The organism is Elusimicrobium sp. An273, from assembly GCF_002159705.1.
Lineage (GTDB): Bacteria > Elusimicrobiota > Elusimicrobia > Elusimicrobiales > Elusimicrobiaceae > Avelusimicrobium > Avelusimicrobium gallicola.
Window position 1 is genome coordinate 1 of sequence record NZ_NFJD01000003.1, and the last position, 115,343, is coordinate 115,343.

Consider the following 115,343-nt stretch of genomic DNA (forward strand, 5'->3'; position numbering starts at 1 on the left):
AAAGGCGCAGCGTTGCACGAGTTTGAGCGCAGCGAAAGGCGAGTGCCGCGAGCCCGGACTGCAGGCATTTTCCGTCAGGAAAATGACCGGAAGGCGAGTCCCTCTCTGCACATGATTTACCCGGGTGCAAACCCGGGTTTTTTGTTGGCGCCAGCACAAAATGACGCTGGCATTTTTCCTTTCTTTTTCCAAAACTTTCAAATTGCTATAATTTATTTATCTTTTCACTTCGGAGAAAACCTTTTATGACGCCTCTTTTGTCCGCCTGGATTTGCTGGGCCATTGTCGGCCTGTCGCCCATTGCCGGCAAATATGCGGCCGGCGTTATCAGCCCGGCTTTGCTCGTTTTTTTAGGCACGATTATCGGAGTATTGTATTTTACCCCGTGGATTACAAAAAACCATAAATGGGGGGAACTTCTTTCTGGGGAAACCTGCTGGAAATTTTTATTTATCGGCACCTTTGGCACCGCGCTTCCGTTTACCATTTCCCTCATCGCCCTGCACTACACCACCCCGGGCAACGCCGCCATTTTGCAGCAATCGGAACTGCTGTATTCACTGCTGTTTGCGGGGATTTTTTTAAAAGAATTCCCCAGCCGCCAGCAGCTGCTGGGAAGCGCTCTTATCGTGCTGGGGGTGCTGATTATTTTACTCAAAGAGCAATACACCCCGCGCTGGACGGGGGATTTGCTGATTGTGGGCAGCACGTGGATGTTGCAGGCAGGGTCTACGGTCGCCAAAAAACTGCCCAAACATTTAGACCACCGCGTCATCGCCATGGCGCGCAACCTGTTTGCCTTGCCGGCGCTGATCGGCATTTTGGCGGTAATGTGGGGAATGAAAGAATCCTTTGTGCTTCGGCCCAACCTGCAGATGTTCTCGGTACTGGCGTATACGGGATTTTTAAAGTACGGGCTGGCCATGGTGGTCTGGTACAAGGCGATACGCGCCCTGGATTTAAGCAAAGTAACGGCTATTTACTTGTCTTATCCGGTGCTGTCGCTTATTTTATCGGCCCTGCTGGGGCTTGAAAACATCACCTGGCACCAAGCCGCCGGCCTGCTGCTTACGCTGGCCGGGGCCTACTGGGTGAGCCTGACGGTAAAAAAAGAAGGGCATTAACCTTTCATACCCGCTAGGAATTAAGTACAATATATCCAGGAGAATTTATGTTTAACATTGCCCCCGTTATCGCCATTTGGATTGCATGGTTTGCCACCGCCGCCAATTTAGTGATCAGCAAAGCCGCCGTTCCGTACGTAACGTCCGCCCTGTTTATTTTGCTGGCGTGTGCCGTTGCTTCTGTATGTTTTTTGCCCTATATTCAAAAAACAAACGGCTGGCGCATTTTGCTGGATAAAAAAGTCTGGCCGCAATGTTTGGCGATGGGCACCTTTGGCACTGCGCTTCCCATGACGATCTTTATGATTGCCCTCAACTATACCACCCCTGTCAACGGAGCCATTTTAAACCAATTTGAAATTATCTACTCGCTTATTTTATCGGCCATTTTGCTAAAAGAACGCCCCACCCTGCGGCAAATTGGCGGCTCGTTGCTGATTTTGCTGGGCGTAGGGCTGCTATTATGGCAGGCGGGCACCACGGTGCAGTTAAAAGGGGATTTGATGATTATCGGCTGTTTGTGGATGTTCCAGCTGAGCCATATTTTTGCCAAAAAACTGCCGGCGCAAATGCCGCCGCAGTTGATTGCCGCGGCGCGGGCGCTGTTTGCCATTCCGGCCTTGGCGGTATTGGTGGCCTGGCTGGCGGCGTTTCAGGGGCCGCTGCAATTTGAAAGCAACGCCACGCTGTGGAGCATGCTGGTGCTGTGCGCCGTAGTAAACTATTTTTTGGGAAATACCTATTGGTACCAAGCCATCCGTCATATGGATTTAAGCAAGGCAACGGCAATTATTTTGTCGTACCCGGTGATGACGTTTGTGCTGGCCGTCCTGCTGGGGCAGGATAAAATTACCGCTTATAAAATACTGGGCATGGTGCTCGCCATCGGCGGGGCGTATATCGTAACCGGCCTGGTTAAGAAACAAGGAGAAACAAAATGAAAAAGCTCGTTTTATTTGATTTGGACGGAACATTGGTCAATGCGGGAGGCGCCGGACGCACGGCCCTTAAAAAAGCGATGAAAGAACTCTACGGCACCGACCCGGAGTTTGACCATTCCCTCATTTCCGGCCGGACGGATTTGGATAATTTTTCGATCGTTTACTCGTTAATTAAAAAAGGCAAAAAACCCACCGCCGCCGAAATGAAAAAAATGAAAGCCAAATACTTAGAGCTCCTGCCCGTAGAAGTACACGCCGCCGTGCGCTGCAAAAGATACGATTTAATCCCGGGCGTAGAAAAATTTTTAAAACTGTTGTCCAAAGACAAAGACGTTATTTTGGGTTTGGGCACGGGCAATTTGGAAGAAGGCGCCAAAATCAAGCTGGCTCCCAGCAAGCTGGGCGAATACTTTAGCGTGGGAGGCTATGGGGAAGACGGCCACACCCGCGAAGAAATGCTGCAGGCGGCCGTAAAACGCGCGGAGAAAAAATTTAAAACCAAAATCGCGCCCGAAGACGTCTACGTCATCGGCGACACCCACCGCGACGTCTGCGCCGCCAAAAATTGCGGTTTTCACAGCGCGGTGTTGACCAACGGCTTTGGCGACGCCCAAAAAATCCAGCGTGCCGCCGCCGAACTGGAAACGAAAGATTTTACCGATATCACCACTTTCTGCGTCTGGCTGGGAATTAAAACCGACCCCAAAGGCGTCAAACGCGGCAGCTACATCATGCCCGCCAGCGCCATTGAACACGTGTTTTTCAGCCGCACGGGCATTGACGAAGACCGCCTGAAAATGCTGCGCATCAAAAAATACTCGGATTTGGAATCCGGAACCATTATGTGAGGCACCAAAAATGGAATGGTACACCGCTGCAGAACGTTTTACCGAAGCGTTAGCCTCCTCGGAACCAACCCCGGGGGGCGGGGCCGCTGCCGCCATGGCGGGGGCCATGGGCTGCGCGTTGGCGATTATGGCCGTGGGAACCACGCTTAAACGCAAAGCCACGCCCGAAGACGCACGCCCGCGCCTGACGCAAAGTTTAAAAAGGCTGAGCGCTTTTAAAAACGAACTCAAAGGCTACATCCAAAAAGACGGGGAAGCGTATGCCGCGTATCTGACGGCAAAAAAACTGCCCAAGGAATCTGCCGAGCGGGAAAAAGCGGTGCAGGACGCTTTGCTGTTTGCCGCGCGGGTGCCGGCGGATGCGGCGTCGGCGGCCATGCACTGCCTGCGGGAAGTGGACGCTATTAAAAGCGACGTGGCCGAAATTATCCTGTCGGATATATACTGCGCCAAACACCTGCTGCAGGCGTGCATCAAAAGCTCGGTGGAAAGCATTCGGGCCAACCTGTCTTTCATTACCAATGAAGACCGGGTTAACGAAATTAACAAGCAGATTGCCTCGTTTTTAAAGGTCTGCTAAAAGGACAATCTTATGAGCGATAAAGCAAACAAAAGAAGCGGTATGCTGGGCACCATTTACAACATGCTCCCCGGTATTGACGACGATTACGCCGCCAAACTGGTTTACACCCTGGAAGACAAAAAAACCCTGCCCCAGCTGCAGCAGGATATTGCCAATATCGCCGCCCAACTGAGCTCGGACTCGCCGATGACGGACACCATCGTCGCAAAAATTCTGCTGGACGAAATCACCATCCCCGCCGCACTGCGCCAGCTGCGCATTTACAACAATTCCACCTCTATCAGCGAGTTGTGCGCCGCACTGGAAATTCCGGCCAAAGACACCGCCAAGCTGTTGGAAGTCTATTCTTCCTTTTCTTCCCGCAAATACTTTGACGAAGAATTCGCCTCCGCCCTAAAAGACGTGCAGGACAGCGATATGGAAGACGCCAAAAAAGCGCTCCACGCCGTAGACGTATTGCTAAAACAGGCCGATGCGCTTTTGCACAATTCGCCCAAAACTGCCAAGCAAAATAAAAAGGATATTTTTAAAACGGCCGACAAATACCACCTTTCCGTTAAAATTACTGCCGAGCTGGAATTGCTCTACACCCAGCCGGCCAGCATTGCTTTCCAACCGGAATTTGAAAAACTGTTCAAATCCCTCATCGCCCAAAATCCGGACAAGCACCTCTGCGCTTCTTTGACGGCCCATGCCATGCTGTGCCAAATTACGCCTAAAGACGCGCAGGATATTGCGCTGCTTTCCAAACTGTTAAACGGCCGCATTTTGGAAGAAGATTTGTTGATTATCGCCTGCCGTTACCTGAAGGTCAAAGCGCCGGCCGACATTGCGGCCACCTTTGAAGCCGTGCTTAAAAAACTGCCCCATGTGTCCAGCCCGGAAGAAAACTTAGGCCTGGCCGTGCGGGTACTTTTGGACGGAACGGCCGAGAGTTTTGAAAAAGCCAGCCAGAAAGCTTCCGTCCTGCGGGAGCGCGAAGTGCTGCGCAAGGCGTTATCCAAAAAAGAGCTCTACAGCGGCTATGAATATGATTTGGCGGAACACTTTGGCGGCAAAAAAACGTTCGTCCAAATTGAACGGGAAATGACCGACCTCCTAAACAGCCTGCCTTTTTGCAGCGACCCCAAGGACAACAAAGAACTGGCCTGCAAAGTGCTGTTGGGCTCGCTAAGCCAGGAAGAAGCCGCCAAACAAGCCCAGTACCTGCGCGATTTAAAAGCCCAAACGCTTACCCAGGGGCTTGCGCCGGAACTGATGAAAAGCTACCTAGGCACCAAACCGGCCGAAGAGCTGATTAAATTTTTTGAAGAATCGCTTGCTCCTTATACATTTTGGAAGTCCGACCGGGAAAAACATATTTTTGCCCTGCGTACGCTGGTGGGGGAGTTGAACGGCACCTACAACCGCCGGATTTCCCAATTTGTACTGGAAATGCTGGAAAACGGCTCTTCCCTGGACGTAATGACGGATATGCTGGAAAACATCCAAAAGAAAAAAACCAGCCAGGAAGAACTGGAAAAACTGTTGGAACGCTACAAACAGGCGCGGGCCGCTTCCAAAGCGTAAACGCACCGTAGTAAAAAAATGTTTTAAATTGCGCGATAATTTGCTATGCTTTTATCGTGCCGTGCTATATTTATTTTCAAGGGTGAAAAAATATGAGATATTGGGTTTATATCAACGACAAAGTAGACGGGCCTTACGAAGAAGATAAACTGGTAACGCTCCAGGGCTTTACCCCAGACACGTTAATCTGCGCCGAAGAAATCGCCGCCGGCGGCAGCCAGGAATGGGTAAAAGCTTCCAGCATTTTTGAATTTGACCAAGTGCAGCAGCCGGCCAACCAGCCGCTTCCCGCCGAAGAAGTGTTCAACACCCAAACGGCCCACAGCGAGCCTTTAGCTTCGGAAAAAACGCTCCGCGTGGAAAACGCGGCCAACGGCGACGTCAATAAATTACTTTTGGAAAAAATTGATTTTTTAACCCGCGAAATTACCGGTTTGCAGGAAAAGCTTGACGATATGAAAAACAAACTGGACGCGGCTATTTTGTCTTCTCACTACACCCAGCCGGCAGCGGCCCAATCTTATTCGGCCCCGCAGGCAAACGACCAGCACACCATCACCCTTACCCGCCAGGATGTAAATGAAGAAAACGAAGACGCCCTGATTACCAATACGGAAAGCCTCGTTTCGCAGGCGGAAAATATCGTTGCCGCGGCCAATCAGGAAGAAAAACCCTTGGATATGCTCGGCCCGGTGGACTTGGGCGATAAAAAGCAAGACGCCACCCCGACGGAAGTTTCGTTGGGCTCCAAAGCCGAAGAAGAAGTCGTCTTGCGCTCGGCGCTGGATTCGCTTTATAACGCCAAAACCGTTCAGACCCAAGAAGAAAAAGAAAGCACCTTCCAGGATTTGCTCACGCCCCAGCAAGCCAAAATTTTGGCCGAACAAGCCGCGCCTGCTCCGGCAGAAGAAGCCCACAAACCCACTTTGGATGAAGCGTTAAAAGAAGTGCAGAAAGCGGACGAAGCGTTAACCGCGCACGAAGCCGAAAAAGACGCTTTGCTTAAAGAACTGACTGCTGAACCCAAAGAAGACGTACTGGATCAGGTCATCAAAGAAAGAGAAGAAGAAAAGAAAGCGGAAACCTTTAAAATGGCGCAGGCAGCCGCCGTGGGCGCCGCGGCCGGAGTAGCGGCTGCAGCCGCTTTGCACCCGGCGGAAGAGTCGGAGAAAAAAGAAGAAGTCCCCGGCTTGGAAACGGTAGAAGAAGCCGCCGCCGAACCGGTGGAAGAAAAGAAAACCCTTGATTTTACCGACGAAAACGCCAGCCCGGCCCTTTCCATTGCGCCCGACCGCGCCGAACCGGAAAAACAGGAAGAAGTAAAACCCGCTTCCGAAATGCCGGCAGACGTACCGGCCGAACAGACCCCGGCGCAAACCCAGCCGGATGACAATATGCCGCATTTATCCGTACTGCCTTCCTCGGATGAAATGCCCGGCAAAACGGCCGCTCCCGCCGAAGAAGACAAAAAAGGAGAAACCGTGCAGGAACTGGTGCCCGGCGCTAAGACGGAAAAGCCGGACGGCGTGCTGATTACGGAAGAAGATTTAAACGAGGCGTTTTCGGAAAGAAACAACGATTCCAACCAGAGCGTTGAACAATTGTTTGGTTTGGCGCCGGAACAAACGTCCGATAAAAAGGAAGAAGCGCCCGCTCCCGCTTCGCAGGAGCCACAGACGTTGCCGCAATTTAGCGACCAAACGGCGGACAAGCCGCTGCCTATGGGCAATCCTAACGACTTGACGGAAATTGAACTCAAAGAAGGTTCCACCTATTTAATTTCCGATTTTGTGCCGCCCGCCCAAACCAACGGCAATGAACTGCCGAAAGAAATTTCCAAATTGGACGCCAAACCGGTGGAAGAAAAAGTGCCGCAGCAAAACGCCCAGGAAACCAAACCGGCTGAAGTGCAGGAAATGGTTTCTCCGTTAAAACAAACGGAAAAAACCGTAGAAGCCGCGGCCGACGCCCCTAAAGACGTGACTGTTTCCCAAATTATTTTGGAAAACACCATTAAAACCAAACGCGGGGCTACGCTGGACATCAAAACCGTACCGATGGTACCGGAACCGGCCCAGTCCGACCGTCTGCATTTGGACAATATGGACGACGACCTCAACACCCAGCACGACTTAAAGGCCGCAGACGTAAAACCGGCCGGCAAAACCACTAAGCTCGTGGCGGGAACGCTGGTAACGGTGGTGCTGGCGGCGTTAATTTATGTAATGCTCGCCTTTATGAATTTAATTCCGCCGCAGTTTAACCTGCTGTCTTCCGAACCGACGGCACAGCAAGTGGCCGAGCAAAATGCCCAAATGGATGAGATGTTAGGCACCCAGGCCCAGCCTGCCGCCCAACCCGCGGCCCAACAAACCCCGGCCGCCAACCCGATGGATACGGTGTTGGACGAGGTGAAGAACTATCCGCTGATGAACGGCTATACGCTTAAGCAGTTTATTGAAGCCAAACACCCCGCGGCGAAGGATCTGATTACGTGGGATATTTCTACGGCCGTAGATCCGGACAATTACTCCGTCTTGGTAAAAGTTCCGCCGGAGAATCCGCAGAGCTTCAAAATCTCCTACCGCTTTAACTACAACACGGTTACCAAAGCGTTAGACCCGACCATTTCGGATGCCAAAAACCTGTTGGACTCGGCAGCGCAAGGCGCCGCCCTGCCGCAACAGCCCGCCGCCCAACAAGGGCAGCCCGCTATGGCCCCGATGCAGGGGGGGAATATGACCCCTCAGCCCGCACCGGCGCAAGCGGCACCGGTTACTTCAACCGTTCAGTATTAATTTAAACTTCCAAAGGCCCCGCGAAAGCGGGGCTTTTTTTGTGGCACATTTCCCTTTATCCACGAGGTTATAAACAAAATTTAGGGCCTTTTTAGCCGAAAGAAACCCGGCCTGCCGCCAGGCAGACCGGGTATTGGCATAAAGGCCTTTATTTTACCGCGTCTTTGACAATGCTCTCCAGCACGCGGAAGGCTTTTTCCACCCAGCCTAAGCTAATCCATTCATACGGCCCGTGGGGGTTTTCATACCCGGCAAAGATGTTGGGCGTGGGCAAGCCGCGCAAGCTCATCTGCGCGCCGTCTGTACCGCCGCGGGCCTGCGTCAAGCGGTACTGCACATGATTTTCATTCAGCGCTTTTTCCAGCAATTCCATAGCCTGCGGGCGTTCTTTCAAAATCTCCCGCATATTGCGGTATTGCTTTTTAAATTCCACTTCAATCTTTGCCGCCGGATATTTTTGGCGCTTTTCGGCTACCAATTCTTCCAACATCTTTTTTAAGTTTTCAAACTTGGCCAAATCGTGCTCGCGCACAATTCCTTTTACCACCACTTTATCCAGGCCGCCTTCTATATCTTTAAACAGCACAAACCCTTCTTCGCCCTCGGTGGTTTCGGGCAGTTTGTCTTCCGGCCAGGAGGAAATAATATCCGCCGCAATCCGCACGGGGTTGGCCATAAAGCCCTTGGCCGAACCCGGATGGCAGGTTTTGCCGATAATGTGCAGGGTAACCGTATCGGCGTTAAAGTTGCCGCAGTCAATATCCCCTAAGGTGGAACCGTCTACGGTATAGGCAAAATCCGCGCCGAATTTTTCAATGTTAAAATAGGCAATACCGGTGCCGGTTTCTTCGTCAATGGTAAAAGCCGCTTTGATTGGGCCGTGTTTAATTTCGGGGTGCTGCGTTAAGTATTCGGCCAGCGTCATGATGGTGGCAATGCCGATTTTGTCATCGCCCGCCAGCAGGGAATTGCCGTCTGCCGTAATAATATCGTCCCCAATGCACAAATTCAATTTGGGAGCCGTTTGCGGGGTAAGGTACATTTTTTTATCGGCGTTAATGGTAAGGGTGCCGCCGTCATAATTGGGGTGAAGCTGCGGGCGGATGTCTTTGCCGCTGTAGTCGCAAACGGTATCCATATGGGCAAAAAGACCAATTACAGGCGCCTTCTTATCCGTATTGGCCGGCAGCAACCCGGTTACAAAGCCGTATTCATCCACTTCCACCTCGGTAAATCCGACGGTTTTCATTTCCTGCGCCAGCATATGCGCAAAGGACATTTGGCTGGCGGTGGTAGGCGTTACGGTGCTGAGGGGGTCGCTGGTGGTATCAATGGCCACATAGCGGACGAAACGGTCATAAATTTTTTGCTGTAATTGATTCATATTTTCTCCCTTAAATTCTTATTTTATTATACAATTTATTATTCTAAGACTTGGGAGGTTTCATGAAAAAACTATGGTTGCTTTTTACCGCCGCCGTCTTGCTGACGGCCTGCGCCTCGGTAGACGAAACGGAAAATTTGGCCAACTGCAAATTCGCTCTTAGAAGCGTGGAACTGACTAATTACAATTTAACCTCGTTTGATTTTGACGTGATTATCGCCATTACCAATATGAACCGCAAACAAGCGGCCTCGTTAAAACGCTTTGAGGGGGAATTGACCGTAAACGAAGACAAAATGGCCGACGTAACGCTTGATGAAATGAAAATAGAACCCAACGCTACCAAAAACGCCAAGGCCCAACTGAATGTGCCGATGACGGCTTTTAACAGCAAGCTGCTGGGGCTTATCAGCATGGGCAGCGCCACGCTGGACTATCATTTGACGGGTACCATGTATTTTGAAGGGCCGTTGGGAACGGAAATCCCCGTACCGGTGGACATTGGCCGCATGGGTAGTTACAACTAATTTGTACACACAAAAACGCCCCGGTTTTAAAGCCGGGGCGTTTTTTTATCGGATAAACGTTACCCTAAAATCATCCGCAGGACAAACGCCGTTGCAAACGCCAGCGAGAGCGTCAGCGCAATCACTTTAAGCGTGTCCTTCCAGCCGCTTTCGCGCAGCATCACAAAGAACGTGGCAATACACGGCAGATACATCGCCATAAATACGCACGCCACCACCAGCTCCGCAGGCGGCAGATTAAACGGCTCCAGCAGGGCAATGGAAATATCTTTGCGCAAAAAACCCAAAATCAGCAGCGGCGTCGTTTCCGCCGGCAGCCCCAGCACAAACTCCACCGGATAGCGGGCGATTTTGGCAATCCAATCGGTTAATCCGGAGAATTGCATCAAATCCACAAACAGCACGCCAAACAAAATAAGCGGCAGCGCATCAAAAAGGTATTCCCGCATCCGAATCCACAACTTCCGCAGCAGCGGGCGGAGTTGCGGAATTTGCCAGGAAGGGATTTCCATAAACAGCTCCGGCGTTTCGCCTTTCATCAGTTTATTAAGCACCGTCCCGGCCAAAATGCCGTTAATAAACAGCGCAAAAAACACAATGAGCATATACTTCAGCCCGTACGGCGAAAGAATGGAAATAATCATTGCCGTCTGCGAGATACACGGCGCCAGCACCAAAATAAGCGCCAACGCAATAATCCGCTCCCGGCGGGTTTCCAAAATGCGAATGCCCATTACCGCCGGCACTTTGCACCCAAAGCCCAGCATAATCGGCAGTGATCCGTAGCCGTGCAGCCCGATTTTGTGGAGCAGACTGTCCAGCAATACCGCCAACCGCGGCAGGTAGCCCAAATCGCCCAAAAAGCCCAGCAACGCATAAAAGGCCAACACGTAAGACATCACTTCAATCAAGGCAATATGCAGTCCCTCGGTCAGGATGCCAAAGTATTTTACGCCGTCGCCCATCAGCAGCATGCCCAGCGTATTGTCTTTAATGGGGGCCAACAGGTGCTGCAGGAAAGGAATATAGTAATTTTCATACAGCGGGTCTAGCAGGGCAATCAAGTTCTCGCCCACAAAACGCACCAAAAAGAACGACAGTACCAACACCGCCAATGCAATCGGCAGGCCGGTTGCGGGCGTAGTCGCCCAGCCCTGCAGCTTTTCCCAAAAAGTGGCGTGTTTGTGTTTGACCGTCTGCACTTTGTGGATAATATGCCCGATGGCGTGCCATTTGCCTTCCGGGGTAGGGGGAACCATCAGCGGGCTTTCCGGCATTTTATGCGAAGCAATGCGCGAAGCCTGAAAAGCAAGTTCCTTTAACCCTTCGCCCGTGGTGGCTACCGCCGCAATAACCGGAATGCCCAACAGCTTTTCCAGTTGTTTGACGTCAATTTGAATCCCTTTTCGCTGGGCTTCGTCAAATTTATTAAGCAGCAAAATAACCGGTTTTTTAAGCTGCATAATTTCCAGCAAAAAGTACAAATTGCGTTCCAGGTGGGAAGCATCCGCCACGCACACGATAAAATCGTATTCCAGCTCTTTAAATAAATTATGTTTGCGCCCTTCAATCACCCACTCTTCTTCCAAGCGGTAGAGGCCGGGGATGTCTATAATTTCATACGGTTCGCCGCCAAATTGGGTTTGCCCGTAGTTCAGGCCCACCGTCGTACCGGGAAAATTGGAGGAAATGATGCCGATCCCCGTTAAACGCGAGAAGATCAGGCTCTTTCCCACATTGGGGTTTCCGGCCAGCAGAAAGGTGTTTTTTTTGGCGTCCACCAAAATTTTCTTGGCGGTTTCGCGTCCGATGGCCACTTCCGTGCCGGATACGCTTACCACCACTGGGCTGGAGCCGGGTTTGCGGGTAACAAACTGCCCGTGGACGAGCCCCATGGCAGCCAGCTTGGCGGCCATTTTGGAGTCCGTCTGGATTTCTTTAATCTGGGCCGTTTGGCCCGGTTTTACCTGATAGAGGGAACGGGAATTTTCTTTTTCCATAAAAGTTAGTTTTTCCTTACTTTAATATTTTACCACAACCCGCTCTTCTTTACAAGGGGAAAGGCCCGACGGGAAAATCCCGTTGCGGCGCGGAAAAATTATTTTTTGTATAATTTTTAGGTACCAATTTTTACCAAACAGGAGATCTCAAATTATGGCTTATAAAGTAAACCCGGACGTCTGCATTAACTGCGGTGCTTGCGAATCCGCCTGCCCCGTTACCGCCATCAGCGAAGTTGAAGGCAAAAGAAAAATTGACGAAACCAAATGCATTGAATGCGGCGCCTGCGCCGGCACCTGCCCGGTCAGCGCGATTGCTCTGTAAGCAAATTGCATGGGTTTAAATTTAAACCGCCCTTTACCGGGCGGTTTTTTATTCTCAACGCACAACCCCGCCCCGCAATTTGCCCATAAAAAAGAGCCGGGGGATGTGCCCGGCTCTTTGTTCAGAACCGTTCGGGGGGTAAATCGAAAGGTTCTGGGGGATAAAAGGGATGTTTCTGCAATAGAAACTCTATAATTTATCATACAACCTAGCCGAAGAAAATGCAAGCTTTTATATCGAAAAATTAAGGTTTATTTTTTTATAATCTTTTTGCATTAGTTCGTTTTTAATTCAATAAAATGAAAAAAATTTTAAAAACTTTTCTTCCTTATTGGTTATAATATAGTAACTGGAGGGAGAAACCACATGAAAAAAATAGGATTCGTTTTTGTTTTTGCATTAGCCGCCCTTCCGCTCTGCGCCCAAACCGCGCAGAACACGAACGACAGCTATACAGGGTATGAAGGCTTGGTATTGGGTGAGCGCACCCCGCGCTCCGCTACGGATACCATTGCCGACCAGGCGACGCAAGTGCCGGGGGACATTTACCGCGGAACCTTGTTCGGCGCCGAACAGAAAAAGTACGAAGGGGATACGCTGGGCAACCGCCCGAGGCCGACGACGAAGTTTGTATACGACACGTCTTTGGTGCGCGCCATTAAAATCAGCGATGCAGACCGCGTGCGCACGTTGATGTATGCCAATGTGGACGTAAACGAAAAGAACTACGCCGGCATTACCCCGCTGACCATTGCCGCCGAAAAAGGCAATATGGAAATTATTAAAATGCTGGTGGAGGACGGCAATGCGTTGGTAAATGAAGCCTCCAGCTACGGGGTAACCCCGCTGATTGCCGCGGCCGCCGCCGGAAATGACGAAGCGGTAGCTTACCTGGTGGAGCAAGGGGCCAACGTCAGCGCGAAAGACGATTGGGGCAAAACGGCTTTGATTTACGCCGCCACTTTGGATAACCCCAAACTGGTTTCCAGTGTCATTAAATTGGATAAAACGGCTGTCAATTTGCCGGATAATTTAGGCAATACCGCTTTGATTTATGCGGCGCAAAAAGGCTTGCTAGACAATATGAAAATTCTGCTTGCCAACGGCGCCAACGCCAATTACCGCAACCCGGCTACCGGCATATCGGCCATTTCCGCCGCCGCGGCTGAAGGCAACAGTGCGGCCATCCGCATGTTGGTGCGGACGGGGAAAGCGGACGTAAATATCTCCGACTTATCCGGGCGGACGCCTATCTTCTACGCCGTAGAACAAAATCAGGAAGACGCCCTGCGCACGCTGCTTTCGTTGGGAGCGGACGTAAACGCCCAGGATAACAATGGCGTGTCCGTGTTAATGCGCGCCTCGGCCAAGAACCGCCAGGACTGCGTAAACATTTTGCTGCGCCAAAAAGGCATTAACCCCAACTTGAAGGATTTTCAAGACCGCACCGCCCTGATCTACAGCGTATACGCCGATGAGCTGGCCCCGACGCAGGCGCTTTTAAAAGCGGGTGCGGATTTAAATGTGCGTGACAGTTCGCAAAATACGCCTTTGATGAGCGCCATCAAAGCCAAAAATGACCGCGCCGCGCTGTTCTTTATCCAGCAGGGAGCGGAATTAACGGCCGTCAACTCCTCGGGCGAAAACGCCTTTATGCTGACGGAAGAATACCTGCCCAATTCCATGACGGCCAACGTGCTGAAAGTGAAAAAAGCGGAATCGTATCAGGACGCCCTGCAGCTGCAAGCCCAAAAATTGGCCGAAGTACGCACGCTGGAGCAGCAGCTGGCGCAAGAAGAAGCCCGCGTGAAAGAATTGCAGGAACAGCAAGCCGCCAAAGCCCAGCAGGAAGCGCAAGCCAAAGAAGCGGCCCTGCGCGCCAAACTGGAAGCGGAATACCAAGAAAAAGCGGCCCAGGCCATGCAGAACGACCCGGAACTCATCCGCCTGCAGCAACAGCTGGACGCTGCCAAAGCCCAACGCCAAGCGGCTATGCAGGAAGAAATTGACCGCAAGGTGGAAGAACAGCTTAACAAAACGGACGCACCGGCCCCTTCCGTCTTAACGGAAAACGCGCCTGCCAAATAATAAACCACCGTATTTTTACACTGCAAAAAACACCCGCCCGAAAAGGGCGGGTGTTTTATATTTCGCCAAAAGCTTAGCGGGCCGGATTTTTTTTGCACCAATCCGCAAAAGCATTCCATTTTCGGTACAAGGCACCCGATTCCGCCGAAGAAACAGCCGGATATATTTTTTCATCCGTTTTCGGCCGCCACGCGCGGGTATCCACCCCGCTTCCGGCCGCCGCCAGCCGCGCCGCCCCCAACACCGTGCTTTCGGCTTCCTGCAAGGGGGTTATTTCCTTTTGGAGCAAATCCGCCTGCTGCTGCAGCAGCCATTGCACTTGCGAAAGACCGCCCGAAGCCTTTAGCGGAGAGAGAATTTTAAATCCGTTTTTTTGCACGTAAGCCGCAATATCCGTCATCAAAAAAGCAATGGAACGCACGGCGCCCGCCACCCAATCGGCTTTGCGGGTGCGGGGGGATAAACCCGCCGCCACCGGCGAGAGGGCAAAATCCCAATACGGGGCGCCCAAACCGCCTAACGCCGGGAAAAACCAGACGGGATTGCGGGCCGTTTGGCACAAAGCCTCCGTTTCCGGGGCGTCAAACGCAATGCCTTGGGCCTGCAGCCACTGCAGCACGCTTCCCGCCGCATTGACCGGGCCTTCCAATAAAAATGAAGCCTTTCCGTCCGCAGGCGAAGCGGAGACGGACGTCAGCATTCCGGGCAGCAACACCGGCTTTTGCACGCCCGTATTGTACAGGAAAAACGCTCCCGTTCCATAATTGATGCAGGCTTGTTCGGGGCTGATATCCATAAACGCCACCGAGGCCTGCTGGTCGCCCATACAGGCGCGGATGGGAATGGAAACCCCTTTGTACGCATACGCGCCGTAATCGCCTACGCTGGGTTTTAACTGCGGCAAAATTTCGCGCGGCACGGAAAACGCCCGGCACAATTTGTCGCTCCAGTTTTGCGTGTGCAAATCCCACAGCAACATCCGCTGGGCCAGCGTAGCATCCGCCGCAAATGTTTTACCATTCGTCAGGTGCCAAATCAAATACGAAGCCACCGGCGCGGCCGCCAGCGTGCCGGCTTGCGCCGCTTGGCGGACGGCCGGTATATTTTGCAGGCACCATGTAATTTTAGGAGCCGAAAAATAGGGCGTTTTATATAGCCCCGTCAGGGTGTGAACTTCTTCTTGCGAAATTTCCGCCCGTTGTGCCTGGGCGTAGGCGCGGCCGTCCTCCCACGTCAGCACGGGGGCCAGCGGACGGGCCGTTTTTTTGTCCCATAATACGACGGTGGAGCGTTGGCACGTAACCGCCAGCGCCAGCACCCGCTGCGGGCCGATGTCATCCAACAAATCGTCCAATACCCGCTTTTGGGTTTGCAGCAGGGTATCGACTTCGTATTCGGAAAGGCCTTCCTGCGGGCGTGCGGGAGCCAGCGCCGCACTGCGCTGGGCCTGCACGGTGCCTTCCGGCCCCACGGCAAATGCACGCACGCCGGAGGTTCCCAAATCAATCGCCACGATAAAGCGTTTATTTTCCATTTTGCTGTGTTTCCTTTACGGCCGCCGCGTCAAACGCCGGATTGTACCAGCGGTTTTCTGTAAGCAATGTTTGCGCCGTTTTATCCAGTGCAAGCAGCGTTTCTTCGGCTTGCTGTTCATCAAACCCGGGCGTGTACGCCTGGGACGATAAAATCTTCCCGCCGCCGTGGCGGATTTCGCCTTGCGGGGTAACCAACCCGATATTCACGCCCTCCGACACCAACGCTACCCGTTTGTCCGCGTCCGTTTCGTCCAGCATATCCCGCCCAAACGCCGTATAGGCCGGCGTCAGCCCCGTCAGGCGGTAAATGGTGGGGATCAGATCCGTCTGCGACACGATGTAATCAATCTGGCGCGGTTTTAAAATGTTCGGGGCATAAATGACCATAGGAATCCGAAAATGATTTTTAAGGGAATCATCCGCCGGGCCGCCGGAAGTATGATCCGCCACAAAGACAAAAATGGTATCGTCAAACCAACCGTCCTGCCGCGCGCGTTTAAGCAGTTCCCCGATAGACCAGTCCGCAAACGAAAGCGTATTTAAAAAGCCGTGCTCCCACGTATCATAGGGATATTTGTCAAACTGCGGCAAGGTGGACGTAAACGGCTCGTGGGTGATGCCGGTAAACAGCATGCCCATAAAATTTTTCTGCTTGCGGTTTTTTATTTTATCGGCGGCAAACATCATGGCGTCGTAATCGTATCCGAACGGCGCTTTTTCTTGGTAGGCAAGCAGTTGGGGCATATCTTCCCAGCCGTAGCTTTCCTGCGCGCCTAAATACGAAGCCAGCGCACACAACCGGTAGGAACTGCGGCGGGAGGTTTGGGCAAAAAACGTGTAATAACCCATATTGGAAAAATGCTTGGGCATGGGGGAAAGAGCCGCCAGTTCCAGCCCGTAGCCAAACATCGGCAGGCCCGGCACCCAAGGCAGGCCGGCAAAAACGGCGGCAAAGCCGAAAATACTGCGCTGTCCCACCGCATAGGCATTGGTAAAGGTTACGCCGTCTGTAAGAATTTGGTCAAACACCGGCGTGGCCCCAAAATGATTGCCGGACAAACCGTCCACATAATACGGATGCCACCCTTCCAGCAAAACAATCAGGATGTTGTAGTGCTGGTGGTCTTGCTCATCCGTATGGCGGCGCATCAGCGGATAGGCGGGATCCGGCAGTTCTTCATCGGGAGAGATAAAAAGTTTTTGCGTCGTTTTTACCGCCTGTTCAACCGGGTAGGGGTTGACCACGTCAAGCGTGCCTTTTCGGCCCACTTGATAGGCCGTAAACGCTCCGTTTAAAATAAGCGCCGACCCGGCCGGCGAATCGGTGTAGTTGTACACGTCCGCCACGCCAAGCGATTTACCGCCGCCCAAATGGCCGCGGATGCCCAACACGCACAAAGCAATCAGCAAAAGCAAAAACCCCGCATTTTTGGCAATTCCCCATTGGCGGGGGGCGTAATACTTGTCCGTCAGGCGGCTGATGCCCCACACGGCAAACGCCAGCAGGCCCAACAAAAGCACCAACGGCAGCCACGTTTGCGTAAAGATATACGAAATAATAAAGCCCCAATCGTTGGAAAGCTGGATGATTTCTTCGGCGATGTGCCGGTTTACCTTCGGGAAATAAATTAAATCGCCGATTAAAAACCCGGCCAGAAAAATCCACTGCACCACCAGCACAGAGGCCCATATTTTTACCCAGCGGGGGGATTTAACCGGCCAGTTTAAAAGAAAAACAACCGGCCCCACAAACAGGGCAATTATAGAAAGATCAAACCGGGCGCCGTTTAAAAAAGCGGAAAAAATTTCTCCGCCGCCAAGCGCCGAAAAGAAATCCCGGTTCAACAGCAACAGCGCCAGCCGCGCCGCCATAAACAGCAACAGAAAAGCAACTACACTGCACACAGAAAGTTTTACGCGAAAGTCTTGTTTTTTAGCTGCCATCATGTTATTCCGCCTTGTCAATGGATAATTTTTCCTCTTCGGTTTTAACGGCAAAGGCCTGTAATTTTTCTTTTGCCTGTGCCGGCACGGAAGCGTCCTGCAACAACCCTGCCACCGTGCTTTGCGTGGGCACCAGCACCTTGCCCAGCAGTTTGAGCGTGCGCAACAGTTCCACCACTTTTTCTTTGTCGGTAAATTCCAATTTTTCTATCCGGGAAAGTTCCGCCTTGTACTGGCGGCCGAAGTGGCGCTCAAAATGGTTTTTTTTCATCAGCGCAATAATTTCCCGCTGCAGTTGTTTGGCTTCGTCCAACAGGGCGCCGCAGCGGTCTATTTTATCGCTCAGTTCGTCTTGTTCGTTTTGGGGCGCCGCGGCGGGCGTTTCTTTTGCCCCTTGTGCCGAAGCCGGGTTGTAATCCTTGCCGGTAAACACCGGGCAGATGTTGCGGTAATCGCACCAGCGGCATTGGTTTTCGCCGGGGGTCGGGTCAAACTTTCCGGCGCGGATGTTATCGGCCACTTTTAAAACGCCCTGCCAAAACTCAAAAATTTCGCGGTCGGGCGCCCGTTCAAACGTCATCTCGTGCAGCGTAGGCAAATGATAAAAACTCAGCTGGCCCACCCGCAGTTCTTTTACGCCGGGATCCACTTTTTGCACCAACGCCTTGACGGCGGGGGAATTCTCCACCACTTTTTGGTACATATACAGCTGGTCGGGCTCGCGCTGGACGGTTTTGCCCGTTTTGTAATCCAGAATTTTTACCTTCCCGTCGCCCAAATAATCAATGCGGTCTAAAATGCTGATTAAATTCAGCCCGTCCATTTCCAGCGTGCTTTTCATTTCCACCGACAGCGGATGAAAAAAATGCGCCGCATTCTGCGCATAATACGATTCTATAATCCGCCGCCCTTCCGCATAGCCGGCCAGTTCTTTTTCCACGGAAGCATATCCTTTTTGTTCGTAGGAAGTTTTGTTCCAATGCTTTTCAAAAAAATCCAACGCCTGCGCCAAAGTGGGGAAAGCTGCATTGGCCGGGTTGTAAATATATTCCATCACCTCGTGCAGGGCAGAGCCGAACGCAAAATAATACTTGGGTTGTTCCGGCAGCATATACACGTAGCGGAATTTGTATTTTTGGGGGCATTCTTTATACATCCCCATTTTGGAATAAGAAAACGATAAATTTCTGGCCATATCAAAAATACTCCGAAAAGAATGATCTTTTTTATTTTACCATTTTGTGTTCGTTTCGCAGGACGAAAAAAACCCCGCCGAAGCGGGGATTTTTTTAATAGAAGCCGTTAAACGTTTTTCCCGTTAAGACGGGCGGCTGTTTCCGATCCTGCTGAAACCCCACCGGGCGGGAGATATTTTCTTTCTGCGGGGGGAGGTCAATCTGCCGGCGCAGGTAAGCGGTAAATTCCGTTTGCAGGCCGTGATCCAGCTTCGCCGCCAGGAGTGTCAAAGAGTCTTTAAACAAGGAAGGATACAAATTAAGCAAATACACTAAATCCGCCACGCACTGGGCCGATTCTTTCGAAATGTTTAATAAAGCGCGGTTGGATTTGGCCATTTGCTTTTGATAATAGCGGTTTGAATTAAAATCATCCACCGGATTTAAATGCGATTTGGCCTTCATATACAGACGCGTTTCTTTAAACGTATCCGTTTCCAAGGCAATCAACCGCTTGCGAAGCGCCGCAATCAGCCCGGCTACCTCTTCCGGCAATTCTTCATAGGCGGGAATCGTGGCCGCCCACTCCCGAAAAAACCGCGGGGTGATATGTATTTTTTGTTTGGGATCGGGAGAAAAAGCCAACAGCCCGGGGATGGACGGATCTTTCTTGGGCAGGAAATTGGGGTTCCGCTCCCGCAGCAGCGCATCGGCCCATTGGGCATACTCTTTATCCATTTTGGCCGTCAGCGCCGCCAAAGAGACAGCCGCCTCCTGCTGCATTTGCTCCACTACAGATTGAGCCACGGCGGCCTCCAGCTCCGTATCCGCAAACACATTGGCCACTTTTTGCATATGAATTTGCTGAAACAGCTGTATGGATTGGTTCGTTAACAGGTAGTTGGCTTTCAGCACTTTGCTGGAAACCTTTGCCGCCTGCGCCGCAGCAGGCTGTTTTGTGGCAAGCGCTTTTCCAACCGAAGGGCCCAGCTTGCTCAGCTGGCCAAACGAAGCCAGCGGCAAACAAAGCAGAATCAGTACACCTAATATATGTTTCATAAGCAGGCTCCTTGGGTACTTTGGGTATTTTTTACTATACTATTTTCCGGATAAAAAAACCAGGGAAAAAAGACCTAATTTTAAACAGTCGTTTTAGCGCGGCAATCCGGCAAAATTTTTCGCGCGGCAAGGAAATAGGCAGGATGGTCTTTAGGCATAAAAAAAGCTCTTAACGGGGACTAGCCGTTAAAAGCCGCTATACCAAAATACCCCCAATAGGAATCGAACCTATATCCCCTGCTTAGAAGGCAGATGCTCTATCCATTGAGCTATGGGGGCCATACTTTCTTTATATATATTTTACAACAAATTGCCCGAACATTCCAAATTTTCTCTTTTGTCCGCGTCGGCCGTGCCCTCTAAGGAACGGGCTCCCGCAAAGTGCTACAATATACCACAGGCAGATTTCCGCTATGCACATACGCAAAATTATTCATATTGATATGGACGCCTTTTTTGCCGCCGTAGAACAGCGCGACAATCCCGCCCTGCGCGGCCGCCCGGTAGCCGTCGGGCACGACGGCCCCCGCGGCGTGGTGGCCACCGCCAGCTACGAAGCGCGCCGCTTCGGCGTTCATTCGGCGCAATCTGCCGCCCGGGCCAAAGCACTTTGCCCACAGCTTATTTTTATCCCCGGCCGCATGGACGTATACAAAGCCGTTTCCCGCCAAATCCGCGCCATTTTCCGCCAGTATACCGATTTGGTGGAACCGCTTTCCATAGACGAGGCCTTTTTGGACGTTTCGCACCTGCCGTGCGCCACCCAGGCCGCCCGGGAAATAAAAGCCAAAATTTTTCAAACGACGCGTCTGACGGCCTCGGCGGGGGTGTCCGTCAACAAAATGCTGGCCAAGATTGCGTCCGACTACAAAAAGCCAAACGGTTTATTTGTCATTAAACCCAAACAGGTGGAAGCGTTTGTGGCCAAACTGCCGGTGGAAAAATTTTTCGGAATCGGGAAAGTAACCGCCCAAAAAATGCACCGGCTGGGCATTTACACCGGGGCCGACTTGCGCCAAAAATCCGAAGCGGAACTGACGGCCCGGTTCGGCAAAGCCGGGCACGCCTACTTTGGCTACGCCCGCGGGATAGACGAACGCCAAGTGGAACCCAACCGCAAACACCTTTCCGTGGGAGCGGAAAACACTTTCGCGGCTGACACGGACGACCTTTCTTTTCTGCGGCGCGAACTGGCACAGCTGGCGCACAAAACCTGGCTGCGCGCCCAACGGATGCATTTTAGCGGAAAAACCGTAACGCTTAAACTCAAATACGCCGATTTTAAACAAATTACCCGCTCCCAAACGTTTGAACAGCCCTTCGCTTCGGAAGCCGATTTTTTACACGCCGGCGAAAACCTGCTGCTGCACAAAACCAATCTTTCCCGCCAAAAAGCGCGCCTGCTGGGGCTGACGCTTTCCAACCCGCCCGCACCGCCGCTTCCCGGCCGGCAGCTGTGGTTTGATTTCTAGCCCGGCGCTCTCTATGCGTACGAGCGCAATTTGGTATAATAAATAAAAGGATTTTCATTTTTGTACAGGAGATGACAATGTCCACTAAACACACTGCTAAATGTGAGTGTTCCCAACTTCAGCGGCACCGCTGCAAATTCCAGCCCGTGCTGCCTGCTATTTTGCAAAAAGGCCCGGCCTTCGTAAAACCGAAATTCGGCAAGGCCACCAAAAGCGTAGCCGACCAAGCCGCCGTCAAACGGATTTTTCCCAACACCTACGGCTTGCCGGAAATTACCTTTGTAAAAGGCGCCAACAGTGCCGTAGCCAAAAAAGCGGTGCGCGTGGGCGTGGTGCTCTCCGGCGGTCAGGCCCCGGGCGGGCATAACGTCATCGGCGGGCTGTTGGACGGCCTCAAAAAAGCCAACCCCAAAAACAAACTGTTCGGATTCTTGGGCGGGCCCAGCGGCATCGTGGAAAACAAATGGGTGGAAATTACCCCGGCCCTGATGAAAGATTACCGCAATACCGGCGGGTTTGACTTAATCCAATCCGGCCGCACCAAAATTGAAACGGACGAACAGCTAAAAGCGGCTAAAGACAATTTAATCGCCAATAAAATGGACGCCTTGGTCGTGGTGGGGGGAGACGACTCCAACACCAACGCCTGCGTGATTGCCGAATACCTCAAACAACAAGGGGTGGACATCAGCGTCATCGGCGTACCCAAGACGATTGACGGCGACCTCAAAAACAAACAAATTGAAACTTCCTTCGGTTTTGATACCGCCACCAAAATTTACGCCGAACTCGTGGGCAACATCTGCCGCGACGTAAACTCCGCGCGCAAATACTGGCACTTCATCCGCCTGATGGGCAGAAGCGCTTCGCACATCACGCTGGAAGTGGCGTTTAAAACGCATCCCAACGCCGTACTAATTGGCGAAGAAGTGTTGGCCAAAAAGATGACCCTCGGCCAAATCGTAGACAACTTGGCCCAGCTCATTGCCAAACGCGCCAAAGCCGGCAAGAACTACGGGGTGGTGCTGGTTCCGGAAGGACTGATTGAATTTATCCCGGAAATGAAGGAACTCATCAGCGCGCTGAACGATTCCCTGGCCGACAACGAAGCCGAACTTTCCAAGATGAACACCGTGGCGGAAAAGAAGGCTTTTATCCTCTCCAAACTGCCTGCCAAATTGGCGGATTTGATGAGATCTTTGCCGGAAGGCATCGCCAGCCAGCTGATGCTGGACCGCGATCCGCACGGCAACGTGCAGGTGTCCTTGATTGAAACCGAAAAACTGCTGGTGGAAATGATCCGCACCAAATTGGCCGAAATGAAAAAAGCGGGCAAATACAACGGCAAATTTGCCGCCATTACCCACTTCTTCGGCTACGAAGGCCGCTGCGGCGTGCCCTCCACCTTTGACGCCAACTACACCTACGCCTTGGGTTACAACGCGGCGGTGCTGGCGCTGAACAAATGCTCCGGCTATCTCTCTTCCGTGCGCAAGCTGACCAAAAAAGCGCAGGATTGGGAATGCGGCGGCATCCCGCTGACGATGATGATGAACATTGAACGCCGCAAAGGCAAAGAAAAACCCGTCATCAAAAAAGCGTTGGTGGAACTCAAAGGCGAACCGTTTAAACACCTGGCCAAAAACCGCGACCTCTGGGCGGTGGAAGACTTGTACGTATTCCCCGGCCCGATCCAGTACTTCGGCCCGGCTGAAATTACGGACATGACCACCTACACCTTGCTCTTGGAACAAGGCAAAAAAGTCAAATAGTTCTAATGGCTCTGCCAGGCGGGCTTGCAAAAGCCCGCCTTTTTTGTTTGATGCTAGGCCCAAAACACCCGCTGAAATAGGCCCTTTGTCCCATTGAGAAGCACCTCTTTTTCGTTTATAATGAAAGAAAGGGAGGAGCGCGCCCAAACCGTATGAAAACACAACCCCGCTTTTGGATACCCGTTTTCTTGTGTCTTTTTTGGCTGGCCCTGCCGCCGGTGCAGGCGCAGGCCGTTTCGCCTTGGTTTCGGGGGGGAAAACAAGTTTGGGAAACGCTTCTTAAACACAATCCGGCCCTTGTAAGCGGCCGGGCGGCTCTTTCCATTCCGCTAAGCCACACGGTTACCGGTTTTTCCGTTAAAACCACCCCTTATAACTGGCTGCTGCACCGGGTGAGCCATTCGGGTGTTTTCAGCCGAATGGAAAAAGAAATTTTATTGCAAAAAACATCAAGCGAAAAAGCCGCCTTGGGCAAACTGGCGTATTTTCACGACCGGGATGCGCACTTGTTTAATGCGCTTTCCCTCTACCCGCAGGCCCAGGCCGATGAACCCGCTTTTTGGCGGCACCAAAATTTGCTTACCAATACCCTGGCCGAACTGGAAGAATTCTACCGGCCCCTGCTGCCCGAAAAATTAACGTCTTCCCTCTTTACCAAAGAAGCCGTCCAACACCTCTTGGCAGACCCCGTTCAGCCGCCGGCGTTTGTCCTGCACGTGAAAGAAATTTCGTCTTTTGCCGCTTTAAACACGTTGGCCGAACAGCAAGCGTGGGCAAGAAATATCCTGCACCAAACCAACAGCGACTTAAATGCCCTCCTTGCCAAAGACCCGCAAACCCTCAAAGGCTATGAATTTGAACGCTATTACCTGCAAAAATTACGCTTGGAGTATTTTAAAACGCTGCAGGAAGTATTGCAAAACGCCGTTGCCAAACGCCCCTCGCTGATTATCCGCCGCAAACGCGTGCTGAAAATCAATCTGCCCGGGGCCGGCCAGCCGATGACGGACGCCCAACGGCTGGGCTTTTTGCGCTATTATATGGATCGGCTCGCCCGGCAGGCAGACCTCACGCAAAAAGAAAATCCCGCTTTTGCCCAATACCTGCAAGTAAAAACCGTTCTTCAAACGCTGGCCCCTGTCTACGAAACCTATGCCGCAGCCGAAGCCTTCGGCGTGCCGTATGAACACGTGCTTCGGGTAGGGTCTTCGTGGCCGGATCTGATTGTAGGGGCGGAAGAAGGCCAGCAACTGCGCCAAACCATTGGCAAAACCCCGCTTACGCAGCTCCCGGCGAAAATTGACGAATTAAAAAGCAAAATGGCGCTTATGCAAGCCCAAGAACCCGACGGGCTGGACTTTTTCGTCCGCTATTACCGTTTGGAGCGGACAAAAGCCCTCTACGAAACATTCCTCATCCGCGAGCGCCTGCTGCGCGGCACATAAAAATGGATATTGCCACCCTGCGCCGTTTAACCCGTATTTTTGAAAAATCCGGCTGGAAAAAGCCGGAAATTTATGCCTTTCTGCGCCAATTTGTTATCCAACGGCTGGCAGGCCCTTCTTTTCTTTTGGCAAAAGCGCGCGCCGTTTCTTTTTTCCCAGCACCGCCCGCGGCGGCGCAGGCTATTTTGCAGGGATTGACCACCGGGCCGGAAGGATCCTCTGGCGCCCTTGCGCCGCAAACGCTGGCCGTACTGTATGAATTTTTTCAACCGAAAAACAAATCGCGCGGCGTATTTTTTACGCCGTGGGGCCTAGCCCGTCAAACGGCCCGGGCCGTACTGTATGAAGTATTGGCGCGCCGCTGTGGCCTGGGCAGGCAAGAAGCCCTCTCTTTGCTGGAACAATCCATTTGCCCGCTCCCGCGGGCGCGGGCCCTTGCGCTGGACGCTTTTTTAAGCCGCCTTTCCTTTTGCGATCCGGCCGCCGGGGCCGGGGGATTAGTGGTGCCGTTTGTGCTGGAATTAACGCGCCTTCGCCAAACATTAAATCCCGCATTAAACGGGCCGCACGTTCTGCTTTCCCTAATACAGCACAACTTATATGCAGGCGATATTTCCAAGCGCGCCCTGGAAGAACTGCGCCTGCGCCTGGCGCTGGTATGCCGCCAGCAGGGTCTTGCCGTCCTACCCGGCAATTTTTGCCCGCATCTCTTCGCGGCCGACGCCCTCGCCTGCCGCAACGGAAAAAGTATTTGGCGCCTGCAGGCAAAGGAGCTTTTTCACGCCGACGGCGGGTTTGACGTCATCCTTTCCAATCCGCCCTATTTAGGCCAAAAAGGCCACAGCCCGGTGTTTGAAAAACTGCGCCGCAACCCGCTTTGGAAGCCCATGGCCGCCCCCAAAAGCGATTTGTTGTATTTCTTCTTTTATTTGGCATTGGATTTATTAAAAGAGGGGGGAATCGGCGGTTTTTTAACCACTTCTTATTTTACTTCCGCCGCCGGAGCCTTTGTACTGCGCAAAGAATTGAAACAAAAAGCCGCTTTTCTTTATTTGCAGAATTTTGAAAACCAACGCCTCTTTGAGCGCGCCGCCGGCCAGCATACGCTGCTTAGCGTATTTGAAAAAAATAACGCGTCCGAAAAACCGCCCTGCCAAATTGCAAACCAAATCCTGCCGCAGGCCGCGCTGTACCGCACGCCGGCGTTATTGATTCAAACCCGCGTGCAGCAAACGCCGCTGGAAAGCGCCCTTCTTAAAATGGAAACCTGCCCGCATACACTGCAAGAAATCGCCTGCGTAACTAACGGCCTGATGACCGGGTGCGACAAAATTTCCGCTTCCCACCTCAGGCATTTTCGATTGCCCGGGGTAAAAAAGGGAGAGGGGGTGTTTGTCCTTTCCGAGCAAGAAAAAGATACTCTGCACCTAAATGCTTACGAAAAGCAAAAGCTAAAACCTTTTTTTAAAAATTCGGACATTTCGCCCTACACCGCCCGCCAAACGCCCAAACGGTGGCTGATTGATTTTTTCTATCCCAACGACCGGGAACTGGATTTTTCCCGCTACGAGCACCTGCGGGCCCATTTGGCCCGGTTTGCCCCGGTACTGCGGGCCCGCAAACAAAACAATAACGGCATTAATAAACTGCTGGCGCGCGGGGTGTATTGGTTTGGTTCCGTCCGTCGGAAAATGGATTTTGAAGCGGAAAAAATCGTCGTGCCCCAGCGCTCGCCGCGCAATACGTTTGCATTTGCAGCAGGGCCTTGGTACGCCAGTTCGGATGTTTATTTTATTTCCAACCCGAAAGACGGATTTTCGCTCTGGTATTTGCTGGGCCTGTTTAACTCCGCCCCGTATTTTGCGTTTCTTTCCTGCCGGGGCAAGCGAAAAGGAAACCTGCTGGAGCTCTATTCTGCGCCGCTTAAAGCCCTTCCCGTACCCGCCGCCGCACCCGAAATCAAGCGGACTGTCGAAACGCTGGCCCAAGAAATCTACCGCCAAAAATCCGCAAATCCTCAGGCGGACATTCACCTACTGCAAGCCCAAATCAATCAGCACGTGTGTCACCTTTTGGGGCTGACGGCACAAGAAGTACAGGCGATAGACACGTATCTGCAGGCGCTGCCCGCGTGTGCAGCCGCCCGAAATTAGCCCGCCTGCCGACGGGACTGCCAGGTTTTTTGCTTGCAGAAACAACTATTTTATTGTATGCTTTGGAAAGAAGTAAATTACAGGAGGGGTGTATGAAAGCATTTATGACGTATTACTGGGACGTGCTTAAAAACCACTATGTGGATTTTAAAGGCTGCGCAACCCGCAAAACGTACTGGTTGTTTGTCTTGTTTAACTTCATCGTCTTTTTCATTTTAAGCGTAATTTTGAGCTTCTTTGGAGACGCGGGCGATATTCTTTATTTCCTGTGTACTTTTGCCGTGCTGTTGCCTTCGTTGGCTATTTTGGTGCGCCGCTTGCACGACACAAACCGCTCCGGCTGGTGGGTGCTTATTTCCCTGTTGCCGTTTATCGGTACGTTGATTTTGCTGATTTTCCTCGTGCTGCCCAGCACCGAAGGCGAAAACCGCTTTGCAAACTAAACGAAAAAGAAGTACCGCTCTCTAAGACCGGGAGCGGTATTTTTTTGCCTTGCCAACTTTACTGAGTATGAAAAAATCCCGCATTTTCTTATCTGTCGTGTTACTGGCCGTGGTTGCGTTTGGCGCGTATGCGGCGTTTATGTACGTGTACACCGAATGGAAGTTCCTGCCGGTGGAGCTGTTGCAGGAACCGAGCTTAGAGGCCCCTCATTCCGAATGGAAAGCACCCCAGGAACTGCTCTATATTCATAAAGTAAATACGCCCCGCCGGGCAGACGCCAAGGACGATTGGTTTGAAGGCTACGAGGTGGATTTAATTTCCACTTCAGACGGAAAACTGGCCGTAGCGCACGACCTGGACGAAATAGAGGACGGCATACGCCTCTCCGATATTTTTGCCGCCGTGGATGATCCGGCCCAAAAAGCCTATTGGCTGGATCTGAAAAGCGAGCTGACGCCGGAACAGCTAAACCAAATTTTGCTGACCGCCAAAGCCTTTGGCGTGCCGACGGACAATTTACTGTTTGAATCCGTCCCCGGAAAAACCGCCAAAATGATTAAAGAAAAAGACTTGTCTCTTTTGCTGCAGCTGCCCGATGAATTTGACAAAGACGGCGGCGACCCGCAAAAACGCAAGCAGCTAAACGAACAAGCACTGAAGCAGTGGCAAGAATACCTCCCCGCGGCCGTTTCAACCAGTTTTGGCAAATATCCGTATCTGCGGGCTTACTTTCCCAAAATGCCTAAAGCCATTTATTATTCTTCCACGGTGCGCCCCAGTTTAAAAAAACCGTTTATGGTAAACAATATAAAAGAAGACCCGTCCGTCAAAATTTTTATGATTGACCAATACACTTTTTAATTTTCAGGAGTAAATATGAACCCTAATTTTACGCGCGAGCAAGCGTTAGAACTGTTAAAAAAATACAACAAGGAGCCCTTTCATCTTTTGCACGCTTTAACGGTGGAAGCCGTGATGCGCTGGTACGCCCAAGCGTTGGGATACGCGCAGGAAACGGATTTTTGGGGGTTGTGCGGGCTGTTGCACGATATTGATTTTGAGCAATTTCCGCAGGAACACTGCCAAAAAGCCCCGCAGCTGCTGGCGGAAATTAACGCCGGCCCCGAGCTGGTGCACGCGGTATGCTCCCACGGCTACGGCCTGGTAAGCAACGTCAGACCCGAGCACGAAATGGAAAAAGTGCTTTTTGCCGTGGACGAACTGACCGGCCTGATAGGCGCCGCCGCGCGGATGCGCCCGTCCAAAAGCGTGAGCGATATGGAAGTTGCCAGCCTGAAGAAAAAATTTAAAGACAAAAAATTTGCCGCCGGCTGTTCGCGCGACGTAATTACCCAAGGGGCCGCCCTCTTGGGCTGGCCGCTGGAAACCTTGTTTGAAAAAACCATCGCCGCCATGCGCTCATGTGAACAATCCGTCCAGCAGGAAGCCGAAAAGCTGTAAAACTTATTTGCACCGCATAAAAAAACCCGCCCGCAGGCGGGTTTTTTGCAAAACGCAGATTTATAATTTTAATTCTTTTTCCAATTGGGCAAAAAAATCGCCCGCTTTTTGCGCAAAATACAAATCGGTAATGGTGCCCGTAAAGGAGGAGGCCTGCGGGTTTACTTCAATAATTTTGGCTCCAAACTGCTTGGCCACCAGCGGCAAACTGCATGCCGGCATTACCTGCCCCGCCGTTCCTACAATAATCATCACCTCGGCATTTTGTGCCATTTCCAACGATTTTTCATACGCGCGGGGGGGAATGCCTTCGCCATAAAAAACAAAATCCGGCTTTAGCACGCCGCCGCAAAAACAATGCGGGGGTTCTTCCTCCAGGTTTACGTCTTCCAGCTTGTATTTCCGCCCGCAGCGAACGCACGACAGCGTGTGAATGGTGCCGTGAAACTCCTGCACGTTTTTAGATCCCGCCCGTTGGTGCAGGCCGTCTATATTTTGGGTAATGACGCCTTTTACATATCCTTTTTCTTCCAACTTGGCAATCACTTCGTGCGCCTTGTTGGGGGAGGCTTCGTCCATATCCGTAAAAAAAATCTTTTTCATTTCCCGCCAAGACTCGGCCGGATGCATTTGAAAAAAATTAATTTCAATATACTTGGGGTCGTACTGGTTCCACAGCCCGCCCTGCCCGGTAAACGGCGCAATGCCGCTTTCCACGCTTACGCCGGCCCCCGTAAAAACTACGCCGTAAGAGGCGTTTTTAATCCATTTGGCAGCTTCTTTAAGTTCACTGTTCATAGGGGTATTGTATAATATTCTAACCTAAAAAATATCTTGCCCCGCTCATCCCGCTTTGCTAAAGTAACTAAGGGAGACTTTTATGACCAAAACCATACCCAGCGCCAAACGCTACCTATACGATATCCTGCAATTTAACAACCGCAGCAAAGTAACCACTGCGCTCAACGCGCTTATTATTACGCTTATTTTGCTCAGCGTGCCCGTAGACGTGCTCGAAAGCGTGCAGGACGTAAGCCCCGCGGTAAAACGCATCATCTACCACGTGGACTTGGTCATGAGCCTGATTTTTGCCCTGGAATACGCCCTTAGGCTGATTACCTGTACCGAAGACCCCCGCTTCAGCCGCCCGATTGTAGGCCGGCTGGAATACATGTGCACGCCTTTAATGCTGATTGACTTGTTTGCCATTTCGCCTTTCTTTATTTTGGGCACGGGCATGGTGCGCATGCTGCGCGTATTTCGCATTTTAATGCTGATGCGCTACACCAATGCCATTCAGCTGGTAAACAATGTGGTCAGCGAGAAAAAAAGCGAACTGTCCATTTGCGGGGCATTTTTGCTGATGCTGTGGGTGTGGAGCGCTTTTATGATTTTCCGGGTGGAGCACGCCGCCCAGCCGGAAGTATTCCGCAATATGCTGGACGCCATGTGGTGGTCGGCCGAAACTTTTACCACGCTGGGCTACGGCGACATTGTGCCCATTACGCTTTTCGGACGGATCATCACCGTCATTACGGTAGCCATGGGCCTGGTGCTTTTTGCCATTACCACAGCCGTGCTGACGGCGGGTATTGTGCAGGAAATCCAAAAATTTGAACACAAAAAACAACAACCGCCCGAAGTATAATTTTTCCACGCCGCCCACGCTTCTTAAGAACGGTTTAGTATCATACCGCTCCGCACGACAAACCGCTTTACCGCCACAAAAAACCCCGCCTTGTCAGGCGGGGTTTTCTATTTGCGTTTTTGTTAAATACTCACCAGCCCGCGGGAAAATACGTAAACAGCCGCCAATGCAAACACGATAAGCAGCGTAACCACCGCCACTTCTCCTTCGCGAAAGACGGGCTTGCCGTCTTTTTGCTGGCGGCGCGCCCACACAAATACCGGTATCCCCAGCGCCAGAAAAATAACCGCCAGGAACAAATATTTAAGCCCCGCTGCATACACCAGCCAGCACCCGTACAGCGTGCCCATGACCGAGGTAAACAACGCCGCCGCGCGGCCCGTGGAAGAGATTTTGGCAAACTCGCCGTCTTCGGTCATCTTCCACAAATATGCCGTGCTGGCAATATACGCCGGCAAGACCATCACCCCCGTAATGGAAAGCATGGTGTTCCACGCGTTGTTGGAAAAATACACCATAAAAATCGCCAGCTGCATAATGATACTCGTTACCCACAGCGATACGGACGGCGCGCCGTTTTTATTCTGAATGGCAAACTGCTTGGGGAAAGTGCCGTTTTCGGCCGCGGCGGCCGGAATTTCGGCGGCGATCATCGTCCAGGCCAGCCACGAGGAAAGCACCGCAATCAACAGGCCGATATTCATGACCCACGCGCCCCACGGGCCGACGACTTTCTCCAACACGCCCGCCGTAGACGGATTGGCCACGGCGGCGATTTCTTCCTGCGTCAGAAACCCAAACGGCAGGACAGACAAGCCGATATAGATGACCAAACACCCCAAAAAGCCCAGAAACGTGGCTTTGCTGACCGCCGCCTGGCTTTTGGCCCGGGCCGACAGCACCACCGCCCCTTCTATGCCGATAAACGCCCACAGCGTAACGAGCATGGTGCTTTTTAACTGCTCGGGCAAAGATCCCAGCGTTTTGCCGCCTTCCGCCATATGGCCCCAAAAATTAAAGTCAAATTTATCCATATGGAAGCTAAACAGCAAAATTAAAATAAACAGCAACAGCGGCACCAATTTGCCAATCGTGCCGATGATATTTAACACCGCCGCCTGCTTCACGCCGCGCAGCACCACAAAGTTAAACACCCAAATCAGCACCGAGCCGCATACAATAGACAGCAAGTTATTCCCGCCCGCAAAATACGGGGGGAAAAAGTAATTCAGCGCGTCCATCGTGATGACGGCAAAGCCCACGTTGCCGAAAATCTGGCACAGCCAATACCCCCAGCCGATGGTAAAGCCCACATACGGCCCAAACCCCTGCCGCGCATACATATAGATGCCGGAAGTTAAATCCGGCTTTACGCGCGACAGAATGCTAAACGTATTGGCGATAAAATACATCCCAATCCCGGTAATCACCCACGCCAACAGCACGGCTCCCGCGCTGGCGCCGGCGGCCATATTTTGGGGGAGGGAAAACACGCCTCCCCCGACCATAGAACTAATGACGATACTGGCCAGGCCAATTACGCCCAGCTTTGTTGCCGTATTGTTTTTATCTCCCATAGATCCCCCGAACGATTCTAAACAAAAACGCCTAATCCAGCGCTTTCTGATGCGGCACGGCAACCGGCGCAAACTTAAAGTTCAAAAATCCCATTACCGTCAGGCAGTATGCAAACGGCTGGGTAATGTTGATATAGTTGTGCCAAATTTGAAATTCGCTGTGTTTTTCCACCCCGCGGATTTCCAGCTCGTGGTTCAACGATTTATTCAGCCACATATGCGCATGGCCGGAGGCGATTTCGTCATCAATGGGCGTATCAAAATACTCCACATATTCCGCCGCCCAACCGCCGACGAGGTTTCCTTTCTTGTCCTTGCCCCAGCACACGCCTACCCCCGTGGCGATGGCTTTATGATCTTCAATGCGCGCCCCGTTGCCCGCCATAATTACTTCCAGCACGGCCCCGTGGGTGAACTGGTCGGCCACGGCGTCCACCGGGTAAATGTTTCTATACAAGTCTTTGGGCAAAACAGACGTATACGGAATAACGTTAAAATCCTGAATTTTGGCCTGCTGCAAGGCCGAATCGTAGCAAAACGTTTCAAACGGCTGCGGCGGGATGCCGTCGGCCGCTTGGCCGGCTCCGCCCGAAATAAAGGCCAACGTCGGATATCTGGTGCCTAACACTAATTCTTTTTCCATATGCTATTTCTCCTTATGTATGGAACTACCCCACTTACAACATCACTGTTGTACGCAGCCCGGCCACAGTTGTTACCCCCTGATCCGGGCTGAAACCGGCTCTCGGATAGAATTGAATATCCGGAGTAACCGTTACAAATTTGCCAATGCCCCACACCCATTGCAGCTCGATGACCGTCTCGCCGCTGCGAAGGAAGGGGGGATATCCCGCCCCGGCAGGGCTCAGGCGGTTGTACGCCGCACCCAGCGTAATCACATCCTGCGGGTTGCGCCCCAGCGGGTTTAGCAGTGAAATTCCCAAGACGTAAGAATTTTTAATCGGCACCGCACCGCCCGTAGAGCCGTTGGCGCGGCCAAAGAGCGCCCATTTGCTGCCGATATTCTGCTGCATATTAAATGACCAGCCGTTTACGTTTTCATCCTGCTGGGCCACGGCCGGCTGATAATAATACAAAAAGCTGTACTGCCCGTCGCCCCATTTAAAAGAGGGCGTCCAAGCAAAAGAGCCAAAACCGGTGTACTTGCCGTCAAAAGCGGTTTTGCCGTGAATTTCGGCCCCGGTAATGTTGGTAGCGTCCTGATAGCCGGCGGCAAACGTAAAGCGGCTGTTTTGCGCCTGCACATACGCCCCCAGCGAGGCCAACGGATACGCCGAAGAAGCATTTTGCGACAGGGCGTAATTCATCAGTCCCGTTTGCTGGTTGTCCACATATTCCGTACCGTCAAAGTTGTAAAGCGGAAACTGCCCCGCGGTAACGGACAGCCAGTCCCACTTTCCCGGCAGGGTATGGGTGTAGGTGAATTGAGAAAAGAAGTACTGGTTGGCGTCGTAATCGTTTATGGCAGAAACAAGGTTGGCGCGGTCTTGCAGCACCTCCGCCTGCTGCCCCCAATAGTGGATATAATTGTAGTTCACGTTCAAGGCGCCCGAACCCCACGCCCGGTCTTGGAACAGCGTCCACGTAACGTACGGGTAATAAATACCTTGTATGGCGGTTTGTTTGCCGCCGGGCGCCACGCGTTGTGCCGTGTAGGAAATGTCCAGCCCAACCTGCAGGCCCAATTTGTCGGTTAAAAATTTTTTGGCTTCTATATATTTGCTTCCAAAGTCCGAGAACGAATGATTTTCCACCCGTTGGCGGGCAAGCTGGCGCTGTTCGTGCTTGGCGGACGTTTGTGCCGAAGTGGCGGCGCGGGCCTCGTCTGCAAAACAAATGGCCGCGCATATGCCCATCAGGGCCAAAACCGCGCCCCATTTTTTTAAGCTCTTCATGACGACTCCTTAGTAGGAAGAATGTTGCATGTAAAAATGCGTGCTTTTACGTTTTTACCTTAACACTCTGCCGCACATTTCTACAACCGCAAAAAAGGATTAGTTTTAAAAACGCCTGCCGTTTCTCCGACGAAAGGTCTTTTTAAATTTGCGTAAAACTAACCCTTTTTTCAGCCTTGCAAACGGCGTTTTTACATCTTTTTTGTTTTTGGGTTACAATATAAATATGCAACACACGTCCGATGGTTTGTCCACGCAAGGCATTAAATATGCCGGCTCTAAAAAGAAACTGCTTCCTTATTTGCTGGCCCTCGCGGCCGAACTGCCCGGCGTGCAAACCGTGCTGGACGGTTTTAGCGGCACCACGCGCGTAGCCCAGGCCTTGGCCCGCCGCGGCTACACCGTTACCGCCAACGACACCGCCGACTGGAGCGAAGTGTTTGCCACATGTTATTTATTGTCCTCCCGGCCCGATTCTTTTTATGCTCCGCTGCTAGCACACCTCAATTCCCTCCCGGGCCAAAACGGCTGGTTTTCCCGGCATTACGGAGGAAAAGAAACTGACGCAAAGAAACCCTTCCGCCTTAAAAATATGCAAAAGCTCGACGCCATACGCGCGGAAATAGACCGGATGCCTCTTGCCTGGCCGGACAAGTGCGTCCTTCTTAGCAGCCTGATGCTGGCCTTGGATAAAGTGGACAGCACCTTGGGGCATTTTTGTTCTTATCTTTCCCGCTGGTCTGCCCGAAGCGCGGGCGATTTAACCCTCCACCTGCCTCATCGGTTTGCACACGGCGGCGGGCACCGGGTATGGAAACAGGATATTTTTCAAGCCGCAGCGCGGCAAAACTGGGATCTGGCATATTTTGACCCGCCTTACGGGTCAAATAATGTCAAAATGCCCTCCAGCCGCGTTCGTTATGCGGCGTATTATCATTTCTGGACGACGCTCATCCGCAACGACCGCCCGGAACTGTTTGGCGCGGCCGCCCGCCGCACGGACTCGCGCGACCGGCAGGCCGGATCCGTTTTTGAAGATTTCCGCCGCGCGCCCGACGGGCATTTATGGGCCTTGCACGCCCTGCAAAAACTGCTTGCGCAAACTCAAGCCCGCTACATTATGCTTTCGTACAGTTCCGCCGGCAGTATTGCCAAAGAAGATTTATTGGACGCTTTGCGGCAAAACGGAAAATTATTAAAATTTTTAAAAATTGATTATAAAAAAAATATAATGTCGGAAATGAGCTGGACGGGAAAATGGACGCGGGACGAAAAAAACTACGAATATATTTTTTTAATACAGAAATCCGCGTAAAACCGTTTGGTCGGTTTCGCCGGTCTTCTCAGCAAAATTTTTAGGTTAGACAAGAGGACAAAATGTTTTCACTTCTTTGCCGCCAATTAGCCCGCCTGACGCGCCTGCCGGAGCAATTTATCCGGTTTTTAATCATTGGTTCTTTGAATACGGCGTTTGCCTACGGGCTGTACTCTTTGTTTATTTTTATAGGGTTGCACTACTCGCTGGCCGTTTTGTGTTCCACGATTATCGGCACGTTGTTTAGTTTTAAAACATTTGGAAACTGGGTGTTTTTTAATCCGGACAATCGCCTGCTCCTTCGTTTTGCAATCGTCTACGGGGGGTGTTACGGGCTAAACGTGGGCATTTTAAAAACGCTCACACTGGCCGGCGTAAGCAATTTGTACTTGGCGGGGCTGATTAGTTCGTTTTTAGTAGCGATGGTAAGTTTCTTTTTAAACAAATTCTTCATTTTTAAACGCTTCTAATCCCCACAAAAAACCCGCCTTTCGGCGGGTTTTTTGTTAATCAAACAATCCTTTTTCGTCAGCGGGGGGGATTTCCTTGGCCGCAGGGTGGTTTTTGCTTTTGTGCCCGGTGTAGTCGTAATTCATCCGCTTTAACAGACGGGCGTTTTCTTTGGTAAGCGGCACCTCGTAAATATCCACAATGCGCTGGGCCACCGGCAGGAACGCGCCGCGGTTGCCGTCTATGTGCCCGCGGGCGATTTTAACGGCGTCCGCCGCCGCGGAGACGGCATTTTCCGCCTTGGCAAAATTTACCAAGAAATCGTTAAACTTTTCCAGCAGTTTTAAAATATCCTCTTTAAAATCCTCCATATACTCGTGCTGTTTGTCTATATCCCACAGCTTAGACACCATCTTAAGCGTACTCATTAACGACGTGGCCGATACGAGGGCGATGTTGTTCTTCCACGCTTCGTTTAAAATATCCGGGTCGGCCTCCACCGCGGCCAACAGCGCGCTTTCGGGATAGACGAACATCAGCGTATAATCCGGCTGGACTTTGTCTCCCTCCGCCTGGAACTTTTTATAGTATTTTTTGGAGCTTAAATCCTTGATAGTTTTTTTCACATCTTTCACGTGCTCGTTTAAAAAGGTTTCCTTTTCTTTGGGATCCTGCGCGTTAAAGTAGCGGGCGTAGTGGTTAAAAATTGTTTTGGAATCCACCACAATCCACCGGTCTGCGGGCAAGGCGATTTGCACGTCCACGCGTTTTCCCTCTTCGGAAACCTGCTGGTAATAATCCAACCCTTCTTTCATGCCGGCGGCGTCCAAAATACGTTTTAGCGTTTCTTCGCCCCAGCTGCCGCGCACGATGGCTTCGCCTTTAATGGCGTTGGTTAAATGCAGGGCGCTTTGGTCAATTTTCTCGGTGGATTTAATCACGTCAGACAGTCCTTTTTCAAGCCGCGCCTGCACGGCCGTATTTTGCCGTTCCATTTCCGCCACTTTTTTGACAAAGCTTTCCAAATGCAGCGTCAGCGGGCGGAGCGCTTCGGAATTTTTGGCTTCCAGCCCTTTCGTTTTGTCGTCTAAAATTTTGGACGCAAGCTGTGCAAACTGCGCCTGATAGGTGCCCGATAGTTCTTTGAAATTTTTCTCAATCAGTGTTTTTTCCTTCTCCAAGGACACTTTCTCCTGCTCCAGGCGGGTTTTTTCCACCTGCAGGGCCGCATTTTCCGCCCGCAGGCGGTTTAGTTCCGGCTCCAGGGCAAGCAGCCGCTGCTGCTCGGCCGTCAGCCATTTGATTTTACCGGCCAGCGCCGCCCAAGCCGCGCCCGAACCGATTGCCATTCCTACCAGCAAACAAATTATATAGAACATAAAAGGTCTCCTTCTTTTTTATTTATTGTACAAAGTTTTTCCAACGCACTTGCGCTTTTGGCGGAAAGAAAAAACATTCATTTTTTTAAAAATATGTTATAGAATATAGAAACTTAATTTAAGGAGAATGCTATGAAAAAAATGATGCTTTTTGCGGCCGCTGCCGTATTGGCCGCCGGATGCGCCTCTACCGGTACGACTTCTTCCACCGGAACCGCCCAGCCGATGACGCTGGAACAGGCCTTGCAAAAATCGGCCGAAACGCGCCAAAAACTCTTGGATGCCAAACAGTCTTATGAAAACGCCAAGGCCGCCGCCGAAGTAGCCAGCGGCCAGAAAACCGCCGCCGACGCCGCCAAAGAACAACTGCAGCAAAAAGTGGACAACGCCAAACAACAAATTCAGGCCGAAAAAGACGCCTGGGCGGAACTGTTAAACTAAAGCGCCTTTTCTTAAAAACACCCGGGGCCAAAGCTCCGGGTGTTTTTTATCGGATGACAGGGGGAAAACGGATATACTCCCCGCCAAACAAAAAAATTCCGGCCCTTTCAAAAGAGCCGGAAAAACCAGATGTTTTACTATTCTGCCGGAGCAGGAGGCGGAGGCAAGGCCGGGCCGCCTGCATGCGGGCCCATCTCTTCGGGGCCGGGGCCTCTGCGCGGGCCGGCTTTGGGGCCGGGCATACGCCGCGGGGCGGGGCCGCCGAACAAAACATCCAAATCACCTTCTTCGGCAATGACGGCGTTGGTCTTTTCTTCTACCCAGGCTTTTATATTTTTATCGGATTTTTCTTCATCCAACTCTTTTTTCATCCGTTCCAAACGTTCCTGGAATTTGGCGAGTTGTTCTTCTTTGAACTTAATTTGTTCCTTGCGGATAGACTCCACCATCTTGGCAATTTCTTCTTTTTTGGCGTCTTTCTTTTTGCCCGCTTTGAGCTTGTTGTATTCCTGCACCAACGTTTCCATTTTTTCTTCGGTGGCTCTCATTTGGGCTTTGTGCTCCCGGCGGGCCTTTTTAAATTCTTCCGCACGGGCGTCTTTCTTATCTTGTTTTGCCTTTACCGCTTCGGCGCGCGGGCCTTTGGGCATCGGGCAGTCGTCCCCTTTGCATTTGCGCGGGCCTTCAGCAAAAGCCGGGGCGCACAGCGCCGCCAAGAGAACGGCGATCATTACTTTCTTCATAACCCCTCCTAATGTTTAGAATTCCTGTTCAAACAAATCCAAATCGTTTGAAAAGCTCAGGTATTCGTCGTCCAAATTTTCGCTCATATACGCAATTACTTCCGACGCGTCAAAAGCGGTTTTGTCCGGATGCAGGCCGGCCAGCAGCATAAAAATGCCCACTCCCAACAGCGCAGTGCCTGCCAACGCCGGTTTCCACCCGGCAAAAAAGGATTTACGGCGCGTTGTTTTGGAAAATAATTTCTCCACCACCGCCGCGGGAGCCGCCGGCGCGGCAAGCGCCTCTTCCGTGCGGCGCAGCAACGCCAGTTCCGCCCGGCACGCCGCACACGTTTGCAAATGCTGCTCAAACGCGGCCTTGTTTTGCGCCTCCAATTCTCCCGATGCATACAGCATCAAATTTTCACAGTCCTTCATAAGGTTACCTCGCGTGCGGCGGGTTGTTCTTCCGCCAAAATGCGCTGCATTTTTTTAACGGCCCGGTGGCAATCGGCCAACACGGTGCCAAGCGGTCTGTCCAACAACTGCGCAATTTCTTTAAAAGACATATATTGCCGCAGGTACAGCATTTCGCGCTGGCGGGCCGGCAATTCCAGCGAAGCGCGGCGGATTTCTTCTTCCGTTTCGCGTCCGGCCAGTTCTTCTAGCAACGAAGGCTGTCCGTCCGGCAGAGTATCGTGCAAAAACGCATTGCCTTCTTCATCCGTTTGATCCAGAGAAGCCAGTTTGTCTCTGTCCCGAAAAAAATTCAACACCCGGTTGCGGGCCGTTAAAAACAGCCACGATTTAAATTTTCCTCTCGGTTCGTACTTATCCGCGTGTTTAAAAAGAGAGATAAATACTTCCTGGAACAAATCCCCGGCCGCGCCTTCATCCTGTACCATCGCCATAATATACTGATAGAGCGAATTTTTATAGCGGTACACCAATTCTTCAAATGCGTCCGACGATCCGGATTTAAAGAGCAGGACGAGTTCGTCGTCCGTTCTTTCATTTATTTTTGGATCCATATTCATATAACCCTGATTTGCCTTTTTTTATTGCAGGGGCAATTCCATTATAATGTAGCAAATAAAAACGGAGCGCACTTTTTGAAAGAAGATTAGAAAAAAGTTTTACATATTTTTTTAAAAACTGATATAATAATTTTTGTTGTTTTTAAAAAAGGTTTTAAAAATGCAATATAACTCTTACTGCTTAAAGCATAACATTCGCCGTTCCATGCTAAATATGACGATTAGCATGGTATCCATGTTTATGCGTGCAAAAGCAGGGAGAGTTTGTATATGATTGTGTAAAATTTTTGTTGTGTCTATATAAACCCGCCCTTTAGAAAGAGCGGGTTTTTTTATGTTTAGAAAAAAGAGGAAACAGAAAGAGAATGAAACAAGTCATTGCGTCGCTCGTCAGCATCAGCATCCTTACGCTTGGCCCTTTGCCGGCGCCGGCCCAAGTACCGCAGAAAGCGGTGCAGGCGGTAAAGGCAGTTGCCAAATCCGGCGTTAAAAAAGCAATTGTGCCCCCGGTAAAATATCCTCATATTTCCGTCCCGGCCGTTTCTTTGTCCCAAACGATGCTGCCTGCCGAAACAGGACGTTTTGCGGTGCCCCGTGTTTCTGTGGAATTAAAACCCGAACAGCGGCAGCAGTTGGAACGGGGCATTGCCGTGACGGTAAAAAAAGCGCTGGAGCCTTCTTCCTTGACCCTGGCGCAAATCCGCGCACGGATTGCTCAAGGCAATACCGAACGGCTGGCCCAACGCATTTTAACCTATCCCAACCCTAGCGTACGGGAGGGGATGCTTCGCAATGAATTTGTGCAAGTGGCGCTGGCGGGCCACGCCTCTTTGGAGCAAATAGAGCAAGCGGCCGATCTTTGGCGCCAGGACATTCAGCAGGCCATAGACGCATTGCCTGATTTGCCCGCGGGCGATTTGCCCGCCCTGGCCCAAGCCTATGCGCAAAAAAATAAATCCGTTCGGGCAGTTTCCGACGCTTTGGCCAGCACGTCCGCTTTGGGGTTGTTCGGCACCCAAGAAGACGCCGCCTTACTGGCAGATTTTTCCAAACAGGCTGCGGGCTCTTCTTTAGCGCCGCTCGTGCAAACCGCCGCGGCCCGCGCCCTGCTGCGCTTGGGCGCGGTGGACGCGCTCCAACAGACAACGCAAACCGCTGCAGATCCCGCTTTGTGGCAAGGGCTTTACACGCAGGCCGCCAAACGGGGCTTTTCCTTGCCGGCACCCGAATCCTCGGCCCGCCCGGCCGACACCAAAGCCTTTACGGATGTTTTAGGCGTTTACGGGAAAATCAACCTCTTGGCGGCGGATCCGTCGGCTGAGGCAACGGCTGTCTATATGAACTTAGGGCGCACCCGCCCCACGGCGGCCCGCCCGCTGCAAAATAACCAATCCGTCCCGCTGGCGCCTTTGCCGCGCCTGCCGCGTTTGAATATAGCCACCCCGGAGGCTTTACAGGTAGCGGCGTTGGCCGCCCCTGCGGAAACATCCGCCCAGGCGGCTTCCAGCCCTACCGGCTTTTTAGCCCGGGCGGCACGCACCGATCAGGCGGCAAAACCTCCTCACGCCGCCCAGCACTCCGTCCGCTTTTTTGCCCGCACGCCCCAAAATGCCGCTTCCGACCGGGCCGGCATACTGTATGGAGGTTTTCCGCTTCCGGCGGTGGCGGCCGGCGTAAAAAAAGCTTGGTCGTACCTTAAAAAACGCTTCACGCCCGCCCCTGCCGCCTTGCACCCGGAACCGACGAGTGCCCAAGGGGGACTTGCCGGCGTTTTTCAGCGGGCCAGCCTTTATTTGGCGTCGTTTGTAATGGGGCTTGAAGTGGCCACCCCGGTAATTGCCAACTTCGGCAGCAGTTTTGGGCTTTCGTTAAGCGACAACATTTTAGTAGCCGTAGCCACTTATTTGCCGTACTCGCTGGGGGCCTTCTTATCCAATTGGCTGAAGCAAAAAATCGGCCGCAAAGCTTCTATGAATTTAGGGCTTGCGTTGATGGGCGGGGGGTTTACGGCAGGCGTAACGTTGTTTGGGCTGAACGGAGCGTTTGTGCCGCAGGCCGACGCATTAGCCCACTTTTATAACATTTTAGGCTGCATTACCCTGGCCAGCACGGGCGGCGTGTTTGTGCACAATGCCGTGGGGCCGATGATGACGGATCTGAGCGCAGGCGCCAGCGAGCTGGCTTTGCAAAAACGCAACGCCAATACGGAGCTGAGCCGGGCGTTGGGAATGGCGGCGTCGTTTGCGTTTCCGTTCCTTTCTACCAAAGTGCTGGGGCTGGACTGGAGTTTTACGTTTGCCCTTCCCATTCCGCTCGTGGCGGCGGCGGCCTTGGGCATTAATTTAGCCCGCATTCCCAACACAAAGCCCGTGGTGGAACCCAAACCGCAGCCCTTGACGGCCCAAGCCGCCGCACAGGGCATTAAAAACAGACGGGCCTATACGTTGACGTCTTCTCTTTTAAACAACAGTTATATTCGGTTATTAAAAGAGGAAAAGGGCGTACTGGCCCTCTTGACCGGCCTGCTGACCATGAACGCGGTGGAAATGTCGTTTAACAACGGATTTTTATTTCTGCTGCCGGGCCTGACGGCGGATCCTTCTTCCCAGTATTTATTTGGATTAATCCAATTTGCCGCGCCGTTTTTAATCGGGAGGTATCTGGCCAGAAGTTTCTTGAAATGGTTTCCGCAACGCAATATGAGCGTAGCCACCTTGGTGTCGGCGCTGGGCGGGATGGCGGCGTGGCCGCTGGCCGACAATGTATACGCGCTGACGGCGGCTTTATTTGCGGCCGAAGTGGGCATTTCTACCACGTTTACGCTGGCGTTTGCCCGCTCCGCCAAAAACATCCGCACGCAAGACCGTATCGTTTCGCTGATTGTAGCCAGTGCGGTTTCCTGCGCGTTTGGCCCCATGCTGCTGACGAACTTGGCGGAAATGTTTATGAGCACCGGCCTGTTTGGAGCGGCCGGCGCCACCGCGGCTGCGATGATTGGCGTGCCGTCCGCCCTGGCGTTGTTTTCGGCGGGTCTTTTTAAACGGGTGGAACGCGTGCAGGCCGCGCCGGAAAATGCGTTGAGTACTGAGCCGCAGAAAACCCCGCAAAAACGCTTAAGCTGGCTCAAAAAACTGCTTAGCCGCGTAAGCGGCAAACGGCCCTGATAACAACCGGCTTTCCTCCAACCGTTTGCCGAATATACAAAAAGCCGTCCTGCCCAAAGGCAGGACGGCTAATTTACCCCGAACGGACTTATTATTATTCGTAGCGCAGCGCGTCAATCGGTGTTAATTTAGACGCCTTATACGCCGGATAAAACCCGAAGAAAATACCCGTCGCCGCCGAAAACCCGACCGACAGCAAAATGGCCGACAGGCTCAGCTCGGCCGGAATGGTGGAATGCGCCGCCACCAACAGCGTAATAATCACCCCTAGAATAATCCCTATCAGCCCGCCGATGCAGGAGAGGGTAACCGATTCCACCAAAAACTGCAGGCGGATATCCCAGCTGGTGGCGCCAATGGCCATACGAATGCCGATTTCGCGTGTGCGTTCGGTTACGGACACCAACATAATGTTCATTACCCCGATACCGCCCACAATCAGCGATACCGCCCCAATGGCCCCCAACAGGATACTCATCGTTTTGCCCATGGTTTTGGCCTGTTCAATAAACGAGGCAAAGTCGTCCAGCTGGAAATCGTCCTTTCCCAGCGGATGAATGCGGTGGGTGTTGCGAACGGCGTTTTGAATGTCCACCTTGGTGTTTTCAATGGTGTTAAAATCGGCCACTTTAATGACCACGCGGTCTAGGGCACGGCGGTCGGACTTGTTCCAGCCCGCGTTCATTTTTACTTTGCCGGTGGTATAGGGGATTAAAGCCCCTTCGTCCATATCAAACCCCATGCCGCTCTGGCCGGTTTTTTTGATGACGCCCACCACTTTAAAAGGGATATTATCCAACACCACGGTTTTATTGAGCGGATCCACATCGCTGAAAATCGTCTGCGCGGCGGACGCACCCAATACAATCACCTGGGCGTAATCGTTCACTTCGCGCTGGGTAAATTTCCGGCCGCTTTCAATGGGCCAGTCGTAGGTCAAAAAGATGTCCGGGTCGGTTGCCAGTACGCTAAGCGCCACGCTGGTGTTGGAATACTTGACGTCAAAACTGGTGGTAATATACGGGGCGGCCGCGGCCACGCCGTCGAGTTCGCGGATGGCGTAAACATCGTCCATCGTTACGTCTTTGGGGGAGGAAATGCTTTCGTCCAAATCCCACGGCTGGCGCAAAAACAAAATGTTGGTGCCAAAGCGGGCCACGCTGTCGGTAACGCTTTTTTGCGCGCCGGAACCGACCGCCAACATGGTAATAACCGCCGACACGCCGATTACAATGCCCAAACTGGTTAAAGCGGCGCGCATTTTGTTGGCAAAAATGGCTTTGAGCGAAATTTTAAAAATAGCGTAAAAAGAATCCCACATATTATTTAACCTCGTCGCTTATTTTTTCGCCGTCTTTAAATTTGATGAGGCGCGACGCATATTCCGCAATGTCCGGCTCGTGCGTAATCAGAATAATGGTTTTGCCCATTTCTTTGTTTAACCGCGTGAACAAATCCATTACTTCAATACTCATTTTCGTATCCAAGTTGCCGGTCGGCTCGTCGGCAAAGATAATGGGCGCATCGCACACCAGCGAGCGGGCAATCGCCACGCGCTGCTGCTGGCCGCCCGAAAGCTGGTTGGGCAGGTGAAAAGCGCGCTTTTCAAGCCCCACGGCCGTCAGCGCCGCCATGGCTTTTTCCCGGCGCAAATGCGCGGGGGTGTGGTTGTAAATCATCGGCAGTTCCACATTTTCCACCGCCGTGGTGCGCTTAATGAGGTTAAACCCCTGAAACACAAATCCGATTTTTCGGTTGCGCACGCCCGCCAGTTCCGACAAATCCGTAGCCGTTACGTCAATGCCGTCCAAAATATATTTGCCCCGGGTGGGTTTATCCAGGCAGCCCAAAATGTTCATAAAAGTGGACTTGCCAGAACCGGAAGGCCCCATCACGGCCACGAATTCGCCTTTTTCAATAGACACGCTGACGCCGTTTAAAGCTTTTACTTCCACGTCGCCCAGCGTATAGATTTTGTACAAATCCCGCGTATCAATCAGCGCCATAGCCGCCTCCTAGCGCCGTCTGCCCGGCCGCGGCGGGCCCATTTGCTGGGTGCTGGTGCTGGCCTGGAGGTTGTTTTCGCCCACAATCACCATATCGCCTTCCTGCACGTCTCCGCCGGTAATTTCCGTTTGTTTGGTGGCAATAATGCCAATCGTTACGTCCACCCGGTGGGGCTGCTGCATGCCCGGATTCATCTTCCACACGCCGGTATTTTCGTACTTGTTTGCGTTGGTGGAGGGGGAGAAGCGCAGCGCCTCGTTGGGCACCAGCAGAACGTCTTTTTTATCCTGCGTGCGGATGGTTAACGTGGCGGTCATGCCGGGTTTTAAACGCAAGTCCGAGTTATCCACGTCAATAATAACGGTATAGGTGGTGCTGCTGGAGGAGGTGGTGGTAGAGTCGGACGTATCCACATAATTCGTGCGGACTTGGCGCACCACCCCTTTAAATTTTTCGCCTACATAGCCGTCCAAGGTAAAATCGGCCTCCTGGCCGGGCTGGATTTTGACGATATCCGCCTCGGACACTTTGGCCTCCACCTGCATTTTGGTCAAATCCTGCGCCACAACAAAGAGCTCCGGCGTGGAAAATCCGGCCGTAATGGTTTGCCCTTCGCTTACTTTGCGGGTTAGCACCACGCCGTCAATGGGGGAGACGATCTTGGTGTTAGACAAATCTTTTTCCGCCGTATCCAGGTTGGACTGCGCCTGCACCACGTTGGCCTGCGCCGAGTTTAAACTGCTTTTGGCATTCACATAAGCCAGCTCGTATTCTTCCAAATTGACTTTGGACACATAGTCTTTTTCATACAGGGCCTGGTAGCGCTCGTAGTTCTTTTTGGCCAGGCGGTAGGAAACGTCGGCCGAGGCCAAGCTTTCTTTGGCCGAAGACAGGCGCGCCTTGGCTTCTTCCAGCGCAGCCAAAATTTGCGTTTGGTCGATAATGGCCATCAAGTCGCCTTTTTTGACTTCGGTGTTATAGTCCACATAAATTTTTAAAATTTCGCCGGAAACCAACGCGCCCACTTCCGTGGTGTTTACCGGGTTAATCGGGCCGGAGGCTTCTACAATATCCACAATGTCGCCCCGTTTCACGCGCGCCAGCTTAAACTGCGGTGCGGGCGGCGCCGAGAAAAAGGCCGCTTTCACGCCCCATGCCGCCGCCAACAGCAGCAGCACAATCAGCGTTTTTTTCCACCACGCCATTTTCCAAAACCGTTTAAAAATACGTTTAAATATATTTTCCTTTTTCATATTAATTCGTCCCCATCGCTTGTTTCAAATCCGCCACGGCGGAAGCATAATCATACCGCGCCGTCAATAAACTCAGTTCCGCATCCGTATAGGCCACTTCGGCGTCTTTGAGTTCAATAATATCTCCGATTCCTTCGTTATAGCGCCCGCGGGCAAGATCCAAATTTTCTTTGGCCTTTTCCACATTCAGCTCTGCAATCGGGATGCTTTCGGCCGCTTCCTGCATTTTGATATAAGCGCTTTGCACTTCCAAAAATACGTTGTTGAGCAGGCTGCGGCTGGTGTTGAGGGTGTTCTCCAACGAAATTTTAGCCTGCTTGACGCCGTTATACGTCTTCAGCGCATTAAAAATCGGAATTTCCACCGAGGCCATCAGCCGCGCTTCTTCGTTATCCAGCGAAAAATCGTCCCCGTATTTGGAAAACCCCGCCGAAAAAGAGAAGGTGGGGAAAAAGCCCGCTTTGGCTTGATTGAGCTTCAGCTGGCTGATGCGCACATTCGTATGTGCAGAAAGCACATCCGGGCGGTTGGCATAGGCGGTTTGGACGGCCTCGTCAAAAGGCATTTCAAATTTTTCAAACGTAAGGATTTCTTCTATCTCCAAGGTTTTGGGGGTGGTTACGCCCATGCTGTTGGCCAGCTCGGCCGAGGCCGTTTTGACCAAGTTCTTGGCGCGGATGAGGCTGAGTTCCTCGTTGTTTAAATTGACTTCCGCCGTCGTTACGTCCACTTTCGGGCGCAGGCCCAAGCGGTAATACTCGGCGGCGCGTTCGTATTGGTCTTGATACAAATCGCGCGATTGGGTGCGAATGGCCACCGCGCGCACAGCCGAAATCAAGGCATAATAGTTTTTCTTAACGGTGCGGATCAAATCGTTTTTAACGCTGTCCACATTCAGTTCCGCCTGCTCCAGCGCCAGCTGCTGGGTTTTTACGTTGCGGGCAATATCCGTAATACCGCTGATGGACAGCTGGGCCTGGGCGTATACGTCCGACGAGCCGTGATCCGTGCGGGAGGAACCGTCCATTTTGCTGTTGGTATAATCCTGCGAGGCGCCGGCGGTAACCGTAGGCAAAAACTCGGATTTGGCCAAATTCAAATTGACGTGCGCATTCTGCAAATTAAGCTGCGCGCTGACGGCCTGCGGGCTGTTGGCCAGCGCAATGCGGATGCAATCCTCCAGCGTCAGCTTGCCGTTAATATCCGGCAGCGGTTTCCCGTCTGCATCCCGCAGCACCATGGCCGGGTTTTCGTTTTTGGCCGGGTGGACGGGTTTGGTGTCCGATTCTTTGACCGCGCTGGAAGAAGCGGGAGGGACGGCCGTGTCCTTGGCCGCTTGAGCGGCCGCGGAAGAGGCGTCTGACGAAGGCACCGAAACGGCTTCTTCACCATAAACTAAACCACCCGCAAAAAGAAAGAAAATGGTCAGAAAAAATCCAAAATGTTTCATAGAGATATTATATAAATTTGTTTTTATTTTTAAGACGAAAATTCATTGTTTTTATTTATAACCGCCTTTCATCTAACACAAAAAAGCGTCAATTTATTGCACGGCGGCAAAATACGGCGGGGGCTATATATAAGGAAAAAAGGCCTAGAAGCGTCTAGGTCTTTTGTCTCTTGTGGGGGCAACGGCAAATTTTTATGATGTAAAAAAAGACGGACGTAATCAAGGAGCCCTATGAAAAAACTATTTATTCTGTTGTTTGCCTGCCTTTGTGCCATTCCCGCCGCCGCGCAAAGCGGAAAAATCATCAAACCCGCTTTAAAAGCCGCCGCCGGAAAAACTATTCCGTCGGCCGCGCCGGAAATTTCCCTGCAGCAGGCGCAAGCCGCCTACTTGCAGGCCGCCCGCAACTATAACCGCTTTACGCCGCCCCTTGTATCTTCCGACTATGTATTGGCCCAAGGGAAAAAGCTGCAGCTTCAGTCCGGCGCGCTGCACAGACAGCTGGCCCGCTGGATGAACCAACGCATCCGCTCGTTGGAAGAACTAAAAGCCAAAAAAGAAGAAGCCCTTTTAATCTACGGCCAAGCTTTAGCCCAAAACCACGGCTGGACGGATACCGTACGCAATATGCCCAGCCCCCTGCCCGATATGTTCCCTCGCTATATTGAAGGAACGCCGATGGAACTTCCTTTTGAAAAATATGTGCGTGCGTTGACGGCCAAGACGGGCAACGTAAAAGCCTTGGGCACGCTCCAAACGGAACAGCAGGCCATTGCGGCCTTTTTGCAAAAAGACTTAAAGGAAACATCTCAAGAGTTATTTTCCCGCGTAAGCGATCCGGATCCTTTGGGCGAAATCATCCCCTTAAGTTTTGCCACCGCCAACCGGCTGGTACAGTTAACCCAATTTATGCTGCGCCACCCCAATGCCTTTCAGCCGCAGTTATTTGAACTAAACGTACGGGTGGCCCAAGCCCCCAAAACGCCGTTTAACGATTATTTGTGCACGCTGCTGCAAAAAGACCCCAACTATCCCACTTATTATGCCTGGTTGCGGGCGGAAAAAACGGGTATCAATTTTACCCCTTTCCAGCGGATGTACAACATTTTATCCGGCGGAAAATAAATTTTTTCTCTTTCAACCCGCCCCTCAAAGGGCGGGTTTTTTAGGGGGAAAAGCGCATAATTTCATATAATATAAATATGTGGAAAACCGTCGCGCTGCTGTGCGCTTCTAACCTATTTATGACGGTGGCCTGGTATGGGCACCTCAAGTTTAAAAACCGTGCCCTGTGGCTGGTGATTTTAGCCAGCTGGGGCATTGCCTTTTTTGAATACTGTCTGCAAGTGCCGGCCAACCGCATTGGCAGTAATTACTTCTCCGTTACGCAGCTCAAAGTAATGCAGGAAGTTATTACGCTTACGGTATTTGCCGGTTTTTCGGCGCTTTATTTTAAAGAAAGTTTTAAATGGAACCACTTGGTAGGGTTTGCGTGTTTGGTGGCGGCCGTATTTTTTGTATTCAAAAAATGGTAAAAAGAAAATATGAAAAACAAACACCGCCTGTTTATTAAAATAGCCGAATTGGTGGCCGAACAATCCACCTGCTGCCGGCTGCAAGTTGGGGCCGTGCTGGTAAAAGACAACCGCGTCATCAGCATGGGTTTCAACGGCACGCCCACGGGGCAGCTGCACTGCGAAGAAAATTTTAAAACCATTTACGAGCAATCCTACCGCGACAAATTCCCTACGTATGCGGATTTTGTCGCCAGCCGCACGTTTTACGATCTGCACGGGAAATGGTCGGTAGAAAACGAACTGCACGCCGAGCAAAACGCCATTGCCTTTGCCGCCAAAAACGGCATTGCCACGCAAGGCGCGTCGGTATATGTTACGTGGTCGCCGTGCGTACACTGTGCCAAAGTCATTGTAAGCGCCGGGATCAAAAAGGTGTTTTACAAAAATATGTACGACCGCAGCCAAGACGGCATTATCTTTCTGGCCCGCAACGGCATTGAATGCCGCCAGCTGACCGAAAAAGACATCGCCGCCAACTAAAACCGCTCATATTTTACTATAATGGAGTTATATGACTAAACAAAATACCTCTTCCGTAGAACAAAAAGACTTTCTCGTGTCGTTCTTATCCGGCATTATTGATTTTTGCAAAAAGAATAAAAAAGGCGTCCTAACCGCCTTGGTTATTTTGGTGCTGGCGGCCGCCATTGGCGGCGGGTATGCGGCCCATGTGAAAAAAGTAACGCAAAACTCTTGGGCGGCCTACTACTCGGCGCAAGTGGCGCTGTTAAGCGGCCAGGAACAAGAAGGCTTTGCGCTGGTGGATCAGCTGGCCAAAGATTACCCCGGTTCCGATGCTTCGCAATATGCGCTGCTAATGAAAGCGGATCTGCTCTACAGCACCGAAAATTACGCCCAAGCGGCGGACGTATATAAGGAACTGCTTGTTTCCAATAATCCTACGGTTTCTACGGTAGCCGCGCTTTCTTTGGCGGCGGCGCAGCAAGCCGTAAAAGATTACAAATCCGCCATTGAAGGGATGAACCAGTTTATTTCCAACAATCCCAAAAACTTCGCCTTGCCGCAAGCCTATTTAACCTTGGCCATGAGCCAAGAACTCGCCGGCAACAAAACCGAAGCGCTAAACGCCTACCAACATTTGGCCGACGCTTACACCCAAACGTATTTTGGGGAGCTTGCCAAACAAAAGTTGGCGGAACTGCAAAAATAATTTGATGTATATCCCGTCCGGTTCTTCCGGGCGGGATTTTGTTTAACCCCAAACTAAAATCACAAAAACAGAGGAACTGCATGTATAAGAAACTAACAGCCGTACTGCTTTTGTCCGTTCTGCTGGCCGATTTTTCCCACGGTGCGGGCTTTGCCTTGTACGAATACAGCGGCCGCGCCACCGCCATGGGCGGCGCCGTAATGGCCAACAAAGCCGAACCCGCTTCTTTGGCTACCAACCCTGCCTTAATTACCGAATTGGAAGGAACGCAGGCCCAGGTGGGAGTAACTGTCGTAACCGCCGATGCAAAGACCACGGTGGGCGGCGATTCCCGCACGTTAAAACATGACGTTTGGTATCTGCCGAACTTCTATATCACCCAAAAATGGAGCGACCAGGTCTCCGTAGGCTTGGGCGGATTTTCCCGTTACGGTCTGGGGGGCGAATACGCTGATCCCGTGCAAACGTGGCTGGGAAGCAACTTGGCCTATAAAGTAAGACTGGAAACGTTTTCTTTTACGCCGACTATTGCCGTAAAAGCCAATGACGAGTTCTCTATTGCAATGGGCTTGGAAGCCATGATTATCGGCTTTTCCCAAAGCTCCTATTTTAATGCAGACCCCAGAAACCCGGGCAACTTTGAAATCAGCGGTTCGGGCGTCAGCTGGGGGGGAAATTTCTCTTTAGTTTACAAACCGCAATGGGCCGAAAAATGGGCCTTGGGCGCGATGTATCGCAGCAAGGTAAAACAAAACTTAAACGGCCGCATTGACGCGGGCGACAAGACCTTCCCGGCTATCAACATCCACAGCGCAGACGCCGAAGGCGCCATTTCCCTGCCGGACAGTCTGTCTGCGGGCATTTCCTTCCGCCCCACGGATGCCTGGACGTTGGAAGCCGGTATCGTGGGCACCTTCTGGAGCGCTTACGACCAGATTTTGATTCAATATAAAGACAGCGAAACCAGCCCGGTCATCCGCAACAAGAAAAAATATAATGACGTCTACCGTCTAAACTTTGGTACGGAATATATGCTCACGCCCAATTGGGCCGTCCGGGCGGGATATGTGTTTGACAAATCCCCCATTAACCAAAACGAAATGGATACCCTCGTGCCGGTGGACGACCGCCATATCGCCAGCGTAGGGGTGGGCTATCAAACCGAAAAATGGAGCGTGGATTTTGCTTATGCCCATGTGTTCGCGCGCGACTTAAGCGGACACTCCGAACAATTGGTCAATCCGTTAACCGGCCAGCCGATGTCTATGAAATATACCGACGGGAAAAGCGATATGTTTGCGCTGACCTTCGGATATAAGTTTTAGAATAAGCAGATACAAAAAAACCGCTTTCCCCAAATGGGAAAGCGGTTTTTTATAGTCCTTCTTAAATAGCATCTTACAAGTTTTTGCTTAAATGCCCACTTTGGCTTTCTCCAACAATTTTTGAACCAAGCGCGAAACGGCATATTGGGGGATTTCCTTTGCGGATACGCACAAAAATCCTTCCGCCACCGGGCAAGAAGAGGGAAGATCTACTTCGGATAAATCCGCATAAATAACCCGGTGGGAAAGCACGTGTTTTACGGGGGGCACTTTCAGCATCGCTTTGCGGCGGCCAAATAACCGTTTATAGGCAGCGCCGGCAAGCCAATTTTCTTCCGGCGTCTGGCTTTCCACCAGCGGCGGCTCATACAAATTCTGCCATACGTCGCCCGGCCCGCGCTTATGAAGCCACGTGTTGTTCCCCTGCCGTACATATATATAATGGAAATAGCGGGAGGAAATTTTAGTCTTTTGCATTTTAACGGGCAGTTCTTCCACCCGCTTTTCTTGGCGGGCCTTGCAGCGCTTGGCCAGCGGGCAAGCGTCGCACTGGGGGGAAACCGGCGTGCAGACCATTGCGCCAAAATCCATAATGGCTTGGTTATAATCCCCCGGACGTTTGCCATCCAGCAGCTGCTGAGCTTTTTGCATAAACACTTTTTTCCCTTCCGGGGAATCTATGGCAATAGATATTCCAAACACTCTCGCCAACACGCGGTAGACGTTTCCGTCCACCACCGCATACGGCATTTGATAGGCAATCGAACAAATGGCCGCGGCGGTATAATCGCCCACTCCTTTTAACGCCCGAACGCCTTCATAGCTGCGGGGGAAAACACCCGCCATGCTTTTGGCCGCCGCATGCAAATTGCGGGCCCGGGAATAGTAGCCAAGCCCCTGCCAGTATTTCAACACCTCATCTTCCGACGCTTCCGCCAAAGAAAGGGGGGTGGGGAAGCGCTTTGCAAAACGCAGATAATACTCCATCCCCTGCGCCACGCGGGTTTGCTGCAAAATAATTTCCGACAGCCATATTAAATACGGATCCCGGGTATGCCGCCAAGGCAAATCCCGTTTATGCTGGTCATACCAATCCAGTAAAATGGAAGCAAAACTTTTCATAAGATACTTTATTTTACCAATTTAAAACCCTCCGGCCCACTCTTTGCAAAAGAAAAGAATTTCTCGCTCCAAACCGACAGTCCTAATTTTAAAAAGGGGGATATCTAAGGTACCCTCAAACTGAAATTGAAGGGATTATAAAAAAGCAAAATTAATGCCAATTTTGATATTTCGATTGTTCAAAAAGCAACTGCGATTTTGCCATTTGCATAAACCTAATTTTTTTGCAATTTAAGCCTCAGTTTTGCATGTATGGCTTTTACGCGTTTTTGTTTCCAACGGTTTATCTGGGCTTTTCCTGTGTTAATTTTTGCCGTATTTTTGCTTTTTGAAGTGATGTTTTTAAGCGTTATTTGCAAGGGCCCGTTACTAAAAATCTAACTGGAAGACATATATCAGATTTTTTTAAGCCTTCTACAACTTATTTTTTAATAAACCCACTGATATTTTTAGGTTATTTCTCGTCGGAGAAGACCCTTTGTCAACACAATTTGACATATAATGACATTAAATGAATAATATTGACATATGTCATCCAATAATCTATTATATGTCATACACGGGGGAAAACTCCGGTGGATAACTTTCTATACAGGGGAATTACTATGGCGGAAGAATCTTTCAAGATACGTCTTCGCTTTCCGGGCGGAGAAGAGTTCGAAGCGCAAGGAAACCAGCAATTTGTAGAGCAACAGCGCAATTATTTTTTAACGCTGATTGGCAAGCAAAAAGGGCGCTCCACCCTGTCCGCCGAGCCGGCCCTTACCCGTACGTCCGCCTTCCAAGAATCGTCCGATTCTCATCCGAAGGAGAGTCCCGCCACCCGAAACAATATGCCTGCTCTCTCTATTCTTCCGCCTGCCGAAAGAGAGAAACCCGTAATTTCTCCCGCTCCGCAACCTGCCGGAATAGAGGGTGCCGGCACTTTTCCTGCTTTACGGCTGTGGGAGCGGCTTTTAAAAGAGGATGGGGATATTGTCCTGCTTCGGAAGAAAATGCGCCTTAGCGCCCCGGAAGCAGCCTTATTATTGCTGGCCGGAACACGCGTCCTGCTTAAAAAGCCCGCCTGCGCCGCGCTGGACTTGGCCAGATCCCTTAAAAAATCCGGCTTTTCCGAAGGGAGATTAGACCGTTTACTCGCCCCGGAAATCCGCAGCGGGCACTTGACTTGCGAAGGAACAAAAAGGGGGAGAACCTACCGCCTTACCAACGAGGGCTTTGCCAAAGCTTTTGTGTTGGCCGAAAAATTAGGGAATGAGAACCCCATTTTATAGTTCCTATTAATCGCAAACTTTGCTAATTTCCGCTCAGATAGGCAGGCGTGGGGGAAAAACGGCTACAAACTGTACCTTCTTCATTTTTCCCGATTAAAATTTCTTTTCTTTCACAAGAATTCAACATAATTTTTATAAAAACGTTCCCTGTAAAATTTGCAAAAGCTATTTTTTATATATTTTTAAAAATACTTAAAAAATAAGAATTTTTTATTTTAAATTTATTTTTAATAAAAAACGCACAAAACAGCAATTCAGACGCCTTGATAAACCAATGCACGAAATCAATTTCAGCATAATCAACAACATCTCAAGAAACGGCATAAAACAAGCTTACATTTTTGAAAAAGGGGGCTTTTTTGCCCGGCCTACACAACTAACGATAATTTTTATTATGTTAATTAAAGGAGAGAAAAAAGCCTAAAAATAATATCTATTCTATTTATTAGTTTTATCTTATTTTTCATTAATTTAAAATGTTTTTTATATATAAATTAACAAATTTTATAGATTATTATTTTAAGCACTCAGCGTTCTGATACATAGGAACAAATTGGTATCGTTTTTTGGGACAGATTCCATTTTTTTGACTGCATTTTTCCGCTTTGTTTTTGGGTTTTAAAAAAGCAAATTTGCCATTGATTTATTAGGCCTTTGTAAAAATTAGTAAAAAATAAACTCTTTTTATGGTTGCAAAATTGAATATAATTTTAAAGTATATAAATTTCAATTTGTTTCTCCCCCTTCTGTTTAATAAAAACACATTTTTTGCTAATAAAAAAATTATTCTTATATTTTAATATAAATTTAAATTATATACGAAATTGCGTAAAACGCTCTAAAACGAATTAGGGGTACCTGGGATATGGGGTAAAATGAATTTGGGGCGATTTGGAAAAGCCAAAGAAAGAAGTAATTAAAGAAAAGAGGTAACAACCTGCCTGCCTGCCTGCCTGACTGACTGACTGCCTGACTGACTGCCTGACTGACTGACTGACTGACTGACTGACTGACTATCTGCCTGCTGATGACTCTGCCTGTGCCTGTAGGCAAGGCAGTTAAGCGTTTTAAGAGTAATCCAAGCCAAGCTTTTTTGGGTAAAAGCCAACAGTTTCCTTTATATCTACCAGCCTAGCTACCCGCTCATGAAAGAAAAGGAACTAAAGTACCTGTTGTAAGGGTACGTCCAAAATTTATAGATTTCAAACACTATAAGAAAACCTGTTTTAAGGGTATTTTCAGCAGGAAGGCTGTTGTATTCGGAAAAGAGAACGCTCGGCGCATATACATAACACCAGCAACAAACGAAGCATAGGTTGGTTCTGTGGGCTCTTTGGGGGGAAAACAACAGTTTAATAAGGGGAAAAAGGGTTATCCCCCCTTTTTAATCGGGAAATATAACAAATGGGCCATCCTCTATTCGGAATTTTCCCCCCACGAAAGGGAATCCCCCTTGGAAAGGAGTTCCCAAGGGGGTTATAAAAGGGCAGCCTAATCCGGAAAAGCTACTTAGATCCTGATCGGCCCGCGGCTTTCTGCTTAAGCAAATTTAATAAGGATTGCCCCCCCGTTGAAGCCCCGCCGGAAGACATAACGGACTGGGCGGACACGGCACTGGGATCTTTGGCTTGAGAAGGTTGAAAAGCGGCCGCCGCGGCATCTTTTTCCGCTTGATTTGTTTTATTGCCCAAGCCGCCCGCACCCCCTCCTACAGCGGAAGCCGCCGTTAGCGCTTTAAAATCTTTTGCCTGCGGCGGTTTATAATTACTCATAGAGGTCTGTGCCTGAGCGGAGGAAACTGCCCCTTTTTTGCCGAAAGAAGCCGCGCCCGACGCCGAGGAAGACGACGTCCCCGCGGTAGACGGATGAGACGTAAAAATTACCGTGGCCGGCTTATAGACGGCTTGCTGGGTAGTAGGGCGGGAAACTGCTACATTCGTAGTAGGGCGCGAAAGCGTAACCGACGTGTTGGGCCGCACCACCCCCACTGAAGTCGTAGGACGCACTACATTAACAGCGGTTTCCGGGCGGGAAACTGCCACCGCCGTGGTAGGGCGCGATACCGCCACCTTCGTAACAGGCCGCTGCCCCCACGCGGGGCTGAACAGTACCAAAACGGAAAAGATACAAAGGAAGTATTTCATACACACGCCTCATCTATACCAGCACATATTCTATTAAAGGAATCACGAAACGCCCCTTCCCCACGAAAGACAGGAAAGAGGCGTTTACAAAACATTTATTTTTGGGCAGGCTGCTGCCCAGCGGAAGCCGCCTTAAGCAAAGAGGACATATCCGGCATTCCCGGCACATTCATACCGGCCGGCATTCCTGCGGCACCGTTATTTGCACCGCCCGCCGCGGAAGAGCCCCCGGGAGCGGCCGCACCGCCCATCATATTGCCTAAGCCCTGCATCATACTTTGCATTTGTTGCATCATGGCCGCCGGATCCGCCATGCCCGCAGGCGCTGCAGGCGCCGCCGCATTGGAAGTGTTGGCAGCCGCCGCTTGCTGTCCGCCTGCCTTCGCAGGTGCCGCAGCTTTTGCAGCCGATTTCGCCGCCGGGGCTTGCGGCGTGCCGCCCTGCAAGGCTTTCACGGCTTGAGCCGCTTGTTCGGCAGAGGTATCTTTAAATTCTTTGCTGCCCTGGATATCGGTCTGCACCGTTTTGGTTTGCACGCCTTTGCTCCAATCGCGCTGACGGGAACTGTAATTGCTGAAGGTGCGCGTTTTAATGGTTGAATTGGCGCCCGGCACAGAAGAGTCTTCCGCCTCTTCTTGGTTGGCGCGCGACCCGAAACTGGGACGGGAAGATCCGCCCGCACGGTACATTTGGGCATCCGCCGTAACGAACGCACACAACAAAGCCATAATCATCCAAAATTTCATATTTCCCTCCTGCTAAAACATACTTATTAATAGTATGATACATCCAACGGCCAATGTCAAGGCGTAATAGCCCCCTTTTGGGACGGGGCCTTTTTTTGCTACACTGTAGACAATGAATTCCCCTATTTATGACGTAATTATCATTGGCGGCGGCGCCAGCGGGCTGATGTGCGCGCTGGAATGCGCCCGCCGAGGCAAAACAACCCTTCTCTTGGAAAAAGACGCCCTGCCCGCACGCAAAATTTTAGTCAGCGGCAACGGCCGCTGCAACCTGACCAATGCGCACGTAAGCCCGTCTTTTTACCATGCAGATACCGCCCTCATGGCCCAAACGCTAAGTCAATTTTCTTTTCAAGACTGCTTAGATTTTTTTGCCCGGTTAGGGGTCTTAACCGTGGAAGAAAACCTGGGGCGGGTCTTCCCGTCTACGGGCAAATCTACCGCCGTGGCCGAACCCCTAAAGCTGGCCGTCAGCGAGGCCGGGGCCGAAATCCAAACGTCCTGCGAAGCCGTGCGCCTAAAACGCGGCAAAACGTTCACCGTTCACTGCCGCGGCGGACAAATTTTTCAATCCCGCCGCTTGGTGCTTGCCTGCGGTTCGTGCGCCTACCCGCAGCTGACGGGCACCCAAAGCGGCTACGAATTAGCCCGCTCGCTGGGGCACTCCATTATTCCCCCAAAGCCGGCTTTAAGCGCCCTGTGCCTAAAGGAAACCGCCGTGGCCCGCTTGAACGGAATTCGCAGCCAAGTGCGCCTGCGGGCCTTGCAAAACAACCGCGTGTTGGATCAGGCCGAAGGGGAAGTGCTGTTTACAAATTACGGAATCAACGGGCCGGCGGTGTTAAACGTCAGTTCATCCGTTTCCCGCGCGCTGAAAGACGGAAATGTAGTGCTGGAACTGAATTTTCTCCCACAGTTAAAAGACCCGCAGAATTTTCTGCGCCAACGGTTGGCCGCGTTTCCCGCCCGCCGGCCGAAAGATTTTTTTGCCGGTATTTTGCACGAAAGCATTGCCAACCTGTTGATTGATTTTATCGGTCTTCGCAAAAACATTCCCGTCGGGCAGCAAACGCCAAATGCCCTGCAGCGCCTGGTGCAAACACCGTGCGCCTGGCCGCTGACGGCCACCGGCGTGCGCCCATGGAACGAAGCCATGGCGGCGACGGGGGGTGTAAATACGCGAGAAATAAACTATAATACATTTGAGTCGCTTAAATGTCCGGGCCTGTATATAACTGGCGAATTATTGGATGTGGACGGCAAAAGCGGCGGATTTAATTTGCACTTTGCCTGGGCTTCGGGAATCATCGCGGCACGGGCCTTGTCGGAGGAACAGTAACATATGGTAGACATCGTCAGAAAAACAACCAGCTTGAATGATCCCCTCCATGTGGGATTTGTCCGTACCTATTATGTAGACGGCAAAGAAGTGTACAGCGAAACGTTGGACAAAAACCTGGACATTGAAAAGCATTCCGGTACGATGCCGGACGGCACCGTAAAAGAATTTTTTGAAAACGGGAAACTGTATTTTGAATGCGAATTTAAAAACGGCCAGCGCAACGGCGCCTGCAAAATTTATTTTGACAACGGCAAAGTTAGCATTGAAAAGTTTTATGAAAACGGCATGCTGCAAGGCAAAGCGCGCGTCTTCCACCCGACGGGAAGACTGTATAAAGAATTTTCATATGTAGACGATATCCAAGACGGAAAACAGGTAAAATACTATCCGGACGGGAAAGTCTTGGAAACGGCGGAATACAAAAAAGGTTATTTAAACGGCATCTGCAAAGTGTATACGCCCGACGGAGATTTGCGCTCCGAATGCACGTATAAGAACGATAAAATCGTAGGAGATAAAATTATCTACCACCCCAACGGCACCATTGCTTTAATCTCCCCCCACAAAGACGGCAAACCCCATGGGGTAACCAAAAAATTCAGCGAAACGGGAGAACTGATTGAAGAGTGGTTTTTTGAGGACGGCATTTTGACGCTCAAAAAAGTTCACTGACGTTTCTTTTTCTGACGATAACTCCCGGCGGTTAACCCGCCGGGAGTTTTTTATTTTTCTTTCTTTTTTCCCGATTTGGTAAAATATAAGAAACAGACAAGATAGGCCGCCAGCCGGACGGGCGGCCTATCTTGTCGGAGGATTTTTATGGCACAAGCCGTATCTATACAAACGCACAATCCGTTTAAAGCGCGTACGATTTCCCAGCTGCTGATTAAATTTTCCGCCCCGGCCGTGGCGGGGATGTTCGTCAACGCCATTTACAACATCATCTCCCGCATTTACGTAGGCCAAGATGTAGGGGCAAACGGCCTGGCCGGGATTACCATTTTGTTTCCGTTGGGGCTTATCTATATGGGCTTTAGCGCCCTGATCGGCGTGGGGGCAAACGCCCTGTTTTCCATTCGCCTGGGAGAAAAGAAAGAAGAAGAAGCCCAAATGATTTTGGGCAATGCCTTTGTACTGCTTGCCTTGATTTCCGGCATTATTACGCTAGGCAGTTATTTCTTTTTGGATTCTTTTTTGGGCTTTCTGGGGGCAGACAGCGAAGTTTTGCCCTATGCGCGCGATTACGCCAAGGTCGTACTGCCTGGCTATTTTTTATTTGGCATCAGCATTGGGTTAAATAACTTTATTCGTTCTTCCGGCCACCCAAAAACCGCCATGGCCACGCAATTTATCGGCGCGCTGATTAACATTGTGCTCGGCCCCATTTACATTTTTGTATTTGACTGGGGCATTCAAGGGGCGGCGGCGGCCACCGTCAGCGGGCAGGCGGTATCGTTTATCTGGGTAATGTTATTTTTTACCGGTCAGCGCAGTTTTTACAAACTGCATTGGAAATTTTTCCGTTTAAAAGCGTACATCGCGCTGGACAGTATGGCCATCGGATTTTCGCAGTTTGCTTTCCAGCTGGCTTCCAGCACCTTAAACGTCATTTTGAACCACTCGCTCCTTAAATACGGCGGCAATTTGGCGATTTCCGCCGTGGGGATTGCCGTCAGCGTCAATACGCTGGTGATGATGCCGCTGATCGGCCTTTCGCAAGGGGCCCAGCCTTTAATCGGCTACAACTACGGCGCCCGCAAATACGCAACGGCCATTCAAACCCTAAAAATGGCCATGCGCTGGGGAATGGGCATTACAACCGCCGGATTTATTTTGTTGGAAATTTTTGCGCGCCCCATTGCGTCCGTCTTTAATTCCGACAATATGGCTTTGGTAGATTTGTCCGCCCAGGTCATTCGGCTGTTTAACCTGCTGTTGCCCATTGTGCCGCTGCAAGTGCTGACCACCAGCTTCTTCCAAGCCATTAACAAGCCTTTAAAAGCGGCGTTTTTAAGTTTGTCGCGCCAGGTGCTGTTGGTTATTCCGCTGGTGCTTATTTTGCCGCTTTTCTGGGGATTAACGGGCGTATTTTTGGCGCCGGTGTTTGCAGACGCTATTTCCGTTACCCTGTCCGTAATTATGATTAAGAACTTTTTTGATAAGCACGGGCAGAATTTCTTTTTTAGCAAAAAGCATTCCCCCGCCCGCAAGACGGCTTAGTTTGAACCAGCAATTAGATGAACAATTCCCGGCAGACACGCCGGGAATTTTTGTTTACGGAAGCACTTCAAAATCAGCCGAGGCCTCTTCCGAGGCGCAAGATACTTTCAGCGTGTGTTTGCCGGGCTTTAGCGGCCACCACGTTTGGCAGGAGATGCCGGGCAATTTTTCCCCGTCCATCGTCCAGCGGCAGCTCTTTTCGGCGCAGGCCGCCTCCAGCCGAAGCACCTGCGCGGCGCGCGGAATGGAAGGATCCATTTTAAACACATCTCCTTTATCAGGCGACGTGATGGCAAGCGCGGAGACGGCTACCTGATGCCGCCCGCTGCAGACCGCAGGCAAATGCCGGGAGGAAAAGACTTCTTCTTTGGTATGCGTGCAGGCAGGGCCGGCCAGCAGGCCGCTTTGCGTGCAGACTAAAGCGCGGGTAATTCCCGCTGGCGTTTCAAACGGCTCGGAAGGATATTTTTTCTGCAAATACACCGCCAAATCGTGCATAATGGGGCCGGCGCCGGTAACGCCGGAGACTTTTTGCATGGGCGTGGCGTCAAAATTGCCCACCCATACGCCAATCGTCCAGCGGGGCGTGTAGGCCAATGTAAAATTGTCTTTATAATCTTTGGAAGTGCCCGTCTTGGCGGCAAGCGCAAACGGTACCGAAAGCGCAGAATTAAGCCCAAACGCGGGCGCACGGGCGTTATTGTCGGCCAGAATGTCCGTTACCAAATAGGCGGTCTGCTCGTCAAAAATACGGGTTTCCCGCCCGGGCAGGTAAATGGCCGGCCGTTGGCCCACGCGAAGCGGTTTATAAACGCCCCCCCGCGCCAAGGCGGCGTAGGCGTTGGTCAGATCCAGCAGGCGCACTTCTCCGTTTCCCAAGGCAATGCCCAAGCCATAGAAATCGGCCGGTTTTTCCAAGCTCGTCAGCCCCGCCCGGCGCAACAGCGCCAAAATGTTGGAAGCGCCCGTTTTTTCGGCCGCTCTGACCGCCGGGATATTGTACGAACACGCCAGCGCCGTACGCACCGGCACAAAGCCGTGGTAGCTTTCATCATAATTGCGAGGGCGGAAACCGCCTTCAAAAAAGGTATCTTTATCGTCCAGCAGGGAGGCCGGCGTCAGCAGGCCTTGCTCAAAAGTCAGCCCGTATACAAACGGTTTTAAGGCCGATCCCGGCTGGCGAAGCGCGCGGGCGCCGTCCACCTGCCCGTTGTGGGCTTGGTCATAAAAATCGGCAGATCCCACATAAGCCAGCACCCCGCCCGTGGCATTTTCCACCACCACTACGGCGGCGTTGGTTACGTTGTCTTCTTTTAATTGGGAGATGTAATTTTTGACCAATTCTTCGGCATACAACTGCAAGTCCCGGTCTATCGTTGCGTACACGTCCTGCGTCTGCGGCGGCAGCAGCGGATATAAAAAGCGCGTAAAATGAGGCGCGTCAAACGGGCGGGAAGCCGACTTTAATTCCAACTTTTCAGCCACCGCCATTTGGTACATTTCTTCGTCAATAAATTCGTTTTCCAGCATGCGCTTCAGCACCCAATCGCGCCGTTTGATCGCCCGCGAAAAATGCTTAAGCGGATTGTAGTAGGTGGGAGATTTAATCAGCCCCGCCAAAAACGCCGCCTGGGAGAGAGACAGTTCCGAAGCCGATACATTGAAATAGAACCGGCTGGCGGCCTCGGCCCCTTGGGTCAGGTTGCCCAGTTCCAAGAGGTTGAAATACTCCTCCAAAATTTCCTCTTTGGTCATTTCCCGCTCCAGGAGCAAGGCGTTATAGGCCTCTTTGGCTTTGCCCCACAGCGTCCGCGGGCGCGGCTCCAAGGCGCGGGCCAGCTGCTGGGTAATGGTGGACGCGCCGGAGACGATTTCCCCCTCCGTGGCGTTCTGCCACGCCGCGCGCAATATGGCTTTTACATCCACCCCCGGGTGCGAGAAAAAGCGTTTGTCTTCCGCCGCCAGCGCGGCCGCAATCAGCCAAGGGGAAATTTCCGTCAGCGGTACAGGCAGGTAGTAGGTATTATTTTCCGACAAAAACCCCCGCATCGGCGCGCCGTAGCGGTCGTAGATTTGTTTGGAAGGCGATAAAAAAGCTTCTTCCCCCCAGACCAGGCAGGGAAGAAGCAATAGAAAAAATACCTTCCAAATGCAGCGCATGCTTACTTGATGACAATCGTCTCGGTGGCATTGCGCCCGAACACCGCCGGTTCGTACATTTGGCTGGCCCACAGGCTGGGATAGGCAAACGTACCCGCCACGGAAGCCGTTACCAAGTACGAATACGCGTGCGTACCGGCGGGTAGATAGTCGGCAAAGGCGGCGATGCGGTCGTCGTATTTTTCATCGCGTTCAAAGCCGTTCCACTGCGGCGTGTCCAGCGCGGCCGCCTGTTCCTGCGATTCGGTGGCCAGCGAGGTGTTGATGATTTCAAACCCGGCCGGGATGAAATCTTCCACCACCACAAAATGCCGCGAGGCCGCATTTTTTACGTGCAGCGTAATTTTATAGCGTTCGCCCGCTACAATGTTGGAAACGGGTTTTCCGTCCAGCGTCGTAATCTCGCGCGAGACCGTAAACCCGGCATCCACCGGCGTTTGGTACGAAAGCGGTTCGTACTCCTGCCCCAACGTATAATACAGCGTGCCCGCCCCGTCCTTGGCAAACGTCAGGCGCGTTTCCGTGCCGTTTCCGTAGGCTTGGGCAAACGGGACGGACGCCGTTTTCGCGTCCACCGTCCGGCCTTTAAAAGAAGCTTCCAGCACGGTCTTGGCGCCTAATTTGACCGAGGCCGCATAATCGGGCTCCACGCTTTCCATGGTTTGATAATACGTATTGAGCGCCATAAACGCCGCCGCATTGACGCTGGTATTGGCCCAATATCCTTGGGCGTTTAATTGCGTAAGCATCCAGGAAGCCGTCTTGAACGCATCGGCAAAAGGCTGCTTTGCATAGAGCAGCGCGTCCAACGCCAGCGCGCTGGCTTTGACGTTGCCCATATGCAGCCACGGCATTTCTTCGGGCGCGTCAAAATACGCGGCCTGCGGCGTGTAGGCAATATGGTTTAAAATGCTTTGGGCGATTTTGGCTTTTACGGCGTCCGTATTTCCCCCCGCTTGGGCGGCTTTTAACAAGTAGGCTTTCGCGGGCAGCGGCAGGGAGCCCAGCTTGCCGTAGAGGTTGTTAAACGCGCTTTGTACGTTTTTGCCGTACAGTGCCAACACATACGCCGCATAGGCGCGGGCGGTTTCCGTTTCCAGCGAAGAATAGCTGTAGGCTTTCTGCACCTTGGAAGAGAACGCGCCTTCAAGCCATTGGGCCGCTTTTGCAAGCGACTTGTCCTGCACGGTATATCCGGCCTTTTTGGCCAAGTAATTCACTTCCAGCGCATAAGCCGTTACATACGGATCCGGGCGGGAATTTTTCCAATATCCGTATCCGCCGGCCGCCGTTTGGTATTGCGAAACTTCATCCAAAATATCCTGCACCTGGGCTTTTAGCTGGGTTTTGTCGCCCAGTTTAAAGTCTTCCACCAGCTGCGCGCCCGTTACCACCGGCACGATTTTGGACATTTTCTGCTCCAGGCAGTCATACGGATACGTCATCAAATACACCATAGACCCTTTTAAATTGAGCAGCGCCGTAGAAGCCAGCGACAGCGTAACGCGGTTGTCGGCCGACTCGTTTAAATTGCCGGGTTTGTCCAGCAGTTCTTCCTGCGACGAGACCGTAGAAGCATACAACGCAAGCGTTTGTTTCTTTTCTACGGGCGACACGGTCAGCTCCGCCGCTACGCCGTCCGACTCGGTTTTGGCCTGCACGCTAAAGGCCACTCGGGCGGGGCCGTCTGCCACCGCTTCGCAGGGCCAGGTTACTTCGCGCGCTTTGCCAAGGGCAATGTTGACGCTCTGCTCCGCCGCGCCCGTGAGGCGTATGGAGCCTTCGGCGCGGGCGGTAACCGTCATATCGCCTTTTTTGTCTTCATAATTATAGATGACCGCCCCGCAGGAGAATTTATCCCCTTTGCGGGCAAAACGCGGCAGGTTGGAAGTAACCATAATCGGCTTGGATACTTCAATCGCGGTTTCGGCGGAACCGAATTCATCGGCCGTCATCGCCACCGCCATCACGCGGAACTTGGTCAGATTGTCGGGCAGTTTAAACGTTACTTCCGCACGGCCTTTTTTGTCGGTCTGCACGGTGGCATTGAAGTAAGGCGTAAACATAAAGTTGGAGCGCAAATCCACCCCGCCCAGCTTGGCGTCCGCCGAGCCGCCGCCGCCGCGGTTTTCCCCTTTTTCGCCAAAGTTGCGCTGGCCCACCACGTAGACGCGGTTGTCCATCGTAAAGACGGACACCGGGCGCGAACCGTAGAAGTAGTCAAACAAGTTCGGCGTTTCGTAATCCGTCAACGCCAGCACCCCTTCGTCCACTACCATGACCACCACTTCGGCGGGCATGTTTTTGGCGTTGGGTTTGGCCGTAATTTTTAAGGTTACTTCTTCGCCGGGGCGATATTCTTTTTTATTGGGTTTGATGACGGGTTTGATTTGTTTGGAATCGGGCAGTACCGACAGATTGACGTACCCCACCTTCCCCTGCGGTTTGCCCAAATCCAGCCCTTTGTCGGTAACCGGGTCGGCGCTGCGGCCGCGCACCAACGTAACGCTGACGTATACGTTCGGCAAATAAGAGGCTTTCACCGGCACTTCCACATAATCGGCGCCTCCCTTGACGGTGGTTACCCACGCGTCCAAAATGCCTTCGCGCTCCACCGTTACCAAGGCAAACGCCTGTTCGTAAGGCGATTCCACCGCGATGCGCGCCGTTTTGCCGGGCTTATAAGCGTTTTTATCTTGTTTTAAAACCAGCAAATCATCGTCCGACTGTTTCCAGTAGGCTTGGCCTTCCCCGTACACAAACACGTTAAACCCGCCCGTTACTTTGCGGCCGGCGGCGTCTTCGGAAAGCAGCGTTACGTAGTAGCTGCCCGCCTCTTCGGGATTAAAGGAAAGCACGGCACCTTTTTCGGATACTTCCAAGGTTTGCGTGGGCAGCTCGGTTACTTTCTTTTCGCTTACCCATTCCAACCGGCCCGAAAGCCCCGTCTTGCGTACGCTGTACCATTGTTCTTTATAAATTTTGGCCGTAACGGACGCTTCGGTGCGTTTGCCTTGCGGCGTAACGGCGATGATATCCGCTTGGACGGGCTGCCCCAGTTCGGCCCGTTCCGCAAGCAATTTGCTGCCTAAATAGAAATCCGCCGGGTGCACCAGCACCGACGTGCGGGCAAATAATTCCTGCCGCGCGGGCGACTGTACGCCCAGCTCGGCATAGACCTTGGTAGGGAACGAAACCGACGGCATCCGCGCCGCAAACGAAAGGGCGCCTTTAGCGTCCAGCACACCGGAAGAATTGAGCAGCAGTTTGCCGTTTTCCTGCGATTCTTTTTCGCGCAGGAAATAGGGCGTAAAGGTGTATTCGTCAAATCCGGCCGGTTCAAACCAGGCCATTTCCCGGCGAAGCGTCCACTGGGCTTTGGCGTCCGCCAACGGCGAGCCGAAATTGTACTGGGCAGACGCCGCAAACGAGGCTTCCTGCCCCGCCAAATAATCGGCTGTTTCCGCCCGCAGGTTTACTTTAAAATCGGCCTGTTCCACCGCTTCTACGCGGAAGGAATAATACGCGCGCGGCGCATCTTCCAGATTTTTAATCTGCGGCTCAAACGACAGGCTCCACGACCCCGTGGCCGCCGTTTTGGGAATGTCAAACGACAGGTCAAACGTTCCCATGCCCGAAGAAACCGTTACGTCTTTTTTAAGGACTTCTTCGCCGCGGGCATCGGTAATCTGCACGGTGCCGCGCACCACATCGGGCAGGCGCCAGGCGCCGTCTTGCAGCAGGCGGGAAACGCCCTTGATATACATCGTTTCGCCGGGGCGGTATACGCCGCGGTCGGCAAACAGATACGAGCGGACAAATTCCCGCTGGGGGTTATATTCGTAGCTTAAATTAAACCGCCACGGCTGAAGGCCATCGTTCCACAAATTGCTGACGACGGCATCCCCGCCCGCGCTGGATACAAACGCGTAAATTTCCGGCTGGCTCCAAGATTTGGCTTCTACGTCCAGCTTGCTCCAGCCCGGTGCGCGGGCCAGCCCGTTCATATCGGTGCTGCCCGTCCATAAAATTTTATTTTCCTTGCCGCGCAGTTCCACCGTCAGGTTGGGCATCGGTTCGCCCGTTTGCAAAGACGTGGCCCACAGCAGGATATTATCCGGCGAGGTTTTGAACGTAACACCCACGTCGGTAATGTTATCCGTGGAGGAAATCCAGCAGCCTTTATCGCCGTATTTTTTGCCCGTCAGTTTGACTTGGCTGAAGACAATGCTGTCTTTGGCGGTGGGATTGAACTTGCTTAAATCAATAAACGTTTTTAACGTGCGGTCTTTTACGTCTTTAAACGTATAATTGCCGGAGAAGGTAGGATCCGTCAGCGGTTTTTGGGCGCAGTAACTGCTGGAGGCTTGGTCAAACGGAACAAAATTTTCTTTGTTAAAACGCGCCCCGCGCAGCGGCAAGGAAGGCGTATTCATCAAATCAATCGGCAGGCGCGGGCTTAAATAGCTTTCCAGCACGCCCAGTCCGCCCGAAAAATCCACCGCCGGGCAATAGCCGCTGTTGGAAACCGTCAGTTGGTAATTCTGCCCCAGCGAATTGCCGTAAATATCCTGCAGGCCTTTGCCCAACGTAACCGTAACCGCCTGGCCGGGCTGCAAGTCCAAAAAGGCCAGCGGCGTGCGGAAATAAGCGGCGCCGGTTTTGCTGTCCACCACATCCGTGCCCAGTGCGTTAAGTTCCTGCTCGGACATTTCCCGCTTGGCCGAAGCCGGCTCCACCCGGGCGGCGGCATACAGTTCGCGCATGCGCACCGGAGAAGAAAAATTGACCGACGGCGTATACGGCAGGCAGCCGTCTTTCAATTCCCCCACCACGCTCAGTTCCGGATACGTGTAAAAGCTGGACTGGTACGCCTTGGCCATTCCCAGCGGGCCTTGGGTGCTTTTGAGGCCTTCTTTCAGCGTAAGGGTATACTGGGTGCCTTTTTGCAAGGTATCTAAGGCGTTAATAGCGATGATTCTTTCTTTGTTTTGATAATAGGAGAAATCTTTATCATATTCCAAGGAACTGATGGGGCGGATAATTAAAGGAAGCGTTTTTTTGACGGCAGGCCGTTTGGTTTTGGAAAGGCCGATTTTTTCGCTTAGCGTCGGCTCCGGCTCCTGCATATAAGAAAGCTCCACATAATTGGAAACCGTGCTCATGTCCACCGGCATATTAAACACGGCATATAGGGTGGGATACAAATTGATCCAGCGTTCGTTATTGTTGGGACGGACGGCATTGACCTGCGGCAGGGCCGTCGTAAAATTATAGACGTAATCCTGCGCCAGTTTTTGCCCCGATACGGCGGACTTGAACCCCGCTTTTAGCCGAACCGTAAAACGGGTGGCCACGGGCCAATCCTGTTCCGGCTCAAACAGCAGCGTCTGCGTGCCGCTGTAGCGGCAGGAGCCTTTGACGGCGGGCGTAACGGTAATCGGGCAATTGTCCGAAGAGAATGCGCTTTCTTCCCCCAGCGCCACCACCGGCTGGTTGAACGTAACCGTTACCGCTTGGCGGCCGGTATAATTCAGCTGGCCTTTGGGCGTAGCCGAAAGCACCTTTAAAGCCGGTGCCGCAAATAAAGCGCCGCACGGCAATAAAAGTGCAGCTGCCAGCGCGCCGAAACGCGCCATAAAACGGGTGTGTTTCATAAAGACTCCTCCCAACAAGATTATATCATTGTAGCATTATTTTGAACGTATTTTCCGCCTTTATAAAAAAAAGCAGGCACGTCTATTGGGCGTGCCTGCTTGCAAAACAAAACCGGTTGCGCTTCAGTTGGCGGTATTATTCTTTTTTACGCCAAACAATACCTGCAGAAAATTTCGGTCGTCCGGCTGGGCCTGCGCCTGCCCGTAGCCCGTATATTTAACGGGCGGTTCTACGGTGGAAATGCCTTGCACGCGGCGGATTAAATTATTGCCGGTATCGGCAAAAAACAGCATATCGTGCTTGGTAATGACCATCGCTCCCGGATAGGCCAAGTCGGCGTCCCACGCGTCCATGCCGTCCCCGTTGTATCCGCGCTCGCCCGTACCCACCACGGTTACGACTTTGCTGTCCATTCGGCTTTCCACCGTCAGGCGGCGGATGCGCTGGTTGTCGGTATCGGCGATATAGAGGCGGCCCAATTTATCCACCGCCAGCCCGGTGGGGTTGCTAAAGGCGCTGTCCGTGCATTTGCGGTCGCCCTCGCCCGAAAAACCGCGTTTGCCGGTGCCGGCAATCGTAAAAATAAGGTGGCGGCGCGGTTCCACCCAGCGGATTTGGTGGTTGCCCGTATCGGCAATAAACAAGTTGCCGCGTTCGTCAAACACCAACGCGGAGGGTTTATTCAGCTGCGCGTTTTCCGCCAAGTCCAAATCGCCGCTGTTGCCCGCGTCCCCCGTGCCGGCCACGGTAACCAAAAATCCGCTGCGGCGGTCTATTTTGCGCACCAAGTTGTTTCCCGTATCCGAAATGTATAACTCGCCCTGCGGGCTGATGGCGACTGCGGTGGGGTTGTTTAAGCTGGAAGAAAGCGGCCGCATGCCGTTGCCGTTATATCCTTTGCGTCCGTCCCCCGCGATGGTGTACAAATAACCTTTCGGCGTAAACATCCGAATGCGCTGGTTTCCCGTATCGGCAATATATAAGTTGCCCAGGCTGTCAAACACCAACCCCGTGGGGCCGTTTAAAGTGGCCATTTCGGCGTTGCCGCCGTCGTTGTCAAAGCCGCGTTTGCCGGTGCCTACCACGGTGTCAATTTCGCCGGTGCGCGCGTCCACCCGCCGCACTCGGTGGTTGACGGTGTCCGAAAAAAAGATATTGCCGTAGCGGTCTACGGCGATGCCCATGGGGTTGCCCAGGCGGGCTTGCAGGGCGTCGTCGCCGTCGCCGGAGAAACCGCGCTTGCCGGGCATGCCGGCGGCGTCGTCCAACTGCCCGGGGCGCGTAAGCCCCAACGCACCGGCACACACACTGAGGCACAATACGCCTATTAGGATAAAAGGATATCTTGCTTTCATAAATACTCCTTGTTTTATCGTAACAAAACCGGCCGCCCGCCGCAACAGTAAAAAGCTTCACACGCCCGCGCGCTTTTTGCTACAATAATAATGAGGGAGGATTTTTCTCCGTAAATTTCCGCTCCCGTCCGGGAGCAAAAAGGAATCACATTTATATGATTATATTATTTTTAAACTGCGGCAGTTCTTCTGTCAAATACAGCGTGTATGATTGGGATCAAAAGAAAAGTCTCTGCGCCGGCGCGGTGGAACGCATCGGAATTGAAGGCTCTTTTATTTCTCAAGACCGTAACGGTTACCCCACTTTTGAACTGAAAAGAAACTGCAAAGATCATAAAGACGCCATCAACCTGGTCATTGAAACGCTGACCGACAAAGAACACGGCGTTATTGAAAATATCAACGTTATCAGCGCCGTGGGCCACCGCATCGTGCACGGCGGCAAGTTTGCCAAATCCGTAATCGTGGACGATAAAGTGGTAGAAGAACTAAGAAATATCGCGGATTTAGCCCCCCTTCACAACCCGGCCCATATTATGGGTATTGAAGCCGCCCGCGCCCTGCTGCCAAACGTAACCCACGTGTGCGTGATGGACACCGCTTTTCACCAAACGATGCCGGCCTCTTCCTATATGTATGCCCTGCCGCGCAAATGGTATACGGATTACCAAATCCGCCGCTACGGCTTTCACGGCTCTTCCGTGCTCTACACCTCCCGCCGCGCCGCGGTGCTGTTAGGCAAAAATGTAGACGAAGTAAACAGCATTGTCTGCCACATTGGAGCGGGCGCCAGCGTAACCGCCGTGAAAAACGGTCAGTGCCTGGACACCAGCATGGGGCTTACCCCGCTGGAAGGGTTGGTGATGGGTACGCGCTCGGGCGATATTGACCCGTCCATCTGCTTTCATATGATGAAAAAGCTCAATATGAGCGCGGACGAAATGTACACCATTTTAAACAAAAAGAGCGGCATGTACGCCCTGACGGGCGACCGCTTTGCCGACCAACGCGACGTGCGCAAAGGCGCCGCCAACGGCGATGAACTGTGCAAGCTGGCCCTGGATGTGGAATGCTACCGCGTGAAAAAATACATCGGCGCCTATATGGCGGCCTTGGGCCGGTTGGACTGCATTGTATTTACCGCCGGCGTAGGCGAACGCGCCACCAACATCCGCGAGATGATTTTGAAAGGCTTGGAAAACTTTGGCATTATGCTCGATGAAGAACGCAACAACGCGGCCGACACCAACAAAGCCGAATGCTGCATCTCGGCGGATAATTCCAAAGTCAAAATTTTCGTCATTCCGACCGATGAAGAAATTGTAGGCGTGCAGGATATTGTGGCGCTGTTGGCCGGAACGTATGACGTGTATACCAAATTCCGGTATATCTTCCAGGAAAAAGATTACCGCAACAAGCTGCGCGACGCCGCGTTTATAGAGGAGGTTAAAAAACGGCCGTTCTTATTAAAAGCCGCCGTTAACTTGCCCGAACAGCTGAAACAGGAGTTAAAAAATTAGGTTTTGTTTACGCCCGTTTGCCTTTGCAGACGGGCGTTTTTAATACGATTTGCAAGCATGTATGCAGTACCCTCCCGGCAGTATCACACTCGCCGGGCCCGCAAGAAGCAAGATGAAAAATAAACAAATAAAAATAATGGAGTAAAAAAACTATGTTCTTACCGAAAGAAGTAAAATTCTTTGATCTGTTTGACAAACAAGCCGAAAATATCGTCCGCGCCGCGGCGTTTTACAAGAAACTCGTGGATAACGGCGATTTTACCCCCGAAAACGTGCGCGAAATGCACGAGCTGGAGCACTACGGCGACGAATTAACTCACACCACCATCAACACGCTTAACGAAACGTTTATCACCCCCTTTGACCGGGAAGACATCCTGGCCCTGGCCAACCGGCTGGACGATATCGTGGACGGAATTTATCTCATCAGCAACCGCTTCCACCTCTATAAAATTCAAAAACCGACCGAATTTAGCCGCAAACTGGCCGCTACCATTGAATCCACCACGAAGGCCCTTCAAAAGGCGCTGGCTTCGTTAAGAAGCAATAAAAATATGAAAGAAACGCTCCACCAGTGCGTGGAAATCAACCGTTTGGAAAACGAAGGCGACGTACTGCGCGACGAAGCGATTTCTTCCCTGTTTGAAAACGAAAAAGACCCGCTGATGGTCATCAAACACAAAGAACTTTACGAACTGGCCGAATTGGTGACGGATTCGTGCGAACATGTGGCCAATTTGGTGGAATCTATTTTGGTTAAGAACAACTAGGAGTAGATATGCTTTGGATATTATTCTTAATCATTTTGGCGCTGTTCTTTGATTATTTAAACGGGTTTCACGATGCGGCAAACTCGGTGGCTACCGTCGTTTCCACGCGCGTGTTATCGCCTAAAGTGGCGGTGGCGTGGGCGGCGTTTTTCAACTTCGTGGCCTTTTTAATTTTTCACACCGGCGTAGCCAAAACGATCGGCGCCGGCATTGTGGACATTCACATTGTGGACTCCAACCTCGTATTCGGCGCGCTGATGGGCGCGTGCGTGTGGAACATCTTAACCTGGTGGTGGGGCTTGCCTTCCAGCTCGTCCCATGCTTTGATTGGCGGATTAATCGGAGCGGGGTTTGTAAAAGGCGGCGTGGACGCCCTGATGGCAGGCGGTATTTTTAAAACCGTACTGTTCATTTTCCTCTCGCCGCTGCTCGGGTTTCTGCTCAGCGTTATTATCGGCATCATCGTTTTTAACGTATGCCGGCCGTTTAATCCCTACAAAGTAGACCACTGGTTCCGCAAAGGGCAGCTGCTCTCGGCCGCGGCGTATTCGCTGGGGCACGGCGGAAACGACGCGCAAAAAACCATGGGGATCATCAGCATGCTGCTGCTGGGCGGCTTGGCCGGAAACGAGGTGGCCCCCATCCGCGACTTTTTGCTGACCCACGAAGAAATGCACGCCGTTACGCAGGGAGCGTTTATTGTGCCGCTTTCCGTGGTGCTTTTGTGCCACGGGGCCATTGCCTTGGGCACGCTTTCCGGCGGGTGGAGAATTGTAAAAACCATGGGCCAGAAAATTACCCGCCTGCGCCCGGTGGACGGCTTCTGCGCCGAATCGGGCTCGGCCATTTCGCTCTTTATCGCCTCTGTTTTGGGCGTGCCGGTCAGCACGACGCACACCATTACGGGCGCCATTGTGGGCGTGGGCTCGCTGCGCCGCTTGTCCTGCGTGCGCTGGGGCGTGGCCAACCGCATTGTATGGGCATGGTTTATCACCATCCCTGCGGCGGCCCTGATTTCCGCCGCCAGCTACTGGCTAAAAACCTGCTTATTTAAATAGCAGAAATTTCCGTCAAAAAACCCTCTGCCTAAGCAGAGGGTTTTTATTTGGTAAAACAGAAAATTAAGGGCGGGCGTTTTGCTTGTCTTGAAAAAATTTTACCAGCAGGGCCCAATCATTTTTCATCTGTTCGTCTTTTTCAAAATGGGGTGCATATTCCTGCAAATCCTCAATAAACATTTCCCGTAATTTAACCAACGAAATAATGCTGTTTTCCGCCGCTTCCTGCGCGGTTTTGCGGGCAATATCCCGCATGGCAGCTTTCATCGGGCCGTAAAATTCTATTTGCTTCATTTGCCGGGCGCATACGTGCAGGCAGTCGCGTATTTCGCGGAATAAAACGGCCGTATGCAGTTCTCTCCAATCCACCGGGCCGGAAAACATTCCGTGCATCAGCACCTGCAGCAGCCGCACCCGGTCTGCCGCCACCAAAGTGGGCAAGAAATTCGTATCCAGCCGGTACGCCACCGACTCTCCCAACAACTTAAGAAAAGCGGGCGTATCCTGATAATTGGGCGGCATTGCAATATATTTGTATTGCTTTTTAAATTCCTTCTCCGCTTCCTCTTGCGCCAAGGCAATTTGTTCTTCCAAAATTCTCAGCGTGGGCGGGCTTAATTTTATTCCCTCCCGAATGCGGTGCGCCAGCACAATCAGCCACGAGTTGAGCCCCAGCATATTGCCTTCTTCCCAGCGGTATTTGTAAACGGAGGCTTTCTTCCACCATTGGCGCAGAAGCTCATTATGAACGGCTCCGTCCTGCAGGACGTTGACCACCGGATCCTGCCGCTGCCAAGCAACCCCCAGCGCCCGCTGGATAACCAGCTGGCTGTTTCCGCGGGCTACCAGCGCTTCAATAGACGCATTGGAAAGCGGCTTTAACATTTTTTGGGAGACGGTTTTCCCCATGGCGGCTTTTAAAACCCCGCCGGGAAGACGCTGTGCACACAGCGCCGTGGGATACAAAAGAAGTACGGATATTAAAAAAAGAAAAATTCTCATATATATATTTTTAAAAACTTCACGCCGTTCTGCCAGGGTCTTTAGACCTATTTGCGCCTGGTACCCCGGGCCCAAGCTTAGACACGTTTTTCTACGCCGGGGCTTGATTTTTTGCCCGACGGTCATTATACTGTATACATATCCATCTTTATTTTTTACAAGGAGCCGGGGGAATGAAAATTACCTTTGAAGGAAATAAAAAAGTAAAAGTTCACGTCAAAAATTTTGACATTATGACCGACCAAAGCAAAGAACACGGCGGGGATTCCAGCGCTCCCACGCCGATTGATTTGTTTTTGGCGTCTTTAGGCAGCTGCAGCGGCGTGTTTGTGCTGAACTTTTTAAAACAGCACAACCTGCCCGAAACCGTTTACCTGACGTTGGAGCCGGAATGGAACATCAACGAATACGTAATTGACAAAATTAAAGTATTCATCCACGTTCCGCCGGATTTCCCGGCCAAATACGAAAATGCCCTAGTGGAAGTGGCCAAGCGGTGTTTGGTGGCGCGGCACGTGAAAATTACGCACGAAATTTCCGTGGTGCACGAAGCGGCTTAAGGCCCTTGCGTAAATTTTAAAAGACGCCTCTACAGGCGTCTTTTTTTGCAAAAAAATTCCGGGCGTTAAACCCGGAATTTTCTCGTAAAACTTTGTTTACAGATAAGCCTTAATCGTCTGCGCCAAGCGTTTCAGCCCTTCCACAATCTGTTCCTTGGAAGGATACGAAAAGTTCAGCCGCATATCGTTAAACACATCCGCCGCCGGATAGAAATCCACCCCCGCCACATAGGCCACTTTATTTTCAATAGCCTTGGGTAAGAGCTCCGTTGCGTTAATGTGTTTGGGCAGCGTCAGCCACAGGAAAAGCCCTCCTTCCGGGTGCGTCCACGAGACGCCTTTAGGCATGCATTCCGCCAGCGTTTTGAGCATTAAATCGCGTTTTTCCCGGTAGGTGGCGATAATCTGGTTCAAATGCGGCAAGAGGAGCCCGCGGCGCAGATACTCGCCGGTGGCCAGCTGCAAAATGGGCGACGTGCACAAATCCATTGCTTGCTTTAAGATCACGTATTTGCGGATGACTTCTTCCGGCCCGATAATATACCCCAGCCGGAAGCCCGGCACAAATACTTTGGAAAACGTAAACAGCGTAATGACGTGGTTGTGCGTTTTGTCCAATTCGTAAAAGGTGCGCGGGGATTTGCCTTCAAAACGCACTTGGCGGTAAGGCGAATCTTCCAAAATAAACGTATTGTATTTTTTGGCAATTTCCAAAATTTTCAAGCGGCGTTCTTCCGGAATCGTGGTGCCGGTGGGGTTTTGAAAATCGGGCACCAAATAGATAAATTTGCATTGTTTGCCCTGTTTTTGAAGGCCGGCCAATTTGGCCTCTAAATCCTCGGCAATGACGCCGCCTTCATCGCTTTCCGCGCCGGTAATGTCGGCCCCCGCCACTTGAAACGCCTGCAAAGCGCCCAAATAAGTGGGGCAGGCGGTAATAATACTGTCGCCGGGATTGACGAACAAACGGGCCGTCATATCCAGCGCCTGCTGCGAGGCCGAAACGACCAACAGCTGTTCCGGCGTTACGTCTATATTTTCGGTTTCTTTAAGCAGTTTGATAAGTTCTTTTTTAAAACGGTCTTGCCCTTCGGTCGTGCCATACTGCAACGATTCCCGGGGGTGTTCTGACACTACTTTTCCCATAATGTCGGCCACTTCCCGGGTAGGGAATAAGGTTGGATCCGGCAATCCCCCCGCAAAAGAAATGATCTCCGGGCGGGAAATTACTTTTAAAAGTTCTCTGATCGCCGACGCCTTGGAACGGCTGACCACTTGGGAAAACAACTGATTATAATTCATTTACGGTTCCCTTCTCTTCTAATTAATCTAACTGATATATTGTACAATTTTTAAGCTCAAATCTTTAGCCGGCACGGAATGCGTCAGCGCGCCCATGGAAATTACATCCGGCCCGGCTTGGCAGTACGCCTCTAAATTATCTTTATTGACGCCGCCCGACACTTCTATAATGGCCCGGCCTGCAATCTCTTTTTTGCACACGCGCACTTGTTCGGGGGTCATATTGTCCAGCATAATAATATCCGCCCCGGCGGCCAACGCTTCTTTTACTTCGTCCAAATTCGTGGTTTCCACTTCTATTTTAGGCGTATGCCCAATGACGGACTTGATCTTTGCCACCGCCGCCGTAATGGAGCCGGCCGCCGCAATGTGATTGTCCTTAATCATCACGCTGTCGGCCAAGCTGATGCGGTGGTTGCGCGCGCCGCCCGTGCGGACGGCGTATTTATCCAACCGCCGCAGGCCCGGCTGCGTTTTGCGCGTGTCCACAATCATCACGCCGTATTTTTTGCCAACGGCCGCATACGCGCGCGCCGCCGTGGCAATGCCGCTCATGCGCTGCATAAAGTTAAGCGCCGTGCGTTCCGCTTTTAAAATAGACAAGGTGCGCCCTTCCAGCGCAAGGACTTCTTCCCCTTTTTTTACGTCGTCTCCGTCTTTTTTAAGCGGCGTGAAACGCACTTGCGGGTCTACCGCCGCAAACACTTCGCGGGCCGTTTCCATGCCGCACAGGACTAAATCTTCCTTGGCCCGAATGACGGCTTTCGCCCGGTTTTCAGGCGTAAAAATCGTGTCCGAGGTAATATCCCCCAAACTTAAATCTTCCAGCAAAGCCAGTTCAATAATTTTATCCAGTATCATTGTGCAAGCTCAAACATTTTATCAATAGATTTTTTAGCCGCCGCCGCCAACGCAGGTTCCATTTCCACCACTTGTTCGGGGCGCGGGTCAATCAACGCTTCCAGCGTATTGGCCAAGGTATTGCGTTTCATATACTCGCAAATGCCGCACGGCCAAATAAACGTTTTATCCGGGTGTTCCGCTTCCAAGCGGTTTACCAGCCCGAATTCCGTCAGCATGCCAAAGCATTTATCCGCCGACGCCGCCACATAAGCGCTCATCCCTTTGGTACTGCCCATATAATCACACAGCCGGCAGACTTCTATCGGGCATTCCGGGTGCGCCACCACTTTAATGCCCGCATGTTCCGCCCGCAGTTTTTGCACGTCTTCGGGGCGGTAATGGCCGTGCACGTAGCAGGAGCCGCCTGCCGCAATGATTTTTTTAGGCGTTCCGCGACGGACGAGTTCCGCCTCTAAATTTTGGGCCATCAGCAAATCCGGCACGAAAATCAGTTCATTGCCAGGCATTTTTTGGGCGATGTCAAATACGTTTCCCGAAGTTACGCACGCGTCGCACTGCGCTTTTACTTCCGCCAAGCTGTTGATGTAGCACAACGCCGGCACGCCGGGGTGCTGCGCACGCAGTTTTTTTACTTCTTCCCCGGTAATCGCGTCCGCCAGCGTGCAGCCGGCGCGCCCGGCGGGGATTAGCACTTTCTTCTCTGGGTTTAAAATTTTAGCCGTTTCCGCCATAAACCAAACGCCCGCAAACACAATCACGTCCGCCTTGGTTTCCCGCGCTTTTAGCGCCAGTTCGTAGGAATCCCCCCTAAAATCCGCCACGCCGTACACCAAGTCCGGCGTCGTATAGGAATGAGCGAGGATGACGGCGTTTTGCTCTTTTTTAAAACGGTTGATGGAAAGCGTGTAAGGAGCCGCGGCCAAACAGTCTTCATACGTCCATTTGGCGTTTTTGTCTTTGGAAACAGATTTAAGAAGCCCATAGAGTCTATGGGCTTCTTCGGTAAGCCGAGCTTCTTTGTCTAATGTCTGAAGCATAAAAATTACAGCGTATCCGGTACATCCGCCGGCGGCAGGGCTTCTTCGCTCGTATAGGTGGTGGTAGAAGTCGTGGAAGTGTTCGGGGCGGAGCCGTCCAAGTAATAAATGTTGGTATTATTGATGACTTTTTTGTTCACATTGACGTCAGAAGACTTTGCCGTACTGGCAGACGAAGCCGCCTGTTTGGCCGGTTTTCTGACGGCGGGTTTGGTGGCGCCTTTAAGCGGAGTGGTGGCCGGAGGCAAGTACGAATCCCCGCAGGCCTGCAGTTCATAGTCGGGGATGGTGTCGTAATCGGCATCCGGTGCGAGGAGGTTGTCAAACTCCTGGTCGATAATTTGGTACTTGGCGTTTTTAGACGAAGAAGCAGTCCGTCCGTCCGCCGTTTTGGTGTTGGCATTGCCCGAAGAGCAGGCCGCCGCGCCGAATACGGCGACTACAGCCGCAAGTAAAAGTTTTTTCATAACCCGTCTCCTTGTATATGCAGGCCTTGGCCCGCGCGTTATTTCATTATATATCATATTGCGCAAGGTTGTGAAGTTTTTTCCCTACGTAAAAAATCAAAAATTTCTGCATCCGCAAACTTCGTTTTTTAGTACAATAAAAAGGTTGTACCGTTTAGGAGGAAACCACAAGACTCATGCAAAGTATCCAACAATTAGGGTCTGCTTTTGTCCAATTTTTCAGCGGGCCTTCCGTGCAAAGCGCGTATGATTTAATGAACGGGTTCAATACGCTGGTATGGGGCCCGCCGATGATTATCATTTTGCTCTTTTTGGGGATCTACTTTACAGTGCGCCTTCGCTTTCTGCAAAAATATACGTGGCCGGCTATGAAACTTTCGGTAACGAAAGTAGAATCGGAAGGGATGGTCAGCAGTTTCGGCTCGCTGGCGGTGATGATTGGCGCCACGGTGGGCACCGGCAGCATTATCGGGGTAACCACGGCCGTAGCCGAAGGCGGGCCGGGGGCCCTGTTTTGGATGGTGGTGGCCGGATTTTTCAATTTTGCCATTAAATACTGCGAATGCATGGTGGCCTTTAAATACCGCGTCAAATTGCCCGACGGCGAATACGTGGGCGGCCCGATGTATTATCTTTCCAACATTTTAAAATTTAAATGGCTGGGCCTCATTTTTGCCGTCGGCACGCTGCTGATGGGCTTGACGGCCGGCAGTGCGCTGCAATCCAACTCCATCGCCGACGCCCTGCGGGAAGGATACAATTTTAACCCCTGGTACACCGGCTTATTCGTGGCGATTGCAACGGCCGTGGTCGTGATCGGCGGGGTAAAGCGCATTGCGGCGTATTCGGAATGGCTGGTGCCGATTATGGGCAGCTTGTACTTGCTGTTGGCGGTCATTGTGCTGATTATGAATTTTGGCAAAATCCCGGAAGCGGCCGTGATTATTTTTAAAAGCGCTTTTACGGGAAAAGCCGCCGCGGGAGGGGCTATCGGCATTGGGATTATGGGCCTGCTGCAGGCGATGATTCCCGCCGTCAGCGCCGGGGTAACGCGCGCCGTGCTGGCTACGGAAGCCGGCCTGGGCAGCGCTTCTATCGCCGCGGCCGCCGCCAAAACCCGCAGCGCCACCCAAATGGCCATTATTTCCGCCACATCGGTCTTCTGGGCTATTTTCATTTGTATGCTGACGGGGCTGGTCATCATCTTGGCCGGCGATTGGCAAAACCCCAACGTCTATGCGGCCAACTTGTGCAACAGCGCCTTTAAAACGGTGCCTTATATCGGCACGCCGATTTTGATTTTTTCGCTGGTGATTTTTTCCTTCACCACCATTATCGGCTGGGGATATTACATTGAAAAAGCCCTGCAGTTCTTGTGCAAAGGCTCCAATGCCCTGATTAAGCCCACGCGCGTGCTGTTTATTTTGCTGGTATTTGCGGGCGGCTGGATCGGCACCAGTTTCTCGTGGGATTTTACCATTGCCGAATCCCTCCTGCGCACGGCGGAAGCCAACAATTCCACCCGTTTTATGTGGGCTTTGGCCGTGTTTACCATGACGATGATGACCGTTCCCAACATTTGGGCCTTGTGGTGCTTCCGCAAAGTCATCATCAAGACCACGCGCAAAAACATCAAAAATATCGTAGGCAGAAAGCCGAAACAATCTGCCCAATAATTACAAAACCCCGGCAAAACGCCGGGGTTTTTTATGCCGTTTAAATTATCTTTCGCTAAGGCTCCTGCACCGGAGGCTGATAGGAAAGCATTTGAATGCCCTGGGCGATGTTGCGCCCGCTGGGCTGTTGGTAGGCGTAGAGGCCAAACTCCGGCAAGACCGAGAACAAATGGTCAAAAATATCGCTCTGCAGGGCTTCATAGTCCGTCCACACGGTCGTATTTAAAAAGCAGTATACTTCCAGCGGCAGGCCTTGGGCTTCCTGTTTCAGCTGGCGCACCATCAGCGTTAAATTGGGATTGTCCGACACTACATACGGCCGCGACGCCAAATACAGCTCCGCATAATGGCGGAAAGTGCCGATGTTGGTTAAATGCCGCCCGTTCAAAAAGTTCTCTTTCACATTCCGTTCCGCGTTAAACGCTTTGATTTCGGTTTCTTTCTGCTCCAGATAATCTTTTAAGAGCTGGATTTTTTTCAGGCGTTCCAGCATCGGGCGGTCTAAGAATTTGACGGTATCCACGTCAATCAAAATGCTGCGTTGGATGCGGCGCGCCTTGGCCAGGTACATTCCGTTCCAGTTTTTAAACGGCTTGGAAATCATATCGTAGGTGGGCACGCTGACGATGGTCATATCAAAGTTCTGCACCCGCACGCTGGTGAGCGAAATGTCAATGATGTTGCCGTCCGCCCCGGCGGAATCTACGGTAATCCAGTCCCCTATTTTAATCAGCTTGTTGGTGGTCAGCTGAATGCTGGCGGCAAAGCCCAGAATGGGATCTTTAAAAATTAACGAGAAGACCGCCGCCAACGCAGACAGCCCCGTGATAATATACATCGGCCGGCGCCCCAACAGCAAGGATAAAACAAAAAGCGCCGTAATTAAAAACAGAATAATTTTAAGTGCCTGTACCAACCCCTTAATCGGCACGCTGGGATTGAGCCCGTACAACCGCCCCGCCGTATTTAAAATGGAATTGACCAGCCACGCAAAACTCATCACCACAAACAGCCCCGTCAGCTTGCCCATCAGCGTGGTCAGCACCGCCACCTTGCTGGAAATAAACACCGGGTACAGGTTGATGGCCAAAAGGGCCGCCACCACCACGCCCATCGCCGTGAAAAAATGATGTTCAGACAGCGCCTTAAACCACCGCCCCGAATTAAAACGCGACACCAACCGCCCCAAATAGCGGTTGCAAAACCACGACGCCGCCCGCGCCGCCGCATACAGCACCAGCACAAACAACACCGCCGCAATCACTTGGGCAATCAGGGTATTGTATTTATCCGGGATGTACGGTATTTTTTCCACATAGGGCAAGATAAAATTCATAGGCGCTCCCCTTTTTGAAATAAAGTTATTATAATAAGTGTATGAAAAAAACTTGGCTTTCTGCAATTCTCATTTTGTGCCTGGGGGCCTGCTACACCCCGCTTAACAACTCCGGAGTGGCCACCACCAAACCGTGGTTGGAAGTTTCCGGCAAAAAACTGGATTTTGACGGCAAGCAGTATGATTCCTGCTACCAGTTTAACATTCACTTCTGGCCGCCGGAAGCCGTGGAACAAATAGATCTGCAAAAGTCCTGCATTTCCGCTTGCTGCTGGCGCAGCGACCAGGATGAAGTAACCTTGGATTTTAATAAAAATTTTGAACGGGACTTGGCCTATTACGGCCGCGCAAAAAAGTACTCCCCCGACAAAATTACCTTCAAAGTAACCCACTCCAATCTGGTCAATACCACCAAGGTAACAGTTACCCCGCGGGGCGTCATCAAAAACAACGGGTTGGTAAAGCTTTCCTACAAAGAATACGAAAACCCCTCCCGCTTGGCCCAGCTGGAAGCGATGTCCCGCCAGCTGCAAACCCGCCGCAATGCGTACTTAAACGAACAGCGACAGCAGCAAGATGAAGCAGCACGCAATTCCAAAAAGAAAAATAAAGAAGAACAGTCTGCCGAGGCCCGCGCCAAAGCGCTGCTGGTGCGCAAGGCGGGCACCAAAATTGATACGTATTTCTACGAGATGAACAAAACCTACACCCGCCAAGGCGCAGTATTTATGTTAAGCGAGCGCATTTTAAACACTTCGCCGCTAAATACGCAAGGGGATTATTCTATCTCCTGCCACGCCCAGGCAAGAACGGGCATAAATTCCAAAAAGCTGAAAGCTTCTTCTTTTTCCTGCGGAACTTGGCGCGTAAGCCTGCAAGACGAAACCGTCCTTCCCGACGACCGCAAAGCCTTGCAGATTATGCAGCAACAGTAGAAACCCTTCTGTCGCCTTCAGGCGGAGCCCGTTGGGCTCCGCTTTTTTTATCTGATGTTCTCTACCCATGTTACGAAAGGTCATCTCCCCCCATTTAAACACAAAAAACCCCGGGCGTTTTCGCCCGGGGTTTTGCCTGTATGCTTACGAGTTAATAAATAGCGTTCCAAACGCGGGTTGTGAAAGAAAATTCCACCCGGCGGTTGGTGCGGCGGCCGTCGCTGGAGTTATCCAGCGTCAGCGGGCGGTCTTTCCCGTAGGAGTGGATCCGGATGCGCTCCGCATTCACGCCGCGGCTGACCAAATAGGCCTTCATCGCCGCCGCGCGCGAGGCGCCCAGCCAATAGTTGTATTCTTTGGAGCCCAACACGTCCGTATGGCCTTCCACGATTAAATGCAAAGACGGGTGCGAGTTCATCACGTTGGCCACTTTATCCAAGAAAGGATAGGCGTAATCCGGCGGGCGAATAGAGTCAAACTCGTACGTAATGGCCGGCAGTTTAAGCGTTTTTGCCATGCGGGCCTCGCTTTGGTTGTAAAGTTTTTCGTTCTTCTTGGCCTGTTCTTCAATAATAGGGTCGCGCTTGGCCGGCCGCGGGATATCTTCGTCCTGTTTCTGGGCGGAAGAGCACGCGCATAAAGCCGCTGCGCATAAAAATAACAAAACGGATTTTCCTTTCATAAGTTTCCTCCTGTCCAAATTATAGCAAAACCACATAAAAAACGTGTAACAATTTCCATATTCCCAGTTATCCACACGCTGTGGATAACCTGTGGATAATTACGCTTTTACTCTACATTTATCCACAAAAAAGCGTTTTTTGGGGCAAACTTTAAAGCGCGAAAAAGAAGAGTTGTGGATAACCCCGTTTTTTTGTGGATAACTTTGCCTTTGTATAGGGGAATAATTTATTTTTCCTTCTTTTCCCCGACGGAAAAATTCAAAATGCTTATTTTTTCCCCTCTTTTTATATTTTTTAAAAAAACTGTTGACAAGTCGCCTTTTTTTTGCATAAAAGGGCTTTTTTAAAGCATTTTTATTGTTTTTTAAGCTTTATTTTTACAGAAAACGCCTTTTTATCCACACCCCCGCTGATTTTGACCTTTCCCGGCTCCGCACCTGCCACCGGGGTCAGTTCCCCTTTCAGCGGATTCCAATTCAAATAAGGCGGGCTTATGCGCAACGAATCGGGCACATACGCAAACGTGGCGCCGTTGTTTAACCGCGCGGTTACCGTCAGTATGGATTTTTCATCCGAATCCAACGTCAGCACAGGGCAATCCACTTCCGCTTTCAGCCGACGCAAAGTAACGTCTTGCTGCGGGGCCGAAAGATAGTTCCAATCCACCCCTTCAAACAATCCCGCCGCCGAAGACACATACGCCAAAGCAAAATTTTTGCCGTATTCCAAACCGGCCTGCTCCAATTTTTGCTGAGCCAAGGCCAGCTCGGACTGGCGGCCCGTCACAAATATCCGAGGAGCACCCGATAGCGGCAATTGAAACTGCTCAATCGCATCGGCGCCGGAAGCCAAGGCCACCGCCCCAAACAAATGCGGTTTGGCCAGCAAGGCCAGTGCCGTCAAGGCGGCATTTTTCCCTTGGGCCGCAATGCCCCGGTGGGAGCTGTCGGCAAAGGTAAGATAATTGGTATCAATATAGGGAATTAACTCCCGCGAGATAAATTCGATAATCTGTTCCCGGTTTTGATAATCCTCTTCGGTAAAGTCAATCCCCACGGCCAAGACGTGATTTTTTTCCACAAAATCTTGCGCCTCCTGGGCGTTTTTCGGGCCGGCCCCCAGCACATACACCACCGGATAGCGTTTGGAGAGTGGGACGGCTTTTTCCGGCAGGAAAACGGTCAGCGTATGTTGGTTGCCCAATACGGCAGACGGAAAATGCACAAAAGTTTCCCGTCCGGGATTAATAATCATAATTTCTTCTTCCTGGGCCATGCCCCAAGAAGCCATCAGTAAACACGCCAGTGCAAGGTAAAATTTTTTCATATGGCTTATTGTATCATATATCTAAAAACATTCGGAACAGGGCCTAACCGGGCTATGGGTCTAAAGGCCCTTGCCGTTTTGTACAGAAACAAGTAAAGTATGATAAAGAAACCGATTTACCAGGAGTTGTTTATGAAGAATCAAACCAATCTACGTTTTTTGCTCGCCCTAGGAAACACCAAAATTGTGGTGCTAAAAGACCACGAGGATTTGCAGGTTTACTCCAACCATACCGAAAAACGTCAAAAAAACACGGTGGCGGCCGAGCGTTTGACGGAAGCGCTTACCCTGCACTGATTTTTTCCCTTTTCCCCATTATTTATCCGCTGCGTTAAGCGGCGGATTTTTTATGCCTTTGCATAAGCCTTTTCCCCTTTAATGCTATAATTAAAATAAGGATAATAAATATGAAAAAAACACTTTTTTTACTGATAGCCGTACTGGTTACGGCGCTTAACTGCCCGGCGCAATCCAAGCTGCAACAAGCGCTGCCCCTGCTGCAAAAGAACAACCGCTCCGCGGCCGAAAACCAACAGGTGCTCACCCTTTTCCGCTCCGCCAAAGATCCGGACACCGTCTTTGCGGCCGGCGCCAGCTTGGTTAAAATTCCGCCGTCTAAAATTCAAGAACCGGTGTTGTTTAACCTGATTTTAAAAGAAGACGATCCGCTGAAACAAACTTTTGCCGCCATTATCGTTACCGCTATGGGCGACGGAACGGAAGAACTGCTGCCCCTGGTGCAGGGAGCGCTGGAAAGCAAGGATCCTATTCTTCAATCTTATGCGGCCGGGGCGTATGGTCTTTTAAATCCGGAAGATAAAGCCTACACGTCCCAGGTAGTGCGCTTGTATGCCTTTGATTCGGCTTTTGCCCTGCGCGCCATGAACCGCCTGGCGGACAATTCCAAACAACTGCTTAAATACTTAAAACAGGCTTCTTCGTCGGCCGATGCCGCCACCCGCGCCGCCGCCGCCACGTGGCTGGGTTCGCTGCATTCCGAAGATGCGGCTAAGCAATTATTAAAAATGGCCAAAACCGAAACCGATTCTTCCGTGCAAACCCAAATTGCCATCGGCCTTGCCTTAAACCGCTCTTATACGCAAGAAGAAACGGCCAAAGGCTTGCGCAAAAATTATACCGATCCGTCTTCCGCCACGTATGCGCTGGCGCTTGGATTTATGACGGGAAACGCCGCCGAAACCATCCGCCAAGGGCTGCAAAGCGCCCATAAAAACGAACGCATCAACTCCGCCCGCGCCGCGGCGTATATGGCGGGAGTTCTGTCCAATCCGGACGCTTTTAATTATACCTCAGACCGCGCGTTTGACACGGGGCTTCTTAAAAGCATGATTCCGCAATTAAAATTGCTGGCCAAAACGGGGGATGATTCCGTCAAAATTTATGCGGAAAACGCCTTGCGCCAAATTGAAAAGCTGATGAACTGATTATGAATCCGATTACCATAAAAGTAAAAAAATTAGATCCCCGCGCCCTGCTGCCCCACCGCGCGCACCCGACCGATTCCGGCGCGGATTTGTTTGCCCTGGAACGCACCGTCCTGCCGGCGCGCACCGTCGTAAAAGTACGCACGGGAATTGCCGTAGAACTGCCGGAGAACACTTCCGGCATTATCTGGGGCAAAAGTTCGGTGGAAAGCAAAGGCATTAAGGCCATGGCGGGCCTGGTGGACGCACCGTACCGCGGCGAATTACTGGTGTGTATGTACAACCTAAACGAAACGGATTTTGTGTTTGAAGCCGGGCAAAAAGTGGCCCAGTTGGTCGTTTTGCCTACGATTTATCCGGCTTTTGAGGAAACGGACACGCTGTCCGATACGGCCCGCGGAGCGGGCGGATTTGGCAGCACGGGCGAACACTAAACGCTTTGCAAAACAAAAGGCCTGCTTGAAAGCAGGCCTTTTTTTGTGGAAACAAACAAATTAATTGGCTAATTCATACCCGGAACTGCGGAATGATTTGCATAAATCAGCCGAGGAAGAGCCGGTGGACACACAGTCTTTCTTGTCCGGGGTGTCGCTTAAGTTGTTGTACAACCGCAGGGTGTATTGGTCGTTATCCCCCAACCGACGGGTAATTTCCAAGCGGTTTCCGTTGGATAAATCATACAAGAAGTATTCCGTTGCATACCGCGTGGCGGACGCATTCCACTCCCCGCCCGAAAGCCGGATATCCAACGACGCCCGCGTGGTGGGATATTCATTCGGCCGCTCGTTAATGGCGCGGTTCATGGAATTTAAAATGGCATTCCCGTTTACAAACGCTTCCGACGCGCGGGATTTTTCCACCGCCGTTTCATACTGCGGCAACGCAATGGCAGACAAAATGCCGATAATCAATACAACCACCAACAATTCAATTAAGGTAAACCCTTTTTGCATGGTGTTTCCTCCTAAAAATAATTCTTCTTTATGGTATAAAAACAACTCCCGCCAACACAAGCCTAATCTTAAAAACCCCGGCCTCTAAAAGCGCCGGGGCGTAAATACAGTGCAGTTTCCCGCTTAAGATTCCGACGCTATTAAGGCATAGCCGTCAATCTTTCCGTCGGAGTCTTTGCAGGCAAACACGTCCCACCCCGTATCTTCGTACAGGCCGTTTTCGTGCAGCAAATCCATCCGCACTTGGAACGCATTGCCGGCGGCGGAATTCTCGGCCGCTTTAAACATCCGTTTGGAGATATCTTCATTGCGGATTACCTCCGTAAAGAAGTCCCTGCCCACGATATTGCTGGTTCGCCGGCCGGTAATTTCCAGAAACGGCTTATTGACAAACGTAATGGTGTAATCCAAGTCCATCATCACGGCCGGCATTTCCACATATTCCAACGTGCGGGCCAAAGAGCGGGACGCTTCGCTGAGCATTTTGCCCGTTTGGCGCAGCTCAATGCGCAGGCTTAACAGGCGGGACATAATACCCATCAGCTCCTCGGCTCCCTGTCCAAAGTCATGGCGCGGCGCGCGGGAAGCAAAACACAACGCCCCCTGCACCTTGCCGGACACATACAGCGGTGCCGCCAGCAACGAGCCAAAGCCTTTTTCTTTATGCAGGCAATGCGTGCAGGTGGCGCTGGACAGATCCGGGAAAATGACCACATTTCCGTCCGGCACGTCCACCAAGCATTCTTCCACCGGGAAGGTCATGTAGCGCTCGATATTAAAGTCATTGTCCGTGACATAGACGATATGGCTTTCCAGGCCCAATTTGCCTTGGTCAAAGCGAATGACCAAGCCCACATCGGCCGGGAATGTTTTCAATCCAAACGCCAAGATTTTATCCACTTGTTCGGTAATGGAAAGGCCGGGCTCGCTGGCCAGACGGTACAATTCATGGATTTTCTCGTCGTATGCGTGCTGTTCGGACATATCTTTCACCCACAGCACCGTTTCGGCGCGGCCGGTAATCGGAGTAACGGTTGCTTCAAAATAATGCAAGGTACCCGATACTCGCCATTCAAATTCAAACCGCGTGCTGACATTGATGGACAACGCTTCCTTAATGGCGAACAACGCCCGGGAAGCCGCTTCCTGCGGCCAATACGTGCCCGGCTTTTTATCCAAAAACACTTTGGAGGCCTGGTCATTGTCAAAATACGCCAAATTGGAATATACTTCCAGCACACGTCCGTCGCTGTCCGTTTTTAAATACAACCCCGGCAGCGCCTGCCGCACGCTTTTGAGTTCTTGGGCTTCCTTGGAATCTTTAGACACCTCATCCAATTCTTCGGACAAATCCCGCACGACCACCAAGGCGGCATCTTTGCTGGGCAAGTCCAGCGCGGTTAGCACCACGTGGGCTTCAAAAGCAGACCCGTCTTTCTTGCGAACGGAAAGCTTAAACGACGTTTTCCCTTCCAAAGCCAGTTCTTCCTGGGCATGATCCAGAATTTCTTTGCAGCGGCTGGAATTATGTTCTTTATCAAAGAACAAATCTCTAAACGGCATATGCACCAATTCGTCGTGCGTGAAACCCAACTTGCGGGAAAGGAACTTGTTGGCCTGCTCAATATGCCCGAAACGGCCGTTTTCAAACAAGACCGAGAAAACCACCCCTTCCGTGGCTTCCAGCAAGGCGTTTAACTGGGCGGAACGCTCCTCCAGAATTTTCATAATCTGACGGTGGAACGCCATATTGCGCAAGACGAATAAATACCGCCCGTCCGCTTCTTTTACGGCCGTCAGCCGAATGGCCGTATTTTCCAATCCGCTGGCCAGGTTAATATGATATTCCCGGTTGGCAAGCGAGCCGTCCTGCTGCAGCGTTTTTAAATCTTCTTCCAGCCGCGGCAGGGAGTCCGCATCAAACAAGCGGCGCAAATCCTGCCCGATCAGCTCGTCTTCCTCCAATTGGCACAGGGAGCAAAATAAATCATTGCAAACTTCTATTTTCCAGCCATCTCCACACAAAGCGTACGGCTCACTATTGGGCAACACCAACATCTCTTGCGAAGTTTTGCTAATAATCATCGGCGGAGCCGGCGGTTTAGGCGCCGTATGTTCCTGCGGTTTAGGCGCAGCGGGCGCTTCCGGCTGTTTGGGCGCGGCCGGCGGAGGCGGAACAACCGGGGCGGATTTTGCTTCTTTCCGCTCCAAGAACACCACGTAATCGGCCTCTACGGTGCCGTCTTTTGCGTCGCGCTTATTAATCGGCACGAAACTCACCGAAAGCGGCAATTTTCCAGTTCCTTCAATCCGGCCCGGGAACATTTTAGCCGCCCGGTCAAAGTCAAACACATAATCCATATGAGCGGGCTGTCCGGCACGCAGCTGCTTGCGCGCCGCCAAGGAAACGGCCGGTTTCATATAGACGTTTCGGTAGAAGTTTTTGTCCGCGTCCGTAAAATCAAACATTTTCCGGCACGCTTCATTCATCACGCTGATATAGCCTTTGTGCGACAGAATAAAAGCGGGCGTAACGCTTTTTTCAAACGCGGCGCGGAAGCATTCCCGCTCGGTTTTCACTTCCCGCAGCATCCGGTTGGAAGACGTTACATCGCGCACGAAGCACAGCACAATGCGCCGGCCCAAGTATTTCGAGGCCACCGCCGCAAACTCCGTTTCCACTTCCTGCCCGCCTTTCTTGAGAAAATGAACATCAATGGCGGAAGAGGCATCGTCCGCCCCGGAAACCACGGCGTCATACTTGTCTTTCAGGAACATCTGGTGGTCTTCGGCCACCATATCCAAAATTTTCTTTCCGGTTACTTCTTTTACATCTTCATAATTTAAGATATGGCACAAGGCGCGGTTGGCATAAATTATTTTTCCGTCTTCCAGGATGATAATGCCTTCGCGGGCGTTTTCCACCAGCAGGGTGTTTTTGTCGCTGGCTTCGCGGATTTGCTTTTCCATTTTGGTCTTGGCCGTAATATCTTCCGATACCACCAACAGACAATTGGGCGTGCCGTCCACATTAAACACAGGCGTTTTTACCGTGTGCATAATTTTTACGCCTTCATTGGCGGTAGAAATCAGCTCTTGCGGGATATCCTGTTCTTTTTTGCTTTCAAACACGCGCAAGTCCGCTTCCCGCAGGAACTCCGCCTGGTCTTTGTTAATATCCACCCGGTACGAAGTCCGCCCGATGACCGATTCGGCCATTACGCCAAAGAGTTCCTCGCTCTTCTTATTCCACAAGATGTATTTTCCGTCGTAATCTTTAACCGACAGCGAAACCGGCAGGTTATTGATAACCGTCTGCAGGAAGTTTTTGGCGTCAATAATGGCTTTTTCCTGCGCTTTCTTTTCGGTAATATCATCGGCCACCGTCAGCACCATAAACGGTTTGCCTTCTTTATCAAACACCGGGGCCTTAATTAAATGCAGCAAAATTTTGTTCCCGCGCAGCGTGGTATACCACTCTTCCGGGAATTCCACCGTTTTGCCGTCTTTAAAAATGGCCTTTTCGCGCTGGCCGTAAAAATCGTCCTTGGCCAGATATTCCTGCTCATCGGGGAATAATTCGTGCGCGCGGCGGTTGACAAAGGACATCTTATCATCCAGCCCGCGTGCATAAATGGCCACAGGCACCTGATCCAGCAAGGTCTGCAGGAAGTTTTTGGTTTCCACCAAGGCCCGTTCCTGCGCCCGTTTTTCGGTAATATCTTCCACCAGCGTTACCACAAATTGCGGCTCGCCGTTGCCCTCCTCGGACACGGGTACTTTTACCATATGCAACAGTTTCTTTTCCCCGCCGCCGGTAAGATACTCTTCTTCCGGTATGTCCAGCGTTTTGCCGCTTTCCAGCAACGCTCTTTCCCGTGCGATGTATTCATGCACCTGTTCCGGCGTTTCGTGCGGCAACGAGCCGGTAGAGTCAAACGCCTTATCCGACACTTCGCCAAAAATTTCTTCGCACTGCTTGTTGCGCAGCAGCATTCGGCCGTCCGCCGCACGGGCATACAACCCGATAGGCGCGTTTTGCACGATGGCCGATAAGAAACTGTTGGCCCGGGCCACTTCTTTTTCTTGGCGGCGGCGGTCGGTAATATCCTCCACAATGGTCAGCACCAACGGTTTCGGCCCCGCATCCATCAGCGGGACTTTAATCATATGCAGAATTTTTTCATTGCCGGCATGATCCACATACGGCTCTTCCGGATAATCTTTAATTTTCCCTTCACTTAACACCTGCTGCTCCCGGGTATAATGAAAAGAAACGACATCCTTATCCTGATGCGGATGCGGGCTGTTGACGCATTTTACGTCCGTTTCGCCCAGCACTTTCATGCTTTGGCGGTTAAAAAAGGTCATCTGGTTATCACAGTCCCGCGTGTATAAGCCCAGCGGCACATTGTCCAGCACGGCGCGCAGCAACGTGCGGTTTTGCAGCAAATCCTGCTCGTAGCGCTGGCGCATGGTCACATCTTCGTAAATGGTTAAAATGGCTTTATTTTTATTGTTTTCCGACGGCGTAAAAACTTTGGTGACAGACAGGGTGCGCTCTTCCCCTTTTGCGTCTTTATACGAAAGCAGCACGTTTTCCCGCGGGCGTTGTTTGTCGCGCACCTGTTCGTCCAATCGCTGCACGGAAGCGACGATTTCTTTCGGCAAAAATTCATATACCGAATGATTGTGCGTTTGTTCGGCCTTAAAACCGAAAATCTTTTCCGCCGCCGTATTCCATAACGTACAAACGCCCGCCAAATTTTGCACGGTAACGGCCACGGGATAATTGTTGATGACCGAACTCAAAAAACTTTTTTCGGCATTCAGCTGTTTAAAATGGGGCACAAATTCCAACGTCAGCATAATAAACGGCGTGGAAGCCAAAAAGCTGGCCCCCGCACTGACGTAGACGGCATCCGCTTCCCGGTTGACTAACTGGATGATTGTTTTATTGGGCTCTTTTTCTTCCGCCATCGCGCGCACTTTTTCCATTGTAAGTCCCAGCCGCTCCACGCCGGTGCCGTTTAAATCCGAAATTTCCGTACGCAAAACGGAAGCGGCCCCCGCATTGGCAAACACGATTTTGCCCGTCGCGTTTAACAGCAAAATAGCCGTAGGAAACTGCTGCAGAAAAGCCAGCATTTCCGGCGTAAGCGTTTTGATTACCTGTTCGGCAGGGAGATCTTTCTTGGAAAAAAACGAGAAAAAGTTATTGGACATAAGCCCTCTGTTGGCGTAAAATAAAACAACACGGATATATATTAATAAATTCCGTTCCGTGTTGCAACATATAGAAGTACACGCGCACGTCCGCGTGCGTACGGAAAGCCCGTCTAACCCTTTTTTGTCTGTGTAAAAAGTTAAAACGAACCCGCAAATTTGCTAGGATGAAAAAAATTGCCGGGAGGACAACGTATGAAAAAAGCCGCCGCGCTGATTGCCCTTTTTATCGGGGGAGCCTTCGTTGTAACCGCCGCTCAAACCGCTTATAAACCGCAGACAATCCGCCAATCCCCGCAGTATCTTTCCACCGATCCGGCCCTGGTGGAAGACACCTGCCCCGGGCACGACATTTTAAACCGTTTTACCTGCAGCAAAAAACAAAGCCCCGGCTATTCCTGTTTTGACGTCTATATGGTGCAGGGCGACCCAATAGACGCCGAACGCTACACCCTGCTTGACCAAAGCATTACCCTCGAAAATTCCTCCGCCCAGCCCAGCTGCACGTTTGAAAACGAACTGACCTGCGAAAACTTTTTGCAGGCGCTTAATTACAATTTGGATTTTTCTTGGTTTATCTCCAATTTTCCTTCTTCCTCTTTTCCGCAGTGCGGCGAAACCTATTCCTGCACGCGCATTGCCTGCATGCGCCCCCTGCCCCCGGCCGCGGACGGCTCCCCCCGCTCCCAAAAGCTTTCCTGCGTGTTTAAGAAAAACCAGATTTTCTTTTTGGGGGCCGAAATTTCCTGCCAGGACAAAAACGCCGCCAATTAAAGGGCGCTTTCGGTGAAATACGGCCCAAATTGGTATAATAAACATATGCTTTGGGCTCATATAAAAACTATTTTTTCGTTCCGTTTTTACCATATTTTGGCTTTTTCGTCCCGCCGGTTTATGGTTGGATTCGGCATTTATCTGTTTTTCTTGTCTACGGTGGTATTTTATTTTTTCAGCAGCGGCTACATCAAAGACAATCTGCCCCTGCTGCTAAAAAACTTTCCGCAGGTAACGTTTGAAAAAGGCGTTTTGACCCAGCCGCAGCAGCCGGTTTCCGCCTCGGTGCCGCAAAGCGATTTTAAAATCGTCTTTGACGCGTCCTTAAAAACGCCCCCTTCCTCAGAAGAACTGCTTAAGGACAACATCCTCTGCCTCGTTACGGGCAACAAAATTTATGTTCCCTCGTCGGGCGGCATCCAACAAACGGAACTGCCGAAGACGTTTTCGTTTGTTACCTCGCAGGAAAATTTGGCCAAACAAAAAGACGTCTTGGAGAGCTCCTTGCGCGCAGTAACGCTGTTTACTTCGCTGTTTGCCATTCCCTTGGTTATGCTGTTTAGTTTTTGTACGGCGGGGGCCGTCGGATTATTTTTTAAACTCATGCGCCGCTCGTACGTGCCGCGCACGGCGGTGCTTAAATGGGCATTTTTTATGATGGGCCCGCTCAGCGCACTGTGGTACGTTCGGCTGTGGATAAATATTCCGCTTTTTACGTTTGCCCAAGTGATTTTATGCATTATCTATATGCAGCAAATTTTTAATACATTGCCCGAGGAGAAATAAATGCTTATCAAACTCATCCGCACCTTCAGTTCCGCCCACCGCCTGCCGCATTACGACGGCCCCTGCCACCAATTGCACGGGCATACGTGGAAAGCCGTGTTTGTTATAGAAGGCGCCGTACGCGAGGACGGAATGGTATGCGATTTTAAGGTCATCAAAAAACTGTTGGATGACAATCTGCCCGACCACCAATTTTTAAACGACTGGGTGGAAAACCCCACCGCCGAAAATCTGGCCCAATATCTGTTTGCAAAAATAGGGGCCGAATTAAAGAAACAAAATTTAACCTTAAAAACACTGGAAATCTGGGAGAGCGACAATGCCGCAGCCGTCGTGGAAGGTTAACGAAATTTTTTATTCTATTCAAGGCGAAGGCAAGCACACCGGCATGCCGGCGGTGTTTATCCGGCTGGCGGGGTGCTCCATGAACTGCCCGTTCTGCGATACGAAATACGCCGCACGGGACGGCCAAACCCTGCAGGCCGAGGCCATTTTAAAAGCCCTTGCCTCCTGGCCGGCCAAGGCCGTCATCATTACCGGCGGCGAACCCAGCGAGCAGGACTTGCCCGCCCTGATCGGCGTGTTAAAAGATGCCGGCTACGAAGTGCACCTGGAAACCAACGGCGCCAACGATACGGACGTAAGCCGGGCGGATTTTGTCTGCGTATCGCCCAAGCGCTACGTCAGCCCGCAAATGCTAAAGAAAGCCCACGTCATTAAATTGGTCGTCGGGCAGGAAACCGATTTGGAAGACTTGCAAAAATACTATGCGTACGAAAACGCCCACACGCAAATTTATCTGCAGCCCGAAAGCAACAAACAGGAGAACATTGACCTATGCGTAAAACTGCTAAAAAATCATCCCTCCGCACGGCTAAGCCTGCAAACGCACAAGCTGGCAAACATCCGCTGAGCGAAGAAAAAATTTTAAACAATCTGCGCGAAATTTTGGCCTATATCGGCGACGATCCGACCCGCGAAGGCCTCTTGGAAACGCCGGCGCGCATCGTACGCAGCTGGAAAAAACTTTTCGGCGGCTACCAGATGAAGCCGCAGGACGTATTAAAAACGTTTACGGAAGGCTCCTGCGAAGAAATGGTGGTGTTAAAAGACATTGAATTTTATTCCACCTGCGAACATCACCTGCAGCCGTTCTTCGGCACCATCAGCATCGGATATCTGCCCAAAGGGCGAGTGCTGGGTATTTCCAAGCTCGCACGCCTGGTGGAAGTGTTTGCCCGCCGCCTGCAAATTCAGGAAAAACTGGTGGCCCAAATTGCAGACAGCCTGATGGACACCCTGCAGCCCCACGGCGTGATGGTAGTGTGCAAAGCCAAACATATGTGCATCAGCTCGCGCGGCATTGAAAAGCATAACGCCGTTATGGTCACGAGCGCCATCCGCGGCGCGTTTAAAAAAATGGAAGTGCGCAACGAATTTTTGGAAATGATCAAATAACACCATCCGGCAGGGAGTTTTTATGGCCAACCCGCTTTTAATGGGCATTGTAAACGCTACGCCCGATTCTTTTTACGACGGAGACCCGCAAAACAATTTGGCTTCTTTGCTGGCCAAATGCAAAGACTACGTCCAATCCGGCGCCGATATTCTGGACATCGGCGGCGAATCCACCCGCCCCAACGCCACCCCCGTCAGCGCCGAAGAAGAAATTTCCCGCGTGCTGCCGCTGATTCGGGCCGTGCGCCAGAAATGGCCGCAGTTGCCCGTCTCGCTGGACACCGTCAAAATCCCCGTTGCGCAGGAAGGACTAAAAGCCGGAGTTTCTATTATAAACGACGTAAGCGGCACGCCAGATAAGGAAATGTTTCGCCTGGTGCGGGATTTTAAGGCGCAAATTGTCGTGATGCACACGCGCGGCACGCCGCAAACCATGCAAGGCTTAACCGAATATGCCCACTTGCTGGAAGAAATAAAAGATTTTCTGGCGGGCAAAATTCAAGAAGCGCTTTCCTGCGGTCTTGCCAAAGAAAACGTGATTATAGATGTAGGGTTCGGCTTTGCCAAAACGCGCGAACAAAATTACGAACTGTTGAAACACCTTTCGTTTTTTAAAGATTTAGGCGTGCGGATGCTGGTGGGAGTATCGCGCAAAACTTTTTTAAGCCAAAAGCGCGAACTGCCGCCCAAACGCAAAGCGCAAACGCTGGCCGCCCAGTTGGTCGCCCTGCAGGGCGGGGCGGACATTCTGCGCGTGCACGACGTAAAAGATACCCGCAAAATTATGAATTTTTACCAAGAGTTGGAGGCCGCCCCATGAGCAAGGTTTATTTAACCCAATGCGGCAGCTTTACCGCCCGCCACGGGCACGGCGGTACGCTGGCCGAAGAAGTGCATACCCATACTTTTCACTACGAAGTAACTTTCTTCGGGCCGACGAATGCCGAAGGGTACCTGATTGATTTTCGCCAACTGGCGGACACGTTTAAAAAAGAACTGGAATCCCGCCTGGAAGGGAGCGATTTGGGAACGTTTCTGCCCCAGCCCACGACCGAGGCGCTGTGCGTGTGGATGTACAAACGCCTCAAAGAACGGCTGCCGCATTTGTACAGCGTAAAAGTGGCCGAAGAACCCGACCGCTGGATTGAATACCGCGGAGAAGAATAATGCCCAAGGCCGTGCTTGCTTTGGGAAGCAACATTCCCCCCGCCAAAGAAAATATAGACCGCGCCATAGAGGCCCTCAGCGCCTTGGGTACGGTCAAGGAAGTGGCGCCGTATATCGTTTCCAAGCCGGAAGGCTTTGCCGAACAACCCGATTTTATCAATACGGTGCTGATTTTAAGCACCCCCTATCAGCCCCTGCCGCTTCTTAAAAAATTAAAAGCGCTGGAAACCCGGCTGGGCCGCACGCCTACTTTTAAAAACGGGCCGCGCGTGATTGATTTGGACATCCTGTTTTACGACGACCAAGTTTTGTTTGAAGACGATGACGAGTACCCTCTTTTCATTCCGCACCCGCGCCTGCAGGAGCGGGAGTTTGTCTTAAAGCCGCTGTCGTATATTCTGTCCGACTTTGTCCACCCCAAACTGGGCAAACCCGTCTACCGCCTGTACCGGGAACTGATGAAGAAAAAAGGAAAACCCGACTGTCACATTTTGTAATCCGGGCGCCGCACGCAGCCGTTCCCCAAACATTTGACGTAAAAAAACCGCAAATTAAACTTTGCATTTTCTGAAAAAAAAGTAAAATGTAAATATCTTCATTTTACAAGGAGACACAACTCAATGAAAAAAGTGATTCTGCTTTGTATGGCTGTATCGCTGTTGGGTACCGCCTGCACCACCCCCGGCAAAAGAACCGCTTGGGGCGCCGCCGGAGGAGCCGCCGTGGGCGCGGCCGCCGGAGCCATTATCGCCAACAATACGGGCGGCAAAAGCGAAACCGGCGCCATCTACGGCGCTTTGGCCGGTTTAGCCGCCGGCGGATTGCTGGGCAACTACTACGACAAACAAGCCAAAGAACTGGCCGCCATCGCCGAAGTGGTAAAGTCGGACAGCGGCATCCAGGTCTTCTTAAAGAACGACATTTTGTTTGCCACCGGCAGCTCGGAACTGACCGCCGCTTCCATGCAAACGCTGACGGATCTGAACCGCGTACTTAAAAAATATCCCAAAAACCGCATCGTCGTGCAGGGATACACCGACTCTACCGGTTCCGACGCCATCAACAACAAACTTTCCACCCAACGCGCCAAAGCCGTGTACGACTTCTTGTTGGGCAGCGGTTTGAAAACGATGAGCATCACCTACATCGGCTACGGTTCTTCCAACCCGATCGCCAGCAACGCTACTGCGGCCGGCCGCGCGCAAAACCGCCGCGTCGTGCTGCAAATTACCGCCAACGAAAAAGATTTGAAATAAACCTTTTTCTTTGCAAAAATGGGGCCCCTAACGGCCCCGTTTTTTTATGTTTTTTGGGCAAAAATCAAAAAAGAATTTTTCTTATTTTCTCCGTCAAAAAAATACGTCAAAAAGAAGTGGAAAAAAAGACGGCAATTTGCTATCTTGTAATATATGCAAATACTGGGACACGACGGCCTGAAGGCGCTGATTAAATTATTGGAAACCGAGTCGGATGCATACGGCCCGGTGCTTAAAAGCGCCCTGGCCGACGCCATAAAAGCCAATCCCGCCCAGGTACAACAGGTGATGGAAGAAGAATTTAAAACCTCCGCTCCGCGCGCCGTTTTAAACACGCTGGAAGAAATCTGCTGGGAAGATCTTTCCGCCGCGCTGGCCCGTTTTTCCGCCAAGATTAACCCGGATTTGGAAGAAGGCTTGGCCTTGCTTTCCAAATTTACTTCTCCCACCACCGCCCGCGGCGACGTGTCCGCCCCGTTGGACAAAATGGCCGCTTCTCTGCGCCCGGTGCTCTTAAACGCCAAAAATTATACGGAGATCGCCGTCGTCCTGGGGCATTACATTTTTCAAACAGAAGGCTTTACCCCGCTGCAAACCAATACCGATATCAAAGACATTTCTTTTGCGCGCTTCCTGCGCAAAAAAAGAGGGTCCAGCCTCTGCGTGGCCTGTTTGTACGCCTGCCTGGGGCAGCGGTACGGGATGGACGTTTCCCTGGTGGACTTGGCCGGGCGCGTGTTGGTGCATGTGCGCGACTTTGCCCATTTGCAGTCTTTGTTTGTAGACCCGCTGGATAACGGCAAAATCTTAACGGAAGCCGACTGCCGCCGCTACATCCGCTCCCGCCAGATTGCGTGGAATGACGACTTTTTTACTCCGCTCTCTTCCCGCCAAATCATCCGCCGGTTTATTGCCAATATGATTTACATCCTCAATAAACTGCGCGACGAACGGCGCTTGAAATACCTGCGCAACTATTTGGAAATTATAAAAAACTGACCGCTGGGAGGTTCCATGAACTATTATGTATGGTTGATTTTGGCCGTAGGCTGTTTTGTGGGCGAATTATTTACGATGGAATTTTCGCTGGCTTGCTTGGGGCTGGGGCTGGCGGGCGCTGCGCTGGCCGCCTGGCTGGGAGCCGGCCTTTGGCTGCAAGCCGGCGTGTTTGCCGGGGTGGCGGCCGCGGCGTGGCTGGGCATACGCCCGTTGGCAAAGCGGCACTTCTACCGCAATGCGCCCCGCGTAAAAACACCCGCCGAAGAAGTAATCGGAAAAACCGCCGTAACGGAAACGGAAGTCGGCCCGCTTCTTAACAACGGGCGCGTGAAAGTAGCCGGCGAAAGCTGGAAAGCCACCGCCCTGCAGACGTTAAGCGCCGGGACGGAATGCGTGGTAGAAAAGTTGGACGGCGTGACCTTAACCGTACGCCCCAAATAAAATTCATCAGGAGAGAGACATGCAAATCAACGACTTAGGAGTAGTCTTATTGCTGGCCTTGATTGTTTTTATCATTGTGATCATCACCAAAGGGATTGTCATCGTCAAACAAGCGCAAGTGATAATTATCGAACGCTTTGGAAAATACCTGCAAATTCTTACCCCGGGTATTAACTGGATTATCCCGATTATGGACAAGCCCCATTTGATGGAATGGCGCGAAAACCGGGACTATATGGACGGCTCTGGCCGGGTGCGCTCTGTGCCGATTACCGAAATGCGCAACGTAATTGACATGCGCGAAACCGTCTACGATTTGCCCCGCCAAAGCGTGATTACCAAAGACAACGTGGGCATTGAAATCAACGCGCTGCTATATTTCCAAATTACAGATCCCATCAACGCGGCCTACAAAGTGGAATCGCTGCCCACCGCCATTGAAAAGCTGACGCAGACCACCTTAAGAAATATCATCGGCGAAATGGATTTAGACCAAACGCTCACTTCGCGTGAAATTATCAAAAGCAAGCTGCAGGTCATCTTGGATGAAGCCACCAACAAATGGGGCGTGAAAGTAAACCGCGTAGAACTGCAGGACATTATCCCCCCCGCCGCCATCCGCGAAGCCATGGAAAAGCAAATGAAGGCCGAACGCGACCGCCGCGCCATGGTAACGGAAGCGGAAGGGACGAAAACCGCCCAAATTTTGAAGGCGGAAGCCGTGCGGGAATCCGAAATCAAAAAGGCGGAAGGGATGAAGCAGGCCGCCATTTTGGAAGCGGAAGGGATATCGGAAGCGAAAATCAAAGTGGCCCAGGCCGAGGCCGAAGCCGTCAAAATTGTGGCTTCCACCGTGGCCCAATCCTCCAACCCTGCCAGCTATATGATTTCGCTTAAATACATTGAGGCGTTAACCAAAATGACGGAAGGCAAAGACAACAAAATCATCTATATGCCTTATGAAGCTTCCAATGTTTTGGGCGCCGTGGCCGCCATTAAGGACTTAACCGGAGGCGTGCCTGCTGCCAAGTAAACTTTGCTTGCAAAATACAATCCCCCGAGGGATCCCTCGGGGGAATTTATTTAAAAGGCCCGCCTGTTAAGCGGGCCTTTTATTATTTGCTTTTTAATAAATACGAGCTATACTTATTATCGCTTACACACGTTGCATTTCCCCCAGAGGACCCTTCAGGATAGTGTTTCTGCGCTTTAAAACTCGTTCTGCCATAGGAAATGGTATAGTGAACACCCTTTCCTTGGAAAGTAGCCTCGGCATCGGACAAGCAGACGTTAAACGTATACGGGTGTCCCAAATCCCAATCACCATTATTTAACCAGCTGTTATATGCGCTTTTCAACCCGCCAAAAAATTTTGCAATTTGAGAAGATTTAGGCACATAATACTTCCAACGCTGACTTTGGGAAAGGCTGCTGTTGCTAGAAGACAACGCATAACGTATATCAGCCCCTCCTCCATAAGGAATATTTGCTTTGCAGGGGAAAATGACTCTCTGATAAGATCCGCAAGGCATTGTATACGGATCACAACCATCCCCCACTTGATACAGATGAATCGTTCCAAAAGACATATCGAGCATACTGCTTGTGGTTCCACTTCCATCCAGCCAAATATCCAAACACGTCTGACTGGGCGTTCCCGTGTATTTAACCAAAGGGTTGCTATCGCAGGTATCCCCGCTATCTAGGCCAGACGGGTGTTCAAAACGCCCGGTATCGGGATTATAACGCACCATATATGTAGTTTCATCGATATCTTCCGCTTCAGAAATTTTATAATCGCAAGTATATGAGTTATTCCACTCCATATTTTCCTTGCTGCCCGTGCCGGAAGTTTCCACCTGGCCTGGAATAGAAAGGGCATCCGCTTTGGCCCCCAGCACTTCGGAAGAATCCAAATACAGCGTGTCCGTTACATTGCTCTTAGCCATTACGGCGTCTTCCAGCGTCACTTCGTTTGCCATCAATCGGCCGCCCTCTAAGGTAGCTCCGCTGGCTACTTGCATCGTACCTGACACCCGATATTCCGGCACCGTGCCGCCCAGGGTAGCTCCGTTTTGTAAATGCATGGTGTAAATATAGGCGTTCGCTCCGGACAGGGTAACAAGCCCCGTAGAAATACGTCTATTGCAAAAATTAACCAAAGGAGCACTTACCGTAGCGGTAGGATCCGCCGTTTCCAAGGAGGCAAAAGTTCCCACGGGAGAAGCCAAAGTAGTAACGAACTGAAGGCTCTCTGCCCGGCACAAGTTGCCAAACAGCAAAACCGTCGTCAATAAGAAAAACTTTTTCATAATTTCCTCTCTTAATTTTTTCTGCAAAACAGCCTATCTTATATAGTATGCAGATAAAAGCAAAGAAAATCAACCTCTTTGTCCGGCCGATTTAAAAAGGGGTTACGCCCTCTTTATACAAATCCAGCGATTTGCAAATTTCAATGCTGCTTTCATTCGGGCCCGTACACGCCAACGAGGCGCCTTTTCCGCCCGTGCCGCGCACATAGGGATTCCAAATTCTATACTGGTATTTTTGTCCGCCCAAACGTCTGGCTACCACGCCGGGGCAATCCGTTCCCGGGATAATGGCATTGCTGGCCGAGTGAATAATAAATTCAAAATCCTTGGTTTCAATGGTAGACTCATCCGCGCTTAAATGGCCGGGAAACGAAATGGCCAATTTTTTAAAAGAGCGCGGGCAGGCATTAAGCCCCGTTCTTCCGGCCGCATAGGCGTAGACGGCGTCGTTAAGCGCCTTAATTCCCGCCATAGCCTCCACCGCGCGGGCGCGCTCAATAGAGCGCGTATAGTTCGGCAAGGCTACCGCCATCAGCACGCCGATAATCAGCACGACGGTTAACAACTCGATTAACGTAAACCCTTTTTGAAAAAGATGCTTTTCCGGTTTTTTCATACATCCTCCCTTGGAAGTATTTTAGCAAAATCAGTTTAAAACGTCAGATGGGCAATCCGGCTGGCCGCCGCCTGCGTCAGTTCGGGCGTATTAAAAGCCGTCAAACGGAAATACCCTTCCCCGCATGCGCCAAAGCCTACGCCCGGCGTACCCACTACGCGGGCTTTGCTTAAAAGCCGGTCAAAAAACGTCCAAGAGTCAATGCCGTTAGGCGTTTTCAGCCAAATATACGGGGCGTTTACGCCGCCAAAGGCCTGTAACCCGGCCGCCTGCAAGGCCTGCAAAATGACTTGGGCGTTTTTCTGGTACACTTCAATTACACTGCGGATTTGGGCCTGTCCCATCGGGGTAAACACGGCTTGCGCCGCGCGCTGGACGATGTAGGGCACGCCGTTAAACTTGGTGGTCTGCCGGCGCAGCCACAGCGCATTTAGCGCGTGCGGTTTACCCGCCCGGTCGTATACCTGCAGGGCTTTGGGCACCACCGTATAAGCACAGCGCGTGCCGGTAAACCCGGCCGTTTTGGAGAACGAGCGGAACTCCACCGCCACTTTTTGCGCGCCGGGGATTTCGTAAATGGAATGGGGCACGTCCGGCTGGGTAATAAAGGCTTCGTAGGCCGAATCGTACAAAATAACGCTGTTGTGCTGGGCGGCCCAGTCCACCCATTTTTTCAGTTCGCTGCGCGTCATGGCCGCGCCGGTAGGGTTGTTGGGAGAACATAAATACACCAAATCCACCCGTTCCCGGGGCAAATCGGGGATAAAGCCGTTCTCTTCCGTACACGGCAAGTACACAATTCCACCAAAGCGTCCGTTTTCAAAATTGCCCGTGCGGCCCGCCATTACGTTGGTATCCAAATACACGGGGTACACCGGATCCTGCAAAGCGACTTTGCAGGACACGTCAAATAATTCCTGAAAGTTGGCCACATCGCTTTTGGCGCCGTCGCTGACGAAAATTTCATCGGCTTCCAGCGCGATGTTTCTGTCCAGATAATCGTGTTTCAAAATGGCTTCCCGCAAGAATGCATATCCCTGCTCCGGCCCGTACCCGCGGAACGTTTCGGCACGGCCCATTTCATCCGACGCTTTATGCAGCGCCTCCACCACCGCCGGCACCAGCGGGCGGGAAACGTCCCCAATCCCCAGGCGGATAATGTCTTCGTTGGGGTGTTCCTGCTGGTACGCGGCCACTTTTTTGGCAATGGTGGAAAAGAGATAACTGCCGGGCAGTTTTAGATAATTTTCATTTAAAAGGATCATTTGTCCCCCTTATACTCTCCGGTAAATACTTCGGTGGCGGGGCCGGTCATAAAGATATTTTTCCCGGCCGGCCATTCAATCAGCAATTCGCCGCCGTCAAGTTTGACGGTCACATAGTCGTTGGTTTTATGATTTAAAATACACGCCGCCACCGCCGCACAGGCGCCCGTGCCGCAGGCTTGCGTCACCCCGGCGCCGCGTTCCCACACGCGCATGCGAATGGTGGCGTTGTTGAGAATCTGCACAAATTCCACATTGGTTTTGCGCGGGAAAGCTTCGTTCGTTTCCAACGCGGGGCCCCACACTTCCAGCGGGATTTTTTCGGCATTTTCCACAAAAATCACAAAATGCGGATTTCCCATGGAAACCGCCGTGCCGCAAAATTCCGTCCCGCACGCGCGCAGCGCTACGTTGACGGCCCGCTCGTGCGCAAGGCCCGTCATCGGGATTTCCCCCCGCGTCAGGCGCGGCATGCCCATATCCACCCGCACCCGGGAGGAAGCCTCATCCATAATTTCGGTATGAATCAGCCCCGCCAGCGTTTCTAAGGTGATTTGCCGCTTGGGCACAATGCCCCGGCGATAGAGGTGCAGCGCCACACAGCGCGAGGCGTTGCCGCACATTTCGGCCTCACTGCCGTCGGAATTAATAATTTGCATGCGCATATCGGCCTTTTCAGAAGGAAGCAACAGCACCAGTCCGTCCGCCCCCACGCCAAAATGGCGGTTGCACATGCGAAGGGCCAGCTCCCCGGGGTGCTGCACCCCGCGGGCCGTTTCGCCGTCCAAAACAATAAAATCGTTTCCCAGTCCGGTATATTTAGTAAATTGCATATGTTTATTTTATAAAAAAACGGGGCTTCAATTTGATAAGATATTTTTATCTTAACCGAAGGGGTACAGAATTTATGGAATTAATGGATGTTATTAAAGCGCGCCGCAGCGTGCGCAAATATCAGGATAAACCCGTAGAGCGGGAAAAAATAAACGCCTGCCTGGAAGCGGCCCGGCTGGCGCCGTCGGCCTGCAATTCGCAGCCGTGGCATTATATTGTGATTGACGACCCGAAAGTAAAAGAAGCCTTCTGCAAAGAAGCGTTTTCCGGCGTATATGCAATGACGAAATTTGCCGAAAAAGCCCCCGTGCTCATTGCCGCAGTGTCGGACAAAGGCTCTTTTACCAGCCGGCTGGGCAATTTCTTCCGCCGAACGGAATTTTACTTGGTAGACCAAGGCATCTCCGGCGAGCATTTGGTGCTGCGCGCGCAGGATTTGGGGTTGGGAACCTGCTGGATCGGCTGGTTAAATTCCGACAAGGCGGAAAAATTTTTCCACCTGCCCAAAGGCAAAAAAATCGAACACTTGATTGCCCTGGGATACCCCGCCGAAGAACCGGCCCCGCGCCCGCGCGAAACGCTGGAGCATATTGTCAGCTATAACGAATACAAATAAACAAAATCCCGCAAAAAAGGCTCCTTCTAAGGAGCCTTTTTTATTTTTCAAACTTTTCTTTAAACCACTTAATTACCCAATCGGGTTTGTAATCAATAATTTTTTTATTGTGCCGGGTATAGCTTTCCGGCGGGGCAAAAAGTTGTTTTTCCCGCGGCAAATGCGGATAGATATAGTTGGTAACCACCTCTATATTGGGATACCACAAATTGTGCACCTTTTTGTCTATCCAGTGCTGCAGGCCCAAGTTGGGCAGCTGCATCCCCGCGGAAGCCGCCCAAAATACGGAATTGACCGCAATCACGTACAGCGGAAACTCGCCCTTGAGAATAGACAAGAACTGCCACGTCTGGTTAATGGCCAGTTTCTTAATATCAATTTCCAAATAGTCCGGGTTGTCCGTGGGGCCGCCTTTGGTAACACTCATGACGAAATAGCCTTCTTGAATAAGCCCCTGTGCCAAGGCCTTCATATGCGGATACGCGTAATTAGACCCGCGGGAATCCAACTGCAAAAACACAATACCTTTCTTGCCCTGCGCCCCGCGGCGCGCCCGGGCCAAATAATCCGCCACCGCCGGGGCAATGTCCTTGGCAAAATACATCACGGGCGCCGGCACCCGTTCGGGCACAGGCAGGGAAAACGTCTCAAACAAATTGGTGACGCGGTGTCCGACGTGCACGCCGTAATCGTAATAAACGGGAACGGCCAAAAAGCCTTCCGGAATGTCTTTAAAGGCATCCGAATAATCGTAATTTTTCCAAATCAGCGGGTGCCGGGTGCCGTTAAAATAGAACACTTTTTCAAAGTTCGGGTTTTCCGCCAATAATTTGCCCACCAACGGGGAGTTGTTGCGGTCAAACTGGGCCCCCACATAGGCGTAAAACGGCAAACGCGGAAATTTTTGCTTTAAAGCGGCCAGCATGGGCGTGGTGTATAGGTAGTCGCCGATTCCCATAAAAAAAATCAATGCCACACCTTTTACGTTGGGGTTAGCCGCAAGGGCTTTTTGCAAATCGTAATAGACGTGTTCGTGGCGGTAAAGCGGGCGGCAAATGCGGTACCAATTTTTGTCCATCGGCAGCGTTTCTTTTACGGATGCAACCGGTTGGTGTTTGCGGTCAAACTGATACCATACGGGAGTAGGGGTATGAATAAAAAAGAAAATTTTATGCCACAGCCAGCGCAACGTTTCGTACGCCACGCACAGCGGGCGGAAAGAATAAATCCAATGCTTTAGAGACATAGATAAATTATATAAATTCGCACCGAAGGCGGCAAAAGAATTGATAAAAAATAAAAACCCCGCTTGTTGGCAAGCGGGGTAATGGGATGACAAAAGAATTATTGATAGTTCTGCGTACCGGCAACGGGCTTGACGTTAATGGCCGTGAAGAAATCGTCGCACGAACCCCCTTGGCAGTTCCAGAAAATGGAACCGCTGGGCATATCCGATTCCGCCTCGTTTTTTACAAACACCCGGTAAGCCTCAAAATTGCCTTCTTTGTCCGCTACGGTAGCCGCGCAGTTGCGGGTTCCCAACTGGTTCACACCAAATATCCAGTTTTTGGTTTCGGCCGTTACTTTCACGTCCAAATCCGACAGGCTGGTCGGGCAGGTGCGGTAGGTGGTTGCATAAATGGCCGCTGCGTCCAAAATGTTTTTGGTAGTTACCACCGCTTCCGCCGCGCGGGCTCTTTCTACCGATTTTTCATACTGCGGCAACGCCACAGACGACAAAATGCCAATAATCAACACCACAACCAGCAGTTCAATTAACGTAAAACCCTGTTTCATCGTTCTTCTCCTTATCCAATAAAATCTATTTAATAGTATAACAAAAATACCGCACAAAACAACCGCCCCTCGTAACCGAAGGGCGGCTGTATTTTGTCAGAAAGGCGGGTCATTTATCCAGGTTTACCAGTTCGTACTGGTCGTTTCCCATGCCCATTTCTTTCATATAAGACAGCTGTCTAAGCCCTTTGCGCGATTCAATGCGTTCCTTTAAATCGTGCGATTCTTCATCCGGCAGGGCATACACCATATCTACGGAAGCTTGGTCTACCGCTAAAATATCCGTAGAGGCCAAAATACCCACGTTGCGGGTTTTGGGGGCGGCGGCGGAAGTGCCGGCGCAGTCGCAGTCCACGGACATATTGCGAAGCACGTTGATATAGACGATGTTTTTGCCAAAATGGTCGGTTACGGCTTTACCGCCTTCCACCATGTGTTCCATAAACAGTTCTTTATTGGCGCGCCATAAATCGGCGCCGTTGCTGCCGTGCTGCATAGCCTTGCCTACTTTGGCGTCCGCACAGCCAATGGCGATGTTTTTAAGCGAACCGCCAAACCCGCCCATCGTATGGCCTTTAAAATGCGTCAGCACCACCATGGAATCGTAATTCAGCAAATTCTTGCCTACGGACATTTCTTTAAAGTGCTTGCCACCTTTAATGGGCAGCATCACCGCGCCGTCCGCGTCCATAATATCCACTTCGCAAAAATCCCAGCCGTTGGTTTTAATGGTTTGGCGGTGCAGTTCAGTGGTGTGGCGGCCGCCTTCATAAAGCGTGTTGGTTTCCACCAAATTGCTGTTGGGAATATGCTGTTGGAGCGCTTTTACCATTTCCCGCGGGATAATGTTGGGGCCGTGCGGCTCGCCGGTATGTACCTTAATGGCCACCTTTCCGTGTATATTTTCGGAGATTTTATCGTAAATTTTTACGAGTCCCTCCGGGCTGATGTCCGAAGTGAAATAGACAATTGACTTTTGCGCCGGAGCTTCGGTTTTAACCGGCGCGGAACCGTTAGACCCGCACGCCGCCAAAAAGACACCCGCCGCCAGACACGACATCACTGCTGGTTTAAATGCCATTTGCAACCCTCCTTTTAAATCACTGGCCGCCGCATACCGCGGACGGCAATGCTTGTATTATAGCAACTGGAGCAAACTCCAAGTCAAGCAAAATTTCAACCGCAAAACAGGCCCGCAAGACGGCTGTTTTGAAAAAGAAAATTTTATTTACCGAGCGGTAAAAAACGGTTTGCCAAATACAGGCCAAAGTTATACAATATATACAGGCCGGAGCGTTTCTCCGGGCTGGCGTGTTTTACGCACGCTTCAAGACCGTTTTAATTTACGCAAAAGGAGACTTCTCTATTATGGCTAAACTAGTTGCTATGGACGGCAACGGCGCAGTATCCCACGTCGCCCATGCCACCAACGAAGTAATCGCTATTTACCCGATTACCCCGTCTTCCACGATGGGCGAAATCTGTGACGCCAAGAGCGCCAAAGGCGAAACCAACATCTGGGGCAACGTCCCGTCCGTAAGCGAGCTGCAGTCCGAAGGCGGCGCTTCCGGTGCGGTGCACGGTTCGCTGACCGCCGGCGCGCTGACCACTACCTTTACCGCTTCTCAGGGTTTACTCTTGATGATCCCGAATATGTACAAAATCGCCGGCGAACTGACGCCCACCGTGTTCCACGTGTCTGCGCGCGCCATCGCCACCACGGCTTTGTCTATTTTCGGCGACCACTCGGACGTGATGTCCGTCCGCCAGACCGGCTGGGCCATGCTCTGCTCCGACAACCCGCAGGAAGCTATGGATATGGCGCTCATCGCCCAAGCCTCCACCCTGCGCGCCCGCGTGCCGTTTGTTCACTTCTTTGACGGTTTCCGCACCAGCCACGAACTGAACATGGTGGAACCCTTAACCAAAGAACAAATGCACGAAATGATTGATGACAAACTGGTGGCCGAACACAAGGCCCGCGGCCTCAACCCGGAACACCCCACCGTGCGCGGTACCGCCGCCAACCCGGATGTATATTTCCAGGAACGCGAAGCCGTCAACAAATTCTACAACGCCGTGCCCGGCATTGTGAAAGAAGAAATGGCCAAATTTGAAAAAATCACCGGCCGCCACTACGAGCTGTTCCAATACGTAGGCGACGCCGATGCCGAACGCTTAATCGTGATTATGGGTTCCGGCGCGGACGTAGCCCAGAACGCCGTGGAAGCCATGCAAGGCCAAAAAGTGGGCGTGCTGAAAGTAAAACTGTTCCGCCCCTTCTCCATTGCGGATTTTGTAAAAGCCATTCCGGCCACCGTCAAAAAAGTAGCGGTCATGGACCGCACCAAAGAACCCGGCGCCTTGGGCGAACCCTTGTTCCAAGACGTTTGCGCCGCGTTCCTGACGGCCGAAGCCAAAGCCAAATTCCCCACAACCCCGCTCATCATCGGCGGCCGCTACGGAATCGGCTCCAAAGACTTTACGCCTTCTCACGTCAAAGCCGTGTTTGACAACCTGGCCGCCAAAGAACCCAAGAAAGAGTTCACCGTCGGCATCAAAGACGATTTGACCAACCTCTCTCTGCCCGAAACCAAACTGGAAAACAAAGCCGCCAACGATATTTTCGCCGCGCTGTTCTACGGTTTGGGTTCCGACGGCACCGTAGGCGCCAACAAAAACACGATGAAAATCATCAGCGCCAACGGTTTCTTTGCCCAAGGGTACTTCGTCTACGACTCCAAAAAATCCGGCTCTATGACGACCTCCCACATCCGCTTCGGCAAAAAATACATCCGCGCGCCGTACCTCATCCAATCGGCGGACTTTATCGGCGTGCATATGTTTGACTTCTTGGATAAATACGACGTGCTCGGCAAAGCCAAAGAAGGAGCCACGGTACTCATCAACTCGCCGTACAACGCCCAGGAAGTGTGGAACCACTTAACCGCCGAAGTACAGAAAATCATCATTGACCGCAAGCTCAAAGTGTACGTGATTGACGCTTCCGAAATTGCGCTCAAAACCGGTATGGGCAGCCGCACCAACACCATTATGCAGACGGCTTTCTTCGGCATTGCGGGCGTCATCCCGACCGACAAAGCCATCGCCGACATTAAAGAAGCCATCAAGAAAACCTATTCCAAAAAAGGCGAAGAAGTGGTGCAGAAGAACTACAAAGCGGTAGACGCCGCTCTGGCGGGATTGCAAGAAGTAAAATATCCGGCTGAAGTAACCTCTAAACTGCACACCAAAGCCCCGGTTCCGGCCGAAGCCCCCGCGTTTGTGAAAGACGTGTTGGGCGAAATGATTGCCGGCCGCGGCGATAATCTGCCCACCTCCGCCATGCCGGAAGGCGGCGTGTATCCGACGGGTACCACCCAGTACGAAAAACGCAACATCGCCATCATGGTGCCGCAATGGGATCCCAATACGTGTATCCAGTGCGGTTTCTGCTCGATGGTCTGCCCGCATGCGGCCATCCGCATTAAAGCCTACGACGGCGCGGAACTGAAGAACGCTCCGAAAACCTTCAAATCCGCCGACGGCAAAGCCGACTTGGCCGGCCTCAAATTCACCGTTCAAGTAGCGGTGGAAGACTGCACCGGCTGCGGCGCCTGCGTATTCAACTGCCCGGCTAAGAATAAAGAAAACCCGGAAAAGAAAGCCATCAATATGGTGCACCAGCTGGACGTGCGCGAAAACGAAATCGACAACTACGCTTTCTTCCTGGGCCTCAAACAAGCCGAAGTAAAAACCAAAAAAGAATCCGTAAAAGGTTCTCAGATGAGAAAACCCTTGTTTGAGTTCTCCGGCGCCTGCGCGGGCTGCGGCGAAACACCGTACGTAAAACTTTTGACGCAGCTGTTCGGCGACCGCTTGGCCATTGCCAACGCGACCGGCTGCTCCTCCATTTACGGCGGCAACCTGCCCACCACGCCTTACTGCAAACGCGAAGACGGCAAAGGCCCGGCGTGGTCTAACTCCTTGTTTGAAGACAACGCCGAATTCGGCTTGGGTATGCGCTTGGCGTTTGACCAGCTCAACCACGACGCCAAAGCCTTGCTGACCAGCGCCAAAGAAGGCGGTCTGAAAGAACATGCCTCTTTGATTGACGCCATTTTGAATGCAGACCAGTCCACCGACGCGGGCGTAGAAGCCCAGCGCAAGAACGTGGCCGACCTCAAAGCCGTCTTGGAAAAAGGCGCCGAAAAAGGCTGCGAAGAATGCAAACGCCTGCTGAGCCTGGCGGACTACTTGGTTAAGAAATCCGTCTGGATCTTGGGCGGCGACGGCTGGGCCTACGATATCGGCTACGGCGGGTTGGATCACGTCCTCGCCAGCGGCAAGAACATCAAAATCTTGGTGCTGGATACGGAAGTGTACTCCAACACCGGCGGCCAGATGTCCAAAGCTACGCCTTTGGGCGCCAAAGCCTTGTTTGCGGCGGGCGGCAAAACCATGCCGAAGAAAGACCTCGGTATGATTGCCATGACCTACGGCAACATCTATGTAGCGCAGGTAGCCATGGGCGCCAACATGAACCAGACCATCCAAGCCTTGGCGGAAGCCGATGCTTACGACGGCCCGGCGTTGGTAATTGCCTACTCGCACTGCATTGCGCACGGGATTGATATGTCCAAGGGTATGGGCGAAGCCAAACGCGCCGTACAAGCCGGCCGCTGGATCCTGTACCGCTTCAACCCCGAAGCCCGCTACGAAGGCAAGAACCCCCTGCATGTGGACAGCCCGCTGGGCGAACCCACCTTGCCGTTAGTGGACTACATGAGCGGCGAAAACCGCTTCAAAGGCTTGATGAGAGACAACCCGGAACTGGCGAAAGAACTTATTAAACGCGCCGAATCCGAATACGCTTGGAGACGCGACCTGTACAAACAACTGGCCGCGATGCAGCCGGCGGAAAAGGTTGTAAAATAGTTTAAAGCCACACAAAAAACCCCAGCCGCAAGGCTGGGGTTTTTTGTTGAGAAGATCCATTCTAAAACGGATAATAATCAGTTCCTTGTATCGTGCTTGGGGATTGTCCATTACTTAAATTCCGACAAAAAGACAAACCTTTGTCCGTTTGCGCCATACACCACCTCCCCGTAGAAGGAATGGTCGTATGATCCACCTCTCCGGACTGGTTTATAGTCGGAGAAATGACTACTAACCCATAATTGTCTTCTTTGTCCATTGCAATGGGGGCAGCCAACCAACCATATGTAAAATTTTTGGTTTCCGGCACTCCATTCTCTTTCAATAGGCCTTCAAACCCTTCCATCACAGTATCCGTGTTTCCGCAATCGGCAATACTGCCTCCGTTGGCAAGCATGCACATATCAACATTGTCGGCCATTTTTCTTAATATTTCCATAGCCTCCGTTACGCGTGCTTTCATTACCGCTTTCTCATACTGCGGAAACGCCACCGCAGCCAAAATACCGATAATTAACACCACTACTAAGAGCTCTATAAGCGTAAATCCGGCGTTTTTCCCGCCAAAGAATGATTTTTGATAAATTTTGTCCATACGCAAAATTTATCAAAAAGAGAAAAACGAGTCAAGCACGTAACAGCGAAGTCTTTCCCCATAAACAAGGCCTCCGGTTATCGTACCAAAGGCCTTTGTCATAAAAAAGAATCTATTTTTATTTAATCAAACAGATACAAACTGTTTTCCCCCCACCGGCTGGAGGGAGTTTGTTTTTGGGTCAGATATTTACACCATTCTTCCGCTTCCGTATTGCCGGTTTTCGCTCCGCAATAGCGGTTTTTGCTGGCCAGGGTAATGTAATAAATCAGTTGAGGTTCCTTCGTGGAAGTACAGGCCACAAAACTGGCCCCGGACGGATTTAAATTGGCGGTGGAAGCAAACATACAGCGCATACCCGATTTTTGCATCGCATACACGCGGCCATCAGCAGTGGTCAGATAGGGTTTCATATCGGCTGGGAGCGTCACATCCAGCGCATTAAAATCAAACGAATAGATACCATTGGCCATTTTGTACACTTCCTGTGCGTGTAAAATGGTTTCCGCCATCGTTTGTAGGTTGGAAAACCGTGCTTTTTTAACGGCTTTCTCATACTGCGGAACCGCCACCGCGGCCAAGATACCAATAATTAATACCACTACTAAAAGCTCTATAAGCGTAAATCCTGCGTTTTTCCCGCCGAAGAATGATTTTTGATAAATTTTGTCCATACGCAAAATTTATCAAAAAAAAAAAACGAGTCAAGGGACTCCGCTTGTTCACTCAACATCCTCTCCTTTTCCAAGAGATGCTTCCTGCGGCCGGCCGTACCTGCCGGGTCGGAAACAATCCTTCATTTTCTTATATCCGCCCCCGCCGCCAATCCAATAGCAAACGGCCAAAAGACCTAGCTGGCAATAGGTCTTTTTCCCCTTGTTTTGCCTACGGGGATGTATTAAAGTATAAAAAAGGAGGGGTACCCCATGCGTCAATTACTTTTGGTGTCTATTATCTTGCTCACATTTCTTAGCCCGGTATATGCCCAGCTGAAACCCACGCGCGGCCTGATTAAAGCGCTTACTTCCACGCCGGCCGCCGCCCCTTCCAAAACCGTTTCCAAAGCCCTTCCCAAGGCGGCCGCCACTTCGTGGGGCATCGAGGGTATGCGCTCTACGGATGAAATGGAAGCTTTGTACTGCCCGCCGGCAGCGGTGCAGGAATCCTTTCGCTGTTCGCCTCAAGCCGTCATTCTGGATAAATACGATCAAATGTTCAACTACGGGGCGCCGCTTGTCAGCGCGGTAGAAATTCCCTCTCCGGAAAGAGCCCTCTATATTAAACAAGCCCGCGCGGCGCTGATGGCTCCGTTTCCCGATATTACCCCCACCGACCATTTGGTTCATTACTACAAACTAAGCTCCGCCTTGGTAGGCCAATACCAAGACCTGTACCAGCAGATTTACCAATTTCACCTCTATATCCTCAAACGGCTGAAATTTTCCTTGGCTTCCAGCGCCCCTCAATGGACGCCTACGGAAAAACAAGAATTTGACGCCGAACTGACCCAGGTAGACACCGCCGTGCAAGATATGCTGGCGCATATGGGCGGCTTAGACCCCGCATTGGAACGGATTATGACGGACATTCAATGGAGCCGGGAATTAATTTCCAATATGCCGGGCCAGTTTGTACTGCAGGATATCAAACGCACCGAGCCTTTTAACCTGAACCAATACTGCCTGTTTTCCGCACCGGGCATGTCGCCGCGCCACGCCATCCGCAACGATGATTTGTTTTTTAATCCGGCGCTGGCCCGCCAAACGGCCGAACAATTCTGCAGCCAGCTGCCGGCCAATTTGAAAGTGGCCGTGCTCAACGATTCCCCGCGCTACACGGGCCAATATGAAAACTGGACGCAGGAAGGCGTTTTTACAAACGGGCTGACGGTAAGCACTTTTCTGTCGGTCAACGACTTTTTGCGTGTTCACCGTCAACAGCCTTTTGACATCATCCTGACGGATTACTTCATCCCGGGCGGCGGCGGGAACCTGCTGGTAAAATTGCTTCGCTCCGAGCGGGATTTTACCCCCGTCATTCTCCATTCTTACGCCGGAGAAGGGCACAATGCCTGGGAAATAACCCGCCCGAAAGAATCGCTTCAGAAAGAATATAACCTGGGCTATGACGCATTCTTGCCCACCAACGACGATTTCTTCTCTTCCCGCGGCTATCTGTACATTTTAGAAGGCCTGCGCAATTTTTATGCGGCCCAAAAGCTGCGCCCGCAGCGCAGATGATTTTTTCCTGCCGGATGTTCCGTTTTTGCTAAAATAAGAGAAATCCAGCAGGAGAAGCTATGAAAACGATCCGCACCGCCGTTATCGGCTTTGGCTTTATGGGCAAAACCCATACCTGTGCCTATCAAGCCCTTCCTTTTTTTTATGAACCGCCTTTTACCGTTCAGTTGGCCGCCGTATGCGCCCGCACTTATGAACACGCCCAAGCCGCCTGCCAACGCTACGGGTTTGAACGGGCGGCCAGGAATATAGACGACATTTTGGCGCTTCCCGATATAGATGTAATTGATATTTGTACGCCAAACGCCCTGCATGCACCAGCGATTTTAAAAGCGTTGGACGCAAAAAAACACATTTATTGCGAGAAACCCGTGGCTTGCGGCCCCGCGGAAACCCGCCGGATTTTGGCCCACCCGAACTTAAATAAAGTCATCACCCAGACCGTATTTAATAACCGTTTTTTTCCGGCCGCCAAGCTGGCCAAGCAATTTATGCAGGAAAACCGATTAGGCAAAATCCTTTCTTTTCGGGCCCGTATGATTTCGCCTTCCCACGTAAATGCCGCCACGCCCATTCGCTGGCGCCAAACCCGCCAAACTGCCGGCGGCGGCGTACTGTATGACTTGGGAGCCCACATCATGGATTTGCTTACCTGGTTGGCGGGCCCCGTAAAAAGCGTGTATACCAAAACGCAAACCGCCTACGCCCAACGCCCCGACGGAAAAGGCGGCCTGGCTGACGTAGACACCGACGACGCCGCCTACGCCGTCGTAACCCTGGCCAACGGCGCCGTGGGTACCGCCGAAGCCAGCAAACTGGCCAGCGGCACCAATACCGATTTGTATATTGAAATTCACGGCGACAAAGGCGCTTTGAAAATAGATTTTATGGACGCCAACTGGCTCTATTTTTATGACGCGGCCGCCCCCTACAAAGGCTACACCCGCATTGAAACCGTTCAAAATTACGCTCAGGCGCATCCTTTCCCGCCGGTACGCCACCCGCTGGGCTGGCTGCGCGGGCATGTGGACGCGCTGTATGAATTTTTATGCGCCGTGGCGCAAAACCGCCCGGCCAGCCCGTCGCTTGCCGAAGGGCTGTACGTACAAAGCGTGCTAGACGCGATGTATCAATCCGCTTTGGAAAACAAGGAAATTATCTTATGAAAAAAATAGCCGTTCTTTTAACGGCCCTGGTAGTGATTTACCTAGCGGCCGATTATCACGTGCAGCGTATGCATCAGCTGGGGGCCAAATTGGTGCAAGACGCCTACCGTGGCGACTTGTTGGCCGTTAAAGAAGATTTAGAACAGGGCGCACCGCCCGAATATGAACTATATTTGCAGGATCTCTCCCGTGGATACGGCGGGGTGCAGTTTACCGTGTTGCAGGCGGCCGCCTCCAGCGGAAATGAGGACTTGATCAACTTTTTGCTTAACGAAGGTTTTTACATAGACTATCCCACCCCGCAAGGGTGGACGCCGCTTTTTATTGCCGTGCGGGACGGGCAGGCCGAGGCCGCCAAATTACTCATCTACCGAAACGCCGAACTAAACGCCCAGACCGACCGCGGCGCCACCGCCCTGATGATGGCCCTCACGCAAAAATTTCCGTCCGAAAAAGCGCGCGAAGATTTACTGCTTTATCTGCTAAAACGCGGGGCCAACCCCAACCTGCAAGACACCTCCGGCCATACGGCGCTTTATTATGCGGCCGTCCTGCAAAATGAAAAAGCGGCCGCCTTGCTCTATGAATACGGCGCCGCTCCGGATGAAGAAGAAAAAGCGCAAATCCGAAAATTGCTGAGCGGCAAAAAAGACGCGGCCGCCAAGAAAATTCTCCGGCTGCTAAAACGCCATCCCCAACCGGTTTCCGCCAAAAAAGAATAAAAAAATCCCGGCGAAAAACTCGCCGGGATTTTAATTGCGTTTTTTATTTAATTTCTACCGTATAGGTGATATCTTCGCGCAGGCTGTTGTGCACCGGGCAG

101 protein-coding genes and 1 tRNA gene (1 of these 102 running past the window's edge) are annotated in these 115,343 nt (G+C 51.6%); 57 read left to right on the forward strand and 45 right to left on the reverse strand.

Features of this window, described 5'->3' with window-relative positions:
• The 7 genes from B5F75_RS07470 to B5F75_RS04310 form a co-directional block, all read left to right on the forward strand.
• On the forward strand, positions 1 to 249 hold a 249-nt coding region (locus tag B5F75_RS07470), incomplete at its 5' end, for a hypothetical protein (protein WP_204201206.1).
• Positions 246 to 1,124, forward strand: coding sequence for a DMT family transporter (locus B5F75_RS04285; RefSeq protein WP_087288304.1), 879 nt, complete (start codon positions 246 to 248; stop codon positions 1,122 to 1,124). The genes B5F75_RS07470 and B5F75_RS04285, both read left to right, overlap by 4 nt.
• Before the next feature lie 47 nt (positions 1,125 to 1,171).
• Complete coding sequence (locus B5F75_RS04290; protein ID WP_087288305.1) at positions 1,172 to 2,065, forward strand: DMT family transporter; 894 nt, start codon at positions 1,172 to 1,174, stop codon at positions 2,063 to 2,065.
• On the forward strand, positions 2,062 to 2,913 hold the full coding sequence (locus B5F75_RS04295; protein WP_087288307.1) for an HAD family hydrolase: 852 nt from the start codon (positions 2,062 to 2,064) through the stop codon (positions 2,911 to 2,913). Before B5F75_RS04290 ends, B5F75_RS04295 begins: the two co-directional genes overlap by 4 nt.
• A gap of 10 nt (positions 2,914 to 2,923) precedes the next feature.
• Positions 2,924 to 3,493 (forward strand): cyclodeaminase/cyclohydrolase family protein, encoded by a 570-nt coding sequence (locus tag B5F75_RS04300; protein ID WP_087288308.1) that lies wholly within the window; start codon positions 2,924 to 2,926, stop codon positions 3,491 to 3,493.
• Between the two features lie 12 nt (positions 3,494 to 3,505).
• A complete protein-coding gene (locus B5F75_RS04305) occupies positions 3,506 to 5,065 on the forward strand; it encodes a hypothetical protein (protein ID WP_087288309.1) in 1,560 nt (519 codons plus the stop codon).
• A 92-nt stretch (positions 5,066 to 5,157) separates the two neighbouring features.
• A complete protein-coding gene (locus B5F75_RS04310) occupies positions 5,158 to 7,863 on the forward strand; it encodes a DUF4339 domain-containing protein (RefSeq protein ID WP_087288311.1) in 2,706 nt (901 codons plus the stop codon).
• Positions 7,864 to 8,011: 148 nt separating this feature from the next.
• Here the strand turns inward: B5F75_RS04310 and pepT are convergent, their stop codons facing one another.
• Entirely contained in the window at positions 8,012 to 9,247 is a 1,236-nt protein-coding gene (pepT, locus tag B5F75_RS04315; RefSeq protein WP_087288314.1) for a peptidase T, read from the reverse strand.
• A gap of 62 nt (positions 9,248 to 9,309) precedes the next feature.
• Between pepT and B5F75_RS04320 the strand changes: the two genes are divergently transcribed.
• A complete protein-coding gene (locus B5F75_RS04320) occupies positions 9,310 to 9,774 on the forward strand; it encodes an LEA type 2 family protein (protein ID WP_087288315.1) in 465 nt (154 codons plus the stop codon).
• Between the two features lie 59 nt (positions 9,775 to 9,833).
• On the opposite strand, the gene B5F75_RS04325 is transcribed toward B5F75_RS04320, so the two are convergent.
• Entirely contained in the window at positions 9,834 to 11,774 is a 1,941-nt protein-coding gene (locus B5F75_RS04325; protein ID WP_087288317.1) for a FeoB small GTPase domain-containing protein, read from the reverse strand.
• Positions 11,775 to 11,928: 154 nt separating this feature from the next.
• On the opposite strand from B5F75_RS04325, the gene B5F75_RS04330 reads away from it, so the two are divergent.
• Complete coding sequence (locus tag B5F75_RS04330; RefSeq protein ID WP_087288319.1) at positions 11,929 to 12,099, forward strand: indolepyruvate ferredoxin oxidoreductase subunit alpha; 171 nt, start codon at positions 11,929 to 11,931, stop codon at positions 12,097 to 12,099.
• A 366-nt stretch (positions 12,100 to 12,465) separates the two neighbouring features.
• Positions 12,466 to 14,187 (forward strand): ankyrin repeat domain-containing protein, encoded by a 1,722-nt coding sequence (locus tag B5F75_RS04335; protein ID WP_087288321.1) that lies wholly within the window; start codon positions 12,466 to 12,468, stop codon positions 14,185 to 14,187.
• 73 nt (positions 14,188 to 14,260) lie between these two features.
• Here B5F75_RS04335 and B5F75_RS04340 read toward each other — a convergent pair whose 3' ends face one another.
• The 5 genes from B5F75_RS04340 to B5F75_RS04360 form a co-directional block, all read right to left on the reverse strand.
• Positions 14,261 to 15,721 (reverse strand): FGGY family carbohydrate kinase, encoded by a 1,461-nt coding sequence (locus B5F75_RS04340; RefSeq protein WP_087288323.1) that lies wholly within the window; start codon positions 15,719 to 15,721, stop codon positions 14,261 to 14,263.
• Positions 15,711 to 17,669, reverse strand: coding sequence for an LTA synthase family protein (locus B5F75_RS04345; protein ID WP_087288325.1), 1,959 nt, complete (start codon positions 17,667 to 17,669; stop codon positions 15,711 to 15,713). The genes B5F75_RS04340 and B5F75_RS04345 overlap by 11 nt, the downstream gene beginning before the upstream one ends.
• A 1-nt stretch (position 17,670) precedes the next feature.
• Positions 17,671 to 18,861 (reverse strand): RecB family exonuclease, encoded by a 1,191-nt coding sequence (locus B5F75_RS04350; RefSeq protein WP_087288327.1) that lies wholly within the window; start codon positions 18,859 to 18,861, stop codon positions 17,671 to 17,673.
• A gap of 94 nt (positions 18,862 to 18,955) precedes the next feature.
• Positions 18,956 to 19,900, reverse strand: a complete 945-nt coding sequence (locus B5F75_RS04355; RefSeq protein ID WP_087288329.1) for a hypothetical protein — start codon at positions 19,898 to 19,900, stop codon at positions 18,956 to 18,958.
• Positions 19,901 to 20,107: 207 nt separating this feature from the next.
• Positions 20,108 to 20,179, reverse strand: a tRNA-Arg gene (locus tag B5F75_RS04360).
• A gap of 134 nt (positions 20,180 to 20,313) precedes the next feature.
• On the opposite strand from B5F75_RS04360, the gene dinB reads away from it, so the two are divergent.
• The 7 genes from dinB (at position 20,314) to B5F75_RS04395 (ending at position 28,647) form a co-directional block, all read left to right on the forward strand.
• Positions 20,314 to 21,372: a DNA polymerase IV gene (gene dinB, locus B5F75_RS04365; RefSeq protein ID WP_087288331.1), complete on the forward strand. Its 1,059-nt coding sequence runs from the start codon at positions 20,314 to 20,316 to the stop codon at positions 21,370 to 21,372.
• 77 nt (positions 21,373 to 21,449) lie between these two features.
• Positions 21,450 to 23,144 (forward strand): diphosphate--fructose-6-phosphate 1-phosphotransferase, encoded by a 1,695-nt coding sequence (locus tag B5F75_RS04370; RefSeq protein WP_087288332.1) that lies wholly within the window; start codon positions 21,450 to 21,452, stop codon positions 23,142 to 23,144.
• A gap of 152 nt (positions 23,145 to 23,296) precedes the next feature.
• Complete coding sequence (locus tag B5F75_RS04375) at positions 23,297 to 24,589, forward strand: hypothetical protein (RefSeq protein WP_087288334.1); 1,293 nt, start codon at positions 23,297 to 23,299, stop codon at positions 24,587 to 24,589.
• A gap of 2 nt (positions 24,590 to 24,591) precedes the next feature.
• A complete protein-coding gene (locus B5F75_RS04380) occupies positions 24,592 to 26,742 on the forward strand; it encodes an Eco57I restriction-modification methylase domain-containing protein (RefSeq protein ID WP_087288335.1) in 2,151 nt (716 codons plus the stop codon).
• Between the two features lie 92 nt (positions 26,743 to 26,834).
• Positions 26,835 to 27,185: a DUF805 domain-containing protein gene (locus B5F75_RS04385; protein ID WP_239406349.1), complete on the forward strand. Its 351-nt coding sequence runs from the start codon at positions 26,835 to 26,837 to the stop codon at positions 27,183 to 27,185.
• Between the two features lie 67 nt (positions 27,186 to 27,252).
• Positions 27,253 to 28,047 (forward strand): hypothetical protein, encoded by a 795-nt coding sequence (locus B5F75_RS04390; RefSeq protein ID WP_087288338.1) that lies wholly within the window; start codon positions 27,253 to 27,255, stop codon positions 28,045 to 28,047.
• 15 nt (positions 28,048 to 28,062) lie between these two features.
• Complete coding sequence (locus B5F75_RS04395; RefSeq protein ID WP_087288341.1) at positions 28,063 to 28,647, forward strand: hydrolase; 585 nt, start codon at positions 28,063 to 28,065, stop codon at positions 28,645 to 28,647.
• 60 nt (positions 28,648 to 28,707) lie between these two features.
• Here the strand turns inward: B5F75_RS04395 and B5F75_RS04400 are convergent, their stop codons facing one another.
• A complete protein-coding gene (locus tag B5F75_RS04400; RefSeq protein WP_087288343.1) occupies positions 28,708 to 29,445 on the reverse strand; it encodes an SIR2 family NAD-dependent protein deacylase in 738 nt (245 codons plus the stop codon).
• An 82-nt stretch (positions 29,446 to 29,527) separates the two neighbouring features.
• On the opposite strand from B5F75_RS04400, the gene B5F75_RS04405 reads away from it, so the two are divergent.
• Positions 29,528 to 30,295: an ion transporter gene (locus B5F75_RS04405; RefSeq protein WP_087288345.1), complete on the forward strand. Its 768-nt coding sequence runs from the start codon at positions 29,528 to 29,530 to the stop codon at positions 30,293 to 30,295.
• A 122-nt stretch (positions 30,296 to 30,417) separates the two neighbouring features.
• Here the strand turns inward: B5F75_RS04405 and B5F75_RS04410 are convergent, their stop codons facing one another.
• From B5F75_RS04410 to B5F75_RS04420, 3 genes are read right to left on the reverse strand one after another with little or no spacing between them, the layout of a single operon-like run.
• Positions 30,418 to 31,872, reverse strand: a complete 1,455-nt coding sequence (locus tag B5F75_RS04410) for an amino acid permease (RefSeq protein ID WP_087288347.1) — start codon at positions 31,870 to 31,872, stop codon at positions 30,418 to 30,420.
• Positions 31,873 to 31,903: 31 nt separating this feature from the next.
• Positions 31,904 to 32,515 carry a pyruvoyl-dependent arginine decarboxylase gene (locus B5F75_RS04415; RefSeq protein WP_087288350.1) on the reverse strand — a complete coding sequence of 204 codons (612 nt, stop codon included), beginning with the start codon at positions 32,513 to 32,515 and terminating at the stop codon, positions 31,904 to 31,906.
• Positions 32,516 to 32,549: 34 nt separating this feature from the next.
• Positions 32,550 to 33,788, reverse strand: a complete 1,239-nt coding sequence (locus B5F75_RS04420) for a carbohydrate porin (protein ID WP_087288352.1) — start codon at positions 33,786 to 33,788, stop codon at positions 32,550 to 32,552.
• Positions 33,789 to 34,014: 226 nt separating this feature from the next.
• Between B5F75_RS04420 and B5F75_RS04425 the strand changes: the two genes are divergently transcribed.
• Both B5F75_RS04425 and B5F75_RS04430 read left to right on the forward strand, forming a co-directional pair.
• Positions 34,015 to 35,103 (forward strand): DNA adenine methylase, encoded by a 1,089-nt coding sequence (locus B5F75_RS04425; protein ID WP_087288837.1) that lies wholly within the window; start codon positions 34,015 to 34,017, stop codon positions 35,101 to 35,103.
• A gap of 62 nt (positions 35,104 to 35,165) precedes the next feature.
• Positions 35,166 to 35,573, forward strand: coding sequence for a GtrA family protein (locus B5F75_RS04430; protein ID WP_087288354.1), 408 nt, complete (start codon positions 35,166 to 35,168; stop codon positions 35,571 to 35,573).
• Positions 35,574 to 35,609: 36 nt separating this feature from the next.
• On the opposite strand, the gene rmuC is transcribed toward B5F75_RS04430, so the two are convergent.
• Positions 35,610 to 36,932, reverse strand: a complete 1,323-nt coding sequence (gene rmuC / locus B5F75_RS04435) for a DNA recombination protein RmuC (RefSeq protein WP_087288356.1) — start codon at positions 36,930 to 36,932, stop codon at positions 35,610 to 35,612.
• A gap of 132 nt (positions 36,933 to 37,064) precedes the next feature.
• Between rmuC and B5F75_RS04440 the strand changes: the two genes are divergently transcribed.
• A complete protein-coding gene (locus tag B5F75_RS04440) occupies positions 37,065 to 37,373 on the forward strand; it encodes a hypothetical protein (protein ID WP_087288359.1) in 309 nt (102 codons plus the stop codon).
• Positions 37,374 to 37,510: 137 nt separating this feature from the next.
• Here B5F75_RS04440 and B5F75_RS04445 read toward each other — a convergent pair whose 3' ends face one another.
• Genes B5F75_RS04445 through B5F75_RS04455 form a run of 3 tightly spaced genes read right to left on the reverse strand, consistent with a single transcriptional unit; the run spans position 37,511 to position 39,126 of the window.
• Complete coding sequence (locus tag B5F75_RS04445) at positions 37,511 to 38,116, reverse strand: hypothetical protein (RefSeq protein WP_087288361.1); 606 nt, start codon at positions 38,114 to 38,116, stop codon at positions 37,511 to 37,513.
• Positions 38,117 to 38,131: 15 nt separating this feature from the next.
• The gene (locus B5F75_RS04450) at positions 38,132 to 38,533 is read right to left on the reverse strand and encodes a zf-HC2 domain-containing protein (protein ID WP_087288363.1); all 402 of its coding nucleotides are present in this window, start codon (positions 38,531 to 38,533) and stop codon (positions 38,132 to 38,134) included.
• Complete coding sequence (locus B5F75_RS04455) at positions 38,530 to 39,126, reverse strand: RNA polymerase sigma factor (RefSeq protein WP_158093775.1); 597 nt, start codon at positions 39,124 to 39,126, stop codon at positions 38,530 to 38,532. Before B5F75_RS04455 ends, B5F75_RS04450 begins: the two co-directional genes overlap by 4 nt.
• A 371-nt stretch (positions 39,127 to 39,497) precedes the next feature.
• On the opposite strand from B5F75_RS04455, the gene B5F75_RS04460 reads away from it, so the two are divergent.
• Positions 39,498 to 42,296, forward strand: a complete 2,799-nt coding sequence (locus B5F75_RS04460; RefSeq protein ID WP_087288369.1) for an MFS transporter — start codon at positions 39,498 to 39,500, stop codon at positions 42,294 to 42,296.
• Positions 42,297 to 42,390: 94 nt separating this feature from the next.
• Here B5F75_RS04460 and B5F75_RS04465 read toward each other — a convergent pair whose 3' ends face one another.
• Genes B5F75_RS04465 through B5F75_RS04480 form a run of 4 tightly spaced genes read right to left on the reverse strand, consistent with a single transcriptional unit; the run spans position 42,391 to position 47,006 of the window.
• Positions 42,391 to 43,617: an ABC transporter permease gene (locus B5F75_RS04465; RefSeq protein ID WP_087288371.1), complete on the reverse strand. Its 1,227-nt coding sequence runs from the start codon at positions 43,615 to 43,617 to the stop codon at positions 42,391 to 42,393.
• Position 43,618: 1 nt separating this feature from the next.
• Positions 43,619 to 44,302, reverse strand: coding sequence for an ABC transporter ATP-binding protein (locus B5F75_RS04470; protein WP_158093776.1), 684 nt, complete (start codon positions 44,300 to 44,302; stop codon positions 43,619 to 43,621).
• A 9-nt stretch (positions 44,303 to 44,311) separates the two neighbouring features.
• Positions 44,312 to 45,556: an efflux RND transporter periplasmic adaptor subunit gene (locus B5F75_RS04475; RefSeq protein ID WP_087288373.1), complete on the reverse strand. Its 1,245-nt coding sequence runs from the start codon at positions 45,554 to 45,556 to the stop codon at positions 44,312 to 44,314.
• A gap of 1 nt (position 45,557) precedes the next feature.
• Entirely contained in the window at positions 45,558 to 47,006 is a 1,449-nt protein-coding gene (locus tag B5F75_RS04480) for a TolC family protein (protein WP_087288375.1), read from the reverse strand.
• A 231-nt stretch (positions 47,007 to 47,237) separates the two neighbouring features.
• Here B5F75_RS04480 and B5F75_RS04485 point away from each other — a divergent pair, with 231 nt between their 5' ends.
• The 5 genes from B5F75_RS04485 to B5F75_RS04505 all read left to right on the forward strand — a co-directional run bounded on the left by B5F75_RS04485 (position 47,238) and on the right by B5F75_RS04505 (position 51,079).
• On the forward strand, positions 47,238 to 48,131 hold the full coding sequence (locus B5F75_RS04485) for a hypothetical protein (protein WP_087288377.1): 894 nt from the start codon (positions 47,238 to 47,240) through the stop codon (positions 48,129 to 48,131).
• Between the two features lie 77 nt (positions 48,132 to 48,208).
• Positions 48,209 to 48,541 (forward strand): DMT family protein, encoded by a 333-nt coding sequence (locus B5F75_RS04490; RefSeq protein ID WP_087288379.1) that lies wholly within the window; start codon positions 48,209 to 48,211, stop codon positions 48,539 to 48,541.
• Positions 48,542 to 48,550: 9 nt separating this feature from the next.
• Positions 48,551 to 49,063, forward strand: coding sequence for a deoxycytidylate deaminase (locus B5F75_RS04495; protein ID WP_087288382.1), 513 nt, complete (start codon positions 48,551 to 48,553; stop codon positions 49,061 to 49,063).
• A gap of 31 nt (positions 49,064 to 49,094) precedes the next feature.
• On the forward strand, positions 49,095 to 49,754 hold the full coding sequence (locus tag B5F75_RS04500; protein ID WP_087288385.1) for a tetratricopeptide repeat protein: 660 nt from the start codon (positions 49,095 to 49,097) through the stop codon (positions 49,752 to 49,754).
• A gap of 80 nt (positions 49,755 to 49,834) precedes the next feature.
• Complete coding sequence (locus B5F75_RS04505) at positions 49,835 to 51,079, forward strand: OmpP1/FadL family transporter (protein ID WP_087288387.1); 1,245 nt, start codon at positions 49,835 to 49,837, stop codon at positions 51,077 to 51,079.
• An 87-nt stretch (positions 51,080 to 51,166) separates the two neighbouring features.
• Here the strand turns inward: B5F75_RS04505 and mutY are convergent, their stop codons facing one another.
• Positions 51,167 to 52,201, reverse strand: coding sequence for an A/G-specific adenine glycosylase (mutY, locus tag B5F75_RS04510; RefSeq protein WP_087288389.1), 1,035 nt, complete (start codon positions 52,199 to 52,201; stop codon positions 51,167 to 51,169).
• 605 nt (positions 52,202 to 52,806) lie between these two features.
• Here mutY and B5F75_RS04515 point away from each other — a divergent pair.
• Positions 52,807 to 53,475 (forward strand): hypothetical protein, encoded by a 669-nt coding sequence (locus B5F75_RS04515; protein ID WP_087288391.1) that lies wholly within the window; start codon positions 52,807 to 52,809, stop codon positions 53,473 to 53,475.
• A gap of 1,505 nt (positions 53,476 to 54,980) precedes the next feature.
• On the opposite strand, the gene B5F75_RS04520 is transcribed toward B5F75_RS04515, so the two are convergent.
• Positions 54,981 to 55,619, reverse strand: coding sequence for a hypothetical protein (locus B5F75_RS04520; RefSeq protein ID WP_087288393.1), 639 nt, complete (start codon positions 55,617 to 55,619; stop codon positions 54,981 to 54,983).
• Positions 55,620 to 55,714: 95 nt separating this feature from the next.
• The gene (locus B5F75_RS04525; protein WP_087288395.1) at positions 55,715 to 56,365 is read right to left on the reverse strand and encodes a hypothetical protein; all 651 of its coding nucleotides are present in this window, start codon (positions 56,363 to 56,365) and stop codon (positions 55,715 to 55,717) included.
• A gap of 112 nt (positions 56,366 to 56,477) precedes the next feature.
• Here B5F75_RS04525 and B5F75_RS04530 point away from each other — a divergent pair, with 112 nt between their 5' ends.
• From B5F75_RS04530 to B5F75_RS04540, 3 genes are all read left to right on the forward strand, one after another.
• A complete protein-coding gene (locus B5F75_RS04530; RefSeq protein WP_087288399.1) occupies positions 56,478 to 57,704 on the forward strand; it encodes a BaiN/RdsA family NAD(P)/FAD-dependent oxidoreductase in 1,227 nt (408 codons plus the stop codon).
• A gap of 3 nt (positions 57,705 to 57,707) precedes the next feature.
• The gene (locus B5F75_RS04535) at positions 57,708 to 58,379 is read left to right on the forward strand and encodes a toxin-antitoxin system YwqK family antitoxin (RefSeq protein ID WP_087288401.1); all 672 of its coding nucleotides are present in this window, start codon (positions 57,708 to 57,710) and stop codon (positions 58,377 to 58,379) included.
• 147 nt (positions 58,380 to 58,526) lie between these two features.
• A complete protein-coding gene (locus tag B5F75_RS04540; protein ID WP_087288402.1) occupies positions 58,527 to 59,927 on the forward strand; it encodes an MATE family efflux transporter in 1,401 nt (466 codons plus the stop codon).
• A 54-nt stretch (positions 59,928 to 59,981) separates the two neighbouring features.
• Here the strand turns inward: B5F75_RS04540 and pbpC are convergent, their stop codons facing one another.
• The 3 genes from pbpC to B5F75_RS04555 form a co-directional block, all read right to left on the reverse strand.
• On the reverse strand, positions 59,982 to 62,087 hold the full coding sequence (gene pbpC, locus B5F75_RS04545) for a penicillin-binding protein 1C (RefSeq protein WP_087288404.1): 2,106 nt from the start codon (positions 62,085 to 62,087) through the stop codon (positions 59,982 to 59,984).
• A 2-nt stretch (positions 62,088 to 62,089) separates the two neighbouring features.
• On the reverse strand, positions 62,090 to 67,744 hold the full coding sequence (locus tag B5F75_RS04550; RefSeq protein WP_087288407.1) for an alpha-2-macroglobulin family protein: 5,655 nt from the start codon (positions 67,742 to 67,744) through the stop codon (positions 62,090 to 62,092).
• Between the two features lie 123 nt (positions 67,745 to 67,867).
• The gene (locus tag B5F75_RS04555; RefSeq protein ID WP_087288409.1) at positions 67,868 to 69,100 is read right to left on the reverse strand and encodes an NHL domain-containing protein; all 1,233 of its coding nucleotides are present in this window, start codon (positions 69,098 to 69,100) and stop codon (positions 67,868 to 67,870) included.
• A gap of 155 nt (positions 69,101 to 69,255) precedes the next feature.
• Here B5F75_RS04555 and B5F75_RS04560 point away from each other — a divergent pair, with 155 nt between their 5' ends.
• The 3 genes from B5F75_RS04560 to B5F75_RS04570 all read left to right on the forward strand — a co-directional run bounded on the left by B5F75_RS04560 (position 69,256) and on the right by B5F75_RS04570 (position 72,448).
• Positions 69,256 to 70,620, forward strand: coding sequence for an acetate kinase (locus B5F75_RS04560; RefSeq protein ID WP_087288411.1), 1,365 nt, complete (start codon positions 69,256 to 69,258; stop codon positions 70,618 to 70,620).
• A gap of 152 nt (positions 70,621 to 70,772) precedes the next feature.
• Positions 70,773 to 71,390: a DUF47 domain-containing protein gene (locus B5F75_RS04565; protein WP_087288413.1), complete on the forward strand. Its 618-nt coding sequence runs from the start codon at positions 70,773 to 70,775 to the stop codon at positions 71,388 to 71,390.
• Between the two features lie 8 nt (positions 71,391 to 71,398).
• Positions 71,399 to 72,448, forward strand: a complete 1,050-nt coding sequence (locus B5F75_RS04570) for an inorganic phosphate transporter (protein ID WP_087288415.1) — start codon at positions 71,399 to 71,401, stop codon at positions 72,446 to 72,448.
• A 63-nt stretch (positions 72,449 to 72,511) separates the two neighbouring features.
• On the opposite strand, the gene B5F75_RS04575 is transcribed toward B5F75_RS04570, so the two are convergent.
• Positions 72,512 to 73,450, reverse strand: a complete 939-nt coding sequence (locus tag B5F75_RS04575; RefSeq protein ID WP_087288418.1) for a hypothetical protein — start codon at positions 73,448 to 73,450, stop codon at positions 72,512 to 72,514.
• 173 nt (positions 73,451 to 73,623) lie between these two features.
• On the opposite strand from B5F75_RS04575, the gene B5F75_RS04580 reads away from it, so the two are divergent.
• Positions 73,624 to 74,010: an OsmC family protein gene (locus B5F75_RS04580; RefSeq protein WP_087288420.1), complete on the forward strand. Its 387-nt coding sequence runs from the start codon at positions 73,624 to 73,626 to the stop codon at positions 74,008 to 74,010.
• Positions 74,011 to 74,106: 96 nt separating this feature from the next.
• On the opposite strand, the gene B5F75_RS04585 is transcribed toward B5F75_RS04580, so the two are convergent.
• From B5F75_RS04585 to B5F75_RS04600, 4 genes are read right to left on the reverse strand one after another with little or no spacing between them, the layout of a single operon-like run.
• Positions 74,107 to 75,312, reverse strand: coding sequence for an aminotransferase-like domain-containing protein (locus B5F75_RS04585; RefSeq protein ID WP_087288423.1), 1,206 nt, complete (start codon positions 75,310 to 75,312; stop codon positions 74,107 to 74,109).
• A 27-nt stretch (positions 75,313 to 75,339) separates the two neighbouring features.
• On the reverse strand, positions 75,340 to 76,173 hold the full coding sequence (gene nadC / locus B5F75_RS04590) for a carboxylating nicotinate-nucleotide diphosphorylase (RefSeq protein WP_087288426.1): 834 nt from the start codon (positions 76,171 to 76,173) through the stop codon (positions 75,340 to 75,342).
• Positions 76,170 to 77,213 (reverse strand): quinolinate synthase NadA, encoded by a 1,044-nt coding sequence (gene nadA, locus B5F75_RS04595; protein WP_087288429.1) that lies wholly within the window; start codon positions 77,211 to 77,213, stop codon positions 76,170 to 76,172. Before nadA ends, nadC begins: the two co-directional genes overlap by 4 nt.
• A gap of 5 nt (positions 77,214 to 77,218) precedes the next feature.
• Positions 77,219 to 77,680: a hypothetical protein gene (locus B5F75_RS04600; protein ID WP_087288431.1), complete on the reverse strand. Its 462-nt coding sequence runs from the start codon at positions 77,678 to 77,680 to the stop codon at positions 77,219 to 77,221.
• A gap of 176 nt (positions 77,681 to 77,856) precedes the next feature.
• Between B5F75_RS04600 and B5F75_RS04605 the strand changes: the two genes are divergently transcribed.
• Positions 77,857 to 79,356, forward strand: coding sequence for an alanine/glycine:cation symporter family protein (locus tag B5F75_RS04605; protein ID WP_087288433.1), 1,500 nt, complete (start codon positions 77,857 to 77,859; stop codon positions 79,354 to 79,356).
• 55 nt (positions 79,357 to 79,411) lie between these two features.
• On the opposite strand, the gene B5F75_RS04610 is transcribed toward B5F75_RS04605, so the two are convergent.
• On the reverse strand, positions 79,412 to 80,692 hold the full coding sequence (locus B5F75_RS04610; RefSeq protein WP_087288435.1) for a mechanosensitive ion channel family protein: 1,281 nt from the start codon (positions 80,690 to 80,692) through the stop codon (positions 79,412 to 79,414).
• 41 nt (positions 80,693 to 80,733) lie between these two features.
• On the opposite strand from B5F75_RS04610, the gene B5F75_RS04615 reads away from it, so the two are divergent.
• On the forward strand, positions 80,734 to 81,627 hold the full coding sequence (locus B5F75_RS04615) for a hypothetical protein (RefSeq protein WP_087288438.1): 894 nt from the start codon (positions 80,734 to 80,736) through the stop codon (positions 81,625 to 81,627).
• A gap of 151 nt (positions 81,628 to 81,778) precedes the next feature.
• On the opposite strand, the gene B5F75_RS04620 is transcribed toward B5F75_RS04615, so the two are convergent.
• A complete protein-coding gene (locus B5F75_RS04620) occupies positions 81,779 to 82,309 on the reverse strand; it encodes an OmpA family protein (RefSeq protein ID WP_158093777.1) in 531 nt (176 codons plus the stop codon).
• Positions 82,310 to 82,664: 355 nt separating this feature from the next.
• Entirely contained in the window at positions 82,665 to 83,636 is a 972-nt protein-coding gene (locus B5F75_RS04625; protein ID WP_087288442.1) for an alpha/beta hydrolase-fold protein, read from the reverse strand.
• A gap of 99 nt (positions 83,637 to 83,735) precedes the next feature.
• Here B5F75_RS04625 and B5F75_RS07305 point away from each other — a divergent pair, with 99 nt between their 5' ends.
• The 3 genes from B5F75_RS07305 (at position 83,736) to dut (ending at position 85,515) form a co-directional block, all read left to right on the forward strand.
• Positions 83,736 to 83,933 (forward strand): hypothetical protein, encoded by a 198-nt coding sequence (locus B5F75_RS07305; protein WP_143351254.1) that lies wholly within the window; start codon positions 83,736 to 83,738, stop codon positions 83,931 to 83,933.
• A 110-nt stretch (positions 83,934 to 84,043) separates the two neighbouring features.
• Positions 84,044 to 85,081: a HEAT repeat domain-containing protein gene (locus B5F75_RS04630; protein ID WP_087288445.1), complete on the forward strand. Its 1,038-nt coding sequence runs from the start codon at positions 84,044 to 84,046 to the stop codon at positions 85,079 to 85,081.
• 2 nt (positions 85,082 to 85,083) lie between these two features.
• Entirely contained in the window at positions 85,084 to 85,515 is a 432-nt protein-coding gene (gene dut / locus B5F75_RS04635; protein WP_087288448.1) for a dUTP diphosphatase, read from the forward strand.
• 60 nt (positions 85,516 to 85,575) lie between these two features.
• Here dut and B5F75_RS07705 read toward each other — a convergent pair whose 3' ends face one another.
• Positions 85,576 to 86,034: a type IV pilin protein gene (locus B5F75_RS07705; protein ID WP_087288841.1), complete on the reverse strand. Its 459-nt coding sequence runs from the start codon at positions 86,032 to 86,034 to the stop codon at positions 85,576 to 85,578.
• A gap of 123 nt (positions 86,035 to 86,157) precedes the next feature.
• The gene (locus B5F75_RS04645) at positions 86,158 to 91,260 is read right to left on the reverse strand and encodes a PAS domain S-box protein (protein ID WP_087288451.1); all 5,103 of its coding nucleotides are present in this window, start codon (positions 91,258 to 91,260) and stop codon (positions 86,158 to 86,160) included.
• Between the two features lie 195 nt (positions 91,261 to 91,455).
• Between B5F75_RS04645 and B5F75_RS04650 the strand changes: the two genes are divergently transcribed.
• The 12 genes from B5F75_RS04650 (at position 91,456) to B5F75_RS04705 (ending at position 99,174) form a co-directional block, all read left to right on the forward strand.
• Entirely contained in the window at positions 91,456 to 92,034 is a 579-nt protein-coding gene (locus B5F75_RS04650) for a hypothetical protein (protein ID WP_087288454.1), read from the forward strand.
• A gap of 45 nt (positions 92,035 to 92,079) precedes the next feature.
• A complete protein-coding gene (locus B5F75_RS04655; protein WP_143351255.1) occupies positions 92,080 to 92,820 on the forward strand; it encodes a DUF1189 family protein in 741 nt (246 codons plus the stop codon).
• Complete coding sequence (locus tag B5F75_RS04660) at positions 92,821 to 93,165, forward strand: 6-carboxytetrahydropterin synthase (RefSeq protein WP_087288457.1); 345 nt, start codon at positions 92,821 to 92,823, stop codon at positions 93,163 to 93,165. It abuts the gene before it with no gap.
• Positions 93,140 to 93,733: a 7-carboxy-7-deazaguanine synthase QueE gene (locus B5F75_RS04665; protein WP_087288459.1), complete on the forward strand. Its 594-nt coding sequence runs from the start codon at positions 93,140 to 93,142 to the stop codon at positions 93,731 to 93,733. The genes B5F75_RS04660 and B5F75_RS04665 overlap by 26 nt, the downstream gene beginning before the upstream one ends.
• Positions 93,658 to 94,278, forward strand: a complete 621-nt coding sequence (gene folE, locus B5F75_RS04670) for a GTP cyclohydrolase I FolE (RefSeq protein WP_087288463.1) — start codon at positions 93,658 to 93,660, stop codon at positions 94,276 to 94,278. The genes B5F75_RS04665 and folE overlap by 76 nt, the downstream gene beginning before the upstream one ends.
• Positions 94,279 to 94,300: 22 nt before the next feature.
• Positions 94,301 to 95,098, forward strand: coding sequence for a dihydropteroate synthase (gene folP, locus B5F75_RS04675; protein WP_087288465.1), 798 nt, complete (start codon positions 94,301 to 94,303; stop codon positions 95,096 to 95,098).
• On the forward strand, positions 95,095 to 95,445 hold the full coding sequence (locus B5F75_RS04680) for a 6-pyruvoyl trahydropterin synthase family protein (RefSeq protein ID WP_087288467.1): 351 nt from the start codon (positions 95,095 to 95,097) through the stop codon (positions 95,443 to 95,445). The genes folP and B5F75_RS04680 overlap by 4 nt, the downstream gene beginning before the upstream one ends.
• Positions 95,445 to 95,942: a 2-amino-4-hydroxy-6-hydroxymethyldihydropteridine diphosphokinase gene (gene folK / locus B5F75_RS04685; RefSeq protein ID WP_087288469.1), complete on the forward strand. Its 498-nt coding sequence runs from the start codon at positions 95,445 to 95,447 to the stop codon at positions 95,940 to 95,942. Before B5F75_RS04680 ends, folK begins: the two co-directional genes overlap by 1 nt.
• A gap of 123 nt (positions 95,943 to 96,065) precedes the next feature.
• Positions 96,066 to 96,701 carry a YiaD family glycine zipper/OmpA-like lipoprotein gene (locus tag B5F75_RS04690; RefSeq protein WP_087288471.1) on the forward strand — a complete coding sequence of 212 codons (636 nt, stop codon included), beginning with the start codon at positions 96,066 to 96,068 and terminating at the stop codon, positions 96,699 to 96,701.
• Positions 96,702 to 96,854: 153 nt separating this feature from the next.
• On the forward strand, positions 96,855 to 97,700 hold the full coding sequence (locus B5F75_RS04695; RefSeq protein WP_087288473.1) for a transglutaminase family protein: 846 nt from the start codon (positions 96,855 to 96,857) through the stop codon (positions 97,698 to 97,700).
• A gap of 15 nt (positions 97,701 to 97,715) precedes the next feature.
• Positions 97,716 to 98,141, forward strand: coding sequence for an NfeD family protein (locus tag B5F75_RS04700; protein WP_087288475.1), 426 nt, complete (start codon positions 97,716 to 97,718; stop codon positions 98,139 to 98,141).
• A gap of 19 nt (positions 98,142 to 98,160) precedes the next feature.
• Positions 98,161 to 99,174 (forward strand): SPFH domain-containing protein, encoded by a 1,014-nt coding sequence (locus B5F75_RS04705; RefSeq protein WP_087288477.1) that lies wholly within the window; start codon positions 98,161 to 98,163, stop codon positions 99,172 to 99,174.
• Between the two features lie 82 nt (positions 99,175 to 99,256).
• Here B5F75_RS04705 and B5F75_RS04710 read toward each other — a convergent pair whose 3' ends face one another.
• The 4 genes from B5F75_RS04710 to dapF form a co-directional block, all read right to left on the reverse strand.
• Complete coding sequence (locus tag B5F75_RS04710; RefSeq protein WP_087288480.1) at positions 99,257 to 100,453, reverse strand: hypothetical protein; 1,197 nt, start codon at positions 100,451 to 100,453, stop codon at positions 99,257 to 99,259.
• A gap of 91 nt (positions 100,454 to 100,544) precedes the next feature.
• Positions 100,545 to 101,069, reverse strand: a complete 525-nt coding sequence (locus B5F75_RS04715; protein ID WP_087288482.1) for a type IV pilin protein — start codon at positions 101,067 to 101,069, stop codon at positions 100,545 to 100,547.
• A 35-nt stretch (positions 101,070 to 101,104) separates the two neighbouring features.
• Positions 101,105 to 102,334: an LL-diaminopimelate aminotransferase gene (locus B5F75_RS04720; RefSeq protein ID WP_087288484.1), complete on the reverse strand. Its 1,230-nt coding sequence runs from the start codon at positions 102,332 to 102,334 to the stop codon at positions 101,105 to 101,107.
• Complete coding sequence (gene dapF / locus B5F75_RS04725; RefSeq protein WP_087288485.1) at positions 102,331 to 103,167, reverse strand: diaminopimelate epimerase; 837 nt, start codon at positions 103,165 to 103,167, stop codon at positions 102,331 to 102,333. Before dapF ends, B5F75_RS04720 begins: the two co-directional genes overlap by 4 nt.
• Before the next feature lie 74 nt (positions 103,168 to 103,241).
• On the opposite strand from dapF, the gene B5F75_RS04730 reads away from it, so the two are divergent.
• Positions 103,242 to 103,784: a nitroreductase family protein gene (locus tag B5F75_RS04730; RefSeq protein WP_087288487.1), complete on the forward strand. Its 543-nt coding sequence runs from the start codon at positions 103,242 to 103,244 to the stop codon at positions 103,782 to 103,784.
• Between the two features lie 40 nt (positions 103,785 to 103,824).
• Here the strand turns inward: B5F75_RS04730 and B5F75_RS04735 are convergent, their stop codons facing one another.
• From B5F75_RS04735 to B5F75_RS04745, 3 genes are all read right to left on the reverse strand, one after another.
• The gene (locus B5F75_RS04735) at positions 103,825 to 105,030 is read right to left on the reverse strand and encodes a glycosyltransferase family 9 protein (RefSeq protein ID WP_143351256.1); all 1,206 of its coding nucleotides are present in this window, start codon (positions 105,028 to 105,030) and stop codon (positions 103,825 to 103,827) included.
• Between the two features lie 98 nt (positions 105,031 to 105,128).
• Positions 105,129 to 105,581: a type IV pilin protein gene (locus tag B5F75_RS04740; protein ID WP_087288491.1), complete on the reverse strand. Its 453-nt coding sequence runs from the start codon at positions 105,579 to 105,581 to the stop codon at positions 105,129 to 105,131.
• Positions 105,582 to 105,690: 109 nt separating this feature from the next.
• The gene (locus tag B5F75_RS04745) at positions 105,691 to 106,662 is read right to left on the reverse strand and encodes a DUF362 domain-containing protein (protein ID WP_087288493.1); all 972 of its coding nucleotides are present in this window, start codon (positions 106,660 to 106,662) and stop codon (positions 105,691 to 105,693) included.
• A gap of 287 nt (positions 106,663 to 106,949) precedes the next feature.
• On the opposite strand from B5F75_RS04745, the gene nifJ reads away from it, so the two are divergent.
• Positions 106,950 to 110,519 (forward strand): pyruvate:ferredoxin (flavodoxin) oxidoreductase, encoded by a 3,570-nt coding sequence (nifJ, locus tag B5F75_RS04750; RefSeq protein ID WP_087288495.1) that lies wholly within the window; start codon positions 106,950 to 106,952, stop codon positions 110,517 to 110,519.
• Between the two features lie 61 nt (positions 110,520 to 110,580).
• On the opposite strand, the gene B5F75_RS07710 is transcribed toward nifJ, so the two are convergent.
• Entirely contained in the window at positions 110,581 to 111,114 is a 534-nt protein-coding gene (locus tag B5F75_RS07710; protein WP_087288497.1) for a type IV pilin protein, read from the reverse strand.
• A 122-nt stretch (positions 111,115 to 111,236) separates the two neighbouring features.
• Positions 111,237 to 111,788 carry a type IV pilin protein gene (locus B5F75_RS07715; RefSeq protein WP_275531907.1) on the reverse strand — a complete coding sequence of 184 codons (552 nt, stop codon included), beginning with the start codon at positions 111,786 to 111,788 and terminating at the stop codon, positions 111,237 to 111,239.
• Positions 111,789 to 112,040: 252 nt separating this feature from the next.
• Between B5F75_RS07715 and B5F75_RS04765 the strand changes: the two genes are divergently transcribed.
• From B5F75_RS04765 to B5F75_RS04775, 3 genes are read left to right on the forward strand one after another with little or no spacing between them, the layout of a single operon-like run.
• Positions 112,041 to 113,354 carry a response regulator gene (locus tag B5F75_RS04765; RefSeq protein WP_087288499.1) on the forward strand — a complete coding sequence of 438 codons (1,314 nt, stop codon included), beginning with the start codon at positions 112,041 to 112,043 and terminating at the stop codon, positions 113,352 to 113,354.
• 59 nt (positions 113,355 to 113,413) lie between these two features.
• Complete coding sequence (locus B5F75_RS04770) at positions 113,414 to 114,520, forward strand: Gfo/Idh/MocA family protein (RefSeq protein ID WP_087288501.1); 1,107 nt, start codon at positions 113,414 to 113,416, stop codon at positions 114,518 to 114,520.
• A complete protein-coding gene (locus B5F75_RS04775) occupies positions 114,517 to 115,242 on the forward strand; it encodes an ankyrin repeat domain-containing protein (RefSeq protein WP_158093778.1) in 726 nt (241 codons plus the stop codon). The genes B5F75_RS04770 and B5F75_RS04775 overlap by 4 nt, the downstream gene beginning before the upstream one ends.
• A 43-nt stretch (positions 115,243 to 115,285) precedes the next feature.
• Here B5F75_RS04775 and B5F75_RS04780 read toward each other — a convergent pair whose 3' ends face one another.
• On the reverse strand, positions 115,286 to 115,343 hold the final stretch of the coding sequence (locus B5F75_RS04780; RefSeq protein ID WP_087288503.1) for an OsmC family protein. 326 nt of this gene lie beyond the right edge of the window; the window shows 58 of its 384 coding nt (coding positions 327–384); the start codon falls outside the window, past its right edge; the stop codon is at positions 115,286 to 115,288.

Coding starts and splice junctions, on each gene's coding strand:
- B5F75_RS04285 (WP_087288304.1), top strand. CDS start 246: ATGACGCCTCTTTTGTCCGCCTGGATTTGCTGGGCCATTGTCGGCCTG.
- B5F75_RS04290 (WP_087288305.1), top strand. CDS start 1,172: ATGTTTAACATTGCCCCCGTTATCGCCATTTGGATTGCATGGTTTGCC.
- B5F75_RS04295 (WP_087288307.1), top strand. CDS start 2,062: ATGAAAAAGCTCGTTTTATTTGATTTGGACGGAACATTGGTCAATGCG.
- B5F75_RS04300 (WP_087288308.1), top strand. CDS start 2,924: ATGGAATGGTACACCGCTGCAGAACGTTTTACCGAAGCGTTAGCCTCC.
- B5F75_RS04305 (WP_087288309.1), top strand. CDS start 3,506: ATGAGCGATAAAGCAAACAAAAGAAGCGGTATGCTGGGCACCATTTAC.
- B5F75_RS04310 (WP_087288311.1), top strand. CDS start 5,158: ATGAGATATTGGGTTTATATCAACGACAAAGTAGACGGGCCTTACGAA.
- pepT (WP_087288314.1), bottom strand. CDS start 9,247: ATGAATCAATTACAGCAAAAAATTTATGACCGTTTCGTCCGCTATGTG.
- B5F75_RS04320 (WP_087288315.1), top strand. CDS start 9,310: ATGAAAAAACTATGGTTGCTTTTTACCGCCGCCGTCTTGCTGACGGCC.
- B5F75_RS04325 (WP_087288317.1), bottom strand. CDS start 11,774: ATGGAAAAAGAAAATTCCCGTTCCCTCTATCAGGTAAAACCGGGCCAA.
- B5F75_RS04330 (WP_087288319.1), top strand. CDS start 11,929: ATGGCTTATAAAGTAAACCCGGACGTCTGCATTAACTGCGGTGCTTGC.
- B5F75_RS04335 (WP_087288321.1), top strand. CDS start 12,466: ATGAAAAAAATAGGATTCGTTTTTGTTTTTGCATTAGCCGCCCTTCCG.
- B5F75_RS04340 (WP_087288323.1), bottom strand. CDS start 15,721: ATGGAAAATAAACGCTTTATCGTGGCGATTGATTTGGGAACCTCCGGC.
- B5F75_RS04345 (WP_087288325.1), bottom strand. CDS start 17,669: ATGATGGCAGCTAAAAAACAAGACTTTCGCGTAAAACTTTCTGTGTGC.
- B5F75_RS04350 (WP_087288327.1), bottom strand. CDS start 18,861: ATGGCCAGAAATTTATCGTTTTCTTATTCCAAAATGGGGATGTATAAA.
- B5F75_RS04355 (WP_087288329.1), bottom strand. CDS start 19,900: ATGAAACATATATTAGGTGTACTGATTCTGCTTTGTTTGCCGCTGGCT.
- dinB (WP_087288331.1), top strand. CDS start 20,314: ATGCACATACGCAAAATTATTCATATTGATATGGACGCCTTTTTTGCC.
- B5F75_RS04370 (WP_087288332.1), top strand. CDS start 21,450: ATGTCCACTAAACACACTGCTAAATGTGAGTGTTCCCAACTTCAGCGG.
- B5F75_RS04375 (WP_087288334.1), top strand. CDS start 23,297: ATGAAAACACAACCCCGCTTTTGGATACCCGTTTTCTTGTGTCTTTTT.
- B5F75_RS04380 (WP_087288335.1), top strand. CDS start 24,592: ATGGATATTGCCACCCTGCGCCGTTTAACCCGTATTTTTGAAAAATCC.
- B5F75_RS04385 (WP_239406349.1), top strand. CDS start 26,835: ATGAAAGCATTTATGACGTATTACTGGGACGTGCTTAAAAACCACTAT.
- B5F75_RS04390 (WP_087288338.1), top strand. CDS start 27,253: ATGAAAAAATCCCGCATTTTCTTATCTGTCGTGTTACTGGCCGTGGTT.
- B5F75_RS04395 (WP_087288341.1), top strand. CDS start 28,063: ATGAACCCTAATTTTACGCGCGAGCAAGCGTTAGAACTGTTAAAAAAA.
- B5F75_RS04400 (WP_087288343.1), bottom strand. CDS start 29,445: ATGAACAGTGAACTTAAAGAAGCTGCCAAATGGATTAAAAACGCCTCT.
- B5F75_RS04405 (WP_087288345.1), top strand. CDS start 29,528: ATGACCAAAACCATACCCAGCGCCAAACGCTACCTATACGATATCCTG.
- B5F75_RS04410 (WP_087288347.1), bottom strand. CDS start 31,872: ATGGGAGATAAAAACAATACGGCAACAAAGCTGGGCGTAATTGGCCTG.
- B5F75_RS04415 (WP_087288350.1), bottom strand. CDS start 32,515: ATGGAAAAAGAATTAGTGTTAGGCACCAGATATCCGACGTTGGCCTTT.
- B5F75_RS04420 (WP_087288352.1), bottom strand. CDS start 33,788: ATGAAGAGCTTAAAAAAATGGGGCGCGGTTTTGGCCCTGATGGGCATA.
- B5F75_RS04425 (WP_087288837.1), top strand. CDS start 34,015: ATGCAACACACGTCCGATGGTTTGTCCACGCAAGGCATTAAATATGCC.
- B5F75_RS04430 (WP_087288354.1), top strand. CDS start 35,166: ATGTTTTCACTTCTTTGCCGCCAATTAGCCCGCCTGACGCGCCTGCCG.
- rmuC (WP_087288356.1), bottom strand. CDS start 36,932: ATGTTCTATATAATTTGTTTGCTGGTAGGAATGGCAATCGGTTCGGGC.
- B5F75_RS04440 (WP_087288359.1), top strand. CDS start 37,065: ATGAAAAAAATGATGCTTTTTGCGGCCGCTGCCGTATTGGCCGCCGGA.
- B5F75_RS04445 (WP_087288361.1), bottom strand. CDS start 38,116: ATGAAGAAAGTAATGATCGCCGTTCTCTTGGCGGCGCTGTGCGCCCCG.
- B5F75_RS04450 (WP_087288363.1), bottom strand. CDS start 38,533: ATGAAGGACTGTGAAAATTTGATGCTGTATGCATCGGGAGAATTGGAG.
- B5F75_RS04455 (WP_158093775.1), bottom strand. CDS start 39,126: ATGGATCCAAAAATAAATGAAAGAACGGACGACGAACTCGTCCTGCTC.
- B5F75_RS04460 (WP_087288369.1), top strand. CDS start 39,498: ATGAAACAAGTCATTGCGTCGCTCGTCAGCATCAGCATCCTTACGCTT.
- B5F75_RS04465 (WP_087288371.1), bottom strand. CDS start 43,617: ATGTGGGATTCTTTTTACGCTATTTTTAAAATTTCGCTCAAAGCCATT.
- B5F75_RS04470 (WP_158093776.1), bottom strand. CDS start 44,302: ATGGCGCTGATTGATACGCGGGATTTGTACAAAATCTATACGCTGGGC.
- B5F75_RS04475 (WP_087288373.1), bottom strand. CDS start 45,556: ATGAAAAAGGAAAATATATTTAAACGTATTTTTAAACGGTTTTGGAAA.
- B5F75_RS04480 (WP_087288375.1), bottom strand. CDS start 47,006: ATGAAACATTTTGGATTTTTTCTGACCATTTTCTTTCTTTTTGCGGGT.
- B5F75_RS04485 (WP_087288377.1), top strand. CDS start 47,238: ATGAAAAAACTATTTATTCTGTTGTTTGCCTGCCTTTGTGCCATTCCC.
- B5F75_RS04490 (WP_087288379.1), top strand. CDS start 48,209: ATGTGGAAAACCGTCGCGCTGCTGTGCGCTTCTAACCTATTTATGACG.
- B5F75_RS04495 (WP_087288382.1), top strand. CDS start 48,551: ATGAAAAACAAACACCGCCTGTTTATTAAAATAGCCGAATTGGTGGCC.
- B5F75_RS04500 (WP_087288385.1), top strand. CDS start 49,095: ATGACTAAACAAAATACCTCTTCCGTAGAACAAAAAGACTTTCTCGTG.
- B5F75_RS04505 (WP_087288387.1), top strand. CDS start 49,835: ATGTATAAGAAACTAACAGCCGTACTGCTTTTGTCCGTTCTGCTGGCC.
- mutY (WP_087288389.1), bottom strand. CDS start 52,201: ATGAAAAGTTTTGCTTCCATTTTACTGGATTGGTATGACCAGCATAAA.
- B5F75_RS04515 (WP_087288391.1), top strand. CDS start 52,807: ATGGCGGAAGAATCTTTCAAGATACGTCTTCGCTTTCCGGGCGGAGAA.
- B5F75_RS04520 (WP_087288393.1), bottom strand. CDS start 55,619: ATGAAATACTTCCTTTGTATCTTTTCCGTTTTGGTACTGTTCAGCCCC.
- B5F75_RS04525 (WP_087288395.1), bottom strand. CDS start 56,365: ATGAAATTTTGGATGATTATGGCTTTGTTGTGTGCGTTCGTTACGGCG.
- B5F75_RS04530 (WP_087288399.1), top strand. CDS start 56,478: ATGAATTCCCCTATTTATGACGTAATTATCATTGGCGGCGGCGCCAGC.
- B5F75_RS04535 (WP_087288401.1), top strand. CDS start 57,708: ATGGTAGACATCGTCAGAAAAACAACCAGCTTGAATGATCCCCTCCAT.
- B5F75_RS04540 (WP_087288402.1), top strand. CDS start 58,527: ATGGCACAAGCCGTATCTATACAAACGCACAATCCGTTTAAAGCGCGT.
- pbpC (WP_087288404.1), bottom strand. CDS start 62,087: ATGCGCTGCATTTGGAAGGTATTTTTTCTATTGCTTCTTCCCTGCCTG.
- B5F75_RS04550 (WP_087288407.1), bottom strand. CDS start 67,744: ATGAAACACACCCGTTTTATGGCGCGTTTCGGCGCGCTGGCAGCTGCA.
- B5F75_RS04555 (WP_087288409.1), bottom strand. CDS start 69,100: ATGAAAGCAAGATATCCTTTTATCCTAATAGGCGTATTGTGCCTCAGT.
- B5F75_RS04560 (WP_087288411.1), top strand. CDS start 69,256: ATGATTATATTATTTTTAAACTGCGGCAGTTCTTCTGTCAAATACAGC.
- B5F75_RS04565 (WP_087288413.1), top strand. CDS start 70,773: ATGTTCTTACCGAAAGAAGTAAAATTCTTTGATCTGTTTGACAAACAA.
- B5F75_RS04570 (WP_087288415.1), top strand. CDS start 71,399: ATGCTTTGGATATTATTCTTAATCATTTTGGCGCTGTTCTTTGATTAT.
- B5F75_RS04575 (WP_087288418.1), bottom strand. CDS start 73,450: ATGAGAATTTTTCTTTTTTTAATATCCGTACTTCTTTTGTATCCCACG.
- B5F75_RS04580 (WP_087288420.1), top strand. CDS start 73,624: ATGAAAATTACCTTTGAAGGAAATAAAAAAGTAAAAGTTCACGTCAAA.
- B5F75_RS04585 (WP_087288423.1), bottom strand. CDS start 75,312: ATGAATTATAATCAGTTGTTTTCCCAAGTGGTCAGCCGTTCCAAGGCG.
- nadC (WP_087288426.1), bottom strand. CDS start 76,173: ATGATACTGGATAAAATTATTGAACTGGCTTTGCTGGAAGATTTAAGT.
- nadA (WP_087288429.1), bottom strand. CDS start 77,213: ATGCTTCAGACATTAGACAAAGAAGCTCGGCTTACCGAAGAAGCCCAT.
- B5F75_RS04600 (WP_087288431.1), bottom strand. CDS start 77,680: ATGAAAAAACTTTTACTTGCGGCTGTAGTCGCCGTATTCGGCGCGGCG.
- B5F75_RS04605 (WP_087288433.1), top strand. CDS start 77,857: ATGCAAAGTATCCAACAATTAGGGTCTGCTTTTGTCCAATTTTTCAGC.
- B5F75_RS04610 (WP_087288435.1), bottom strand. CDS start 80,692: ATGAATTTTATCTTGCCCTATGTGGAAAAAATACCGTACATCCCGGAT.
- B5F75_RS04615 (WP_087288438.1), top strand. CDS start 80,734: ATGAAAAAAACTTGGCTTTCTGCAATTCTCATTTTGTGCCTGGGGGCC.
- B5F75_RS04620 (WP_158093777.1), bottom strand. CDS start 82,309: ATGAAAGGAAAATCCGTTTTGTTATTTTTATGCGCAGCGGCTTTATGC.
- B5F75_RS04625 (WP_087288442.1), bottom strand. CDS start 83,636: ATGAAAAAATTTTACCTTGCACTGGCGTGTTTACTGATGGCTTCTTGG.
- B5F75_RS07305 (WP_143351254.1), top strand. CDS start 83,736: ATGATAAAGAAACCGATTTACCAGGAGTTGTTTATGAAGAATCAAACC.
- B5F75_RS04630 (WP_087288445.1), top strand. CDS start 84,044: ATGAAAAAAACACTTTTTTTACTGATAGCCGTACTGGTTACGGCGCTT.
- dut (WP_087288448.1), top strand. CDS start 85,084: ATGAATCCGATTACCATAAAAGTAAAAAAATTAGATCCCCGCGCCCTG.
- B5F75_RS07705 (WP_087288841.1), bottom strand. CDS start 86,034: ATGCAAAAAGGGTTTACCTTAATTGAATTGTTGGTGGTTGTATTGATT.
- B5F75_RS04645 (WP_087288451.1), bottom strand. CDS start 91,260: ATGTCCAATAACTTTTTCTCGTTTTTTTCCAAGAAAGATCTCCCTGCC.
- B5F75_RS04650 (WP_087288454.1), top strand. CDS start 91,456: ATGAAAAAAGCCGCCGCGCTGATTGCCCTTTTTATCGGGGGAGCCTTC.
- B5F75_RS04655 (WP_143351255.1), top strand. CDS start 92,080: ATGCTTTGGGCTCATATAAAAACTATTTTTTCGTTCCGTTTTTACCAT.
- B5F75_RS04660 (WP_087288457.1), top strand. CDS start 92,821: ATGCTTATCAAACTCATCCGCACCTTCAGTTCCGCCCACCGCCTGCCG.
- B5F75_RS04665 (WP_087288459.1), top strand. CDS start 93,140: ATGCCGCAGCCGTCGTGGAAGGTTAACGAAATTTTTTATTCTATTCAA.
- folE (WP_087288463.1), top strand. CDS start 93,658: ATGCGTAAAACTGCTAAAAAATCATCCCTCCGCACGGCTAAGCCTGCA.
- folP (WP_087288465.1), top strand. CDS start 94,301: ATGGCCAACCCGCTTTTAATGGGCATTGTAAACGCTACGCCCGATTCT.
- B5F75_RS04680 (WP_087288467.1), top strand. CDS start 95,095: ATGAGCAAGGTTTATTTAACCCAATGCGGCAGCTTTACCGCCCGCCAC.
- folK (WP_087288469.1), top strand. CDS start 95,445: ATGCCCAAGGCCGTGCTTGCTTTGGGAAGCAACATTCCCCCCGCCAAA.
- B5F75_RS04690 (WP_087288471.1), top strand. CDS start 96,066: ATGAAAAAAGTGATTCTGCTTTGTATGGCTGTATCGCTGTTGGGTACC.
- B5F75_RS04695 (WP_087288473.1), top strand. CDS start 96,855: ATGCAAATACTGGGACACGACGGCCTGAAGGCGCTGATTAAATTATTG.
- B5F75_RS04700 (WP_087288475.1), top strand. CDS start 97,716: ATGAACTATTATGTATGGTTGATTTTGGCCGTAGGCTGTTTTGTGGGC.
- B5F75_RS04705 (WP_087288477.1), top strand. CDS start 98,161: ATGCAAATCAACGACTTAGGAGTAGTCTTATTGCTGGCCTTGATTGTT.
- B5F75_RS04710 (WP_087288480.1), bottom strand. CDS start 100,453: ATGAAAAAGTTTTTCTTATTGACGACGGTTTTGCTGTTTGGCAACTTG.
- B5F75_RS04715 (WP_087288482.1), bottom strand. CDS start 101,069: ATGAAAAAACCGGAAAAGCATCTTTTTCAAAAAGGGTTTACGTTAATC.
- B5F75_RS04720 (WP_087288484.1), bottom strand. CDS start 102,334: ATGATCCTTTTAAATGAAAATTATCTAAAACTGCCCGGCAGTTATCTC.
- dapF (WP_087288485.1), bottom strand. CDS start 103,167: ATGCAATTTACTAAATATACCGGACTGGGAAACGATTTTATTGTTTTG.
- B5F75_RS04730 (WP_087288487.1), top strand. CDS start 103,242: ATGGAATTAATGGATGTTATTAAAGCGCGCCGCAGCGTGCGCAAATAT.
- B5F75_RS04735 (WP_143351256.1), bottom strand. CDS start 105,030: ATGTCTCTAAAGCATTGGATTTATTCTTTCCGCCCGCTGTGCGTGGCG.
- B5F75_RS04740 (WP_087288491.1), bottom strand. CDS start 105,581: ATGAAACAGGGTTTTACGTTAATTGAACTGCTGGTTGTGGTGTTGATT.
- B5F75_RS04745 (WP_087288493.1), bottom strand. CDS start 106,662: ATGGCATTTAAACCAGCAGTGATGTCGTGTCTGGCGGCGGGTGTCTTT.
- nifJ (WP_087288495.1), top strand. CDS start 106,950: ATGGCTAAACTAGTTGCTATGGACGGCAACGGCGCAGTATCCCACGTC.
- B5F75_RS07710 (WP_087288497.1), bottom strand. CDS start 111,114: ATGGACAAAATTTATCAAAAATCATTCTTTGGCGGGAAAAACGCCGGA.
- B5F75_RS07715 (WP_275531907.1), bottom strand. CDS start 111,788: ATGGACAAAATTTATCAAAAATCATTCTTCGGCGGGAAAAACGCAGGA.
- B5F75_RS04765 (WP_087288499.1), top strand. CDS start 112,041: ATGCGTCAATTACTTTTGGTGTCTATTATCTTGCTCACATTTCTTAGC.
- B5F75_RS04770 (WP_087288501.1), top strand. CDS start 113,414: ATGAAAACGATCCGCACCGCCGTTATCGGCTTTGGCTTTATGGGCAAA.
- B5F75_RS04775 (WP_158093778.1), top strand. CDS start 114,517: ATGAAAAAAATAGCCGTTCTTTTAACGGCCCTGGTAGTGATTTACCTA.